General features: G+C 69.7%; 79 protein-coding genes and 1 pseudogene (1 of these 80 only partly in view). 43 read left to right on the top strand and 37 right to left on the bottom strand.

Annotated features, from left to right (window positions below; all coding sequences use genetic code 11):
• Positions 1–109: 109 nt before the first annotated feature.
• From KVT44_RS21600 to KVT44_RS21590, 3 genes are all read right to left on the bottom strand, one after another.
• Entirely contained in the window at positions 110–1,090 is a 981-nt protein-coding gene (locus tag KVT44_RS21600) for an iron chelate uptake ABC transporter family permease subunit (protein WP_217568205.1), read from the bottom strand.
• Between the two features lie 101 nt (positions 1,091–1,191).
• Positions 1,192–2,178 carry an iron ABC transporter permease gene (locus tag KVT44_RS21595; protein ID WP_229889306.1) on the bottom strand — a complete coding sequence of 329 codons (987 nt, stop codon included), beginning with the start codon at positions 2,176–2,178 and terminating at the stop codon, positions 1,192–1,194.
• A gap of 44 nt (positions 2,179–2,222) precedes the next feature.
• The gene (locus tag KVT44_RS21590) at positions 2,223–3,284 is read right to left on the bottom strand and encodes an iron-siderophore ABC transporter substrate-binding protein (protein ID WP_308314063.1); all 1,062 of its coding nucleotides are present in this window, start codon (positions 3,282–3,284) and stop codon (positions 2,223–2,225) included.
• Between the two features lie 131 nt (positions 3,285–3,415).
• Here KVT44_RS21590 and KVT44_RS21585 point away from each other — a divergent pair, with 131 nt between their 5' ends.
• Positions 3,416–5,047 (top strand): multicopper oxidase family protein, encoded by a 1,632-nt coding sequence (locus KVT44_RS21585; protein WP_099920937.1) that lies wholly within the window; start codon positions 3,416–3,418, stop codon positions 5,045–5,047.
• A gap of 30 nt (positions 5,048–5,077) precedes the next feature.
• Here the strand turns inward: KVT44_RS21585 and KVT44_RS21580 are convergent, their stop codons facing one another.
• The gene (locus KVT44_RS21580; protein ID WP_180292889.1) at positions 5,078–5,236 is read right to left on the bottom strand and encodes a DUF6368 family protein; all 159 of its coding nucleotides are present in this window, start codon (positions 5,234–5,236) and stop codon (positions 5,078–5,080) included.
• Positions 5,237–5,600: 364 nt separating this feature from the next.
• On the opposite strand from KVT44_RS21580, the gene KVT44_RS21575 reads away from it, so the two are divergent.
• From KVT44_RS21575 to KVT44_RS58165, 6 genes and pseudogenes are all read left to right on the top strand, one after another.
• Entirely contained in the window at positions 5,601–6,131 is a 531-nt protein-coding gene (locus tag KVT44_RS21575; RefSeq protein WP_217568187.1) for a hypothetical protein, read from the top strand.
• A 250-nt stretch (positions 6,132–6,381) separates the two neighbouring features.
• Positions 6,382–6,609 (top strand): ferredoxin, encoded by a 228-nt coding sequence (locus KVT44_RS21570; RefSeq protein ID WP_097224946.1) that lies wholly within the window; start codon positions 6,382–6,384, stop codon positions 6,607–6,609.
• On the top strand, positions 6,606–7,997 hold the full coding sequence (locus KVT44_RS21565; protein ID WP_190172190.1) for an NAD(P)/FAD-dependent oxidoreductase: 1,392 nt from the start codon (positions 6,606–6,608) through the stop codon (positions 7,995–7,997). The genes KVT44_RS21570 and KVT44_RS21565 overlap by 4 nt, the downstream gene beginning before the upstream one ends.
• Positions 7,998–8,034: 37 nt before the next feature.
• Positions 8,035–9,249: a cytochrome P450 gene (locus tag KVT44_RS21560; protein ID WP_217568186.1), complete on the top strand. Its 1,215-nt coding sequence runs from the start codon at positions 8,035–8,037 to the stop codon at positions 9,247–9,249.
• A 224-nt stretch (positions 9,250–9,473) separates the two neighbouring features.
• A complete protein-coding gene (locus KVT44_RS21555; protein ID WP_217568185.1) occupies positions 9,474–10,316 on the top strand; it encodes a YhjD/YihY/BrkB family envelope integrity protein in 843 nt (280 codons plus the stop codon).
• Positions 10,317–10,386: 70 nt separating this feature from the next.
• Positions 10,387–10,539: pseudogene (locus KVT44_RS58165) on the top strand ((2Fe-2S)-binding protein); the annotation flags it as partial.
• A gap of 353 nt (positions 10,540–10,892) precedes the next feature.
• Here KVT44_RS58165 and KVT44_RS21550 read toward each other — a convergent pair.
• From KVT44_RS21550 to KVT44_RS21540, 3 genes are all read right to left on the bottom strand, one after another.
• Positions 10,893–11,984: a PP2C family protein-serine/threonine phosphatase gene (locus tag KVT44_RS21550; RefSeq protein ID WP_217568184.1), complete on the bottom strand. Its 1,092-nt coding sequence runs from the start codon at positions 11,982–11,984 to the stop codon at positions 10,893–10,895.
• Positions 11,985–12,107: 123 nt separating this feature from the next.
• Positions 12,108–12,392 carry a hypothetical protein gene (locus KVT44_RS21545; protein ID WP_190172193.1) on the bottom strand — a complete coding sequence of 95 codons (285 nt, stop codon included), beginning with the start codon at positions 12,390–12,392 and terminating at the stop codon, positions 12,108–12,110.
• A 163-nt stretch (positions 12,393–12,555) separates the two neighbouring features.
• Positions 12,556–13,311: a hypothetical protein gene (locus KVT44_RS21540; RefSeq protein WP_190172194.1), complete on the bottom strand. Its 756-nt coding sequence runs from the start codon at positions 13,309–13,311 to the stop codon at positions 12,556–12,558.
• Between the two features lie 176 nt (positions 13,312–13,487).
• Between KVT44_RS21540 and KVT44_RS21535 the strand changes: the two genes are divergently transcribed.
• Positions 13,488–13,874 carry a hypothetical protein gene (locus KVT44_RS21535; protein ID WP_217568183.1) on the top strand — a complete coding sequence of 129 codons (387 nt, stop codon included), beginning with the start codon at positions 13,488–13,490 and terminating at the stop codon, positions 13,872–13,874.
• A 53-nt stretch (positions 13,875–13,927) separates the two neighbouring features.
• On the opposite strand, the gene KVT44_RS21530 is transcribed toward KVT44_RS21535, so the two are convergent.
• Positions 13,928–16,363 carry a SpoIIE family protein phosphatase gene (locus KVT44_RS21530; protein ID WP_217568182.1) on the bottom strand — a complete coding sequence of 812 codons (2,436 nt, stop codon included), beginning with the start codon at positions 16,361–16,363 and terminating at the stop codon, positions 13,928–13,930.
• A gap of 550 nt (positions 16,364–16,913) precedes the next feature.
• On the opposite strand from KVT44_RS21530, the gene KVT44_RS21525 reads away from it, so the two are divergent.
• Together KVT44_RS21525 and KVT44_RS21520 are read left to right on the top strand one after the other, a co-directional pair.
• Complete coding sequence (locus KVT44_RS21525; RefSeq protein ID WP_217568181.1) at positions 16,914–17,558, top strand: CBS domain-containing protein; 645 nt, start codon at positions 16,914–16,916, stop codon at positions 17,556–17,558.
• Between the two features lie 431 nt (positions 17,559–17,989).
• Entirely contained in the window at positions 17,990–19,000 is a 1,011-nt protein-coding gene (locus KVT44_RS21520) for a hypothetical protein (RefSeq protein ID WP_217568180.1), read from the top strand.
• A gap of 114 nt (positions 19,001–19,114) precedes the next feature.
• Here KVT44_RS21520 and msrA read toward each other — a convergent pair whose 3' ends face one another.
• Both msrA and KVT44_RS21510 read right to left on the bottom strand, forming a co-directional pair.
• Complete coding sequence (msrA, locus tag KVT44_RS21515; RefSeq protein ID WP_217568179.1) at positions 19,115–19,831, bottom strand: peptide-methionine (S)-S-oxide reductase MsrA; 717 nt, start codon at positions 19,829–19,831, stop codon at positions 19,115–19,117.
• Positions 19,832–19,922: 91 nt separating this feature from the next.
• Entirely contained in the window at positions 19,923–21,041 is a 1,119-nt protein-coding gene (locus tag KVT44_RS21510; protein WP_217568178.1) for a hypothetical protein, read from the bottom strand.
• A 234-nt stretch (positions 21,042–21,275) separates the two neighbouring features.
• On the opposite strand from KVT44_RS21510, the gene KVT44_RS21505 reads away from it, so the two are divergent.
• A complete protein-coding gene (locus KVT44_RS21505) occupies positions 21,276–22,430 on the top strand; it encodes a cystathionine gamma-synthase (RefSeq protein ID WP_217568177.1) in 1,155 nt (384 codons plus the stop codon).
• Between the two features lie 22 nt (positions 22,431–22,452).
• On the opposite strand, the gene KVT44_RS21500 is transcribed toward KVT44_RS21505, so the two are convergent.
• From KVT44_RS21500 to KVT44_RS21490, 3 genes are all read right to left on the bottom strand, one after another.
• A complete protein-coding gene (locus tag KVT44_RS21500) occupies positions 22,453–22,701 on the bottom strand; it encodes a hypothetical protein (RefSeq protein ID WP_099920923.1) in 249 nt (82 codons plus the stop codon).
• 58 nt (positions 22,702–22,759) lie between these two features.
• Positions 22,760–23,284 carry a sigma factor-like helix-turn-helix DNA-binding protein gene (locus KVT44_RS21495; protein ID WP_190172201.1) on the bottom strand — a complete coding sequence of 175 codons (525 nt, stop codon included), beginning with the start codon at positions 23,282–23,284 and terminating at the stop codon, positions 22,760–22,762.
• Between the two features lie 215 nt (positions 23,285–23,499).
• On the bottom strand, positions 23,500–24,003 hold the full coding sequence (locus KVT44_RS21490) for a MarR family winged helix-turn-helix transcriptional regulator (protein ID WP_099920922.1): 504 nt from the start codon (positions 24,001–24,003) through the stop codon (positions 23,500–23,502).
• A 165-nt stretch (positions 24,004–24,168) separates the two neighbouring features.
• On the opposite strand from KVT44_RS21490, the gene ilvA reads away from it, so the two are divergent.
• The 3 genes from ilvA to KVT44_RS21475 all read left to right on the top strand — a co-directional run bounded on the left by ilvA (position 24,169) and on the right by KVT44_RS21475 (position 27,508).
• Positions 24,169–25,398 (top strand): threonine ammonia-lyase, encoded by a 1,230-nt coding sequence (ilvA, locus tag KVT44_RS21485; RefSeq protein WP_099920921.1) that lies wholly within the window; start codon positions 24,169–24,171, stop codon positions 25,396–25,398.
• Positions 25,399–25,604: 206 nt separating this feature from the next.
• Complete coding sequence (locus KVT44_RS21480; RefSeq protein ID WP_217568176.1) at positions 25,605–26,657, top strand: ATP-binding cassette domain-containing protein; 1,053 nt, start codon at positions 25,605–25,607, stop codon at positions 26,655–26,657.
• Complete coding sequence (locus KVT44_RS21475) at positions 26,654–27,508, top strand: ABC transporter permease (protein WP_190172202.1); 855 nt, start codon at positions 26,654–26,656, stop codon at positions 27,506–27,508. Before KVT44_RS21480 ends, KVT44_RS21475 begins: the two co-directional genes overlap by 4 nt.
• A 108-nt stretch (positions 27,509–27,616) precedes the next feature.
• On the opposite strand, the gene KVT44_RS21470 is transcribed toward KVT44_RS21475, so the two are convergent.
• Positions 27,617–28,294, bottom strand: coding sequence for a GAP family protein (locus KVT44_RS21470; protein ID WP_099920918.1), 678 nt, complete (start codon positions 28,292–28,294; stop codon positions 27,617–27,619).
• A gap of 541 nt (positions 28,295–28,835) precedes the next feature.
• Here KVT44_RS21470 and KVT44_RS21465 point away from each other — a divergent pair.
• From KVT44_RS21465 to KVT44_RS21455, 3 genes are all read left to right on the top strand, one after another.
• Entirely contained in the window at positions 28,836–29,309 is a 474-nt protein-coding gene (locus KVT44_RS21465) for a hypothetical protein (protein WP_229889292.1), read from the top strand.
• A 115-nt stretch (positions 29,310–29,424) separates the two neighbouring features.
• On the top strand, positions 29,425–30,777 hold the full coding sequence (locus tag KVT44_RS21460; RefSeq protein ID WP_254649663.1) for a Dyp-type peroxidase: 1,353 nt from the start codon (positions 29,425–29,427) through the stop codon (positions 30,775–30,777).
• A 55-nt stretch (positions 30,778–30,832) separates the two neighbouring features.
• Positions 30,833–31,963: a catalase family protein gene (locus tag KVT44_RS21455; RefSeq protein WP_217568174.1), complete on the top strand. Its 1,131-nt coding sequence runs from the start codon at positions 30,833–30,835 to the stop codon at positions 31,961–31,963.
• Between the two features lie 81 nt (positions 31,964–32,044).
• On the opposite strand, the gene greA is transcribed toward KVT44_RS21455, so the two are convergent.
• Together greA and KVT44_RS21445 are read right to left on the bottom strand one after the other, a co-directional pair.
• Positions 32,045–32,542, bottom strand: coding sequence for a transcription elongation factor GreA (greA, locus tag KVT44_RS21450; RefSeq protein ID WP_054234773.1), 498 nt, complete (start codon positions 32,540–32,542; stop codon positions 32,045–32,047).
• A gap of 211 nt (positions 32,543–32,753) precedes the next feature.
• Positions 32,754–33,155: a DUF4307 domain-containing protein gene (locus KVT44_RS21445; protein ID WP_099920914.1), complete on the bottom strand. Its 402-nt coding sequence runs from the start codon at positions 33,153–33,155 to the stop codon at positions 32,754–32,756.
• Between the two features lie 159 nt (positions 33,156–33,314).
• On the opposite strand from KVT44_RS21445, the gene mca reads away from it, so the two are divergent.
• Complete coding sequence (mca, locus tag KVT44_RS21440; protein WP_190172310.1) at positions 33,315–34,175, top strand: mycothiol conjugate amidase Mca; 861 nt, start codon at positions 33,315–33,317, stop codon at positions 34,173–34,175.
• A complete protein-coding gene (locus KVT44_RS21435) occupies positions 34,168–34,443 on the top strand; it encodes a hypothetical protein (RefSeq protein WP_079174528.1) in 276 nt (91 codons plus the stop codon). The genes mca and KVT44_RS21435 overlap by 8 nt, the downstream gene beginning before the upstream one ends.
• Before the next feature lie 133 nt (positions 34,444–34,576).
• Here the strand turns inward: KVT44_RS21435 and KVT44_RS21430 are convergent, their stop codons facing one another.
• From KVT44_RS21430 to KVT44_RS21420, 3 genes are read right to left on the bottom strand one after another with little or no spacing between them, the layout of a single operon-like run.
• Positions 34,577–35,887 carry a hypothetical protein gene (locus tag KVT44_RS21430; protein ID WP_217568173.1) on the bottom strand — a complete coding sequence of 437 codons (1,311 nt, stop codon included), beginning with the start codon at positions 35,885–35,887 and terminating at the stop codon, positions 34,577–34,579.
• 5 nt (positions 35,888–35,892) lie between these two features.
• On the bottom strand, positions 35,893–37,704 hold the full coding sequence (locus tag KVT44_RS21425; protein ID WP_217568172.1) for a tetratricopeptide repeat protein: 1,812 nt from the start codon (positions 37,702–37,704) through the stop codon (positions 35,893–35,895).
• Positions 37,705–37,739: 35 nt separating this feature from the next.
• On the bottom strand, positions 37,740–40,940 hold the full coding sequence (locus KVT44_RS21420) for a tetratricopeptide repeat protein (RefSeq protein ID WP_217568171.1): 3,201 nt from the start codon (positions 40,938–40,940) through the stop codon (positions 37,740–37,742).
• Positions 40,941–41,191: 251 nt separating this feature from the next.
• Between KVT44_RS21420 and KVT44_RS21415 the strand changes: the two genes are divergently transcribed.
• From KVT44_RS21415 to KVT44_RS21385, 7 genes are all read left to right on the top strand, one after another.
• Positions 41,192–42,331: a recombinase family protein gene (locus KVT44_RS21415; protein WP_308314062.1), complete on the top strand. Its 1,140-nt coding sequence runs from the start codon at positions 41,192–41,194 to the stop codon at positions 42,329–42,331.
• A 137-nt stretch (positions 42,332–42,468) separates the two neighbouring features.
• Complete coding sequence (locus KVT44_RS21410; RefSeq protein WP_217568169.1) at positions 42,469–44,499, top strand: thioredoxin domain-containing protein; 2,031 nt, start codon at positions 42,469–42,471, stop codon at positions 44,497–44,499.
• A 202-nt stretch (positions 44,500–44,701) separates the two neighbouring features.
• Positions 44,702–45,955, top strand: a complete 1,254-nt coding sequence (locus KVT44_RS21405) for a glycosyltransferase (protein ID WP_075032331.1) — start codon at positions 44,702–44,704, stop codon at positions 45,953–45,955.
• Positions 45,956–46,109: 154 nt separating this feature from the next.
• Positions 46,110–47,780 carry a glycosyltransferase family 39 protein gene (locus KVT44_RS21400; protein ID WP_099920906.1) on the top strand — a complete coding sequence of 557 codons (1,671 nt, stop codon included), beginning with the start codon at positions 46,110–46,112 and terminating at the stop codon, positions 47,778–47,780.
• A complete protein-coding gene (locus KVT44_RS21395; protein ID WP_217568168.1) occupies positions 47,777–48,982 on the top strand; it encodes a glycosyltransferase family 2 protein in 1,206 nt (401 codons plus the stop codon). Before KVT44_RS21400 ends, KVT44_RS21395 begins: the two co-directional genes overlap by 4 nt.
• A 143-nt stretch (positions 48,983–49,125) precedes the next feature.
• A complete protein-coding gene (locus tag KVT44_RS21390) occupies positions 49,126–51,393 on the top strand; it encodes a galactose oxidase early set domain-containing protein (RefSeq protein WP_254649696.1) in 2,268 nt (755 codons plus the stop codon).
• 275 nt (positions 51,394–51,668) lie between these two features.
• Positions 51,669–52,940, top strand: a complete 1,272-nt coding sequence (locus KVT44_RS21385; RefSeq protein ID WP_217568166.1) for a glycosyltransferase 87 family protein — start codon at positions 51,669–51,671, stop codon at positions 52,938–52,940.
• A gap of 95 nt (positions 52,941–53,035) precedes the next feature.
• On the opposite strand, the gene KVT44_RS21380 is transcribed toward KVT44_RS21385, so the two are convergent.
• From KVT44_RS21380 to KVT44_RS21355, 6 genes are all read right to left on the bottom strand, one after another.
• Positions 53,036–53,767, bottom strand: a complete 732-nt coding sequence (locus KVT44_RS21380) for a Mut7-C ubiquitin/RNAse domain-containing protein (RefSeq protein WP_217568165.1) — start codon at positions 53,765–53,767, stop codon at positions 53,036–53,038.
• A gap of 63 nt (positions 53,768–53,830) precedes the next feature.
• Complete coding sequence (locus KVT44_RS21375; RefSeq protein ID WP_217568164.1) at positions 53,831–54,109, bottom strand: type II toxin-antitoxin system RelE/ParE family toxin; 279 nt, start codon at positions 54,107–54,109, stop codon at positions 53,831–53,833.
• 5 nt (positions 54,110–54,114) lie between these two features.
• Positions 54,115–54,396: a type II toxin-antitoxin system Phd/YefM family antitoxin gene (locus KVT44_RS21370; RefSeq protein ID WP_254649662.1), complete on the bottom strand. Its 282-nt coding sequence runs from the start codon at positions 54,394–54,396 to the stop codon at positions 54,115–54,117.
• A gap of 44 nt (positions 54,397–54,440) precedes the next feature.
• The gene (locus tag KVT44_RS21365) at positions 54,441–55,073 is read right to left on the bottom strand and encodes a TetR/AcrR family transcriptional regulator (RefSeq protein ID WP_217568163.1); all 633 of its coding nucleotides are present in this window, start codon (positions 55,071–55,073) and stop codon (positions 54,441–54,443) included.
• Between the two features lie 5 nt (positions 55,074–55,078).
• Positions 55,079–56,653 (bottom strand): MFS transporter, encoded by a 1,575-nt coding sequence (locus KVT44_RS21360; RefSeq protein ID WP_217568162.1) that lies wholly within the window; start codon positions 56,651–56,653, stop codon positions 55,079–55,081.
• A 115-nt stretch (positions 56,654–56,768) separates the two neighbouring features.
• Positions 56,769–57,482 (bottom strand): hemolysin III family protein, encoded by a 714-nt coding sequence (locus KVT44_RS21355; protein ID WP_190172215.1) that lies wholly within the window; start codon positions 57,480–57,482, stop codon positions 56,769–56,771.
• A 333-nt stretch (positions 57,483–57,815) separates the two neighbouring features.
• Here KVT44_RS21355 and KVT44_RS21350 point away from each other — a divergent pair, with 333 nt between their 5' ends.
• Positions 57,816–59,639 (top strand): phosphoenolpyruvate carboxykinase (GTP), encoded by a 1,824-nt coding sequence (locus KVT44_RS21350; protein ID WP_217568161.1) that lies wholly within the window; start codon positions 57,816–57,818, stop codon positions 59,637–59,639.
• 234 nt (positions 59,640–59,873) lie between these two features.
• Here the strand turns inward: KVT44_RS21350 and KVT44_RS21345 are convergent, their stop codons facing one another.
• The gene (locus tag KVT44_RS21345; protein ID WP_217568160.1) at positions 59,874–60,083 is read right to left on the bottom strand and encodes a hypothetical protein; all 210 of its coding nucleotides are present in this window, start codon (positions 60,081–60,083) and stop codon (positions 59,874–59,876) included.
• Between the two features lie 766 nt (positions 60,084–60,849).
• On the opposite strand from KVT44_RS21345, the gene KVT44_RS21340 reads away from it, so the two are divergent.
• Positions 60,850–61,641: a DUF6445 family protein gene (locus KVT44_RS21340; protein WP_217568159.1), complete on the top strand. Its 792-nt coding sequence runs from the start codon at positions 60,850–60,852 to the stop codon at positions 61,639–61,641.
• A 675-nt stretch (positions 61,642–62,316) separates the two neighbouring features.
• On the top strand, positions 62,317–63,261 hold the full coding sequence (rfbA, locus tag KVT44_RS21335) for a glucose-1-phosphate thymidylyltransferase RfbA (RefSeq protein WP_217568158.1): 945 nt from the start codon (positions 62,317–62,319) through the stop codon (positions 63,259–63,261).
• A 189-nt stretch (positions 63,262–63,450) separates the two neighbouring features.
• On the opposite strand, the gene KVT44_RS21330 is transcribed toward rfbA, so the two are convergent.
• Positions 63,451–64,908: a DUF2079 domain-containing protein gene (locus tag KVT44_RS21330; RefSeq protein WP_254649661.1), complete on the bottom strand. Its 1,458-nt coding sequence runs from the start codon at positions 64,906–64,908 to the stop codon at positions 63,451–63,453.
• 282 nt (positions 64,909–65,190) lie between these two features.
• On the opposite strand from KVT44_RS21330, the gene KVT44_RS21325 reads away from it, so the two are divergent.
• The 4 genes from KVT44_RS21325 (at position 65,191) to rfbD (ending at position 69,354) form a co-directional block, all read left to right on the top strand.
• The gene (locus KVT44_RS21325) at positions 65,191–65,790 is read left to right on the top strand and encodes a dTDP-4-dehydrorhamnose 3,5-epimerase family protein (RefSeq protein ID WP_217568156.1); all 600 of its coding nucleotides are present in this window, start codon (positions 65,191–65,193) and stop codon (positions 65,788–65,790) included.
• A 329-nt stretch (positions 65,791–66,119) separates the two neighbouring features.
• Complete coding sequence (locus tag KVT44_RS60055) at positions 66,120–67,193, top strand: hypothetical protein (RefSeq protein ID WP_217568155.1); 1,074 nt, start codon at positions 66,120–66,122, stop codon at positions 67,191–67,193.
• A gap of 272 nt (positions 67,194–67,465) precedes the next feature.
• Entirely contained in the window at positions 67,466–68,440 is a 975-nt protein-coding gene (gene rfbB / locus KVT44_RS21315; protein ID WP_217568154.1) for a dTDP-glucose 4,6-dehydratase, read from the top strand.
• The gene (gene rfbD / locus KVT44_RS21310) at positions 68,437–69,354 is read left to right on the top strand and encodes a dTDP-4-dehydrorhamnose reductase (protein ID WP_217568153.1); all 918 of its coding nucleotides are present in this window, start codon (positions 68,437–68,439) and stop codon (positions 69,352–69,354) included. Before rfbB ends, rfbD begins: the two co-directional genes overlap by 4 nt.
• Before the next feature lie 94 nt (positions 69,355–69,448).
• Here rfbD and KVT44_RS21305 read toward each other — a convergent pair whose 3' ends face one another.
• Positions 69,449–70,726: a glycosyltransferase gene (locus KVT44_RS21305; RefSeq protein WP_217568152.1), complete on the bottom strand. Its 1,278-nt coding sequence runs from the start codon at positions 70,724–70,726 to the stop codon at positions 69,449–69,451.
• Positions 70,723–71,346, bottom strand: a complete 624-nt coding sequence (locus KVT44_RS21300; protein ID WP_217568151.1) for a tetratricopeptide repeat protein — start codon at positions 71,344–71,346, stop codon at positions 70,723–70,725. The genes KVT44_RS21305 and KVT44_RS21300 overlap by 4 nt, the downstream gene beginning before the upstream one ends.
• Before the next feature lie 502 nt (positions 71,347–71,848).
• Between KVT44_RS21300 and KVT44_RS21295 the strand changes: the two genes are divergently transcribed.
• The 6 genes from KVT44_RS21295 (at position 71,849) to KVT44_RS21270 (ending at position 77,233) form a co-directional block, all read left to right on the top strand.
• A complete protein-coding gene (locus KVT44_RS21295) occupies positions 71,849–72,835 on the top strand; it encodes a serine/threonine-protein kinase (protein WP_217568150.1) in 987 nt (328 codons plus the stop codon).
• The gene (locus KVT44_RS21290; protein ID WP_217568149.1) at positions 72,822–73,304 is read left to right on the top strand and encodes a hypothetical protein; all 483 of its coding nucleotides are present in this window, start codon (positions 72,822–72,824) and stop codon (positions 73,302–73,304) included. Before KVT44_RS21295 ends, KVT44_RS21290 begins: the two co-directional genes overlap by 14 nt.
• Positions 73,305–73,420: 116 nt before the next feature.
• A complete protein-coding gene (locus KVT44_RS21285; protein WP_217568148.1) occupies positions 73,421–74,464 on the top strand; it encodes a hypothetical protein in 1,044 nt (347 codons plus the stop codon).
• Between the two features lie 25 nt (positions 74,465–74,489).
• Positions 74,490–75,251 (top strand): hypothetical protein, encoded by a 762-nt coding sequence (locus KVT44_RS21280; RefSeq protein WP_217568147.1) that lies wholly within the window; start codon positions 74,490–74,492, stop codon positions 75,249–75,251.
• Positions 75,252–75,254: 3 nt separating this feature from the next.
• Positions 75,255–76,076 carry a PP2C family serine/threonine-protein phosphatase gene (locus KVT44_RS21275; RefSeq protein WP_217568146.1) on the top strand — a complete coding sequence of 274 codons (822 nt, stop codon included), beginning with the start codon at positions 75,255–75,257 and terminating at the stop codon, positions 76,074–76,076.
• Positions 76,073–77,233: a hypothetical protein gene (locus KVT44_RS21270; RefSeq protein ID WP_217568145.1), complete on the top strand. Its 1,161-nt coding sequence runs from the start codon at positions 76,073–76,075 to the stop codon at positions 77,231–77,233. The genes KVT44_RS21275 and KVT44_RS21270 overlap by 4 nt, the downstream gene beginning before the upstream one ends.
• A gap of 9 nt (positions 77,234–77,242) precedes the next feature.
• On the opposite strand, the gene KVT44_RS21265 is transcribed toward KVT44_RS21270, so the two are convergent.
• From KVT44_RS21265 to KVT44_RS21250, 4 genes are read right to left on the bottom strand one after another with little or no spacing between them, the layout of a single operon-like run.
• A complete protein-coding gene (locus KVT44_RS21265; protein WP_308314061.1) occupies positions 77,243–77,851 on the bottom strand; it encodes a hypothetical protein in 609 nt (202 codons plus the stop codon).
• Positions 77,838–79,394 carry a VWA domain-containing protein gene (locus KVT44_RS21260; protein ID WP_217568144.1) on the bottom strand — a complete coding sequence of 519 codons (1,557 nt, stop codon included), beginning with the start codon at positions 79,392–79,394 and terminating at the stop codon, positions 77,838–77,840. The genes KVT44_RS21265 and KVT44_RS21260 overlap by 14 nt, the downstream gene beginning before the upstream one ends.
• Entirely contained in the window at positions 79,391–80,563 is a 1,173-nt protein-coding gene (locus KVT44_RS21255; RefSeq protein ID WP_217568143.1) for a toxic anion resistance protein, read from the bottom strand. The genes KVT44_RS21260 and KVT44_RS21255 overlap by 4 nt, the downstream gene beginning before the upstream one ends.
• A gap of 12 nt (positions 80,564–80,575) precedes the next feature.
• Positions 80,576–81,649, bottom strand: coding sequence for a substrate-binding domain-containing protein (locus KVT44_RS21250; protein WP_308314060.1), 1,074 nt, complete (start codon positions 81,647–81,649; stop codon positions 80,576–80,578).
• 296 nt (positions 81,650–81,945) lie between these two features.
• Here KVT44_RS21250 and KVT44_RS21245 point away from each other — a divergent pair, with 296 nt between their 5' ends.
• On the top strand, positions 81,946–82,821 hold the full coding sequence (locus KVT44_RS21245) for a helix-turn-helix transcriptional regulator (protein ID WP_308314059.1): 876 nt from the start codon (positions 81,946–81,948) through the stop codon (positions 82,819–82,821).
• A 93-nt stretch (positions 82,822–82,914) separates the two neighbouring features.
• Here KVT44_RS21245 and KVT44_RS21240 read toward each other — a convergent pair whose 3' ends face one another.
• A complete protein-coding gene (locus KVT44_RS21240) occupies positions 82,915–83,334 on the bottom strand; it encodes a hypothetical protein (RefSeq protein WP_217568140.1) in 420 nt (139 codons plus the stop codon).
• 104 nt (positions 83,335–83,438) lie between these two features.
• On the bottom strand, positions 83,439–84,650 hold the full coding sequence (locus tag KVT44_RS21235; protein ID WP_217568139.1) for a pyridoxal phosphate-dependent aminotransferase: 1,212 nt from the start codon (positions 84,648–84,650) through the stop codon (positions 83,439–83,441).
• A 127-nt stretch (positions 84,651–84,777) separates the two neighbouring features.
• Between KVT44_RS21235 and KVT44_RS21230 the strand changes: the two genes are divergently transcribed.
• Together KVT44_RS21230 and KVT44_RS21225 are read left to right on the top strand one after the other, a co-directional pair.
• Positions 84,778–85,497: a hypothetical protein gene (locus KVT44_RS21230; RefSeq protein WP_217568138.1), complete on the top strand. Its 720-nt coding sequence runs from the start codon at positions 84,778–84,780 to the stop codon at positions 85,495–85,497.
• A 229-nt stretch (positions 85,498–85,726) separates the two neighbouring features.
• Complete coding sequence (locus tag KVT44_RS21225) at positions 85,727–86,620, top strand: serine protease (protein ID WP_217568137.1); 894 nt, start codon at positions 85,727–85,729, stop codon at positions 86,618–86,620.
• Positions 86,621–86,641: 21 nt separating this feature from the next.
• On the opposite strand, the gene KVT44_RS21220 is transcribed toward KVT44_RS21225, so the two are convergent.
• Both KVT44_RS21220 and KVT44_RS21215 read right to left on the bottom strand, forming a co-directional pair.
• Positions 86,642–88,264: an amidohydrolase family protein gene (locus KVT44_RS21220; RefSeq protein ID WP_217568136.1), complete on the bottom strand. Its 1,623-nt coding sequence runs from the start codon at positions 88,262–88,264 to the stop codon at positions 86,642–86,644.
• A gap of 38 nt (positions 88,265–88,302) precedes the next feature.
• Entirely contained in the window at positions 88,303–89,586 is a 1,284-nt protein-coding gene (locus KVT44_RS21215) for an amino acid deaminase (protein ID WP_217568135.1), read from the bottom strand.
• A 152-nt stretch (positions 89,587–89,738) separates the two neighbouring features.
• Between KVT44_RS21215 and KVT44_RS21210 the strand changes: the two genes are divergently transcribed.
• Positions 89,739–90,435, top strand: partial view of a sugar kinase gene (locus tag KVT44_RS21210; protein WP_308314058.1) — the 5' portion only. 371 nt of this gene lie beyond the right edge of the window; 697 of the gene's 1,068 nt are visible here — the first part of the coding sequence; its start codon is at positions 89,739–89,741; its stop codon lies off the right edge, out of view.

The raw sequence follows: 90,435 nt of genomic DNA, 5'->3' as shown, positions 1-90,435 counted from the left end.
CGGCCGCGCGACCCCCCCCGCCCCCTTGGGGGGGCAACGGGGGGGCCGCCGGGCGGCCGCCCGCCGGCCCGGCGCCCTTGGTGTTTCCACCGTACGTACAGCGATCCCGTCAGCGGCGGCCCGACCTGCCCAACAGCCAGAGCAGATAGGGACCGCCCACCAGGGACGTGAGCGCCCCGACCGGGATCTCCAGCGGCGGCACCAGCGTGCGGGCCACCAGGTCGGCGCCGACCACGATCAGCGCGCCCGTCAGGGCGGAGGCAGCGAGGGGGAGTTGCGGGGTGCGCGTGAGGCGGCGGGCCAGTTGGGGGCCCGTGAGGGCGACGAAGCCGACCGGGCCGGCCGCACCGGTCGCGACCGCGGCGAGCACCACCCCGAGCACGGTCAGGCCGAGCTGGGTGCGCTGCACGCGGACGCCGAGCGCGGCGGCCGTGTCGGCGTCCAGGCCGAGCGGGCGCAGCGCGCGACTCGCCCACACCAGGGCGGGCAGCGCGAGGAGGAGGACCCAGGCCAGGGGGCCCGCCTGCTCCCAGCCGCGCCCGTTCAGACTGCCCGTCAGCCACTGCTTGACCTGCTCGGCGGCGGCCAGTTCGCTGTCGGTGAGGTAGAGCTGGACGACGGCGGAGAGGGCGACACCGATGCCCACCCCCGTCAGGACGAACCGGCTCGGCTGCATTCCGTGCCGCCAGGCCAGTACGTACACCAGGGCGGCGGCCGCGAGACCGCCGGTGACGGCGACGGCCGGCAGCGCGCCGGGGGAGGCGACGGTTCCGGTGGCCAGCGCCAGTACGGTCGCGGCGGCGGCACCGTGCCCGACACCGATGACGTCCGGGCTGGCCAGCGGGTTGCGCGTCACGGTCTGTACGAGCGCCCCGGAGAGCCCGAGCGCCGCCCCGACCAGCGCGCCGAGCACGATCCGCGGGACCCGCAGTTCGCCGACGACCAGGTCGTAGGGGCCGCCGTGGCCACGCAGCACCCGCCAGACCTCGCCCGGCGGGACGTACGTCTGCCCGACGCACGCCGCGAGCAGCATCACGCCCGCGAGGAGCAGGAGGAGGACGGTGACGACGACGGCGGCGCGCCGGTGCATGAGGAGGGAGAGGCGCCGGTGGCGGAGCACGGAGAGCCCGGCCGAGTGCGGGTACGCGGTGCGGCTCGCGGTGGGCTCGGCGGGCGTCGTGGGGGCTGTGGTCACGAGGCCATGCCCTTGCGTCGTACGAGTACGACCAGGACCGGCACGCCGACCAGCGCGGTCATCACTCCGGCCGGCACTTCCGCCGGGGCGCGTACCACCCGGCCCGCCACGTCCGCGGCGAGCAGCAGGGCGGCGCCGAGGAGCGCGGAGAGGGGAAGGGTCCAGCGGTGGCCGCCATGGACCAGTCGGCGGGCGAGGTGGGGGACGGCGAGGCCGATGAAGGCGATGGGGCCCGCGGCGGCGACCGCGGCCGCGGTGAGCACGGTCGCGCCGAGCGCCGCACAGCCCCGTACGAGCGTGACGCGGTGGCCGAGCGCCCGTGCGGTGTCGTCGCCGAGCGCGAGCGCGTCCAGGCCGCGGGCGCAGGCCAGCACGAGCAGCGCACCGGCGGCGAGGAAGGGCAGCATGCGCCCCACCGTTGCCGCGTCGCGCCCGCTGAGCGCGCCCACCTGCCAGAACCGGAACTGGTCCAGCGTGGCCGAACTCGATGTGAGGACCACGGTCGTGGCTCCCGCCGTCATCGCCGACAGGGCGGTGCCGGCGAGCGCCAGTTTCACCGGGGAGGCGCCGCCGCGTCCGCGCGAGGCGATGGCGTACACGACGCAGGCGGCGAGGACCGCGCCGGTGAAGGCGTACCAGACGTACCCGTCGAAGCCGTTCGCCCAGCCGAGCGCGATGGCGAACACGACACCGGCCGCCGCCCCCTGACTGAGCCCGAGGATGCCGGGGTCGGCGAGCGGGTTGCGGGTGACCGCCTGGAGCGCCGCCCCCGCGAGTCCGAGGGCGGCACCGGCGGTCAGTCCGATCGCGGTCCGCGGCACCCGCAGCGACCGTACGACCAGCGCGTCCGGTGAACTCCCGCCGTGCACCAGCGCGTCGAGGACGGCGGACAGCGGGACGGGGCGGGTGCCGACGGCGAGGCTGAGGGCGGCGGCGGTGACGGCGAGGAGGAGGGCCACACCCAGCCAGGTAGCACGCCGCACGCCCGCCGGGGCGGACGTGCGGCGGGCGACGGACGTGGAACCGGTCACTTGCCGAGGGTGTCCGCGAGCTGTCGTACGACGAGCCGGGCGGCGGTGGGGCCGGCGTTGAGGTACCAGGGGTCGTCGTCGACCTTCACCGCGTGCCCGGCCTTGACCGCCTTCATCGACTTCCACAGGGGCCCGGCGAGCACGCTGCCCGCGTCGGTCTTGGAGGCGTCGCCCTGCACGGAGTAGAAGATCCAGTCCCCGTCCGCGACATCGATGCTCTCCGCCCCGATGTCCTGCGAAATCGCCTTGAACTGCTGCGACTTGGGCCGGGAGAGCCCCATGTCGACGGCGATGGAGCCGGTGAACGACGACACGCCGAACATCCGCGTCCGGTCCGGCGTGAACCGCACCATGGACACGGCGGGATCGCCGAGCCGCTTGCCCCGCGTGGCGGCGTCGCTGACGATGCCGTCGAGCAGTTCCCGCGCCTTGTCGCCCTTGCCGACCGCGTCACCGACGAGGAGCAGATCCCGCTTCCAGTTGATGCCGTTGCCGGCCGTCACGACGGTGGGCGCGATCTTCGACAGCTTCGGGTACAGGTCGCCGAGCGAGTCGTTGATCAGGATCAGGTCGGGCTTGGCGGCGGCGAGCGTCTCCAGGTTGGGCGCGGTGCGGGTGCCCGCGTCGGTCATGGCCGACAACTGCTTCTTGTACGCGGGGAAGGCGTCGTTCAGATAGCCCGGTACCAGCCCGGCGTTGTCCGCGCGGGTCGTCACGGTGGGCACGATGCCCAGGGTCAGCAGGTCGTCCAGCTGGCCGGTGCTGAGCGCGGCGATCTTCTTGGGCGCGCTCCTGATCTCCGACTTGCCCTCGAAGTGCCCGACGGTCCGTGGGAATTGGCCGTCCTTGGCGCTGCCCGCGCCCATCCCGGCGGCGACGGCGCTTGGGGCGACGGAGGGGCCCTCGGAGGCCCCGCTCACGAGATTGCGGTCGCCGCTCGAGGTGTTCTTGCTCTGCGAGGAGCCGTTGTCCCCGTCCCCGCTCCCGGACGAACATCCGGCCAGCAGACCGCCGACGACGGCAACGGCCAGGACGGCCTTCGACCCCAAGGTGCGCACGAATACTCCGATCAATGGATAAGGCAAGCCTAACCTTAGCCTCCGTTTCGGGGTGACGGGGTCTGCTCCGATGGGGGACACACCGTGCCGGGTTCGAGGACATATCAGCGTAAAACGTGTGTTATTCATTCATGCACTCACCTACGCGGCGCACCGTGCTCGGTGCCTCGATCGCGGCCGCCGGCTCGGGACTCCTGGCCGGCTGCTCCGGGTCCGACTCTCCCTCCGGACCCGGCTCGCACCCCGGCCCCGGCGAGCACCAGGGGAGCGGCCACGGCGGCAGACCCTTCATCCCCAGGGGACCCAAGGGATACGTGAACCCGTCCGATCCCGAGGTCCTCGCCGTCGAGAGGAAACGCGGGTCCGGCCCCGTTCGCTCGTTCAAGCTCACGGCCGCCGAGACGACCCTCGACCTGGGTGGACGGACCGTCAGGTCATGGGCGTACGGCGACTCGCTGCCCGGCAGGGAGGTGCGGATCAAGTCGGGCGACATCCTCGATCTCAACCTGGCCAACCATCTGCCCGTGTCCACGACGCTGCACTCGCACGGTATCCGCATGCGCTGCGACATGGACGGAGTGCCCGGCCTGACCCAGCACCCCATCAGGCCCGGCGACGACTTCAACTACCGCTTCGCCGTGGACCACCCGGGCACGTACTGGCTGCACTCGCACTCGGGGCTGCAGCTCGACCGCGGCCTGTACGCCCCGCTGATCGTCGAGGACCCCAGGGAGCCGTTGTCCTACGACAAGGAGTGGGTCGTCATCCTGGACGACTGGGTGGACGGCGTGGCCGGCTCCACCCCCGACGGGGTGCTCGCACAGCTGCTCGACGGCAAGGGCATGGCGACGGGCATGGGCATGGGTGAGGACGACGAACCCGGGGGCAAGGCCCATGACAAGGCCGCCCACGAGAAGCCCCACGGCCCCTCCCGCGTCCTGCGGAACTCCCACAGCCGCATCCTGCACAGCGAGGGAGGCAGCGTCGACTACCCGTTCTACCTGGTCAACGGCCGTCTCCCGAAGGCTCCTTCGGTCTTCCGGGCCCGCAAGGGGGACCGCATCCGGCTGCGGATCATCAACGCCGGCGCCGAAACGGCCTTCCGGGTGGCGCTGGGCGGCCACGAGATGACGATCACGCACACGGACGGCTACCCCGTCGAGCACACGCAGACGGACGCGCTGCTGCTCGGCATGGCCGAACGCTACGACGTGCTGATCACCGCCAAGGACGGGGTGTTCCCGCTGGTCGCGCTCGCCGAGGGCAAGAACGCCAGGGCCCTGGCCGTCCTGCGCACCGGCAGCGGGGACATTCCCCGCCCCTCCGTGCACCCGGACGAACTCGACGGCAAGCTCGTCCCGGCCAGACGCCTTGTGCCGGACGACTCGGTGGCCCTCACCGACGACGAACCGGACCGCGAGCTGCGCATCAGGCTGACCGGCGGGATGAAGAAGTTCGACTGGGCCTTCGACCACCGGCCGTACTCCGTCGAGCAACGCCACCCGGTCAGCTACGGCGAACGGATCCGCCTGACCCTCATCAACGCCACCGACATGTGGCACCCCATGCACCTGCACGGCCACACCTTCGCCCTCACCGGCTTCGGCGTGATCGGCGCCCGCAAGGACACCGCCCACGTGGTGCCGCACCACAAACTCGTCGTCGACTTCTACGCCGACAACCCGGGCCTGTGGATGCTCCACTGCCACAACCAGTACCACTCGGAGTCCGGCATGATGACGATCCTCGGCTACCGGAAGTGAGACACCAGCCACCGACGCGTTGTCACCTGATCATGCGAAACCCCGCTCGTGGAGGGAGACGCGGTGGCCGAGCAGGCCGCCGAAGTCGATCGGCGCGTCGAAGCGTTCGGCGAGGACCAGGGCGAGGTGCCCGACCGGCAGGTGCTTCCCCCGCCCCGAGCCGCGGGCGGGCAGGCCCGCCCACCGCATCCTCCGTGCATCAGCCGCGGCGCTGCCACAAGCGGCGCTTCGGTTCGGGTGTCGGAGGAAGCGGTTCGGTCGACTCATGGGCTGTCGCGGTCTCCGGGGCAACGGCGGGCAGGGCGCGCAGCGCGGTGCGGATGCGGTCGAAGGTCGGGGGAGGGGATGAACACCGGTGCGCCGACGCACCCTTGATGCGGTCGGCCGACCCGACGGACGCCGCCATCGCCGGTACGCGCGACCTCGCCGACCACGACCGCCTGCTCCCGAGCGCCACTCCCGGCGGCGACGTCGTGGCCCAGGCGTAGCTTGGGACGGCCGGGACGACCGGGGCGACGGCGTTGTTTCGGGCGGACACTCTGGGGGAGAGCGGATGAACGGCTGGGGTCGGCGCAGGGAAAGAGTTCGGGCAGGCCGTCCGGCGGTCATGGTCGTCGTTCTCGTGGCCGCGGGCATCGGGCTGACCTGGTTCGCCGGAACGCATTTCGCCTACGCCACGGGCCTGGCCGGCACCCCGGGGCATCTCCGGGTCGAAGCGTGCGCCTGGGAACACGTCGGGGGCCACCGGTATCCGCACTGCAGTGGCATCTTCCGCTCCTCCGACGGCACCGTCGTCGACCCGAACGCCTCGATCGGCAAGAACCTCCCCGTCGGTGACACGGTCGCGTTGCAGCGGGTGGCCTCCGGCGGATACGAGCAGACGGGCACCGCGTCCTCGTTCGGGTGGCTGGCGATTTCCCTGCTCGGCCTGATGGTGCTGCTGCTGGGGATTCTGGTCGTCTGCGGAAAGGGCGGTGAGCGTCGAGTACCGCGCGGGCTGCTGGTGCTGCTCGGTGCGCTGGGCGCCTTGATGCTGCTCAGCGCGTTCATCGGCGGAGTGGCGGGGATGACCGAGGTGTTCTGAGGCCCGCCCACATCGTGCGGCGGGGCGGTGTGCGGTCGACGTATTCCTGAATCCCTACCTCCTGAATCCTCACCGTGCGGACGACGTGCACGGGGGATAGGCTTTTGACGGCAAGGTCAGGTTCTCCGGGCGGTTTTGCAGACGCCGAGGCCTCATTCGCGATGATCGATTCTTCCTGCGGAGACCTGCCGACTCCCTTCGTCCGCGGGTCCTGAGGCAGCGCTTCGCGGTCCCTGCAATGGAGGTCGGGATGAGAGTTGTCGTTGATCTTTCCCGGTGCCAGGGGTATGCGCAGTGCGCGTTCCTGGCTCCGGACGCGTTCCGGATGCACGGCGAAGAAGCGCTCATGTACGCCTCGAACCCCGACGACGCCCAGCGCCAACAGGTGTTGCGCGCCGCGGCGGCCTGCCCCCTCCAGGCCATTCTGGTCGACCAGCTGGAGGGCCGGGACGCGCCGGTGGGGACGTCGCCGTCATGAGCACTGCCGACACCCTGCAGGGGTTCAAGCGCGACGGCCGCGTCGTGATCGTCGGGGCGTCACTGGCGGGACTGCGCGCCGCGGAGGCCCTGCGCGACGAGGGGTTCACCGGGAAGCTGACCATGATCGGTGACGAGTTGGGGGAGCCCTACGACCGCCCCCCGCTGTCCAAGCAGGTACTGACCGGATGGGTGCCGGCCGACGGCACCACCCTGCCACGGCGTCGTGACATCGACGCGGAGTGGCTCCTGGGCGTCCCCGCCGACGGACTGGACCTGGCGAACAACCACGTGCGGCTCGCCGACGGCCGCACGGTCCCCTTCGACCGCATGCTGATCTCCACCGGCGTACGGGCCCGGCCCTGGCCCGTCGAGGCCGAGGCGGCCCTGGACGGAGTCTTCGTGGTCCGCACGCGCGAGGACGCCGCCGGTCTGCAGCGGGCGGTCGCCGCCGGGCCCTCCCGCGTACTGATCATCGGCGCGGGCTTCACCGGCTCCGAGATCGCCTCCGTCTGCCGCGAGCGCGACATCCCGGTGACCGTCGCCGAACTCGCGCCGTCCCCGCTGGTCGGGGGACTCGGCGCCATGATCGGCGAGATCGCGGCGGACATGCAGCGCGCCCACGGCGTCGACCTGCGCTGCGGTGTCAAGGTCACCCAGCTGGAGGGCGACGCGCAGGGGCGGGTTCGCCGCGCCCACTTCTCCGACGGCAGTACGGTCGACGCCGACGTGGTGGTGGTGGCGCTCGGGGGCATCCGCAACACCGAGTGGCTGCGCGACTCGGGACTGGCGGTGGGCGTATGGGGAGTCGCCTGCGACGCGGGCTGCCGCGCCTTCGACCTCAACGGCCTGGTCACCGACGACATCTTCGTCGCCGGAGACGTGGCACGCAGCCCGAACCCGATGTACGAGTACCGGTTCATCTCGCTGGAACACTGGGCCAACGCCGTGGAGCAGGCCGAGATCGCGGCGCACAACATGGTCAGCACCCAGGCGAACCGCTGGCCGCACCTGTCCATCCCGACGTTCTGGTCGATTCAGTTCGGCGTCAACATCAAGTCCGTCGGTGTACCGACCTACGCCGACGAGGTCGTCGTCACCCAGGGATCCGTGGCCGACCACCGCTTTGTCGCCGCATACGGGTACCAGGGCCGCGTCACCGCCGCCGTCAGCTTCAACAACGCGAAGTGGCTGGACCACTACCGGCGGCTGATCGAGACGGCCGCGCCCTTCCCGCCCCCCTGCCCCACACCCGACCAGCCCCTCGACGCGAAACCGGTGCCCGTCGACTTCCCCGGCCCCACCCTGCTCGCCCAGGGCGCCACGGTGGTCGTCACCGGCCATGACCCGGGCGAGCGGCGCGTCACAGCCATGCGGCAGCACCGCTAGGAGGGAACAGGTAGGACGGAACCGGAGGGAAAGCGACATGACCACGACCGAGACCCCCGACATCCTGCCCCGGATCCTCGACTACGCGAACCGGGCCGACCCGTACCCGCTCTACGCCGAGCTGCGCAAGACGCCGGTGGCCCTGCAGGAGGACGGCAGTTACGTCATCAGCACCTACCGCGAACTCAGCGGCATCCTGCACGACCCGCACCTGAGCTCCGACGTCCGCAACCTGACGCATCCGATGCCCGCGATGCAGGAACGCGCCACGCCGTCGTTCATCAACCTCGACCCGCCCGAGCACGACCGTCTGCGGCGCCTGGCGATGCGTCACTTCGGCCCCCCTCACACCCCGGGCCTCGTGACCGGCATGGAACCCGACCTGACCGCCATCGTCGCCGGTCTGATCGACGACTTCGCGGGCAAGCAGCGGATCGACGTCGTCGACGACTTCGCCTACCCGTTCCCCGTCACCGTGATCTGCCACCTGCTCGGTGTGCCGCGCGAGGACGAACCACGGTTCCACGTGTGGGTGAACGCCATCATCGACTCGATCGACTACAACCCCAAGACCGACCCGCAGGAGAAACTGGACAACGGCGTACAGGCCACCAAAGACCTGCGCCACTACCTCGGCGGGCTGCTGGAACAACGCCACGGCCACCCCGGCGACGACCTCCTGACACGGCTGGCCAACGACGACGGGCCCGACGGGCGGATGACCGACGCCGAGATCGTCAGCACCGCCAACCTGCTGCTCATCGCCGGCCACGAGACCACCGTCAACCTCATCACCAACGGCATGCTGACGCTGCTGCGCCGCCCTGACGTGCTGCAACGCCTGCGCGCCGAACCGGACCTGGTCGTACCGCTGGTCGAGGAACTGCTGCGCTACGAGCCCCCCGTGCACATCATTCCGTGGCGGGCGGCGTACAGCGACATCTCCGTCGGCGACACCGTCATCCCCAAGGGCTCGAAGATCATGCTCATGCTCGCCTCGGGCAGCCGCGACCCGGACCGCTTCCACGATCCCGACCGCTTCGACCCCGATCGCCGGGACAACCAACACCTGGGTTTCGGCAGTGGCATCCACCTGTGCTTCGGCGGCCCGATGGCCCGACTGGAAACCCAGATCGCCCTGACCGCACTGGTACGCCGCCTGGCCGACCCCACCCTGGTGACCGACCCACCCCCGTACCGCCCCAGCCCCGTCCTACGAGGCCCCATCCACCTGCTCATCGACCAGAACTGACACCGCGCTCGAACACCGACACGGCGCTCGAGCCCGGCAGGTGGCCGCTCGTGTCGCCCCTCAGCGGTCCGGCGACCGTCCGTTAGGCTCGCGTCGTCCCACAGGTCCCGATCTTCACGGAGGGCAGCACGGCGGGGATCAACCGAGAGCGCCTCGTCAGAACGCTGACCTTCTGGCTGCGTCCCGCTTTCGCCCTGCGGGTCATCAACCGGTTTCAGAAGATCGTGGGTTTCGACCGCTCGATGGCCCTGGCGTCCAGCGCCTTGACGGCATTGGTCCCGCTCTCCATTCTCCTCGGCGCCGTCCTCGGCAACTTCGTGCACTACGACGCCGCAGAGCGGATCATCAAGCGCTACAACCTCACCGGAGCGGGCGCCACGGCAGTCAACTCCCTCTTCTCTCCTGCCGAAGGCACCAGTGCGAGCGTGGGCATCTTCGGGGTCGTGTTTCTGACGATCTCGGTGCTGAGTTTCGCGCGAGCCGTGCAGCGACTCTTCGAACAGGCATGGGAACTCAAGCCTCTCAGCGTGCGCAACACGCGCAACGGCCTGTGGTGGATCCTCACTCTCGGCGGCTACGGGGTGGTCACCGCGACGCTCTCCGCGCTCCTTGGCGGGGGCGCGCTGGGTCTGGCCGCCTCCGTGTGCCAGGTACCGGTGACCGCCGCGTTCCTTGTCCGGAGCGGCCGGATCCTGTCGGCGAAGCGGATCAGCCGGCCGGACCTGCTCCCCTTCGGCGTCACCGCCGCCGTTCTGACGGTGGCCTATTCGGTGGGCGCGTCCATCTACATGCCGCGCCTCTTCAACTCCTCCGCCGCGCGCTACGGGGTGGTCGGCGCCGTCTTCGCGATGATCTCCGCCCTCTTCGCGGCCATGCTCGTCCTGGTCGCCTCGGCGGCACTGGGACGAGAAGTACGGGACGAGCTCAGCCGGATCCGCCAGGGCCACCGCCCTTCCGACCACGAGGTCCACCGACAGTGGGACAGCGTGGTCGAGCAGACTCGGTCACGGTGGCGGACGGCACGGGAACAGGTTTCTCACCATCAGATCAAAGGCCCGAACCACTGAGTGGGCGGGCACTTCCGGTTGCGGGGCCCGATGGGCGGACAGGGCTCGAACCAAGGACTTCTGGTGGGATCTCGATCTCACGGGCTCGAAGAAGGGCTGCGACCAGGGCGCCTGTGGTGCCTGCACGGTGTGGGTCGACGGGCGCGGAGTGCCGGCGTGTCTGACGCCGGCGATCACGTGCGAGGGCCGTGAGGTGACCACCATCGAGGGGCTGGCCGACGGTGCGGCAACCTGTACCGCTGCGCGGCCTGTCCCACCATCCGCGCGGCCATCAGGGACGTGCGCGACCGAGCGGGGGCCGCGTTGCGGTTCTTCCAGGGCGTACAGCGTGCGGCCCACTGGTCGGGGCAGCGAATGGTTTTCGACCGCCCTCCGCGAGGCGACGTGGCTTGAGAGTTCCGTTGAGGAACCACTTCCATGGCACCGTGACCGTGGCACCGATGGACTCGGCTCTGTCTTCCCAGTGGCGGAAGTCGGCTGTTACAGCTGACCGCCCCCTCTCCGACCCGAGGTGATGGGCTCGGCGAGGTGCCATCGCCATCGAAGGCCGGAGCGCCACTGGCGGACGCTCATCGGTCATGAGTTGTCGGGTGCATGGGTGATGGCCAGCAGCGCCATGTCATCAGTTCTTCGGCCACCGGTGTGTCGGCACTGGTCGGCGATCAGAGCGTCAAGAAGAGCATCCGGGCCGGCATGGAGATGTCCCGTGCACGTGCCGATGGGGTCGAAGAAGGTACCCGTCTCGTCCCGTGCTTCCGTGAGTCCATCGGTGTAGAGCAGCAGACTGGCCCCTTCGGGGAACGTCACCGTGTCGACGCACTCAGGGCCGGCGTCGAGGGCACCCAAGCCCAGGGGTAAACCTCGCCTACCGGGCTCGACATACTGCACCGTGTCTCCCAGGAGCAGCAGGGGCGCCGGGTGGCCGCGGTTGATCAGCCGAACTTCGTTGCCCCGCCGGGGGAACTCGACCAATACGCCTGTGATGAACCCTTCGAGCTCGGTCAGGATCCCTGACTGCTGAGTGTCGAGGACGACGGCCTGCTCCAGCCGTTCCAGGAGACCGGTCAGGGTGGGCTCGTGCAGGGCCGCCTCTCGAAAAGTCCCGATGCCGACAGCGACCGCCCTGACTGCCCCTATCCCCTTGCCACGCACATCGCCGATCACGCAGCGCACGCCGAACGGAGTGTCGACCACTACGTAGAGGTCCCCACCGATCTGCGCATCCGCCCGAGCAGCCTCGTAACGTGCAGCAAAGCGCAGCGGACCCACTCTGTCCGGAGGGTGTGGCAGGACAGCACGCTGAACAGTCGCCGCAATGTCACGTACGGACTCCAACTGCGCTTTCCGGTGGTACAAGACGCGATTGAGGAAGCTCGCGATCACGGTCACTGTCGCAACCATGATCAGCTCGCTGATCGCGATCGCACTCCGGCGATAGCCGAAATACCAGAACATCATCCAGTCGATGAGGAGCGCAAACACCCCAGTGAGGACGGTGCCCCGCAGAGACAGCAGAGGAGCGGCTGACAAGATCGCAGCCGCATAGAGGGCCGCAGCGCTGACGGTACGGGGCGTGCTGAGGTCGATCAATACGGCAAGCAGAAGCAGGATGGCCGGCAGGAGGCGGCTCCACTGCCCCGCCCACTTCCACGCTCCCAGCCGTGCCACGTGTAGCTCCTGATGTTGCTGGGCTCCTGGTCGGCTCAGGCTAGCCGCCCCCTATTCGCCCCGCTCTCCACGCCACCCGACACGCTTACGCCGTGCCATCTCATGTGGCCGGCCCGAACGCTGTCATGCGGAAGCCACCACCTCGCCGGCCATGACCTGGGGAGGGTTGGGGAGCAGTGACGCAAGGTTGTCCCGCACGAAGTCCGCAGCCCTCGAGATCGATTCGTCGGCACCGGCCCGGTCCTGGAAGACGCTGGTCGAGACCATCGCTCCGTCCCCGGTATCGATCCAGTAGTAGGCCACGAAGCCGGGGACCTGGCGCATGAGCGGCACGAACCCCTCGTTCACGAGACGTGCGGCCTCGCCCGAATCGGTCACCCCTTCGTACCGCCGGATCGCTGCATACATCGCCAAACTCCTCACGGCCTTCTGGGTTCGTCCTCTGCTGAGACGTCGTACCCCTGCGACGGCCGCCCGGCTCATGAGGCGTCCGGCAATCACCTGAAGGGCCGCCTTGGGCGATCCGAACGGCGGTAGGGCTGGTCCGGCGTTTGTTCTGTGGGTGGGCCGTTCATGTGGCGGGCCAGGTGCCGAGTGCGTGGGCCAGTCGGTCGCTCTGCTCTCGGGTGATGCCCTGGGCCAGGTGAGTACCACACCGCGGACTCATGGACTCGTCGCAGCGCAGGATTCCGTGGAAGGGCTCCTGGCTGCCCGAGAGCGGGGAGGCGGCAGGAAGCGTCCACTCAGCCGGCTCCCACAAGGGGTGGTCCGCGAGGAGCGCTTCGGCGAGGGACGGCGCCTGCGTTGCGGGGAGCCCGACTTGCGCCAGCGCGTCGCCGAGTATGTCTGCGGCGTCCTCGGGCATGTCCTGGTCGCCGAGCGTCGGCAGCAGGAGGAGCAGGCGTGCGCACTCGGCGTGGACTCCCGGGGCGTTGAGGTCGGGCGTGCGGGCGATGTGGTGGAGCTCTCGCCAGGAGAGTCCCGGGCCGGCCTGGTGGCCGCCGAGGGTGGCCAGGTGGCCGTGCCGTCCCCACTCGGGGTGGGTGATGAGGTACTCCGTTCCCGGATCCTCGGGAATGTTGCAGCCGAGGACCATCGCGGTGTGGTCGCCCGCGAACGGGATCCGGAAGACAGGCCACTGGTCCTCGTCGCCCAGTGCGTCGAAGGCCGCGTCGGCATCGGCCCCGTCGACACCGAACCACGCCGGGACGGGGTCGTACTCCTCTGTCTGGCTCAGCCACATCAGGTAGGCCGCCCAGAAGCCCGGCAGCGTCAGCAGTTCCTCCCCGGCGACAACGGGGGCGTTCTCGAATCCCTCTATCAGCACCGGTCCAGGCTCTCACCCGCCTACGACAGTCCGTGGAGAACCAGGTGACCGCTGGACACCGCTATTCGTCAACTGCCGCGCCGGGCGTCCAAGAGGTCGTGAGCGAGGCTTGATGGACCGTGCCAAGCTGTGCGCACAAACCCCTTCGGGAGGCCGACTTTGGAGGAGTGACGCCCATGAGAGTGGTCTCCGACCCCGGGTACGCCGAAGTGGATCTCTCCGCATCGGCGGAGGAACTGACCTGGTTGGCAAGCGCGGTGGCCAAGGGCGAGGGGTTGCTCAGCTCCACCTCTTCGCCCGGCAGCGGCGCCCTGGCCGGGATCGAGGTCCTGAAGAGTTCCGGCCCCGGCGTTCTCATCCGCCGGGATGCCGAGCGGCAGATCCTTGTGATCAGCGGTGACTCTGCCGGCAGGGCAGTACTCGCGGAGAATCTGCGGGCCTTGGCCACTGACGAGGACGGCGGCCACCTCCACATCGACTACTTCCCCGGGCACTTCTACCTGGCCGAAGGGTCACTGCCCCTGGTGGTCAACAGCCCGCACGGAGGCATGCCGACCCGCTGAGTGGGCAGTTGGTCGCTGCTTTCGCTGCTTTCGCTGCTTTCGCTGATTGCGGGTCATGCGCGCGGCAGAGGCTGCTCCGTCCAGACGGTCTTGCCGTCGTGGCTGTAGCGGGTGCCCCACCGCTCCGTGAGCTGCGCGACCAGGAAGAGCCCGCGTCCGCCCTCGTCCGTGCTGAGGGCCCGTCGGAGGTGAGGCGAAGTGTGGCTGGCGTCCGACACCTCACAGATCAGACAGTGCGTACGGATGAGGCGCAGGGTGATGGGGCCGGCCGCGTACCGGTAGGTGTTGGTGACGAGCTCGCTGGCGACCAACTCGGTGGTGAAGGACAGTTCCGTCAGCCCCCATTCGGTCAGTTTCGCCGTGGCCAGCTCCCTGGCACGGGCGGGGGCGGTCGCTTCCAGGGGCAGCTGCCAGGTGGCGACATCCTGTGGCGGCAGCACCCGGGTACGGGCGATGAGCAGTGCGACGTCGTCGGTGGGGAGGTGCTCCTTCGGCAGCAGCGCTTCGACCACGGCGTGGCAGGTGCTGTCCAGAGGATCGGCAACGTGGGTGAGACATTCGTCCAGGTGCTCCAGCGCGGCGTCGATGTCGCCGTTGCGCGCCTCTAGAAGACCGTTGGTGTAGAGCGTGAGCAGGCTGCCCTCGGGGAGGTCGAGGTCGTACGTTTCGAATGGCAGCCCGCCCAGACCCAGCGGTGGACCCGCGGGCAGGTCGAGCACGGTCACCTCGCCGTCCGGGGTGGACAGGATCGGTGCCGGGTGACCGGCGCGTGCCAGCGAGCAGTGCCGGGAGACCGGATCGTAGACCGCGTACACACAGGTGGCCCCGAGCATCTGCTCCACTGTGGACCCGCTGTCGTCGGCGTTCGCCTCCAGCTCGGCGGCCAGCAGACTGACCAGATCGTCCAGCCGTGCCACCACCTCGTCCGGTTCCAGGTCGAGGCTGGCCAGGGTGCGCACGGCGGCGCGCAGGCGGCCCATGGAGGCCGCGGCGTGGAGCCCGTGGCCGACCACGTCTCCCACGACGAGTGCGACCCGGGCCCCTGACAACGGGATCACGTCGAACCAGTCACCGCCGATGCCCGGTTCACCACTCGCCGGGAGATATCGGCAGGCCACCTCGACCGCCGGCAGGTCGGACGCCGCGCTCGGCAGCAGACTGCGCTGCAGAGTCAGAGCGGCGCTCTGCTGCTGGGTGAAGCGGCGCGCGTTGTCGATGCAGACGGCCGCACGCGAGGAAAACTCATGGGCTACCGCGGCATCGTCGTCCTCGAAAGGCTCCGAATGGCGTACTCGCCACAGGCTCACCACGCCCAGTACCAGGCCGCGAGCCACCAAGGGCACCACGATCAGCGAATGAACGCCGAGACCCATGGCTATCTCGATCCGCCGCCGGTCCATGGCGTACCACTCGGGGCGGAGGGACAGCAGCCGGTCGAGAATCGGGCGGCGCTCGGCCAAGCACCGCGCCTGCGGGGAGTCCGGAAGGAGCGGGACCACCTCGCCCTCCTGGTACGGGACCCGGCGTTCCGGGGGGGAGAGGGCCACTCGGAGCAGCGGACCTCTCACACCTGGGGGTGGTTCGTCTCCAAGTGTCACCGGCTTCAGAAGGTCCACCGAGCAGTAGTCGGCGAGGCCGTGGGCGGCCACCTCGGCCAGTTCCCGGGCCGTCTGTGCCACGTCCAGTGAGGTTCCGATGCGGGCGCTCGCCTCGTTCAGCAGGGCGAGCCTGCGCTGGGCCCGGTGGCGGTCGGTCACGTCCTCGATCGTCTCGGCCACGCCGAGAACCCGGCCCGCGGGGTCTTCCATCCGGAACGCCGAGACGGACACGATCCGGTCCCGGCCCGGATCATGGCGTGCCCTGGCCGACTGCTCCGTGAAGATCAACGGCTCGCCGGTCTCCAGGACGTGCCGTACCCGCTCTTCGGTCGGACCCGCGTCCTCGTCGACCATGAATTCGCGAGGGCGACGGCCCACCGGCGCCTCGGCCGGGACACCGCTTGCCTTCTCGACCGCACGGTTGACCCGAATCACTCTGCTGTCCGGGCCGTAAGTGACCAGACCGATGGGGGACCGGCGGTACAGGCCGTCCAGCAGCGCGCGGTCCCGCTGCCAGGCGATGACCTCCGCGGCGGGGGCTCCGACCAGGACCCACTCCTGACCGTCCCCGTCCCGAGTGACCGCGCGGGCCCGGAAACCCATCTCCACCCGCCGTCCGTCGCGGTGTCGGACGGGCAGGACCCCGAACCAGCCCCCCGTCCTCATGGCGTCCACGACGACGGACCGCACGACAGGCAGGTCACGGGCGTCCACCAGCAACTCCTGCCACGCCCGTCCGATCACTTCCTTGGCCGGATAGCCCAGCAGCTCCTGTGCCCGTGTGCTCCAGCCGACCACGTCGCCTCGATCGTCGAGCACGGCCGAGGCGCCGCGGCCGAGGGCGAACGGATCCTCAGAACTCTCGCTGAAATGCATCGACGGCATCCCCATAGCCACCACCTTGCCTATGTGACTCCGATGTTCCTCCCCGCGCTCTCCGTTCGCGACCTTCCCGTTCCTCTCGGCCCGGCAGGACGACCCGGCCGTGGCACCGCGCCAATGACGATCAACGTCATGGCCGGTCGGGCCGGACTCAGGCTGGTTCGGCCACTTCTCCGATACCTCCGGAGCCGACGCGACGCCCGTCGGGCAGGACGCCCCCCAGTTGCTTTCGGACTGGGTACTCAGCTTGACCCCCGTCCCACCTGTGCCGCAGTGGCCCGCCGGGTTCTTGTCGAGGTGGTGCTGGTGACTGCTCTCGCTTGACCAGGATGGGTGTTTTGGCCCGCGCTGTCGGCTGCTCAGCGCTCGACGAAGCGAGTCGGCCATGCGGTGATCGGCTCGCTGGACGCCGCCGTGGGACCGCCGGCCCTTCCCGTCAGGCCGAACGTCACTGGCCGCCGGAGCGGCGCGGTGCTGTCATGGGTAGGGAGACGGGCGTGGACGAGCGGCCGCGGAGGCCGGGGCGCCGCCCCGTCGAGAAGCGGAGGAGGCCGATGCCATGCTGCACCGCCGCACGGTCGGTGACGTGATGACCGAGGAGGTCATCACCCTCCGCCCCAACACACCGTTCCACGAGATCGCCGCCCTGCTGGACGCGAACGACATCGTCGCGGCCCCGGTCATCGACGACGAGGGCGCCCCCATCGGCGTCGTGTCCGCGTCCGACGTGCTGCGGCGCGAGACCGGCATGCCCGATCCGCAGGGGCAGGGCGGGAACGACGAGCGTGCCTGGGGCAAGGCCCGGGCCCGGACCGCGAGCGCGCTCATGAGCAGCCCCGTCTTCACCGCCCGTGCCGATTGGACAATCCCCCGGGCCGCGCGGGAACTCCGCAGGCGGCACGTCAAGCAGCTGCCGGTGGTCGGCGACCATGGGCTCCTCACCGGCATCGTCAGCCGCAGCGACCTGTTGGACACTTTCATCCGCTCCGACGTTGAGATCCGCGGCGAGGTCGAGCGGGACGTCCTGGGGCGCATCCTCGGCCTGGAAGAGGGCACCGTCGCGGTCGAGGTCCGGGACGGGGACGTTACCCTGCGGGGTCACGTCCCGGAACCGCGTCTCGTCCCGGTGGTCGTGGGCCTGTGCCAGGGCGTCGACGGTGTCGTCGCCGTGGACTCCCACCTCGCGGCCACCCGGGCGGACTAGTCACTGGTGACTTCGCGGGCCGGAGCGATGCGCAACGCGTCGCCCGGCTGCCGGGTGTTCACGACGTAGTCGTTCACGGGACGAACGAGGGCGTATTCCTGCCCGGGCGCGTCAACATGGCGGGGAAGACACTGACGAACTTCGAGGTGCATCCGAACAACGTCGTGGACGCGATCCGGAGCAATCCCAATTATCGTGGCGGGCCCGTTCGTCTCATCTCATGCCATTCCGGTGCTGACGCAAGGCCGCCAGAGTTGCCACTCGCACAGTCCGTGGCCAATGAGCTGGGCGTTCCCGTGTACGCCCCCACGGACAAGGTGGGCACTTCACCCGACCTGGGCCTCAATCAGACCCCCACGATCGGTAACAATGGCTACTGGCGCACCTACCTGCCTGTGTCCCACTGAGCCCACGGTTCGACTGGAGAGAAGATGATCAAGCGAGTGGGCTTCTACCGGGAGCTCGGCGGCCATGGCGACCCGTCGGCGTCGGCTTCCGCCCCTTCGCTCCGCGATGCGGTCAGGGCTGCCGGGGAATGGGACGAGGACCAGATCGTCGCCTACCTAGAATCTGCCACCGAGATCTACTCCACCATGGGGGCGGAGCGGGACGTCATCACGGGTGATGACTGGATCCCTGGCGCCGGATCGCTGGTCACGGACGGATCGTGGCTGTGGCTGGTCGAGCTCGCCCACTACGTACGCAACCACCACATGGCTCTTCTTTCTGATTTCGTCGACCACATCCGAGCCAACGGCTACGTAAGCCCGTCGCTGTCTCACGAGCAGTCCCTCAAGATCTTCAACGAGTACTTCGACCGGGACGCCTCGCACGGCGCCACCGCACCACGCTCGACCCTGAGGCCGTTCTTCACGTGGTACCTGCCGGCACTGACCAGCACGTCAAGCGCTGCACTGATCAAGCAGCTCGGAGCAGCCGGCCTCTCGGTCGCGCATCCACTCACGGATGTGCTTTTCGGTTTCCGCGAGACGGTGGAAGGCCGGAAAGGGCCGCTCATGGGCGGTCCCGACGTACTGGCCGCGTCCTTGGCCGACGGCCAGTACCGCGACGTCGAGTTCCAGTGCTGGATGGGGTACGACCAGTCCCTCGCAGCACATGTACGACGGATCGACCAGGCAGCCCAGAAGGTCACTTTCCAGATCGCCGACGTCCCCGAAGCCGATCGCGAAGATGCCGTTGCCGCGCTGGTACGAACGCTGGACCAGGACGCGGCGCACTGCCTCGGATTCGTCGTCGACCGCATCGGCACATCCGGTGAACAGGACTGGGATCGCGTCCTGGTGGGTCACGGGGGGCAACTGGCCGTCTTGCCGGACATCGTTGGGATTCGGCGGGAGCGCCTGTCCGCGCATCCCGAGTTCGCCGCCGCGCACTGCACGGAGTACGGTCCGCTCGCGGTCTTCCACCGTCCGGAGCGATGAACTCTGCCTGACCATAGACGGCGGGGTTGGCCATTGATCGCTCGACGAGGTGCCGACCGACCGTGGCATCGTGGACGATTCGGCGACGCCACGTCCGGTCGATGATCTTGCGGGCTACTGCTCGGTGGATTCCGGTGCCGGAGCAACCCCCGTCGGGCAAGACGCTCCCCAGTTCGTCGCGAACGGGTCACTTAGCTTGACCCCCGTCCCGCCCAGCCCGCAGTACCCGTCCGGGTTCTTGTCGAGGTACTGCTGGTGATAGCCCTCGGCAGGGTAGAAGGTGCGGCCTTCCGCGGGGAGGAGTTCGGTGGTGATGGTGCCGTAACCGGAGGAGGTCAGGACCTTCTGGTAGGCGTCGCGGGAGGCGGCCGCCGTGGCTGCCTGGGCAGGGGTGTGGGTGTGGATGGCGGAGCGGTACTGGGTGCCGACGTCGTTGCCCTGGCGGAAGCCCTGGGTCGGGTTGTGCGACTCCCAGAAGACCTGGAGGAGGCGCTCGTAGGAGATCAGGCCGGGGTCGTGGACCACGCGGACGACCTCCGTGTGGCCGGTCAGGCCCGAGCAGACCTCCTCGTACGTGGGGTGCTCGGTGAAGCCGCCCTGGTAGCCCACCAGGGTCGTGTACACGCCCGTCGGGAGCTGCCAGAACTTGCGCTCGGCGCCCCAGAAACAGCCCATGCCGAAGTCGGCAATCTCCAGGCCCTCGGGGTAGGGGCCGAGGAGGGGGTTGCCGAGGACGGTGTGCCGGTCGGGGACCGTGAAGATCGGCTCCGGGCGGCCGCGCAGTGCCTGTTCGGCGGTCGGGAGCTGAGGGGTACGGCTGTGCAGGAACATACGGTCTCCACGGGGTCACAGGGGCACGGGGCTGGGGCGCCGTGGTGTTCAACGGGTGAGCCCCGGTCGGGATTCCGGGGCTCGTACGCCCTCAGCGGGGCAGTGACGCCGGCGTTCCGCCGTTCGCCTCGTAGCCCGCCACCGCCAGGGCGCGGTAGAGCGCGTAGTCCGCCGCGGGATCGGGTGTGAGGGTCCAGGGGAGGGCGCCCACGTGGCCGTCCACGTGCACCAGCTGATTCATGGCCTCCGCCCAGCGCTCGCCGCGGACCAGGAAGAGCACCAGGAGGTGGCGCACGTGAGCCAGCATCGGGTCGTCGGGGCGGGCCGCGTGCACCGCGTAGAGCGCGCCGTGGACCGCCTTGGTGACGACCTCGCTCTGGTAGAAGCCGCGGACCAGGTTCACCTCGGGGAGGTGCTCGAAGACCGCGAAGAGGGGCATGGCGGCCAGCAGGGAGCCCTGAGGGGCGCGGGCCGCCGCGGCCTCCGCGAAGGAGTACGCCACCTCGCGCGAGCCGTGCCACTTCTCGCACCAGTAGTGCAGGGCCGCCAGATGCGCGCCCATGTGGGCCGGCGCGCGGTCCAGGATCTTCAGCCAGAGCGCCTCGAACTCCGGCCGGGGGTAGGCGAGTCCGCGGGCCACCGACAGCTCGATGATGTACGGGACCGGGTCACCGGGGGAGAGCAGGGCCGCCTCGCCGCATGCCGTCCTCGCCTCCTCCATGATGATCCGGAACTCGTCCGTCCCCGGCGTCGACGTCCGCCACGCCTGCTGGACCAGGAACTCCGCGTGCACCGCCGCGCCGCCCGCGTCCTTGGGCTTCTCGGCCCGCCACACCCGCAGCCACTGCCCGCCCGGCGTCTCGCTGACCCCGCCCGGACGCTGCTGCAGCTCCAGGGACGCGGCGCCGGCGAAGGCCTGCACCCGCTGCCAGCGCGTCTCGCCCGAGATCTCCGTGCCCGCCAGGAGCTGCGAGGCCGCTTGGTACTCCTGCGTGCGCTGCACCAGGTCCAGGACGTCCAGGAGGTCCCCGTCCGGTCCGGGCATGCGGATGTCCAGCTCCTCCTGACGCAGGAATCCGTAGTTCGCCGGGTCCGCCGCGTCCGGGTCGCCGGGCGAGACCAGCTGTATGCCGGTGCGCCTGCGCCTGAGGACCGGCAGCAGGACCAGGCTGAACATGGCCAGCGCCATCAGGACCCAGAGAATCTCCATGCCTCAAGCGAACCAGACGGGTCCGACAATTGGCCAACCCGGTCCGGTTCCGATCCGGTCCAGGCCCGGATCGGAGACCACCAGGCGCCCCCGCGCGCAGACCACGACGTACCCCCGCGCAGTCCACGAGGTACCCCCGCACAGACCACGAGGTACCCCCGCGACAGCCCGTGAGGCGCCCCGCACAGGCCGTGCGCCGCCATCAGGCCCGCGGGCGCACTACGCTCGGGACCCATGAGCGACAGGCACATCAGTCAGCACTTCGAGACCCTCGCGATCCACGCGGGCAACACCGCCGATCCCCTCACCGGCGCGGTCGTCCCGCCGATCTACCAGGTCTCGACCTACAAGCAGGACGGCGTCGGAGGGCTGCGCGGCGGTTACGAGTACAGCCGCAGCGCCAACCCCACCAGGACCGCCCTGGAAGAGAACCTCGCCGCCCTGGAGGGCGGTCGTCGCGGCCTCGCGTTCGCGTCCGGACTGGCGGCCGAGGACTGCCTGTTGCGTACGCTGCTCAACCCCGGCGACCACGTGGTCATCCCGAACGACGCGTACGGCGGTACGTTCCGCCTCTTCGCGAAGGTCGTCTCGCGGTGGGGCGTCGAGTGGTCCGTGGCCGACACCAGCGACCCGGCCTCCGTACGCGCCGCCCTCACGCCGAAGACCAAGGTCGTGTGGGTGGAGACCCCCTCCAACCCGCTTCTCGGCATCACCGACATCGCCGCCGTCGCGCAGATCGCGCGTGAGGCGGGCGCCCGGCTCGTCGTCGACAACACCTTTGCCACCCCCTACCTGCAGCAGCCGCTCGCGCTCGGCGCGGACGTCGTCGTGCACTCGCTGACCAAGTACATGGGCGGGCACTCGGACGTCGTCGGCGGCGCGCTGATCGTCGGCGACCAGGCGCTCGGCGAGGAGCTGGCGTACCACCAGAACGCGATGGGCGCGGTCGCCGGGCCCTTCGACTCCTGGCTGGTGCTGCGCGGCACCAAGACGCTCTCGGTGCGCATGGACCGGCACAGCGAGAACGCCACCAAGGTCGCCGACATGCTCACCCGGCACGCGCGCGTGACCCGCGTTCTCTACCCGGGCCTCCCGGAGCACCCCGGTCACGAGATCGCCGCCAAGCAGATGAAGGCGTTCGGCGGCATGGTCTCCTTCCAGGTCGAGGGCGGCGAGGAAGCGGCCGTCGAGGTCTGCAACCGCGCCAAGGTCTTCACCCTCGGTGAGTCCCTGGGCGGCGTGGAGTCCCTGATCGAGCACCCCGGGCGCATGACGCACGCGTCCGCCGCCGGCTCGGCCCTGGAGGTCCCCGCCGACCTCGTCCGCCTCTCCGTGGGCATCGAGAACGTCGACGACCTGCTCCAGGACCTGCAGCAGGCTCTCGGCTAGATCCAGCGTTGGCCCCTCGGGGTCACCAGCCCGTCAGCGGTGGGGTCGTCTGCGAAGGCGGCTCCACCCAGGGACGGGCCATGGACGCCCACACCACGAAGGCGACGGCCGCGGCGAACAGCAGCAGCCACATCACCCGCCGGGCCAGCGTCCTGCGGCGCAGCATCCGGCTCCCGCGGCGCACGACGTCCGCGTACAGGTCGGGCGGCACGGTGGGCGGCTTCTGCTCCAGCAGCCGCCGTACGTTCGCCTCGCGCTCGGGCAGGTTCACGACCGCACCACCAACCTCACGACCGCACCACCGTGCTTCACGACCGCACCACCGTGCTTCATGACGGCACCACCTTCGCCATGGTCGGCGCCGGTCCGCGCGGCGGGTGCAGCAGTGTCGTCATCGCCCGGGCACAGATCGCCCGCACCCGTTCCACGGGGAGCCCGAGCAGGGCCGCCGTCTGTTCCTCGGCGACCCCCTCGTACATCCTCAGGACCAGGACCAGCCGCTCCTGGGGCGTCAGCCGGGCCAGGACGGCGACGGAACCGGAGCCGGAGCCCGAGGGGGACGGGGCTGGGCGGGAGCGTCCCAGGGCGCCGTACTGGTGCCACGCCCCGCGCGCGAAGCGGACGGCCAGCTGCTGGCGGGCCCGGTCGTACGGGTCCTCACCGCGCAGCCGGTCCCAGGAGGCGTACGTGTGGGCCAGTGCCAGCGTCAGCAGGCGCCGCGCGCGCGGGTTGGCGTTCGGCGGCTCCGCGGTGAGCAGTGTGGCGGCATGCAGCAGCCGCCCTGCCGCGCCCGCGACGAACGCCTCGAACTCCCGGGCGCGGCGGGCGTTTTGGAACGCGCGCCGTTCTCGCACCACGCCTCCCGCCCGAGGACGACCCTGACGGAACCAAGGGCCCGGCCGTGTACGACGGGCCGCACCGTGTGCGACAAGGACCCGGTCTCATATGAGGCCAGACGCGGCCCCGCGGTCAAGAGTCCGGCGGGCACACACGTGTGAAGCCGGAAGGACACGCGCGGGTGAAGCCGCAAACACACGCGCGTGTGAAGGCTCAGGAAGCGCCGGGACGGTCAGGAAGCCGGCTGCTCCCCCGCCACGCCCCCCGTCGTGGCCATCCGGGACGAGAGCGCGCTGTTGAAGCGCGTGAGGAGCGAGCAGAAGGCCTCGCGCTCCTCCGGCGCCCAGTCGTGGGTCAGCTCGGCCATCAACTGACGCCTGGAGGAGCGCACTTCGTCGAGGCGGGACTGCCCGCGCGGCGACAGCTGGAGCACCACGGCGCGTCCGTCCTCGGGGTGCGAGGTCCGCTTGACCAGACCGGTGTCGACCAGCGGCGCCACCTGCCGGGTGACCGTCGAGGAGTCGATGCCCATGCTCGCGGCGAGCGCCTTGACGCCCATCGGGCCTTCCTTGTCGAGGCGGTTGAGCAGCAGGTATGCGGCGCGGTCCATGGAATTGCGGACCTGCCCCACCCCGCCGAGCCGGGTCTGTTCGGCACGGCGCGCGAACAACGCGACCTCGTGCTGAAGCGTGTCGAGGAGACCGGTGTCACCGACGGTCGTCATGTCCATCGACATTTCTGGTGTTGTGGGCATGGCCGGGGGCTCAATTCATGCGTGGGGAGCTGGGTTGGGGGAAAGGGTACGCGGCCCGGACGCGGGTCGTACCGACGCTGAGTAAAACCGGTCTCGGCCCGTGGTCACACCAGGAGTCCTCGGGTGTGAACTGGGAGACTGGTGGTCATGAGCTACAGCACGGCCGACTCCTTGCCCAGGGTGACTCTGGACGACGTACGAGGCGCCCAGAAGATGCTCACGGGCGTGGCGCGGACGACCGCGATGGAGGGCAGCAGGTACCTGTCCCAGCTGGTGGGCGCCCCGGTGCACTTCAAGTGCGAGAACCTCCAGCGCACCGGTTCGTTCAAGCTGCGTGGCGCGTATGTGCGGATCGCCGGGCTGCTTCCGGAGGAGCGCGCCGCGGGTGTGGTCGCGGCCAGCGCGGGCAACCACGCGCAGGGCGTCGCCCTCGCCTCCTCGCTGCTCGGCGTGCGCTCCACGGTCTTCATGCCGACCGGCGCCCCGCTGCCGAAGATCGCGGCCACCCGTGACTACGGCGCCGAGGTGAGGCTGCACGGTCAGGTGGTCGACGAGACGCTGGCCGCCGCGCAGGAGTACGCGGCCGAGACGGGCGCGGTGTTCATCCACCCCTTCGACCACCCCGACATCATCGCGGGTCAGGGCACGGTCGGCCTGGAGATCCTGGAGCAGTGCCCCGAGGTGCGCACGATCGTCGTCGGGATCGGCGGCGGGGGGCTGGCCGCGGGTATAGCGGTCGCGGTGAAGGCGCTGCGCCCCGATGTACGGATCATCGGCGTGCAGGCGGCGGGTGCGGCGGCGTATCCGCTCTCGCTGGCGGCAGGGCGCCCGGTGTCGATCGACAACCCGTCGACGATGGCCGACGGCATCAAGGTCGGACGGCCCGGCGATGTGCCGTTCCGGATCGTCGAGGAGCTGGTGGACGAGGTCCGCACGGTGTCGGAGAGCCATCTGTCGAGCGCGCTGCTGCTCTGTCTGGAGCGGGCCAAGCTGGTCGTCGAACCGGCGGGCGCGAGCCCCGTCGCGGCGTTGCTGAGCGAGCCCGGGGCCTTCGAGGGCCCGGTCGTCGCGCTGCTGTCGGGCGGCAATGTGGACCCGCTGCTGATGCAGCGCATCCTGCGCCACGGCATGGCCGCGAGCGGCCGCTACCTCGCGGTCACGCTGCGGCTGACGGACCGTCCCGGCGCTCTGGCCACACTTCTGGGGGTGTTGTCAGTGGCGGACGCTAACGTCCTCGATGTGAGCCACGTACGGACCGATCCCCGGCTCGGGCTCACGGAGGTGGAGGTCGAGCTGCACCTGGAGACGAAGGGTCCGGAGCACTGCGCCGAGGTCGGCCGCGCCCTGCGCGAGGCCGGCTACACGGTCATCGACTGATCGACTGACATCCATCGTCCGAGGTCAGGGCCCCTGTCCTCGAACCTCGGAAAAACCTGTTGAGTAACGCGATACATCGCGTTACGGTGTGCCATGCCCAGTCCTCGCCCGGCCTCTCGCTGCGCTCGTCGCAGCCTGTGAGGCGGACGAGACGGGCAAAGGTAAGAAGTTACCGTGAAAATTCCCCAACGACGTGGAGAACTCACATGCCAGGCGCCATCTATGCCGAAGGCCTGGTGAAGACCTTCGGTGACGTAAGGGCTCTGGACGGCGTCGATCTCGATGTCCCGGAAGGCACCGTCCTGGGCCTGCTGGGACCGAACGGCGCGGGCAAGACGACCGCCGTCCGCTGTCTGACGACCCTCCTGCGGCCCGACAGCGGCAAGGCGATCGTCGCCGGCGTCGACGTGCTCAAGCACCCCGACGCGGTACGGCGCAGGGTCGGTCTCTCCGGACAGTTCGCGGCCGTCGACGAGTACCTGACCGGCCGCGAGAACCTCCAGATGGTCGGCCAGCTCTACCAGATGAGGGCGAAGGCCGCGAAGGTCCGCGCGGCCGAGCTCCTCGAGCAGTTCAACCTGACGGAGGCCGCCGACCGCCCCGCGAAGACGTACTCGGGCGGTATGCGCCGCCGGCTCGACCTGGCCGCCGCGCTGGTCGTCTCACCGCCGGTGATGTTCATGGACGAGCCGACGACCGGCCTCGACCCGCGCAACCGGCAGCAGCTGTGGGAGGTCATCAAGCAGCTGGTCTCCGGCGGTACGACCCTGCTGCTGACCACGCAGTATCTGGAAGAGGCCGACCACCTCGCGCACGACATCTGCGTGGTCGACCACGGCCGTGTGATCGCCCGCGGCACCGCCGACCAGCTCAAGGCGCAGACCGGCGGCGAGCGCGTAGAGGTCGTCGTGCACGAGCGTGAGCACATAGCGACGGCCTCGGAGGTGCTCCGGGGATTCGGCAAGGGCGAGACGACCGTCGAGGAGCACACCCGCAAGCTCACCGTGCCCGTCACCGGCGGCGCGAAGCTCCTCGCGGAGGTCATCCGCGAGCTGGACAGCCGCGGCATCGAGATCGACGACATCGGGCTGCGCAGGCCCACGCTCGACGACGTCTTCCTCTCCCTGACCGGACATGTCGCCGAGGTGAAGGACGAGGAGAACGGGGTGGCGGGCGACGCGAGGGGCCGCAAGCCGAAGAAGGACCCCGCGAAGGACCCGGCGAAGAACGAAACCGCGCAGACGGAGGCCACGAAGTGAGTGCCGTGACAGAGTCCGTCCCCGCGGCGGCCCCCCAGGGCGCCGTAGTCCAGTCCGTGCGCGACTCCCTGGTCATCGCCCGGCGGAACGTGATCCGCATGACCCGGATTCCCGAGATGGTCATTTTCGGGCTGATCCAGCCGATCATGTTCGTGGTGCTGTTCAGCTACGTGTTCGGCGGCTCGATCAACGTCCCGGGTGCGGGCCTCAGCCCCTCCGGATACCGCGAGTTCCTGATGGCCGGCATCTTCGCGCAGACCGTCACCTTCGCCACCGCGGGCGCCGGAGCGGGCATCGCCGACGACATGCACAAGGGCCTCATCGACCGCTTCCGCTCGCTGCCCATGGCGCGCGGCGCGGTCCTGACCGGCCGGACCCTCGCCGACCTGGTGCAGACGGCCCTCACCTTGGTGGTCCTCGCGGTCGTCGCCGTCCTGGTCGGCTGGCGCACGCACGAGAACTTCGGCAAGGTGCTGGCCGGATTCGGCCTGCTGCTCCTGCTCGGCTACGCGTTCTCGTGGATCGGCGCGCTGATCGGCCTGTCCGTACGCACCCCCGAGGCGGCCACCTCCGGCGGCCTGATCTGGCTGTTCCCGCTGACGTTCATCTCGAACGCGTTCGTGCCGTCGGAGAACATGCCCGCGTTCTTGCGGACCATCGCGAACTGGAACCCCTTCAGCGCCACCGTGCAGGCCTGCCGCCAGCTCTTCGGCAACCTCCCGGCGGGCTATCCGGTGCCGGACGCCTGGCCCATGCAGCACCCGGTGTGGGCATCGTTGCTGTGGTCCGTGCTGATCGTCGTGGTGTTCCGAACGCTCGCGGTACGCAAGTACCGCCGGGCAGACGCTTGATCACGCTTCTTCACTGCGCCCCCTGCATGGCCGCCGACTAGGCGCAGCCTGACCAGGCAAGGATTGACCAGAGGCCCCGGCAGACGCCGGGGCCTCTGTCGTTGCCTGTCAGGAGGTGAGGATGGAGATGCCGTCTCCGAGCAGTTTCAGCCCGAGAACGAAGAACAGGACTCCCATCACGGCGACATTGTGCTGGGCTGCCCAGTCTTTCCAGCTGCCGAGCGTGGTTCTGGCTCGCTCTCCTCCGAGTAGGAAGACTCCCAGTGGGGCCAGCAGGCCGAGGGTGGCGATCAGGACGAAGATCGCCAGCGATGCGATCTCCTGCCCGACCGGCAGTCCGGCTGAGCCGATGGAGGCGGCCGCGGCGATGGTCAGCGGGGCGTTCTTGGCGTTGAGCGCGGCCAGGGCCAGTCCGAGTCCGAAGACCTTGACCGGCGTGAGGCGGTCGATCGCGCCCATCCACTTCGGCAGCTGGGCTTGTGAGGCATCCTTCGGCCGCCGGTGCCACAGCCGGGCGCCGAAGAGGACGAGGAGCACGCCCAGGGCGAGCTTGAGGGCCCCCACCCAGGTGGCCGGGTGATTGTGGGCGGAGGCACCTGCGGGGGAGGCGATCGCCAGCATCACGGCGCCCAGTGCCGAGAGCCCCACGATCCAGCCGACGGTGAAGAGGGGGCCGTTGAGACGTCCCCGTGGCGTGGCGAGTATGAGGATGATGGCGATGATCGGGAGCGGACTGATCGCGACGCCGGCCGCAAGACCCAGCACGTCACCGAGAACTTTGCCCATGATTACCTCCTGGTGGATGGGTCAGGTCGGCGATCGAGTTGAGCAAGGCTTGGTGCGAGTGGGTGACCCGACTACCTGTGCGGCCGGCTGTGGGACTGTCGTGGACCTACGCCGGAACCGCTGGGGGGTCCTGAGCCGGGGGCGCAGCCGTCCCGGAAGTGGTCGTCATGAACGCCGAACTCCTCGGCACGGCCTTGGGAAAGCGGCTGCCCGGGAACGTGACGACGACCGACTCGGCAAGTTCCCGTTCCATCTTCCTGCGCCTTTCGGGATCTGTCCTCGGGAGCTCCTCGGAGCGCGGGAGCTCTGGCCTCGGCCGGAGTGCGAGGCGGTGTGTGTGGATCCAGGATTGGTGGTGAGGGCGATGGCGCCTCATATCCGAGCGCCTGGCGACCCTCGGTTCGATCCGTGGCAGGAGAATCTCACGATGACTGCGACGACAGGTGCAACCCCGGCTCACCCCGAGCGCCCGGGCAGGTCGGATGGGGTCTGTAACGAGTTCACCGTCTTTACCAAGATCAAGCCGGGCCATGCAGATGCGTTGCGTGAGGATCTCGCCGCGATGGCCGATGCGGCGGCTGACGAGAACGTCCATGCCGCGCTGCGCCAGATCGGCACCCTGCATGACGCACGGCACGTGATCTTCGACAACGACACCCGGTTCATGTTCGCCAGCGTCTTCGACGGCTCCTGGGACACGTACATCGACGACTTCGCCCAGACGGTGGTCGGGGCCCGCTTCGACAAGGTCTTCTCGCACAGCGAAGGGTTCCCCGGCGTCACCGATCCAGGGGTGAAGGACTGGTTCGTCGCTCACCAGGAGCCCGCGGGGGTCTTCGTCAGCGCCTATCCCGATCTGACCGTTCAGCAGATCTACAAGGACCACCGCGTGGAGGAGGCGTTCGAGGCGGTGCTGGACACCGCTGAGTTCCGGGCGGCGCTGGACAACCCGGCCAACGCGGAGTTGGTGGCCACGCCGGCCTTCCAGAAGCTGCTGGAGGAAGCCGCGGCGTAGAAGTCGGACACGACCGACCCATCAGAGCCGACCCGACGTCGGTGGACCGCGTCGGGCGCGGGTCGGCCGCTGCACGTCCGCCCACGCAGAGGCCGACAGGGAGGCACAGGCGATCATGAACACGGTGGCAAGCAGCAGCGCGGCCGGCATGGGCGTCGAGATCGACGACGTCCAAAGCGGGGCACTGCGTCCACGGCCTGTGCCGTACGAGGGGAAGTTCATCTTCCTGCGCGTAGATGACCGCCATGCCGGGCGCGCCCTGCTGCGGCGGCTGCTCCCGGTGACGGCGGGTGGTCTGCCCAGCGTGGACCGGAGCCAGGACGCCTGGGTGGCTGTGGCGTTCACCTACCAGGGACTGAGGGCCCTGGGGGTGCCTCAGGAGTCGCTGGACAGCTTTCCGCGGGCGTTTCGTGAGGGCATGGCCGCTCGGGCGGAGCTGATCGGCGACGTGGGCGAGAGCGATCCGGCCCACTGGGAGGCACCGTTCGGAACGGGCGATGTCCATATCGCGTTGAGCGCTCTCTCCTCCGACGAGGCGCAGCTGGTCAAGGAGCTGGAGCGGGCCCGCGTCGCCTACGAGGACACGCCCGGTGTCCAGGTGATCTGGCAGCAGGAGGTCCACCAGCTCCCGACCGGGCGCACCACCTTCGGCTTCCGCGACGGCATCAGCCACCCGAACATCGAGGGCGTCGGACTGCCCGGCTCCAACCCGCAGGAAGCCCCGATCAAGGCCGGCGAGTTCATCCTCGGCTACCCCGACGAGACCGGCAATCTGCCGCCCATGCCCAGCCCCGATGTGCTGGGGCGCAACGGAACCTACGCGGCCGTTCGCAAGATCCACACCAACGTGGCGGCCTGGCGGCAGTACCTGCGTGCGAACACCTCCACCGCCCAGGAGGAGGCACTCCTGGCGGCGAAGATGGTCGGGCGCTGGCCGAGCGGGGCGCCGCTGACGCTGAGCCCGGAGCACGATGATCCGGAGCTGGCGGCCGATCCGCACCGCAACAACAACTTCCAGTACCGGGAGAACGACGATCGCGGCTTCCGGTGCCCCGCCGGTGCGCACATCCGGCGCACCAACCCCCGCGACTCCACCATCATCGGCGACGCACGGATGCACCGCCTCATCCGCCGCGGCACCACCTACGGCCCGCCGTTGCCGGAGGGCGTGCTGGAGGACGACGGCGCCGACCGGGGTCTGGTCGGAGTCTTCCTCGGAGCACACCTTGAACGACAGTTTGAATTCATCAAGGCCGAGTGGGTCAACGACGGCAACTTCATCGGCTACCCCGGCGAGAAGGACCCGGTAGCCGGGCATCACGGCGGAACCGGCAGCGTCACCATCCCGGAGAAGCCGGTCCGGCGTCGCCTGCGGAACCTGCCCAGCTTCGTGGTCACCCGGGGCGGTGAGTACTGCTTCGTGCCGGGTCTGCGTGCCCTGCGCTGGCTCGCCGAACTGGAGGACTGAGGGAAATTCCTGCGCGCTGAGTCCCCGGCACGGTCTCTGAGGAGAGGTCGACGTCATGGCAGCACAGTTCGTCCGCTACACGCCGGACGTCGAAGATGACGATCCGCACTTCGACCAGAACGTGCGGACAGTGATCGAGAAGACCGAGAGCTACATCGCCGAGTCGGTCAAGGCCGGTGGCACCGGACGGGCCCTGCGCGACGCCCACGCCAAGGGCTACGGGCTGGTCCGGGGGGAAGTGCAGATCCTGGACGGGCTTCCGCCCGAGTACGCCCAGGGAATCTACGCGACTCCGGGAACCCACGATGCGCTCATCCGCTTCTCCAACGGCTCGCCTCACGCCGGAGCCGACGCGCGACTGGGCGCCGCCACCGGACTGGCGCTGAAGATCTTCGACATCCCCGGCCCGACCCTGCTGGAAGACGAACCGGACTCGGGCACGTTCGACTACGCCAACATCAACGGACCGATCTTCTTCTGCAACACGGTCGAGCACTACCTGTTCATCCAGGAACTGTTCCTGAACGCGCCGGCCTACTTCTCCCAGGGCCGACCCGGCGCGCATCGCTTCTTCACCGAGTTCGTGACCGGCAAGGGAACGCTGGACCAGGACAACTGGGCGTGGGACGAGTTCCTGGCCTTCCTGCGCCTGTCGAAGACCCCTCCGGCGAACCTGCTGCTGTCGAGCTACTGGACGATGGGCGCGGTCCGGCACGGGGACTACATCGCCAAGGTGCGCATCACCCCCGACCCGTCCTTCGCCGCCGCGGTGGTCCGGCGCACCATCGACCCGGCCTCCGCGCAGGAGGTCTTCCGACCCGCCCTGCAAGCCGAGCTGCAGGAGCGGCCCTACGCCTTCGACATCCAGGTGCAGCTCTGCACCGACCTGGAGCGCATGCCGGTGGAGGACACCACCGTGGAGTGGCCCGAGCAGCTCTCGCCGTCCGTCACCGTGGCCAGACTGCGGCTGCCGCAGCAGGACATCTCCGGCCCGGAAAACCTGGAGAAGATGGACTCACTGTCCTTCACACCCTGGCGGGTCACCGCCGAGCACGCCCCCCTGGGCAACATCATGCGGTCCCGCAAGGAGGTCTACCGGCGATCCTCCATCGAGCGCCACAAGCTCAACCAGCAGCCGCGCACCGAGCCCCGCAGCGCCGACGAGGTACTTGGCCCGGCCCCATGAATCCGACGGTGACGGCGGTGCCGCGGGCATGACGATGCCCCCGGCGCGGCCGGGGGCATCGTCGCAGTGGTCGGTCCCGGCTCAGCCCTTGTAGGGCTCGGCCTTGAGGATCTTCACCGAGGCGAGCTTGCCGTTGGGCAGCTCGTACTGGGCGTCCTCGCCGATCTTCTTGCCGTTCACGCCGGAGCCCAGGGGGGACTGGGGCGAGTAGGTCTCGATGTCGGCGCTGGCGTACTCGCGCGAGGCGAGCAGGAAGTCCAGCGTGTCGTCCTCGTCGCCGTCGAAGGCGATGGTGACGACCATGCCGGGGGCGACCATGCCGTCCGCCGCGGGGGCCTCGCCCACCTTGGCGTTCTCCAGGAGCTGGGTCAGCTGGCGCACACGGAGCTCCTGCTTGCCCTGCTCTTCCTTGGCCGCGTGGTACCCGCCGTTCTCGCGCAGGTCGCCCTCCTCGCGCGCGGCCGCGATCTTGGCGGCGATCTCCGTGCGCGCGGGACCAGACAGGTAGTCCAGCTCGGCCCTGAGCTGGTTGTACGCCTCCTGGGTCAGCCAGGTGACGTTCTCGCTGGTCTGGGTCACAGGTGCTCCTCGTAGGTACTGGGAATACAAAGCATCGCCCTACCCAGAAGAATGTGCTTTCACGGGTGGGCGAAACCACGAGCCTAACAATTCCCGGGCAGAAGGGGGAGGACATAAGACATCAGAATTACGTCAACGCAGGTCAGCGCTTAGGTGCCACGGGTGATGCCGGAGGTGGCGGGCGGTGCAAGGGGGACGACAGCGGGTGGTGTCAGTCGGCGTGGCAGCCGAGCAGCTCCGCCGTGCCGCCGCGGGAGGTGGTACGGAGCGTGACGACCTTGTCGATACGGGAGGAGTCCTGGTCGAAACGGAAGTCCGCGCGGCCCACCTCGCTGCCGTCGTCGGCCTGTGAGCGCAGCGTGCAGTAGCCGTGGGCGCCCGCGTCCTTGCGCACCTCCAGGTGCACCTCGACCGCGTTGTCCGAGACGGCCTTGAAGGTGATCACCTCGGCGCTGATCTTGTTCGAGAAGACGTAGTAGTACGCGAACCAGCCCATCAGGGCGAGCAGGGCCACGCCCAGCACACTGCCGATGACCTTGAGTTTCCGGTCCGCGCGCTCGTCCTCGGAGCGGCCGTACCGGCCCTCGGGCAGCTGTGTGCTCGCCGTGCTCATGATCGTCCTCTCGGGGACGGGGTCCCGGAATTATTCGTCCCCCGATTCCGTCACTATAGAAGCCGCCCATGACGCCGAAACACGCCGGGCGCCGACTTGCCGACTGGCCTCACCGGCCGACTTACTGAGGATCGAGTCTTGACTGACCAGCTGCGACTGATGGCCGTGCACGCCCACCCCGACGACGAGTCGAGCAAGGGCGCGGCCACCATGGCGAAGTATGTGTCCGAGGGGGTGGACGTGCTGGTCGTGACCTGCACGGGCGGGGAGCGCGGCTCCATCCTCAACCCGAAGCTCCAGGGCGACCAGTACATCGAGGAGCACATCCACGAGGTACGCAAGAAGGAGATGGACGAGGCCCGCGAGATCCTCGGCATCAAGCAGGAGTGGCTCGGATTCGTGGACTCCGGCCTTCCGGAAGGTGACCCGCTGCCGCCGCTCCCCGAGGGCTGCTTCGCGCTCGAGGACGTGGACAAGGCGGCCGGAGAGCTGGTCAGGCAGATCCGCTCGTTCCGTCCGCAGGTGATCACCACGTACGACGAGAACGGTGGTTATCCGCACCCCGACCACATCATGACCCACAAGATCTCGATGGTGGCGTTCGAGGGGGCGACGGACACCGAGAAGTACCCGGAGTCCGAGTACGGCCCGGCGTTCCAGCCGCAGAAGCTCTACTACAACCAGGGCTTCAACCGCCCGAGGACCGAGGCATTGCACCACGCCCTCCTTGAGCGCGGTCTGGAGTCGCCGTACGGGGACTGGCTGAAGCGGTGGAGCGAGTTCGAGCGCACCGAGCGCACGCTGACGACGCACGTTCCGTGCGCGGACTTCTTCGAGATCCGTGACAAGGCGCTGATCGCGCACGCCACGCAGATCGACCCCGACGGCGGCTGGTTCAAGGTCCCGATGGAGATCCAGAAGGAGGTCTGGCCGACTGAGGAGTACGAGCTCGCCACCTCCCTGGTCGATACCTCCCTCCCCGAGGACGACCTCTTCGCGGGCATCCGCGACAATGCCTGATATGAGCGCAAGCCTGGCACTGACGCACCTCGTTCCCCTCGCCAAGGAGGTCGACGAGAACAAGGTCACCCCCGGCGTCCTCGGTTTCATCGTCTTCGCGGCGTTGGCCCTGGCGGTGTGGGGCCTGATGAAGTCCATGAACCGGCACATGGGGAAGGTCACCTTCGAGGAGGACCCGGAGAAGCCCGAGAAGGGTGCCGTGGCCTCCGGCAAGGGGAGCGGCTCCGGTGCCGGTCCCGGCGGGAAGGCCTCGCCCGCGAAGGGCTGAGCCCGGTGTGCGGACTCCGGCCACGGGCGGCCGGAGTGTGCACCCTCACCCTCGGCACCGTCCTCTCGTACGAAGGGGTCCCCTCCGTACGCAGGGGCGGCCGTCGGCGTGGTCGTACCGTGGCTGGCCGTGGTCACACCGTGGCCCGCTCCAGCCTGTTGTCCATGCCGCACTGCAGGGCGTACGCGAAGCCGAGCGGGTTGCTCCACGCGTCGGCGAAGTGCCGGGCGAGTCCGTGGACGATCTCGCCCGCGGTCTCCCGGCCGCCGAGATAGCGGGTGACGTACGCGTGGGCGTACTCGGCGGCGAACAGTTGCGGCATCTCGATCTGCGGCCCCAGCACCCCGCCCGCGCCCGCCTCGATGAGCGCGCCGCCCAGGCGCGCCGGCTCGGCGGTGGCGGGCAGCCCGGCGTAACCGGCGTTGAGGAACACCAAGGGGCGCTGCGCGAGCGGGGGGTCGGCGGGGCCGCGCTCGGCGAGGACCGCAGGGACGTCGATGTCCTTGCCGTCGCTCAGCCGAAGGACGAACAGCGGGGCGCTGTCGTCGGCGACGGGTCTGAAGTGCCCGTGGCACCAGAAGTACATCAGCTGCTCGTCGAGCCCGCCGGAGCGCAGGGCGCGCAGCAGTTCGTCGCGCAGGGCGCGTTCGACGCGGACGGTGCCGGTGGCGAGGGCGCTTGCGACCTCGGCGGCCCGGGTGACGCCCTGCGGGTCGATGCCCTTGTCGTGATTCAGGCTCACCACCGGTGACAAGGGCGGCGGCGGGGTGTCGTGCTCGTCGCCGGCGGGGACCGGGAAGCGCGGGTGGTGGCCGCCGGTCTGTTCGATCTGGTGCCGGTAGCCGAGGAAACGGCGGAAGGCGTCGCCGCCGGGACCGTCGGGCCCGTTCGCGGTGTCCTCGGGCAGAGCGAGCATCGGCCAGGGCAGGAACAGGTCGGAGTCGACACGGATGCGCAACGGCTCCTCGCGGCTCAGCGCGTCGGTCAGGATCGCGCCGAAGCGCCGGGTGTCCCGGCCGCCGTCGCCGAGCAGCTCCCCGTACAGCAGGTGCGAGCCCTGGCGGGCGAGCTCGTCGAGGATCCCGCGCAGTTCCTGCCGGGGCTCGCCGGTGAGATCCGGGCAGGTGGCATACGGGAAGTGGGGGCGGCCCCCGACCGGGATCCCGTGCTCGTCGACGGGCTGGAAGTCGACCAGCTCCCGTTTCCACAGCGCCCGCAGATGCGCCGCGGCGGCGGTGACGGCGGCCGGCTTCACATTCAGCCGCAGCGCGTGCTCGGTCGCGGACGGGGGCGCGGCCGGGCCGTACATCCGGGCCCGGATGTGGTCGTCGGCGTGGGCGTCGAGGGCGAGGACCAGATCCGGGTGACGGACGGTGGGGGCCGGACGGCGGGTGAAGCCGCGGCTGGGGTCCTGGACGACCTGGCTGAGAAGTTCGCGGGCCATCGGGCTCAGGCCCTCCGCGCGGACGGGCGGGGCGCGGTGGGCCGGTGCGGCCCCGGATCGGACGGGACGACGTCGATCTCGGCCTCGACCTGCTGGAGGACGGTCCCGGTGACGGGGTCCTCGACGGTGAAACGCAGCCGGTGCGAGCCGGGGCGGTGCGGGGTGAAGCGGAACTCCGCCCCGTCGGCGGGGACGCCGTGCGCGGGGTCGATCTCCGCATGGCCGAGGGAGGTCGCGCGGGCCGTGAGCGGGGGGAGCGGGGTGGTGGACCACGGGTGTTCGGGCCCGGGTACGACCTGGAGGGCGATACGGGCGGGCACGTCCGGGACGGGTACGTCGTCGAGAAGGGTCAGCCGGACATGGGCCCTGGAGTCGTCGGGGCGGTCGCGGTCACCGGGGCGTGGGAAGCCGGGCCGCGGTTCGGGCTGGGTGTCGCGGGCGGCGCGCGGGATCAGCGGTTCGCCGGCCTCGGTCCACCCGAGCGTGTCCAGCAGGGCGGCGGGGTAGCGGCAGGCCAGTTCGTACGGCGGCTCGCCGCCCGGGGGCGGTCCGGCTTCGACGAGGTCCACCCAGGCCTCGCCCGCCTCGTCGCCGATCCCGTGGAACACATGGCGGATCTCGGCCGCCCACTCGCCGTTCAGGAAGCGGTGGGCGGGGGAGCGGAGCGCGTACTCGAGCATGGTCCAGGCCCGCCCGTGCGGGCAGTCCGCCTCTTCGAAGACTGCCAAGGCCCCCTCGAACAGCCGGTCGGCCTCACGCCGACGCTGGTCCGTCCCGCCCGTCCTGCCCGTCCTGCCCGTCTCGTCCACGCCGTCCGTCCCGTCCGTACGGGCCAGGGTCAGCGCGTGGTGGTGCAGTGTCCATGCCGTCCCGAGCCGGTCGGAGACCTCATGGAAGCGGCCCTGGACGTTCGCGAACTCCTCCTGCCAGGGGAAGCCGGGCTCGTCCGCCCGTGCCACGGTCCACCACAGGTGCGCCCACGCGGCGCCGCGCCGGTCGCCCGCGCGCTCGTGCAGCCGACGCGCCTCGGCGAGGGCGTCCGGGTCCGGGACGCCCGACCGAGTGGCCAGCCGCGCGAGTTCGCCGTCCGCCCACGCCTCGCCCGGCGTCTCACCGACCGCCAGGAACCTCTCCCGCGCGGCGTGCAGCAGCCTCCGCGCGTCCTCGGCCCGGCCGCGTAATCGGCACATCCGCCCGTACAGGAAGACCGCCCACGCCTCGCCGCGCCGGTCGCCCGCGACCTGGTGGGCCTCCACGGCCCGCCTCAGCAGTGGTCCGGCCGGGCGCGGATCGCCCCGGTCGCAGTGGACGGCGGCCCGGGTGAGCAGCGCCCAGCCGTCGGCGCACCGGTCGGAGGGGAGGGCGGAGAGGCGCTGCTCGGCCTCGCCGAGGCGGCCCCTGCGGTAGGCGGTGACAGCCCGTTCGAGGAGGACCGTGTGGTTGTCGGGGGCGCGCGTCGACGGTGGAGCGGCGTCCTCCCGGGCGTCCGTCGAGCCCACCAGGAGGAAGGACTCCGACCCGGCGAAGGCGCTGATCAGATCGGAGAGAAGGGACCCGTCCGCCGCCCTTGCGGAGACTCCGTCCACCACCACGACGCAGGGGTGTACGACGAACCCGCCCCGGCAGGCCTCGGAGACCGCGTCCGCCACCCGAAAGCGGTACACCGGAAGTCCCGCCTCGTGCGCGACCTCTCGTGCCACGGCGTCGAGAAACGCGGACCGGTCCGCGTCGGCTGCGCCGCCCATCACCAGGAGCCGTCTGGTCTCCAACTCCCGCCGTGCCGCGGCGAGGTCGCGTGTGTGCCCGACGAACGACACCGAAGTCCCCCTCGTACCCGAACATCCCCACCGAGCTAGCGCGCCGCGGTCACCGCCACCCCCATGACCTCCCGGGCGTGCCGGCTCGGCACCATTCCCAGGCGCCAAGCCTGCCATCCCGCGTCCAGGTCGACCCCCCGTTCCAGCAAGAGTTGGTAGGCCTCCACGTAGTCGTCGAGCTTTCCGTCGCGGAGCGGGTGGCCGGTGCGGGAGAGCTGCGCCAGTTCCTCCTGGGCGACGGCGCTGCCCACTTCGAGGCCGCCCGGGGAGCCGTACGGCAGAAGGGTGCACCTCAGGAACCTGGCCCAGTCCTCCCCGCGCCGGTCCCCGTACGAGGCGAACAGGCCGGCCGCCTCGTCGCACAGGGCGAGGGCCACCGGCGTACGGGCGTTTCCGGCGTCGACCACCGCGAGCTCCAGGCAGGTCCACGCCTCGCCGTGGGCCACGCCGATGCGCTGGAAGTCGGCGCGCGCGTCCACCAGGAGCTGGCGGGCGAAGCCCGAGTTGCGCAGGGAGCCGGTCTGGGCGGCCCGTTGGTCGCGGGTGACGCGCGCCGAGTGGTGGCGGGCGCAGGCGAGCCCGTACACGTCCCGCATCCGCGAGAACATCGTCCGGGAGCGTTCCAGTTCACGGACCGCCTGGTCCAGGTTGCCGGTCTCCTCCAGGGACTGGCCCAGGTAGTAGATCGTCCATGCCTCGCCGCGCGCGTCCTCGTTCTCCCGGTGCCGGGAGGCCGCCTGGCGCAGGCCCTCGGCCGCGGTGGACGGGTCGCCGTCGACGAGGCGGGCGCGGGCCAGCTGGGTCAGGGCCCAGGCCTCGCCGCGGGCGTCGCGCGTACGGCCGTACAGGTCGAGGGCGTCACGCAACTCCCGTTCCGCGCGCGGAACGTCGCCCATCCGCAGGCCCAGCTGGCCGAGCTGGAAGTGGGCCCACGCCTCGCCGTGCACGGACTCGCCCGCGCGGTGCAGGACCAGGGCCTCGGTGAGCAGGTCCAGGGCGAGGGCGAGATGGCCCCGGTCGCGCTCCACGGCGGCCAGCGCGTGCATCGTCCAGGCCCGGTCCGCCGCCAGCTCGGGGGAGGCCTGCAGGTCCATGGCCTCCTGGAGCTTGGCGGCCGCCTCGGTGAGGTTGCCCTGGTGGTGCAGGGTGATACCGAGGGAGCACAGGGCCCGGGCCGCGCCCGCGTCGTGGTGCGCCTCGAAGTAGAGGTTCACCACGGAGGACAGCGTGGTGTGGGCCTTGTCCAGCTCGCCGAGCTGGCGGGCCGCGATACCGGTGCGCCACTGCACCGAGCGCACCAGCAGGCCCTGGTCGACGGCCTGCGTCAACTCGCTGATCTCGCCCAGGCGGTAGAGGTCGCCGCGCAGCAGGCAGTAGTCGCACAGGGCGCCGAGGAGGTTCAGTACGGCCGCCTGGTTCACGCCTTCCGCGTGGCGCAGGGCGGCCGTGATGAAGCTCGACTCGTCGTCCAGCCAGCGCAGGGCCGCGTCGAGGGACGTGAAGCCGTGCGGCCCGAACTGATCCGCCCGCGTCGACGTCTTGCCGTCGACCAGGCGGATCACCGAGTCGGCCAGCTCCGCGTAGTTCACGATCAGGCGCTCCTGGGCCGCCGTCCGCTCGGACGGCTCCTCCTCGTCGAGCAGCCGTGCCTGGGCGAAGCCCCTGACGAGGTCGTGCAGCCGGTAGCGGCTGCCGCGGACGTGGTCGATGAGGCCCGACTGCGCGAGCGCGGTCAGATGGCGGGTGGCCTCCTGTTCGTCCGTCGCCAGCAGGGAGGCAGCGGCGGCGGCGCCGAGCGAGGCCCGGCCGGCCAGCGCCAGCCGGCGCAGCAGGCGCCTCGCGGTGTCGGTCTGGTCGGTGTAGCGCAGCCACAGCACCCGCTCGACCGGCTCCACGGGGCCGTACGCGCCGAGGTCGGAGGCCAGTTGGCGCGGGGTGCGCGGGCCGAGGGAGGAACCCGCGATGCGCAGGGCGAGGGGGAGGCTGCCGCACAGCTCCCGTACCTGGTCGGAGGCTTCGGCGTCGTACGGGTCCGGCTTCTCCTGCGCCGCCGCGTTCAGCAGTTCTTCGGCGCCCGCCGCGTCCAGGGCGTCGACCGGGAGCTGGTGCACCCAGGCGGGGAGGTCGGCGGGCAGGTCGAGCGGTTTGCGGGCCGTGACCAGGACCAGGCTGTCCGAGCGCTCGGGGACCAGGGCGCGGACCTGCTCGGCGTCGCTCGCGTCGTCGAGGACGATCGTGACCGGCAGGCCCGTCAGGTGCTGGTGGTACAGCTCGCTGAGGCGTCTGACCTGCTGGTCCTGCGAGGAACGCTCACGGAAGAGGAGCTGCTCGCGGGGTGCGCCGAGCCGGTTGAGGAGGTGGAGCATGGCGTCGCGGGTGGTGAGGGGCGGCTCCTCGGTGCTGTCGCCGCGCAGGTCCACCACGCACGCGCCGCGGAACTGGTCCTTCAGGCTGTGCGCCGCCCGGATCGCGAGGGTGCTGCGGCCTGAGCCGGGGGCGCCGTGCAGGACGACCACGGTCGGCTTCGTCTCGGTGCTGGCGCGGGCCGCGTGCACCCACTGCGCCACCCGGGACAGCTCGGTCCGGCGCCCCGTGAACGGGCCGGCCGGCTCGGGAAGCTGCCCGAACGACTGCTCCAGTACGTTGCGTCTGCGCGCGGCGGCACTCTTGTCGGTGCGCCGCAGCTGGGGAGCGCCCTGCTTGGCCCCCGCGGAGGCGCTGAGCACCCGCTGCTGATCGAGGAACGGCCGGATGCCCCGTACCTCCAGCGCCGTCAGCCACTGGAGCCGCAACTGCTCGGGGCCGCCCGGCTGGCCCAGGGCTCCCGCCCGGCGGCTCGCGGCCGGTACGTGCGAGGCGGTCACCTTGAGCACGGTGGCCGCCGCGCCCACCACGGCGACGGTCGCCCCGGCGCCGACGGCCGTTCCGGCGCCCGTGCCCAGCGCCAGGTCCGCCGCGCAGGCCGCGACGGCGGCAACCACCGCCACCAGCAGGGCAGTTCCGGCGCCCTCCCGGGCGTACCGCTGTCCGAACGTCAGCCGGCCGGCCTCCGCCTCGTCCAGCGCCCGGGTGTACGCCCCGTACTCCTCGGCGGCGGCCTCTGCCATGGTGTCGAGCGCGGCCCGGGCCCGCGACAGCAGCACGGCCCCGTCGCTCCGCCCGCCCGAGCGCCGTACCTCTTCCTCCACGGCCCGGGTCAACAGCCGCTCGGCCTCCGCCCGATGGCCTTCCCGCATGTCACGTCCCCCTCCGGCGGCAACTCGCTTGCGTTCAAGTGTCCTTGGTGGGGGACGTGAGCGCGAGTGGGCCGCGATCGCGAGGCTGGTTCGGTGACTTGGAGATCACTCGCTCGTTCTTGTGACTGTCGGTCTAAAAGTCGAACGGGGGAGATCGTGAACTACCTTGCCGCGCACGAGCCGACGGGCTTGATCCCGGTCGTGTCCTATGCGCGGACGTCCGAGACGTCCGTCAGCGTGATGGGCACGGAGTGCGCTATCAGTTGCGGATCAATGAGCGGACCGCACGTGAACATGGCTGCACGGTGGTTGCGACGTACACCGACAACGGGCTTAGCGCCTCCAAGGAGGGGGCGGTGAGGCCTGGGTTCGACAGCCTGTTCGTCGACCTGGCCCGCGGGTGCACCGGCAGCGGACAGCCGATCTCCGGGGTCGTCTCAGTCGCGGACGACCGGCTGTATCGCCGAGTGGAGGATCTCGCCCGGTTCTTTGCCGCACTGACCAGTCGACCAGGGCGTATTCATGTCGATCCACGGGGTGTCCGGGACCCGTATTCGCAGGAGGGCCTGTTGCACGCTGTGCGATCGCTGGACGCGGCGGTCACGGAAACGCGGATAAGGAGTCGCCGGCTGTTGGACTGGCACTGGGCTCGCGCCATCGAGGGTGTGCCGCACAGCGGGCCGCGTCCCTTCGGCTGGCAGGAGGACAGGATCACCCCGCATTCTGAGGAGGCGAAGCTCGTCCGGCAGGCGATCATCGACCGACTCGGAGGGAAGGCGGTCCGGGCCATCGCGCGTGAGTGGTGCGGACTGGGGGTGGAAGGCACCCGTGGCGGTAGGCCCAACGCCCAGACCGTGACGCAGATCATGACCACACCCAGGGTGTGCGGCTTTCGGGCCAACAGAGGCGAGCTGCTGCTGGTCCCGGAGACGGGGCAGTCGGTCCTCGGCCTGTGGGAACCCATCGTCGTGCCGAACCAGTGGCACGCGGTGTGCGCGACGTTTTCGCCCGGCAGCCTCTACCTGCACAGGGGCAGTGGTACGCCGAGACTCACAGGGAGGGGGACCGCTCCCCGGCACCTCGCCAGCGGCTTCCTTCGGTGTGGGGCGGAGCTACCGGACGGCACGACGTGTGGCGGCGCGCTGTGTGCCCAGAAGGGCAGAAGCAAGAGGAGCCCTTACGTGTACTCCTGTCGCGTTGCAGGCCATGCAGCATCAGCGGGCCGCTGGCCGACGAGACCCTTGAACGACAGCTTTTCTCCGAGGCGAGAGGGGAGGCACGGCTGTCGGCGGCCGTGCGACACCGCTGGCAGTCCGGTGAGCTGGGCCTCGAAGAGAAACGAGAGATCATCGCGTCGGTCTTCACGCGCTGTCTCGTCCGACCTGGTGTGAAGGGAGACCATTCGTGGGACTACTCGCGGATTGAGCCCGTGTGGCGCTGCGCTGATTAGGTAGCGCCGGCATGAGCGACCGTCCGAGGGTCGGGCCGCCCCACGACTGGATGGCCCCCGTCAGGCAGGATGGATGACATGCCGAACCGACTGGCCCATGAGACGTCCCCCTACCTGCTCCAGCATGCCGACAACCCCGTCGACTGGTGGCCCTGGTCGGCCGAGGCCTTCGAAGAGGCCCGTGAGCGGGGCGTGCCCGTGCTGCTCAGCGTCGGCTATTCGTCTTGTCATTGGTGCCATGTCCTCGCACGGGAAAGTTTCGAAGACGAACAAATCGCGGCGTACATGAATGCTCACTTTGTGAACATCAAGGTCGACCGCGAGGAGCGGCCCGACGTCGACGCCGTCTACATGGAGGCCGTGCAGGCGGCCACGGGGCAGGGCGGATGGCCCATGACCGTGTTTCTCACGCCGGATGCGGAGCCCTTCTATTTCGGGACGTATTTTCCGCCCGCGCCCCGGCACGGGATGCCGTCGTTCCGGCAGGTGCTGGAGGGGGTGCGCGGGGCCTGGGCCGACCGTCGGGGCGAGGTCGCCGAGGTCGCGGGGAAGATCGTGCGGGATCTCGCCGAGCGGGAGATGAGCTTCGGGAGCGGCGAGGTGCCCGGCGAGGAGGACCTGGCCGGTGCGCTGCTCGGGCTCACCCGGGAGTACGACGCCTCGCGCGGCGGCTTCGGGGGCGCGCCCAAGTTCCCGCCGTCCATGGTGATCGAGTTCCTGCTGCGGCACCACGCGCGGACCGGTTCCGAGGGCGCTCTCCAGATGGCGCAGGACACCTGTGAGCGGATGGCGCGGGGCGGGATCTACGACCAGCTGGGTGGGGGGTTCGCGCGGTACTCCGTGGATCGCGAGTGGGTTGTGCCCCATTTCGAGAAGATGTTGTACGACAATGCGCTTTTGTGCAGGGTGTATGCGCATCTCTGGCGCACCACCGGCTCCGAGCTCGCCCGTCGCGTCGCCCTGGAGACCGCCGACTTCATGGTGGGCGAACTCCGCACGAACGAAGGCGGGTTCGCCTCCGCGCTCGACGCCGACAGTGACGACGGCACGGGCAAGCACGTCGAGGGTGCGTACTACGTGTGGACCCCGCGGCAGCTGCGCGAGGTGCTCGGCGCGGAGGACGGCGAACTCGCCGCCCGGTACTTCGGGGTGACGGAGGAGGGGACCTTCGAAGAGGGCTCCTCCGTGCTGCAACTGCCGCAGCAGGACGAGTTGTTCGATGCGGAGAAGACGGCCGGCATGCGGCGTCGGCTGCTCGCCGCGCGGGCCGAGCGGCCCGCTCCCGGGCGCGACGACAAGATCGTCGCCGCCTGGAACGGGCTCGCCGTCGCCGCCCTCGCGGAGACCGGCGCCTACTTCGACCGCCCCGACCTCGTGGACGCCGCGATCGCCGCCGCGGATCTCCTCGTACGGGTGCACATGGACGACCGGGCGCGACTGTCCCGTACCAGCAAGGGCGGGCAGGCCGGGGCCAACGCGGGGGTGTTGGAGGACTACGCCGACGTCGCCGAGGGGTTCCTCGCGCTGGCCTCCGTCACCGGGGAAGGGGTGTGGCTGGAATTCGCCGGGTTCCTGCTGGATCAGGTGATCACGCAGTTCACCGATCCAGAGTCCGGTGCGCTGTACGACACCGCGGCCGACGCCGAGCGCCTCATCCGCCGGCCCCAGGACCCCACCGACAACGCCACGCCCTCCGGCTGGAGCGCGGCGGCCGGTGCCCTGCTGAGCTATGCCGCCCAGACCGGCGCCGAGCCCCATCGGACCGCCGCCGAAAGGGCGTTGGGCGTCGTGAAGGCGCTCGGGCCGCGCGCTCCCCGTTTCATCGGCTGGGGGCTCGCGGTGGCGGAGGCGCTGCTCGACGGGCCGCGTGAGATCGCGGTCGTGGGGCCGGAGGGGCATCCCCTGACAAAAGCCCTGCACCGGACGGCCCTGCTCGGTACCGCGCCGGGCGCCGTGGTCGCCGTGGGCACTCCGGAGAGTGACGAGCTGCCGCTCCTCGCGGACCGCCCCCTCGTGCAGGGCGAACCCGCCGCGTATGTCTGCCGTAACTTCACTTGTGACGCTCCGACGACCGACCCCGACCGGCTCCGAACGGCTCTGAGCAGCTGAAACGCAGATCATCAGACTGCTCATCAACCGGCTGAAACGCGACCAGTGTTCGAATTGTTCAGCAAATGATCCGACTGTGATGAAACACGCTCTTCACCAGATCAGCCTGTGCGCTTCACAGATCGCCCATAGTCTCGGCACCGTGACGCGGCGGATGTGACACATCGTCGCGACTGGGGGTTTTGGGATCTGGGGGGATCTGTTGCTCACGTCTGTCTTTATTGCTGCCGTTTCACTGGCCCTGTTCTGGATGGCGGCGTTCACGCTCTGGTGGCAGATGCACGCGTGGCGCACGCCCGAGGTGCTGGCGTCCACCCGGTTCAGCAGACCGGACGGCGATGACCGGCTGGCGTTCTCCCTGCTGCTGCCGGCCCGCCACGAACAGGCCGTGCTCGACCACACCATCCAGCGACTGCTGGAATCGAGCCACACCGACTTCGAGATCATCGTCATCGTCGGGCACGACGATCCGGAGACCACCGAGGTCGCCCGGCAGGCCGCGGCGCGCGACGAGCGGGTGCGGGTCGTCGTCGACCACCACGAGAAGAAGAACAAGCCCAAGGCCATGAACACGGCGCTGCCGCACTGCCGCGGCGACGTCGTCGGGGTCTTCGACGCCGAGGACCAGGTCCATCCGGAGCTGCTCGCCCATGTCGACCACGCGTTCCGCACGACGGGTGCGGACGTCGTCCAGGGCGGGGTCCAGCTCATCAACTTCCACTCCAACTGGTACAGCCTGCGCAACTGCCTGGAGTACTTCTTCTGGTTCCGCTCGCGGCTGCACCTGCATGCGCAAAAAGGGTTCATCCCGCTCGGTGGCAACACCGTCTTCGTACGGACGGACGTACTGCGGGAAGCGGACGGCTGGGACCCCGAGTGCCTCGCCGAGGACTGCGACCTGGGGGTGCGGCTCTCCAGCGTCGGCAAGAAGGTCGTCGTCGCCTACGACTCCGACATGGTGACCCGGGAGGAGACCCCGGGCAGCCTGGTGTCGCTGATGAAGCAGCGCACCCGGTGGAACCAGGGCTTCCTGCAGGTCTACCGCAAGAAGGACTGGAAGCAACTGCCCGGCTTCGGACAGCGGTTGCTCGCCCGCTACACGCTGATGACGCCGTATCTGCAGGCCGTCTCCGGGGTGGTCATCCCGCTCAACGTGGCCATCGCGCTCTTCCTCGACGTGCCCGTCGGGATCGCCTTCATCACCTTCCTGCCGGCCGTGACCGCCCTGGTCACCTTCGTCTTCGAGCTCGTCGGACTGCACGACTTCGGCAAGCAGTACGGGCTGCGCGTCCGGTTCGTCCACTACCTGAAGCTCGTGGTCGGTGGCCCCTTCTATCAGGTGCTCCTCGCCGGTGCGGCCGTCCGTGCCGTATGGCGTGAGCAAAGGGGCCGCAACGACTGGGAGTTGACCAGTCATGTCGGCGCGCACCTCACCGAGGCCGAAGCGACCCACTAGGACCTGAGGCCACCCGCCGGGCGTCCCCGCCGGCGGGCAGGACTTGGTTCCGTACGCCTTGGTTCCGCATGCCCCGGTTCCGCAGGCCTTGGTGCCGCAGTCCTTGGGCCCGAACATCCCGAACGTACCGAAAGTCCCGAGAGGACCATCCCGCGTGACCTCGACACTTCCCGCGGTGACCACGTCCACGGTCCCCGCGACGCGACCCGCCGCGCCCGACATCGTCCACGATCACCCGCCGCTCCAGCGGCTGCGCACCTCGCGCGCCGACCTGCTGCTGTGTGGCGCCCTGCTGCTGGCGATCATCGTCGTGCAGGGCTGGAACATCACCGACTACCCGACACTCAGCGACGACGAGGGCACCTATCTCGCCCAGGCGTGGGCCGTGCAGCAGGGCAAGGGCCTCGCGCACTACACGTACTGGTACGACCACCCGCCCCTGGGCTGGATCCAGATAGCCGCCCTGACCTGGATCCCCGCCCACATCAGCCCCTCGCTGATGACGGTCGGCTCGATGCGCGTCGCGATGCTCGCGGTCAGTGCCGCCAGCGCGGTCCTGCTGTACGTCCTCGCGCGCCGTCTCTCGCTGCCGCGCTGGGCCGCGGGCCTCGCGATGGTGCTCTTCGGGCTCTCCCCGCTGTCGGTGGTGCTCCAGCGCGAGATCTTCCTCGACAACATCGCGGTGATGTGGACGCTGCTCGCGTTCTGCCTCGCCGCGTCCCCGAGCCGCCACCTCTGGCACCACTTCGGGGCGGGCATCGCGGCCGCGGCCGCCGTGCTCACCAAGGAGACGATGCTCGTCGTCCTGCCCGCGCTCCTGGTCACCATGTGGCGCCACGGCCACCGCGACACCCGCAAGTTCGCGCTCACCGGAGCCATCACCGCCTGCGTCCTGATCGGCCTCGCGTACCCGCTGTTCGCCCTGCTCAAGGGCGAGCTGTTCCCGGGCGCGGGCCATGTCTCGCTCTGGGACGGCATCACGTACCAAATGAGCCGCCCCGGCTCCGGCTTCATCCTCGACCCCGGCTCCGGCTCGTACGGTGTGCTGCACTCCTGGCTCTACTACGACCGGGTGCTGATCATCGGAGGCCTCGCCGGAGCGCTGCTGCTCCTGGCCACCTGGCGCTGGTCCGTCACCGCCCGCGCCCTCGCCGGACCCGCCCTCACGGTGGCGATCCTCGCCCTGGTGGCGCTGCGCCCGAGCGGCTATCTGCCCGCGATGTACATCATCCAGGCGCTGCCGTTCCTCGCGCTGGTCCTCGCCGGAGGCGCCGCCAGCCTCGCCCATCTGGTGCTGCGCAGGTGGCGGAGCGACGAGGAGAAGCCGTACGTCACCTGGGGACGGCGGGTGACGGCGGCCGCGCTCGTGGCGGTCGCCGCGCTCTATGTGCTGCCGCACTGGTACGACGGCGACCACACCGCCGTGACCGCCGACGCCAACGCCCCCTACCGGGCGGCGGCGACCTGGCTGAAGACCGAGGTCCAGGATCCGGCGGACACCCGGGTCCTGGTCGACGACGCCCTCTGGCTCGACCTGGTCCACGACGGCTACCGGCCCGGGCTCGGCGTCATCTGGTTCTACAAGGCGGACCTCGACCCCGCGGTGACCAAGACGATGCCGCGCGGCTGGAAGGACATCGACTACGTCGTCGCCTCTCCGACGGTGCGGCGTGACGCGGTCGACCTGCCCAACGTCAAGGCGGCCATCGAGCATTCGACGCCGGTCGCCACCTTCGGCAAGGGCGCCGACCGGATCGAGATCCGGCAGATCGACGAGAGCACGGGAAACACCATGACCACGACGACGTCCGGGGGCAGTCGATGAGCAGCTTCGAGAGCACCGTCCCCGGGGAGCTCGGCGATCCCGCCGTACGGGCGGTCGAGGTGCCCGAACCGGGCGCCGTCACCATCGTCGTACCGACCTTCAACGAGTCCGCGAACATCCGCGAACTCCTGCGCCAGATCACCGAGTCGGTGCCCGCCCGGCTGCCCTGCGAGGTCGTCTTCGTGGACGACTCCACGGACGACACCCCCGAGGTGATCTCCCGGGAGGCGCGGGACTGCCCGTTCCCGGTGACCGTGCTGCACCGCGAGGAAGCCGTGGGCGGGCTCGGCGGCGCCGTCGTCGAGGGGCTGAAGGCGGCGAGCTCCGACTGGATCGTCGTCATGGACGGCGATCTCCAGCATCCGCCGTCCCTGATACCGGAGTTGGTGGCCTCGGGGGAGCGGTCCGCCGCCGGGCTCGTCGTCGCCAGTCGGTACATCAAGGGCGGCAGCCGCGAGGGCCTCGCGGGCGGTTACCGCATCGCCGTCTCGCGCGGCGCGACCTGGCTGACCAAGACGCTCTTCCCGCGCCGACTGCGCGGTATCAGCGATCCGATGAGCGGCTTCTTCGCGATCCGCCGCAGCGCGGTCACCGCCGAGATCCTGCAGCCGCTCGGCTACAAGATCCTCCTCGAACTCGCCGTCCGCAGCCGCCCCCGCGAGGTCACCGAGGTGCCCTTCGTCTTCCAGGACCGGTTCGCGGGCGAGTCCAAGTCGACCGCGCAGGAGGGCTTCCGGTTCCTGCGTCACCTCGTCGGGCTGCGCACCGCCTCGCCGGTCGCCCGGATGGTCGTCTTCGGCCTGATCGGCGCCACCGGCTTCCTGCCGAACCTGATCGGCCTGTACGCGCTCACCGCCGCCGGCATGCACTACGTACCGGCCGAGATCCTCGCCAACCAGTTGGGCGTCGCCTGGAACTTCCTGCTCATCGAGCATCTGCTGTTCCGCGAGCGCCGAAAGCATCGCAGTTGGTGGGACCGGGTGGGCCGGTTCGCGCTGCTCGCCAACGCCGACCTGGTGCTGCGCATCCCGCTGATCGCCCTGTTCGTCGGCCACTTCGGGATGGGCGCCCTGTCCGCCACCGCGCTGGCCCTGGTGATGACGTTCGTCCTGCGCTTCGTGGGCACCGAGGCGCTGGTCTATCTGCCGCGCCGCAGCAGTGGGACCCCGGGCGGGAGTCACACAAAAAGGAGAGCCGCGTGAAACATCTCGCACGACCCAGACGGAGAACCTCACTGCTGGCCGTGGCGGGCCTGGCCGCCGGGCTGCTGCTCGTCTCGCCCCAGCCCGCCTCCGCCGCCAACCTCGTCACCAACCCGGGTTTCGAGACCGACGGCACGGACGGCATGCCGTACTGCTGGGAGAAGTCCGGCTGGGGCGACAACGACTTCACCTTCTCCACCGTCGCCGATTCCCACTCCGGCTCCAAGGCCATGAAGGTCACGCTGACCCGGCGCGTCGACGGCGACCGCAAGGCCCTGATCACGGAGTCCGCGACCTGCGCGCCGGTGGTCACCGCGGGCAAGCAGTACGACCTCGGGCTCTGGTACAAGACGACGACGCCCGACGCCGCGATCACGCTCTTCCGGCACGACACCACGGCGGGCTGGCAGTACTGGACGGACCTCAAGACGCTGGACATGGCGGCGGGCTGGACGCAGGCGAGCGTCCGTACGCCCGCCGTTCCGGCCGGTACCGACCGCATCACCTGGGGCGTCTCGGTGTACGGCACCGGCTCGGCGACCACCGACGACTACACGATGGAACAGGTCTCCGACCCGATCCCGCCGGCCACCTGCACCGCCACCGCCGACGAGTGCGCCAACGGCCGCTGGGACGTGCTGCCCACGCAGAACCCGGTGCGCTCCATGCACTCCGTCGTCCTCAACAACGGCAAGGTGCTGCTGATCGCCGGGTCCGGCAACAGCGAGGAGAACTTCGACGCGGGCACGTTCACCAGCGCGGTCTACGACCCGGCGAACGGGACGTACAAGGTGATCCCCACGCCGAAGGACATGTTCTGCTCGGGTCACGTCCAGCTCGCCGACGGGCGGGTGCTGGTGATGAGCGGCAACAAGGCGTTCCCGGTCGCGGGCGGGCACGGCTACGAGGGGTACAAGGACTCGTACATCTTCGACCCGGTCACCGAGACGTACAGCAAGACGAACGACCTGAACGACGGCCACTGGTACCCGTCGGCCACCGAGCTCGGCAACGGTGACGTCATCTCGTTCGGCGGACTGCGCGAGGACTCCACCGGCTCGGTGACGGCCGAGCGCTGGTCGGCGGCGCAGCAGCAGTGGCTGCCGTTCACGCAGGTCAACCAGACCTGGTCGTACTGGGGTCTGTACCCGTCGATGATCCTGATGCAGGACGGGCGGCTCTTCTACTCGGGCAGCCACGTCTTCGGCAACGGCACGCCCGGCACGGGCTCGGCGATCTACGACTACGACGCGAACACCGTCACGGCGATCCCCGGGCTCCAGGACAAGGACGAGCGCGACCAGTCCGCGAGCGTGCTGCTGCCCCCGGCCCAGGACCAGAAGGTGCTGACGATCGGCGGCGGCAACATCGACTCCAACCCGGAGGCGAACCGGCTCACCGACATCATCGACCTGAAGGCCGCGAACCCGGCGTACACCGTCGGCCCGCAGATCCCGCAGGGCACGGTCGACCTCGGCAACGGCAAGGTCGCCGAGACCGGCAACCAGGGCAAGATGTACGTCTCCGCCGTCCTCCTGCCGGACGGCAAGGTGCTGGAGACGGGCGGTGGCCTGCACAACCGCGCCAACCCGGTGTTCGAGGCGTCGATGTTCGACCCGGCGACCTCCACCTTCGACCCGGTGGCCGCCGACCCCGAGGCGCGCGGCTACCACTCCTCCGCGTTCCTGCTGCCCGACGGCCGGGTGATGGCCACCGGCGACAACCCGGGCAACGGCACCTGGAACCACAACGTGTCCATCTACACCCCGCCCTACCTCCTCAAGGGCACCCGTCCGACGATCACCTCGGTGATCGACAACGAGTGGGTGTACGGGGACACGCAGCGCATCACGGTCGACCGGCCCGTCGTGAAGGCCGAGCTGATCCGCCCGGCCGCGGTGACGCACTCCTCCGACCCGAACCAGCGTTTCGTGGATCTGCCCCTGTCGGTGGACGGCAACAACGTCGACCTGAACGTGACGAGCAACCCCAACATGGCCCCGCCCGGTTGGTACATGCTCTTCGCGGTCGACGCCAACGGGGTGCCCTCGGTCGCCAAGTGGGTGCACCTCCAGGGCCCCGCCGCCCTGGCCACGGACACCGCCTCGGCGCACGTCCACTCCTTCGCCGACTCCCTCGAGGGCACGGTCACCAAGGGCGGCAAGAAGCGGACCTCGCAGAAGGTCAGCACCACGATCTCCGGCTGCGACCGGCACTACGGCACGATCAACGTCTGTGTGCCGACCGTCTTCCCGGACGGCGTCAAGAAGACGACGGCCTCGCGCTGCGCGTGGCTGAAGACGAACGACTACGGCCGCCTGAAGGTCAACGGCAAGGACGACCCGCTGGGTCTCGACCCGAACAAGGACGGGGTGGCCTGTGGGAAGGGTGATGTGAGGAAGATGCGCTAGCTTCGACGGCCCGGCAAGATTCACCTCGCATGCGACGGACGGGGAAGGCCAACTGGCCTTCCCCGTCCGTCGCATGCACCCGTAACCCGGCGCCAAGCCCGCCGAACGGGCGAAAAGTGCCGCAGCCGCGCCAGGCGCCCGTGCCCCGAAGCGGTGGCTCCCCTAGGGTTCCCGTGCTCTTTCGTCATCTTTTGGTCTGAAACATCCGACGCCATTCGTCCGGATCTAGGGGCCTTCACGTGCATGCGGTGCGCGGCATGAAGGAAAGGAATCTCATGATCGGCCACCAAGGGGACCGGGAACGACAAGCGGGACCGCTCTTCGAGTGGGGGATCAGCAGACTGCTTTTGCTGATGCTGGTGTTCGGCCTGATCCCCATGCCGGTCGTGGACGGGAACGACGGCGAAATCGCCATCTACCAGGGGTGGCTGCACACCTTTCAGTCCTGGAACTACCCGGTAGGAGACGCCACCTGGCAGTACCCTCCGGGCATGTCTCTGGCGATCCTGGCGCCCGCGCTGCTGCCGGTGGTCACCTACAGGCAGGCTTTCTCCCTGGTCGCCTTCCTGGTCGACGCCGCCGTGTTCGCCGCGCTGGTGCGCACCGGCCGTCGGTCCGGGCGCAGCATGATGGGCGCGTGGGTCTGGACGCTCGGTATCCCACTGCTCGGGTCGATGCCCTACGCGCGCCTGGACATCACGGTCACGGGCATCTGCGTGGCCGCTCTGCTCTGGCTGCCCACCCGTGCTGGAGTCGGGGGCGCCCTGGCCGGTGTCGGGGCAACCATGAAGCTTTGGCCCGTGCTTGTGCTGCTGGGGATCGGGTCAAAAGACGCCGCGCGCACGGCCTGGAAGCGCGCCCTGGGAGTCGCGGCCGCTCTCTCCCTGGCGCTCGGCGCCGTCCTGCCCGGGGCGTGGTCCTTCCTCTCCGGGCAGCGGGACCGCGGTCTCCAGATCGAGTCGTTCGGCGCGCTGCCCTTTCACGTGGCACGCCACTTCGGCTGGCCGGGACAGGTACAACTGTCCTATGGCGCAATGCAGTTCACGGGTCCGTACGTGGAAATCACTGCCCACGCATTCCTGGTCATGAACGTCCTGGGGCTTGCCTGGCTGGTGTGGTTGAGGTTGCGGCTTCCGGCGAGCTTCTTCACCGGCGCTGCTCCCTCCGTCCTGGGCCTTGCGGCTGTGTTGCTCTGCATCTTCACCAGCCGGGTGTTCAGCCCCCAGTTCATGATCTGGGCCGTCGGGCTCGCCGCCGTCGGCACCAGCTGGCGCACCTCCGGGATTCGGGTTCCGGCCCGCATGATCCTCGCGGCGTGCGGATTCACCTTGGTCCTCTACCCGTTCACCTACTGGAACCTCATCAACGGCACCTGGTCGGCCGTCGTCACCCTGGCCGTCCGCGACGCGCTGCTGGTAGCCGCCGCGGTGCTCGTCCTGCGCCGGCTCCGCACCGCGGCTACCGCGGCTGCCGGTACTGAGCCGGTTCAGGCAGGTGGGCTGGTACCACGGCCACATGCGGCGGACGAGGCGGTGGCCACGGGCTGAAGTCCACTGCCGATGTCGTCCCACCTCCCGGGCCTCATACCGCCAACATGTCGCCGACCAGGCAGGACAAGATCAGAGGACCGGACGAAGCACTGCTAGGCCCGGCTCGGGAACTCGGTCAGGGCGCGTTCCACGATGGCCTCCAGGCTGTCGTGGTGCGCGCCCTTCCAGTAGGCGCGCCCGCACTCCTCGCACTGCGCGAACACGTCGTAGGACCGCTCGGTGCCGCCCTCCAACTGGTCCACGACCTGCTCCTTGGCGGCCTCCTTGAGCAGGCCGTTGCAGGCGGTGCAGCGCGTCCAGGGCCGCAGCTCGGGTGCGAACCGGCCCAGCACGTCACGGAGTTGGTCATCGGGCCGGGTGCTGTAGATGAACGCCCCCGCCCACAGCTCGCGGCGGCGCAGCAGCCCCCGGTCGCGGCTGAGCATCACGCGCCGCTCGGCGGCGGAGCGCGCGGCGAGGGCCGGGTCGCCGATGTCCGTCGACTCGTACGCCGCGTCGACCCCGAGGAGGCGCAGCCGGCGCGCGAGGGTGCCGAGGTGGACGTCGAGGAGGAAGCGCAGCGGGGCGCCGGGAACCCGCTGCGGGCGCTCGACCGCCCGTACGTCGACGCTCTCGCCGGCCCCCGGGAGGTGCGAGACGGGCACCTCGCGGCCGTCCACGACGAGGGCGCCGACCTCGGTCAGCGGGACGCCGAGCGACTCGACGACATGCCCGAGGGTGGAGGAGCCGTCGGTGGCGACCGCCGTGGCTCCCGAACGACGCCTGTGCGGTACGAACATCCCCAGCTCGGGGGCGAAGGCGACATGGATCTCCGGTCCGTTCACCCGGTCAGGATGTCATGATCCCTTCGAGACCGGCAGGGAGTTTGTAGGTCGCCACGGCGGGACTCACAGGTCCCGGTAGACGTCCCGGCGATGGGCGACGGTGAGGACCCACACGACGAGTTGACCGTCCTCGACCGTGTACACCGCGCGGTAGTCGCCGACCCGGAGTCGCCAGCGCGCGCTGTGCCCCTGGAGGGCCTTGATGTCGAGCGATGGGGTGTCGTTCGCGTCCAAGGCCTTCTGAAGCTCGGTGAGCCGGTGGAGGATCCGCAGGGCATCCGGGCGGGGGATCTTGAGCATGTCCCGCTGCGCGTGCGGCGTGAATCGTGTGACGTACCCCATCGCGGTCAGGCGTTGTGGGAGCGGAGTAGGGCAGCCATCTCTTCGAGCGAGACGGATCCTTCAAGGCCCTCGGACTCTGCCTCGTCGGCCAGCCGGTTGAGCCAGGCGTCCTCGGTCCGCTCCGCGAGCTCACGCAGGCGCTGGTACTCGTCGATGTCGATCACTACGGCTTCCTGCTTGCCTCGCCGCGTGATGATGGTGGGGGTCTCGCCCCGGTGAGCGCGGTCTATGACGTCCGCCAGGTGCTTGCGAACGTCGGCCATGGGGGCAATCACGGGATCGCTCATGTAACAAATGTAGCAGGTGTACATGTGACCGGCCGGGCGCGGTCTCAGGCGTTCTGGACCGGCAGGCCTTTTTCGAGGACGTCCAAGGCGCGGTCGACGAGGTCCACGAGGTCTCCCTCGTTGCCGTTCTCGGCCCAGTACAGGGAGGTTTCCATGAGGCCTCCGATGAAGGACATCGCGTAGACCCGGACCTCCAGGCTGTCGGGGTCGCGGCCGGTGCGTTCGGCGAGGATCTCGCAGAGCATGCGGCCGGTGACCGACATGCTCTCCATCATCCGGGAGCGCACGGCGGGCACCTCCACCATCAGCCGACTCCGCACCAAGGACTCCTCGGGGTTCTTGGCGACCCCGAGTCTGATGGCCTTGCGGATCACGTACCGGATGGAGTCCGGCCACGACTCGTCGGCGGGCCGGGCACGCAGTTCCGCCTTGATGAACGGGTCGTCCTCGTCGGTGAGGACGATGTCCTCCTTGGTGGGGAAGTAGCGGAACACCGTGGACGGGGAGACCTCGGCCGCCTCCGCGATCTGCTCGATGGTCGTCGCGTCGTACCCCTGCTCCCGGATCAGCCGGTACGTCGCGTCGCGGATCGCGATACGGGTCTTGAGCTTCTTCCGTTCGCGGAGCCCCATCTGGGGCTCCGCGTCCGGCGTGGAGCTGTGTGCGGAGGCGGCCATGGTGGTCATTGTCGGGCATCTGCCGGGGTGACGGCCATGTCGGGGTCGGTGTCCGGTGTGTTCGTCGCCGGTTCGGGGTTTTGCAGCAGGGCCGCCGCGAGCAGCGCGGTGACCAGCGCTGCGATACCGCTGACCAGCAGCGCCAGGTCCATGCCGTGGATGTACGAGGAATTCGCGGAGGCCGCGAGCGCCCGGTCGCCGAGCTGCGCGGCCACCACATGGGCGCCGACCACGGAGTCGGACGCGGTCCCTGCGGCGGCGCCCGGCAGGCCCGCCGTGTCGAGGCGGTCGGCGTACGTGCTCGCCAGCAGCGAGCCGAGCAGGGCGATGCCGATCGCGCCACCCACCTGGCGCACCGTCATCAGGAGACCGGCGCCGCTGCCGGCCCGGTCGCGCGGTAGCGCGCCGATGCCGGCGTCCATCGCGGGGACCACCGCGAAGCCGAAGCCGAGTCCGGCGATCGACAGCCACAGCGCGGTGAACCCGTACCCGTCGGCGACCGTCGTACGGCTGCCGAGGAAAGCGGCGAAGGAGAGGACGACGAGCCCGGCGCTGATGACCCCGCGCGGCCCGAACTTCTCGACGACGGGGCCCGCCGCCCGGGAGGCGACCAGCAGACCGCCCATCATCGGCAGCATGCGCACCCCGGTGGCGAGTGCGTCGTGCCCGAGCACCGCCTGCAGATACTGCGGCAGCACGAACAGCAGGCCGGACAGCACGAACATGACGAGCGTGGCGGCGAGCGTGTTGAGGAGGAAGGCCCGCTGGGCGAGCAGGGTGAGGTCCAGCATGGGGCGCGGGCTGCGGCGTTCGCGCAGGACGAGCAGGGTGACCAGGACGGCGGAGAGGGCGAAGAAGGCCAGGATCAGCGGGTCGCCCCAGCCGCGGTGCGGGGCCTCGATGATCGCGTAGATGAGGATGCTGAGCCCGGCCGCAGTGAGCGCCGTGGAGAGAGCGTCGACCTTGGGGGAGGCCGGGTCGCGGGTCTCGGGGAGCAGGAGGACGCAGGCGGTGATGCCGATGAGCGCCATCGGCACGTTGACCAGGAAGACCGAGCCCCACCAGAAGTGGTCGAGCAGCCAGCCGCCGATGATCGGGCCGAGCGGCACGCCGAGCGCGGAGGCCGCCGAGACCGCGCCGACCGCCCTGGTGCGCTCGTCGGGTGCGAAGAGGGAGGGGAGCACGGCGAGCGCGAGCGGCATCACGAGCGCGCCGCCGATGCCCATCAGCCCGCGGGCCACGATCACCGGGGTCACGTCGTGGACGAGCGTGCCGACCAGTGAGCCCGCGAGGAAGATCCCGAGGCCGACGATCAGCATCCTGCGGCGCCCGAAACGGTCACCGAGCAGGCCCGCGGGGAGCATCAGCGAGGCGAAGACGACGACGTACGCGTCCGCCATCCACTGCTGCTGACCGGTGGACGCGCCCAGGTCCCGGGCCATCGTCGGCAGTGCGACGTTGAGGATCGTCATGTCGAAACCGATCACGAGCATGCTCGCGACCAGGGCCCCGAGGGCCCACCAGCGGCGGGGGTCGCGCTGCGCGTCTTCGTCTTGTTCGCTCTGAGTGGGAGTCACCATGAAATGAGAGTAGCTCTCAAAAGATGGTTGGCGTCAATGGGGAGGTACTTTCAAGGCGCGGCAAAGGGCCGCGGCTCGTAAGCCGCGGCCCTTGGGAGGAGCTGGTGGGAAGGGGTTATCCGTGCTGGTAGGCCACCAGTGAGATGCCCACGTAGTGCACGACGAACGCCGCGAGGGTGAGGGAGTGGAAGACCTCGTGGAAGCCGAACCAGCTGGGTGAGGGGTTGGGGCGCTTGATCCCGTAGATCACACCGCCCGCGCTGTAGAGCAGTCCGCCGACGATCACCAGGACCAGCACGGCGATGCCGCCCGTGCGCATGAAGTCCGGGAGGAAGAAGACGGCCGCCCAGCCCATCGCTATGTAGCAGGGGGTGTAGAGCCAGCGAGGGGCGCCGACCCAGAACACCCGGAAGATGATCCCCGCCGCCGCGGCGGCCCAGATGCTCCACAGGAGCCACTGCCCCTTGGCGCCGGGGAGCAGCAGCATCGTCAGCGGTGTGTAGGTGCCGGCGATGATCAGGAAGATGTTGGCGTGGTCGAGTCTGCGCAGCACGCCGTCCATCCGCGGGCTCCAGTTGCCGCGGTGGTAGAGCGCGCTCACTCCGAACAGGAGGCAGGCCGTCAGCACGAAGATCCCGCAGGCGATGCGGGCCCGCGTGGAACTGGCCAGAGCGGTGAGGACCAGACCGGAGATCAGGACGGCCGGGAACATGCCGAGGTGCAGCCAGCCGCGGAGCTTGGGCTTGACCGGATGCGACGGGGAGAGCGCTGCGGGACTGCGGCCTGCGGCCGGCGAGTCCGTGGGCGCGTCGGGGACGGGCGCAGTCATAGGCGGAATCCTACCTACGGAACCGTAAGTTACGTGTCAGTACGGCGCACTGAACAGCCAAGAGTGGCCATGTTCTCACGAGCGTGGCGTAAGGCGGCGTCCACGCAAAAGAACCTTCAGCTGAACCCAACGTGTACGCAAAGAATCGCGGATACACGTGGCGATGGTCACTCCGCTCACGTGTGAGGCCCTCTGGACATATGGGCGAACCCGTCGGATGATCAAATGAGTGCGGTCGGCACCGGATGAGCGCCATGGGTATCCACACCCCCGAAGCATCCGGGTCGCAGCCCCCACGGGGCCTCAACAAAAACCCCTCATCTAGGAGCAATCGTGGCGCGCGACATCGCGGCTCCCTCCACCGTCCCCACCCAGCACAAGGAACTGATCTCGTGGGTCAACGAGATCGCAGAACTGACCCAGCCGGACAACGTGGTCTGGTGTGACGGATCCGAGGCCGAGTACGAGCGCCTGTGCGAGGAGCTCGTTCACAAGGGCACCTTCAAGAAGCTTGATCCGATCAAGCGCCCGCATTCCTACTACGCCGCTTCCGACCCGACCGATGTCGCGCGGGTCGAGGACCGGACGTTCATCTGCTCCGAGAAGGAGGAGGACGCGGGCCCGACCAACCACTGGAAGGCGCCCGCCGAGATGCGGGAGATATTCGCGGGGGAGGAGGGCATCTTCCGCGGCTCGATGAAGGGCCGGACGATGTACGTCGTCCCGTTCTGCATGGGCCCGCTGGGATCCGACCTCTCCGCGATCGGCGTCGAGATCACCGACTCCGCCTACGTCGCCGTGTCCATGCGCACCATGACCCGCATGGGACAGCCCGTCCTCGACGAGCTCGGCACCGACGGCTTCTTCGTGCGTGCTGTGCACACGCTCGGAGCGCCGCTGGCCGAGGGCGAGGCGGACGTGCCGTGGCCGTGCAACTCCACCAAGTACATCTCGCACTTCCCCGAGTCCCGCGAGATCTGGTCGTACGGATCGGGCTACGGCGGCAACGCGCTGCTCGGCAAGAAGTGCTACGCCCTGCGTATCGCGTCCGTCATGGCGCGTGACGAGGGCTGGCTCGCCGAGCACATGCTCATCCTGAAGCTGACCCCGCCGCAGGGCGAGTCCAAGTACGTCGCCGCCGCCTTCCCGAGCGCCTGCGGCAAGACCAACCTCGCCATGCTGGAGCCCACCGTCTCCGGCTGGACGGTCGAGACGATCGGCGACGACATCGCGTGGATGCGGTTCGGCGAGGACGGCCGGCTGTACGCGATCAACCCCGAGGCCGGTTTCTTCGGCGTCGCGCCCGGCACCGGTGAGCACACCAACGCCAACGCGATGAAGACGCTGTGGGGCAACTCCGTCTTCACCAACGTCGCGCTCACCGACGACAACGACATCTGGTGGGAGGGCATGACGGAGGAGACTCCGGCCCACCTGACCGACTGGAAGGGCAACGACTGGACGCCGGAGTCCGGTACGCCCGCCGCCCACCCCAACGCCCGCTTCACCGTCCCCGCCTCGCAGTGCCCGATCATCGCGCCCGAGTGGGAGGACCCCAAGGGCGTGCCGATCTCGGCGATCCTCTTCGGCGGACGCCGCGCCACCGCCGTACCGCTGGTGACGGAGTCCTTCGACTGGAACCACGGCGTCTTCCTCGGTGCCAACGTGGCCTCCGAGAAGACCGCCGCCGCCGAGGGCAAGGTCGGCGAGCTGCGCCGCGACCCCTTCGCCATGCTGCCGTTCTGCGGCTACAACATGGGCGACTACATGGGGCACTGGGTCGACGTCGCCAAGGACAAGGACCAGGCGAAGCTTCCGAAGATCTACTACGTGAACTGGTTCCGCAAGAACGACGCGGGCAAGTTCGTGTGGCCTGGCTTCGGTGAGAACAGCCGCGTCCTGAAGTGGATCGTGGACCGCCTCGACGGCCGCGCCGAGGGCGTCGAGACCCCCATCGGCATCCTGCCGGCCAAGGGCGCCCTGGACACCAAGGGACTCGACATCTCCGAGGCCGACCTCGACTTCCTGCTCACCGTCGACAAGGACGTGTGGCGCGAGGAGGCGGCGCTCGTGCCCGAGCACCTCAACACCTTCGGCGAGCACACCCCGAAGGAACTGTGGGACGAGTACCGCGCGCTGGTGCGGCGGCTGGGCTGAGTTCCGAGTGGACGGCGGCCGCGCGGCTGCCGTCCACCCCTGAACTCCGCGGCCGGTCAGACTTGCCCTGACCTGCGACGTCGCCAAGACCGGCCGCGGTGACAGCACCATGAACTGGGCCGGGGGGCCCGCACCGTACAACGGCGTACGGGCGGGCCCCCGGCCCAGTTCTCGGTTCTGATCATCCACCCCCGAAGACCAGTACCGGCTCCGCCGATTGCTCGGCGACCGAAGTCAACTGGCCTGCGGCTGGCATACGTTCGTACTGGGGCCGGCCCCGGCGCACCGTCCAAGCACGGTGGCGATGGTGACCAGCGTATGGACCATCAGGACGGCGGGTGGGCGCAGCCGCACCAACAGGACGATGAGGATCGGCGGCGCCCTGGCGATCCGCCAGCGGACCCGGCCCACATACCCCAACAGCCCGAGCGGTGCCGGCGTCATCGCGACCAGAGGCGCGCGACTTCGACCGTGCGCCGGAAGAGCGCGACGAGCGCCGCCAGGGCTACCGCTGCGATCAAGGTCGCCGAGGTGGGTGAACTCGGAGACCAGGCGCATCAGGCCTGGGTAGGCCGGGAAGAACGCGGCCGAGTTCGCCTGGAATATGTACCAATTCTTGGTGCCACCCGCCGTCGAAGGAAGCGAGCACAACCCAGGGGTGGGCACCGCCGCCGTAGCGCACATCCTTCATGGGGTGGTAGCCGGAGTGGCCGACCAGCCACATGAAGACCGCGAAGGCGACCAGCTTCCGTACCGAGTAGCACCCGACCGCCGGCCCATAGAGCCACACCACCGCATGCTGGCGCAGGCCCGGAGGCGATGACCACGTCGCGGATGCCCATCGTCGCGGTGAATGCCCCGCAGGACCCGACCCGGACGATGTTCTGTACGTCGTACTCAGCGAAGAGTTCTGACGTAGATCGCCATCGACGGCTGCCCCATCCCGGAGCCCTGGACCGAGATCGGCGTCCCTTGTCAAGTCCCGGTGAACCCGTACATCCCGCGCACCTCGCTGTAGCAGGTGGCGTTGTCGAGGAAGGTTTCCGCGCTTCACTTCGCACGCAGCGGATCTCCTGGCAGCGGGACGGTCGGCGCGATCTGGCCGGCGACTGCGCCGATGTGGGTATTTATGCGGCGAAACATAGCAATTGTCAGGAGTCGGCCGCTAATCTTCGAGCGTCAGTCAGCGCACGACGAAGGAAGTCTGGCCATGTCATTCAACTCGGGGGAGCAGCTCAACTTCGGTGGTGAGGTCGCTGTCGTGCTGGAGGACCGCGGTGACGGTGGTTACCTGATCTCCAGCGGCCCGGCGCAGCTGCCGATCGTGGTCCCCGCCCCCACCCTTGAGGACGCGCAGCTCAAGCCCCCCGCGAAGCGGCTGTTCACCCCCACCGCACCGCACCTGCTCTCCGTGGATGACTTCCTCGACGACCCGGACGAGGTGCGCGAGATCGCGCTCAGCGCCAGCTACCACACCGATCTGCAGTACTTCAAAGGCCTGCGCAGCGACCACCGGTTCCTCTGGCCCGGCCTGCGCGAGGAGTTCTCGCGGCTGCTCGGCACTCCGGTCACCGAATGGCTCGGCCACAACGCCAACGGCGTCTTCCAGCAGACCGCGCACGACGACCCGCTGGTCTGGCACCACGACTCGCAGAGCTACGCCGCCGCGATCTACCTGAACCCGAACCCGCCTCCCGGTGCTGGCACCAGCTTCTGGCGCGACAGGACCTACGGCTGCCGGCGTGCGCCCAGCCATCCGAAGGAACAGGCGCGCCTCGGCAGCTCCGAGGCCGTCGAGGCCGCGCGCTCGGTCGTCTACGACCCCTACAACTTGGAGCACGAGGACAACTGGGAGCTGATCGAGTCGGTCTCCGGTCAGTACAACCGGCTGGTGATCTGGGACGCGAAGCTGATGCACTCGGCCACGTCGTACGAGCACTTCGCCGGGGAGCACGGCACCCACCGCCTGGTGCAGCTCTTCTTCTTCGACATCAACGTCTGAGAGGGCGTGGAGCCCGCCGTGGCTCGCGATGTGCCGGTACCAGGGCTCGACAAAGGTGTCCTGGTCCCACGACTCGTCAGGCATCAGGAAGATGGGGGCCGAGACGGCCGCTAGCACCGTGGTGTACACGGTCAGCGCCATCACCGTCGGATCGACCGTGCGCCGGCGTGGGTCCTCGGTGGCTGTGTCGGGCATTGCGGACTCCGTTCAGGTCGCGCTCGATCGCGCCGGGCGGACGGCATCCGGGCGCGACGTTCCGGGCCGGACTGGAGCGCCAACCGCGGCCCCGGCCGGCCCGCCGAACAATATGTCCGAAACATCCGACTCCTGCGGTGAACGCCACGGGGGGTGGGGGACTCGGCGGTTGCTCTTGGTTTGTGGGGGTTGGGTTGTTGGCCGGGGTGCCGACCGAAGGCGATCTGGAAGGCGTTCAGGGGCGCCTTCGTGCGCCGGGAGGCGCCGGGGAGGGTGGGAGCAGTGCTGACAAAGCCGGGGTGCAACAGCACCGCCACCAGTTCGTTGGCGGCGGGGAACTTCCGGGAGTCGTGAAGCCGATGACCGGGAGGCCGCGGGGAAGGTCTGCGGCGTAGCGATCGAACCGAGCTGATGAATCGAGGCCAGTCCTCGGCCGTGTGAAAAAGCGGCATTCATGGGCAATTCACCTATGGTGATGCCATGCGCGGAATCCTGTTGGCCGGAGGCACCGGCTCGCGACTTTGGCCGTTGACCCGCTCGGTGTCGAAGCAACTGCTCCCGGTCTTCGACAAGCCCATGGTCTATTACCCGCTGTCCACACTCGTGATGGCCGGCGTCCGGGAGATCCTGATCGTCACCACCCCCGAAGACCAGTTCCAGTTCCGTCGGCTGCTCGGCGACGGCAGTCAACTGGGCCTGCGGCTGGAATACATGGCACAGGAGCGCCCGGAGGGCATTGCCCATGCTTTCATCCTGGGCGCCGACTTCATCGACGACGAGTCGGTCGCCCTGATTCTGGGCGACAACATCTTCCATGGCAGCGGCCTTGGCACCCGGCTGGCCCACCACGACGATCTGAAGGGCGGCAGGGTGTTCGCCTACCAGGTCGCCGACCCCACGGCCTATGGCGTGGTGGAGTTCGACGAACTGGGCCGGGCGCTGTCCATCGAGGAGAAACCGGCCCGGCCCAGGTCCCGGTACGCCGTGCCCGGACTGTACTTCTACGACAACCACGTCGTGGACATCGCCCGCGGCCTACGGCCCAGCGTCAGGGGTGAGTTGGAGATCACCGACCTCAACCGCGTCTATCTGGAAGCCGGGGCGCTGCACGTCACCCGGCTCGACCGGGGCACCGCGTGGCTCGACACCGGAACCTTCAACTCCATGGTTCAGGCTTCGGAATTCGTCCGGGTGATCGAGGAACGCCAGGGCTTCAAGGTCGGCTGCGTCGAGGAGGCGGTCTGGCGGGCCGGCCTGATCGACGACGACGGGCTCCGGAAACTGGCCCAGCCGCTGCTCAAGAGCGGATACGGCGACTATCTGCTGGGGCTGCTGGAGGACTCCCGATACGTCGTCATGCCCCAAAGGGGCAGCGGATCGCCTCGAGAAGAACTGCTGCGCCTGGGGCCGGGCGCTCCGGTGTAACCATCATCCCAAGACGCCCCGTGCCGCGGCACCCATCCGGTCGACCGGGTCGCCGCCGCCCCTCCCACCCTGCGCAAGGTGTGGGTGGACGGCGGCGACCACCTGGCCACGGCCGTTCTCATGGCCCGCCGACTCACCGGCGAAGCCCCCGTCTCCTGGGGAGACAGCGATCTCTCAGGCGTGTCCCGATCAGCTCCGGTGCTGCGGCATCACCTCCTGGCGGTGCATCAGCACGAAGCCGCCCTCCTGCGCCACCAGGGCGTACCCCGCGCGGCTGCTTTCCATCAAGTGCTGCTGTTCCGCTTCATGGCTGAGCGGCGCGCCCAGCCACCCTCGCGAGCTGTCCGGCGCCCAGACGTCCACCATGATCCACTGGGGGTCGGGGCGGCTGTCGTTCGAGCCGTAGAGGCTGACGCTCGTACGGTTGCTGAGCTGGGGCACCAGATGGTCGGACGTCTGGACCGTGGCACCGTCGGGGATCTTGTCCATCAGGCGGTGGGCGACGGCGACGCGAGGATCGGTCCGCCAGGTGTCCGGCTGGACCAGCTGGAACAGGGCGAAGTTCGGAAGGATCATGAGGGTGATCGCGGCGCAGCCCGCGAGGTAACGGCGCAGGCCGCGCACGCTCGTCCCGCGTCGCACCAGGGCGTCGATGAAGGCCGCGAAGACCATGGGCATCAGGACGAGCGAGTAGTGGAAACCCGTCCCCCAGTGCAGGCCGTTGCTCGACGTGAAGCGCCACACCAGAGTCGGCAGGGCGACCCACAGCAGCGGGGACCGCATCGCCAGGAACATGGTGGGAGCCAGCATGAGGACGAAAGTCGTCACCTTGGTCTGGGGGGTGACGAGACCGATCGTGCCCCGGTGGAGCAGATCCAGCAGGCCGCCTCCACTGCCACCGTCGACTCCAGGTGCTCCAGAACCGCCCTCGACCAGGGACCAATAGGCGAAGGACCCACTCGGGCTGAAGGCCGGCAGAACCACGAACAGCGCCAGCGCCGCTGCGGCCAGACCGGCTGCAACCGTGAACACGCCCAGCCTGCGGTCGCCTCGCCAGGCGATGACGAGACCGATGACGAGAACCGTGAGTCCGAGGTCCTCCTTCACGAGCAGCAGGGGCAGAGCCCAGTACGCCGCGGCGGTCAACCGGTCATTCCCGAGGGCGGTCAGCGAGAACGCCAGGAGCGGCACGGCGAATGCCACTTCGTGGAAGTCGTAGCCGACAGCACTCGCGATTCCCCAGGAGAGGCCGTAGCAGGCACCGATCACCGCGCCGGCCGGGCCGCCCAGGGTCCGGCGTGCCCAGAGAGTCAGCGGGACGACGCTCACGGCGAGAAGCGCGGCCTGCACGACGAGGAGCGTTTCCGCTCCCCGCCACACCCAGTAGAACGGCGCCACGAGCGCGAGGATGGGAGAGAAGTGATCCCCCAGGACGGGAAAGTCCTGGCCCTTCACTTCGGAGACCGGCAAGTGTCCTTCCGCGTATGAGCGGACGACCTGATCGAAGATTCCCAGGTCATAGCTGCTCGTGATCATCCGTTGGTGGAGACGGAGCGACACCGCCGCGTACATCACGAACAGCGCTCCGGCCATGGCCCAGATCCACCATGTGCCGTCGAAGCGGCCGTTGTGCGGCGATGCGGCCAACGCCTTTTTCTCGAGGGTCGATTGCTGCGTCGGGAGCGTTGCGCTTTTGGCGAGGGGTGTTTGCATCGCGAGCCCTTCAGGGAACCGGGAGTGGCGGCCATCAAGATGCCAGCAGCACGCGGTATCCGACCTCGACCAAACTCACGTGTGGTCAGAATCCCCCGAATGGCCGCACACATCCGCCTCACCACGTAGGGCACGGTCTAAAGTCCCGCGGCGGATGTCCCGAAGACACGGAAGTAGTCAGCGGCGAAAAGCCGCGCGGTGGAAGGGAGTAATCACGTGCGACCACTTGGCATCGAAGGAGCCTGGGTGGACACACCCAAGGTTTTCGCGGACAACAGGGGACGATTCCACGAGTGGTTCAAGAGTGAAAGGTTCCACGATTCCATCGGTCAGGGGCTCCAACTCGAGCAGGCCAATTGCTCCCGCTCCGCTCGCGGCACTCTCCGCGGTATCCACTATGCGTCGGTCCCGCCCGGCCAGGCCAAGTACGTCACGTGCGTCAGCGGCGCCGTCCTCGACGTGGTGGTCGACATCCGCACCGGCTCCCCGGATTTCGGGAAATGGGAGGCGGTCCGGCTCGATGACACCACGCACCGCTGCGTCTACCTCTCGGAAGGACTGGGCCACGCCTTCATGGCGCTGGAGGACAACTCCACTGTCGTCTACCTGTGTTCGCAGGGATACGCGCCGCAGCGTGAGTACGGGATCAATCCGCTCGACCCCGCGTTGGCCATCGCCTGGCCCGAGGGCCTCGCGCCGTGTCTTTCGGACAAGGATGCGGCGGCGCCCACGCTGGAGGAAGCCGAGCGGCAGGGTCTGCTGCCTTCCTTCGAGGACTGCACCGCGTATCGCGGAAGTCTCGTGAGCGGCGCATGAGACGGTCGGCCTTCGGCGAAGCCCCGCCCTTGCGGCGGGGCTTCGCGCCGTCGGCAATCACCGGCCGCGATGACAATGCGCTGGAAAGTCGGTACCACGCCGGAATCGGTCTGAGAAAGTGCATTGAGGCCGCACGGGTGATCTTCGCCTATGACACGGACCGAATCGTAATTATTCAATCTCCGGAAGTGAAACTGGGTGTGTCAGTAACCGAAGCCACGTGACACGCATGCGAAAGAAGCGCACCGAGTGCGCGCGCTTGCGGTCTGATGCGTCCAAGTTCCCGAGGAAGGTTCTCTGTGAGCCGTAGAACGATCCGAAGTTCACGCGTGAAGTCCGCCGCTATGGTGTCGGTCGGCGCGCTTGCCGTAGTGCTCAACATCGCCCCGAGCGCGACGGCCATCGCTGACGCGATCCACAGGTCCGGCGCCGGCGCCGGTGAGGTTGCGACGCCTGGCCCGAACGGCGCCGTGAGCGCCCGCGGCGGCAAGGACCGAGGGCCGCAGGGGCCTCGCGGCCACGACGGCCACGACGGCAAGCGGGGTCCGCAGGGTCCGCAGGGTAAGCGGGGTCCGCAGGGCTACCAGGGTGCGCAGGGCTACCAGGGTGCACAGGGCTACCAGGGTGCACAGGGCAACCAGGGTAAGAAGGGTGCGCAGGGCTACCAGGGTGCGCAGGGCAACCAGGGCAACCAGGGCAACCAGGGCTACCAGGGTGCGCAGGGCGACCAGGGCAAGCAGGGCTTCCAGGGCAACCAGGGCTACCAGGGTGCTCAGGGCTACCAGGGTAACCAGGGCAACCAGGGCTTCCAGGGTGACCAGGGCGACCCTGGTAAGCAGGGCTTCCAGGGCTTCCAGGGCAACCAGGGCTACCAGGGTGCTCAGGGCTACCAGGGTAACCAGGGCAACCAGGGCTTCCAGGGTGACCAGGGCGACCCTGGTAAGCAGGGCTTCCAGGGCTTCCAGGGCAACCAGGGCTACCAGGGTGCGCAGGGCAACCAGGGCAACCAGGGCAACCAGGGCAACCAGGGCAACCAGGGCAACCAGGGCTTCCAGGGCAACCAAGGTAACCAGGGACACCAGGGCTACCAGGGCAACCAAGGTAACCAGGGCTACCAGGGCAACCAGGGCTACCAGGGTGCGCAGGGCTTCCAGGGTAAAAACGGCGAAGACAGCAAGTACATCGGCACGTACACCCTGACCGGGACTCCGGGGCTGCAGTCGTCTGTCCAGTGCATTGGCACCGACGTGGCCGTCGGCGGTGGATACAACCAGTTCGGCACCATCGCCATCAACCCCGTTCAGAACCAGCCGACCCCCGGCATCAACGGCAGTGCTGCCACGGGGTGGCAGGCCGCGACCACGGTTGGCGCGCTCACCACGTACGTGGTCTGCCTCCACTAGGTCCCGTGTCAGCGGCGGCGCGGTACCGGCCGTCCGCTGCACCCAGGAATGAGCGACGGTGCCCCCGAGGCCACGGCCTCGCGGGCACCGTCCGCATTTCGCCACCCCCGCGGAATCGAGAAATGCGCCGGTTCGCCATCGGCAGCACCGGTATGAATCCGTGCTGCCTGCCGGGAAGACGGCACGGCTCCGAGCAGCGTGAGTTTCGCGGATACTCAGTGACCAGGAAACCCCAGTGCCGAACGCCGGGCGGGGAGAAAACTCGGAGAGCTATGCGCATCCTTGTGACCGGCGGTGCCGGATTCATCGGTTCGGAATACGTCCGCCGGCAACTGAAATTGGACCCGACAGCGCGGATCACCGTCCTTGACAAACTCACCTACTCGGGGGTCGAGGCCAATCTGGCGCCGGTGGCAGAACACCCGGGCTACACCTTCGTCCGGGGCGACATCTGTGACCCGGACGTGGTCGACCAGGTGATGGCGGGCCAGGACGCGGTGGTCCATTTCGCCGCCGAGTCGCACGTGGACCGGTCGATCGACGGGGCCGGCCCGTTCGTCCGTACCAATGTGATGGGCACGCAGGTGCTCCTCGACGCGGCCCACCGGCACGGCGTCGGCCGCTTCGTCCACGTGTCCACCGACGAGGTGTACGGCTCGATCAGCGAAGGCTCGTGGACCGAGGAGTGGCCACTGGCACCGAACTCCCCGTACTCCGCGTCGAAGGCCGGTTCCGATCTGCTGGCGCTCGCCTACCACCGCACCCACGGCCTGGACGTCGTGGTCACCCGGTGCACCAACAACTACGGGCCGTACCAGTTCCCCGAGAAGGTCATCCCGCTCTTCATCACCCACCTGATCGACGGGAACACGGTCCCCCTGTACGGAGACGGCCGCAACCTGCGCGACTGGCTGCACGTCTCCGACCACTGCCGGGGCATCGACCTGGTCCTGCACGGCGGCAGGGCCGGGGAGGTCTATCACATCGGCGGCGGTACCGAGTTGAGCAACCACAAGCTCACCGGCCTGCTGCTGGACGCGGTCGGCGCGGGCTGGGACCGGGTCGAGTACGTGGCCGACCGCAAGGGCCACGACCTGCGCTACTCGCTGGACGACAGCAAGATCCGCGAGCAACTCGGCTACGTCCCGCAGGTGTCCTTCACGGAGGGCCTGGCCGCCACGGTCGCCTGGTACTGCGCACACCGCTCCTGGTGGGAGCCGCTGAAGGAGAGGACCGAGCCGTCATGACCACGAGCTGGCTGGTGACCGGCGCACACGGGCTCCTCGGCCGGGACGTGGTGGCCGAGCTCGCCGCCGATCCGGACGCCACGGTGACGGGGCTGAGCCGTGACCAGCTCGACATCACCGACCCGGCAGCCGTGTGCGCGGCCGTCACCGGTCACCGGGTGGTCGTCAACTGCGCCGCCTGGACAGACGTCGACGGCGCCGAGCGGTCCGAGACGGCGGCCACCACCGTCAACGGCGCAGGCGTCCGCCACCTCGCACGTGCCTGCGCGGACAGCGGCGCTCTCCTGCTGCACATCTCCACCGACTACGTGTTCCCGGGCGATGTCCGTCGGCCGTACCCCGAGGACGCACCGACGGGGCCTGCCAACGCGTACGGGCGAAGCAAACTGGCAGGGGAGCGGGCAGTCGTCGAGCTGCTGCCGAGCACCGGCTACATCGTGCGCACCGCCTGGCTGTACGGCGCGTACGGCCCCAACTTCGTGGCCACCATGCTCGAACTCGCCGTCCGGCACGAGACCCTGGACGTGGTGGCCGACCAGCATGGCCAGCCGACCTGGTCCCGTGCGCTCGCCCGGCAGCTGGGGGCCCTCGGCTGTGCGGCACTGGCCGGGCGGGCACCGGCAGGCATCTACCACGGCACGGCGGCCGGCCACACGACGTGGTGCGGCCTGGCGCGTGAGACCTTCCGTCTCAGCGGCCTCGATCCCCAGCGGATCCGCCCGATCGGCTCGGAGAAGTTCCCGCGTCCGGCCGCCCGCCCGGCGTTCGGCGTACTCGGTCACGGTAATTGGCTGCGTGCGGGCCTCGTGCCCCTCCCACGGTGGGACGACCAGCTGACCGCGGCCCTGGAGACGCCCGCCTTGGCCGCGCTGGCCGCCGCCGCGCGAACGAGCGGCGGATGTCTGCCGACCTGAACAGGAGCAGCGCCACGATCGAGGTCGGTGGCCCTGAATGCGAAGGCGCCCTGCGGAACCTGACAGTCCCGCAGGGCGCCTCCGCATTCAGGGCCTAGACCAATAGTGGTCCGCCGCACCGCGCGGCGCCCTCCTTCATGGCGATGAGGTTGGCGACCACGTAGGAGATGTTGTTCTGGGCGTGCCACTCGGTCGGGAAGTAGGTGACCAGCCGCGAACGCTGGAACTTGGCCTCGATCTCGGGCACGAAGGTGCGGTACTCGTTGTCCGTGTAGTACCAGAACGAGTTCTCGTTGTAGTAAGCGACGTGAGTCGGGTCCTGGTACGCGCCGCGGCCATCGGAGCTGGGCGTCATGGAGAGGAGCATGCCGCCGGGTGCCAGCAGCCGGTACAGCTCGTTGATCAGCGGCACCTTCGCGGGCACGAGTTCGAGGAAGTCCATCGCCCGCATCAGGCCGACGGAGCCGTCGGGCAGGTCCAGCTTCCCGGGCAGGGCCGCGACGAGGTCGACGCCCTTTCCCGGGTTCCGGTCCACGCCCAGGTAGCCGGGCGGCTTCTGGCGGGCCGCGCCGACAAGATCCAGCGCCAGCAGTCCGCGCCGCTGGGTCCAGGCGAGGGCGTTGGCCTCGATGTACTTGTCGTACAGGACAACCGTCTCCTGCTGGATGTGTGCGTTGATCTCCGGGTCGAGCTGGGTGTTCCCGGAATGGACCCGCTGGAGGTACAGGCAGCGGTTGATGTGGTGGAAGTCGCCGATGTGGAAGAGGCGGCACATCAGGTCCTGGTCGTCCAGGACCGTACGCGTGGCGTCGTATCCGCCGGCCTTCTCGTAGCTCTCCTTGCGGAACGCCCGTACATGGTTGGGCGCGTACCAGATGTAGGAGACGTTGTGAGGCGTCGGCGCCAGGGAGATGACTTGCTGCAGCCTGCGGCCGTCGACGTTCACCTTCTCGTACTGCCAGCCGAATGACTCGTCGAAACGGCTGTCTTCCCGCTTCCCGTCCTCGGTGATCTGCGCGGTGTTGCTGTAGACGAAAACGACCTCGGGATGCGAGTCGAACGCCTTGCCCAGCTCCGCCAGGCACGCCTTCGCCATGAGATCGTCGTGGTCGAGTTCCACGAGGATCTCGCCGCGCGTCAGTTCACAGGCCCTGCGCTTCACCGCTCCGACGCCGCGTAGGTCGTCCGCGATCTCCACACGGACCCTCTCGTCAGGTCGCGCGGGCCGCCAGCGGGCACCGTTGTTGAGCAGGACGATCCACTCCCAGTCCGGACAGGTCTGTGCCTGTAGGGACTCCAGGCACTCATCGAGAAAACGGGGCCGGTGGCTGGGGGTGAAGACAGAAAACCTCGGAGTTGCGGTCGACGTCATCTGGTGCTCCCTGCTTGGCTCGATGTCGGGGATGGGCTGACGGAATCCCGGAACTGTTCCGGTACCTTGGAAAGCAGCGAGGGACTGGCCGCGACGACGCGACGGAACTGGTCCTCGGCCTCGTCGTCACGGCCCCTTTCTGCCAGGATCTGTCCGAGTTGCAGACGGAAGCCCGTGGCCATCTGCGGATTGGCGGCAATGGCACGCTTCAGGATTCCGATGGCTCCGTCGGGATCGCTGTGCCTCAGCAGAATCGCCTCGTTGTAGAGAGCCGACGTGAATTTCGGATCGATCTTCAGTGCCTTGTCGTAGGCCGCACGGGCATCGGCCGTCCTGCCCTCCTGCTGTGCGATGAACCCCAGGTTGTACCAGGCGAAGGTGTTGTGCGGGTCCAGTTCCAGCACCCTGCTGTAGTTATGGGCTGCGCCATTGGAGTCATGGCTCTCCTGCCGCCGAATGCCCTCCTGCAAGAGTTCATTGGCCTGCTTGGTCTTCCGGGCCGCTGACGCGGCCTTGGACTCTGACGGTGCGAGTGACGGCGACTGAAACGCCCAGACGGTCACCCCAGTGGCAACCGCGGCGGTTCCGGCGAGCCCTGCCCACAATGTCGTACGTTTCACTTGGTCACATCTCGTGGAATAGTGAGGGACGGGTGGATGCGGCTGATCTCAGGTGGCCGATAGCGAAAGACCGTGGCGTTGCCAGCGATACCGGATCCGAACCACCGTCATCTACGCCGACGTTACGAGGCCGTTCTTGTGAGCTGCCATGCGGCAGGCGCTTGAGATGTGCAGATCACCCGAATGCACGTATCAAGGAAGTGCTTCGCCGAAACCGATATCGCGAATCTCGTGTTCTCATCGGGTAATTGGGCGGGCTGTCATGCGAAGTCGGCAGCGAGCTGCCCGGCGCGCCGCACGCTGTGGGACGAGTGCCGCGCGGTGGTGCGGCGCCCGGGTCGTGCCGCGCGCGGGCCGATGCCTCGCGGCTGACGCCCACCGCGTACCGAACCATGCCGAACGTAGTCCCGGCACCCATTTCCGGCATCACCTGTGCCCCGACCGGGGAATCGCGGGACACTCGGGGACATCCTCCAACGAACCCCGAAACGAGGTGAGCGGGGTGCGCACACCCGTCAGTGACCCCATGAAGATCGGCCCGTACCGCATCGTGGGGCGGCTGGGCTCCGGCGGGATGGGATGGGTGTATCTCGGCCGTTCGCCGGCCGGGCGCGAGGTCGCGGTGAAGGTGGTGCGGCCCGAGCTCGCGGCGGAGGGCGAGTTCAGGGAGCGTTTCGCGCGCGAGGTGGCGGCCGCGCGGGTGGTGAGCGGCGCGTACACCGCCGCCGTGATCGATGCCGACACCGAGGCCGAACTGCCCTGGCTCGCCACGATGTACGTACCCGGCCCCTCGCTCGCCGAGGCGGTCCGCACCGACGGGCCGCTGCCCGAGTCGCAGGTACGACGGCTCGGCGCGGGCCTGGTCGAAGCGTTACAGGCCATCCACGCCGCCCGCGTGGTGCACCGGGACCTGAAACCGGCGAACGTGCTCCTCGCCTCCGACGGGCCCCGCGTCATCGACTTCGGGATCTCCCGGGTCGACGGCGCCCCCGCGCTGACCCGGGCCGGCGTCGTGGTCGGCACCCCGCCGTTCATGTCGCCCGAGCAGATCAAGGGGGCGCGAGTGGGGCCGCCGAGCGACGTCTTCTCCCTCGGTGGGGTCCTCGTGTACGCCCTCACGGGCCGCCCGCCGCACGGCGGCGGGGAGGCGGTGCGCTACCGGGTCGTCCTCGCTGAGCCCGAACTCGACGGCGTACCGCGGGGAATGCGAGACCTGATCGGGCGCTGCCTTGCCAAGCGGCCCGAGGACCGGCCTCAACTGACCAACTTGCTTGCTGAGTTGCTGGAACAGAACCCCAAGTCGGCCTCCTGGCCGCCGCCCACCGTGGCCCGCAGCATCAAGGCGCGCACCCGCGAACTGGTGGTCCGCCGCGGGGCCGGTACGAGCGTGTCCGTGCCCTCGTGTCTGCTGCTGCACGCCCAGGCGCTGCTGGACGCAGGCCTGACCGACGCGATGGTCGCCGAGGCGGTGGGCCGTGGCGGCGTCTGATCCCTTTCCCGGCCGCGAGTCCGTTCCCGGCCGGGAACGCGACATTCTCGAAGTCGGCGCGCACTGGCGGCGGTTGGTGCAGAGCTGGGTGGCCCGACGGAATTACCACACCGAGACCGACACCGTTTCCGTGTCCCTGCAATTCGATCTCAAGGAAACGGGACGGATGGTCACGGTGCGTTTCATGACCACCAAGAGACTCCTTGTTGCCTTTGCGACGGACGGTCATTATCTGCGCCAGGACCAACTGGCCGTCGCCGCCGCGGCATCGAACGCATGGAATACCGAACAATTGAACCCCATGCTCTCCGTCTGGGACGTACGAGGACCTCGCCCCTGTCTCGCCGGAGTCTGCGATCTGCCGCTGACCTGCCGGATGACACAAACGGATTTCGATGCTCTGGCCAGTGATTGGGTGGAACGGGCGCGGCAGATGTTCACCCGCTGCCATCAGGTCTTCAAGTTGTAGAAGTGAAAACCCGTTGTGTGCCCGAACCCCTTCCGGGCGCACGACGGTTTCCCCCACTATTGGGCGAGTGCCTTTCAGGCCACGGGGGGTTGCCCATGAGGCGTTCGCTGTACGTCATGGGGATTTTGGGATTGCTGGTCGCGTTGGTTCCCGCGGCGACAGCAAGGGCGTCCGACGCCTCATGCGAAACGGACTTCCAAGCGCGCCTGAACTGCTGGTCCCGCTGGATCGGCGAAGGCACCTTCGTGATCACCCTGCACGACGCGCTGCCCTTCGACGGCGCTCAGGAGGACCGCAGGAACATCGAGCGGAGAGTGCTGCCGAGCCGTGCCCACCTCGTGGTCGAGGTGCCGGCGGAGCAGCACACCGGCCCGGGCGGCACGGTCCTGCTGCTGCTCGCGGGGGTCCGCTGGGTGGAGCCGAGCGCCTACATCGACCAGCTGTCGCCCGAGGCCGTGAACGACCTGAAGAACGTAAGTGCCTGTGACTTCAAGAACCGCGGCGACCTGTGCGCCCAGCTCGCCGATCACCCGTTGCGCGGCAGTGACCTGATCAAGGCGGACCCCAGGAGCGACCGCTCCCAGCACGTCTACTCCGTCGTCGCGCCCGCGGACCCGGCCACCAGCACACCCTCCAGGGTCCAGAACTCCTCCGATCAGGCCAAGGACACGAAGTCCAACGGTCCGCTCTTCGACAAGAAGACCACGGCGCTCACCGCCCTCTGCGCCCTGCTCGTCCTGCTCCTCGCCACCTTCCTGGTCCTCGTCCGCCGCTCCTCCCGGGGCCCCGCGACCGCCGCCCCCCACCTCGCCACGCCCGCCGCCACGCCCGCCGCCGAGCCCACCGCACCGGCCCCGCGACCCCGGGTCCCCGACGAGCAGACGACCCGGCTCAGGGCCGCACCCGACTCCCGCCACGAACGCGAGGTCGGCGACCGGAAGGAACCCGTGCGGACCGCTGTCGTCCGCACCGAACTCCACCCCCAGGGCTATGTCGAGCTGGACCACGTCCTGTACCGCGCTGTCTGGGCCGACCCCGGGCGTCCGCCGCCCGTCCCCGGCGGACTCGTCGACGTCACCGACGCGCGCGAACGGGACTCCGACGTCCTGTACGCCTTCCCGACGGCCGCCGGCCGCCACGACCAGCACACGCGGCCCTGAGTTCGCACACCAGGAGAGACGAAAGATGCACAGCGAATACCCGCCCACGCTGCCGGCGGAGTACGCCGACATCGAGTTCGAGAACAACGCGCAGCGCCTGCCGCTGGTGCTCTGTCTGGACACCTCCAGCTCCATGGCGGGGGCGCCCATCCAGACGCTCAACAACGCGCTCATGGAGTGGACCCGGGAACTGCACGACGACGTCAGCCTCAGCTACAGCGTCGAGGTCGCCGTCATCACCTTCGGCGGCCAGGGCGTCGGCGCCTGGCGCGGTCCCCAACTCCTTGACCCGCGCGCCCCGGTGAGCCCCTTCGTGCCCGCCCACCTCTTCCGGCCGCCCCAGCTCACCGCCGCCGGGGTGACGCTGATGACCGAGGCGCTGGAACTGTCGATGCACATCGTCGCCGCCCGCAAAGCCGAGCTGCGCGCCTCCGGATTGCAGTATTACCGGCCGCAGATCTGCCTGGTCACCGACGGACTGCCGACCGACGGCACGGGCCATCTCACCGACTCCTGGCACCGGTTGATCCCTGTCCTCGCCGAGGAACAGCGCGCCCGCCGCTTCCGGCTCTACGCGATAGGCGTCGGCGGCATCACCGACATGGGCGAACAGGTCCTCCAGGCCTTCGCGCCGAAGTTCAACGCCCGCCTCCAGGGCTTCCCCTTCCGTGAGCTGCTGCAGATGATGTCCGCCAGCGCGAACGCCGAGCAGAAGGGCGCGGGCGACGAGGTCTTCGAGAAGATCTTCAGCCAGTTCAAGACCCAGCGCCCGGCCTGGGAATCCTGACCGATGGCGGAGAGGGGCGGGAAGGAGAGGGGCGAGCGGGAGTCGCCCTGGCGCGTCCACGGCATGAGCGTCGAGGGCTATCGGCACCGGCGTCAGGGCTTGCCCTGCCAGGACGCCTGCGCGTACACGGTGTCACCGTCGGTGGTGGTGCTCGCGGTCGCGGACGGCGCGGGCAGCCGGCCGCGCTCCGACGAGGGCTCCCGGCTCGCGGTGGAGTTGGCCGCCGAGCACTTCGGACGGCGAGCGGCCGCGGCGGCGGACAACGGGCCCGCGGCGGCCGTGCGCGAACTGCTCGTGGACGCCTTCCACGACGTCAGCAAGGTGTTCCTGGACACGACTGGCGCGGACGCCCCCGACTTCGCCACCACCCTCACCGTCGTGGTGCTCGCCCCGGACTGGCTGGGCCATCTCACCCTGGGCGACGGCTTCGTCGTCGTACGCGCCGGCACGGAGGACGGTGAGCGGCAGTTCCATCTGCTACCGCAGGCCGCCGAGGCCAGCGAGTACAGCAACGAGACGGTCTTCCTCACCTCGCCGGACGCGGCCCGCTGGGTGCGGACCGGCTGTGTGTCGGACCCCGGGATCGACGGGGTGCTGCTGTCCACCGACGGACTCGCGCAGGCCGCGCTCAACCGCTCCGCTGGCGGCGTGTCGAGCCCGAACGCGTCCTTCGCCGACGCCGTCTTCCGCTCCCTGGACGCTCCGGGACCGGTGTCGGACAACGCGCACGAGGCACTGGCCGCGCTGCTCAGGTCGGACCGGCTGACCGCGCTGAACGCCGACGACAAGACCCTGCTGCGGGCCGTCCGCAAGGGGCGCTCATGAGCGGCCGCACCGTGTTCCTGGACGGCAAGCCCGTCACCCTCGCGGAACTGCCGCTCAAGGGCGGCGGCCAGGCTGCCGTCTTCCCGGTGGTCGGCGACGACGCGATCGTCGTCAAGCTCTACCGCGAACCCCCGGGCCCCGAGCAGGAGCGCCGGCTGACCCGGATGCTGACCATGTCCCCGCTCGCCGCCCGCCCCACCAACGCCTCCCAGCCGCCCGAACTGGCCTGGCCCACGGCCCTCGCCCGCGGCGCGCGCGGGGAGTTCGTCGGCTACGCCATGCGGCGCTTCGGTGAACCCGCGCACATCCAGCTGATCGGCCTGTTCACCCGTGCCCAGCGGCGCAAGCTCTTCCCCGAGCGGGCCGACTGGCGCTTCCTGCTCGGAGTCGCCTGGAACCTCTCGTTCATGACCGCCCGCATGCACCACGACAACCTCGTCATCGGCGACTTCTCCAGCAGCAATGTCGTCGTCGACGCGAACGGCTTCGTCACCTTCCTCGACTGCGACTCCATCGCCTTCACCGACCCGGCGACCGGGGAACTCTTCCCCTGTCTGATGCACACCACCGACTACTCGCCCCCCGAGCGCCAGGCGGGCGGCCCGGCCAGCCGCGCCACCGACGACTTCGCCCTGGCGGTCCTCGTTTACCAGCTCCTGACAGCCGGCAACCACCCCTTCGGAGGCGTCCCGCACGACAGCGCGTCAGAGTCGACCGTCAAGGACAACATCGCCGCCAGTTGCTCCTACGTGGTCCGCCCCGAGCGGGTCGTCATCCCGCGCGGCACCGTCGACCCCTCCGTCCTGCCGCCGGAGCTGCTCACCCTGGCCCGCGCCGCGTTTGGCCCCGGCGTCCTCGCCCCCGCCGCCCGGCCTCCTGCGGAGGCCTGGCTGCGCGCCCTGAACAAGGAGCGCTCCCAGGTGCGGATCTGCCCGAGCCGCCCGCTGCACGCGTACGGTTCCCATCTGACGTCCTGCCCGTGGTGCACCCGGGTGGCGACCACGGGCCACGACGTGTTCAACGGACCCGCGCCGCTGCCGCTGCCGGACCCGCCGACGCAGGAGGAGACGAAGACCAGGTTCTGGCCGTCGGCGCTGAGGGTCGCCCTGGTGATCGCGCTGGTGGTGATCCTGGTGATCATCGCGGGGAACGTGTGACGAGCCCTCCTACGAGCGTCCCCGGTCCTCCAGATAGCGCGTGTGCGACTCCTGGCGCCGGGCCTCGACCTCCCGCAGGGCCGCCGCGAGCCGGTCCGCCTCCTCGTGCAGCAGGGTGAGCTGGCGCTCCAGGTGGCGCTCCGGCGGTTCGGTGCCGGGCGTCAGCCGGGTCCACCACCGGGTCCGTACGAAGGTGTCGACGGCCTCGGGAATGTCCTGCCGTACGGCACGGGACAGCGCGTGCACGCCCTCCGGGTCCTGCGCGAGCACCTCGGCGACCCAGCCGGGATCCAGCAGCGCGGTCAGGAGCTCGGTCAGTTCGGTGAGCCGGCCCGCCGCCGCCGGGGGCAGTTCCACACCGTCCAGATACTCCCGCAGGCGGCCGAAGTCGCCCCGCACCTCCTCCAGTTGGGCCGAGGGATCCGGGAAGTCCGGCAGCGGCGGCCGCTCCGGCGGGGCGATCAGGGCGCCCGCCCCGTACAGCCCCGCGACGACGACCGGCCAGTACGGGCCCGCGACCCCCGCGAAGGTGAGGGCCAGACCGACGAGCCCGCAGGCGCTGCCGGTGAGGTTCTTGCGGGACTCCAGATACCTCAGGGGGTTCTTATTGGTAGCCACGGATCTCCTCGAAGGCGCCGTCGAGCGAACCCTTGCGGGCGTCGAAGAGGCGGCCGCCGGTCAGGTCGGCGATGTGCTGGAGCTCGCCCCGGTCGGAGTCGCCGAACAGGATCGGGAAGACCGGGATCTCCTTCTGCCCGCCCGGCAGCCGACCGTAGAAGCCGTCGAAGTCCTCGGGGTCGGCGCCGCTCGTGTTCTCGCCGTCCGTCATCAGCACGATCGACGTGAACGTGTCGCCGCCCGCGCCCAGATGCTCGTACGCCTTCTCCAGCGACGTGTAGATCGCGGTGTTGCCGGAGGCGCTGAGGGCCTCGGTGTCCTTGCGGATGCCGTCGAGACCGGTCCCTGGGTCCTCGGGCCGCACCACGTGCGTGTGGACGCTCTTGACCTTCGAGCCGAACGGCATCAGCGTCACCTCCTCGCGGTCGCGGAAGTCGCCCGTCAGTCCGGTGAGCGCCTTCTTCAGTCGGTCGAGCCGGCCGCCGCCCATCGAGCCGGAGGTGTCGAGGACGTACACGGTCCGGGAGGGCCGGCGGAGCTTGTTCTCGTAGGAGTCCAGGAGGTGGTCGACGACGGACCGGCTGCCGGGGAAGGGGAGTTCACGCCGGCGACCGGTGTCGAGGCCGGCCGCCGGGGCGGCGGAGGCGACGACCGGGCGGCGCCGCGTCTGCTGAGTGATCTCCCGCTGGACGGCCGGAGCGCGCAGCGCCTCGGTGAGGCGGCGGACACTCTCGCGGGTGTCCTTGCTGGAGGAGGCGAGCGAGGAGAGCGGGTAGTCGGCGGTCACCACGCCGTCGCGCGGGCGGATGACCGTGAGCCCCTTCATGCCCTTGAGGATCGACTCGTAGTTGAGCAGGGCGTCCACGGTGCCGCGCCGCTCGTACGCCGTCGCCAGCCAGCCCGAGGACCCCGACGTCAGCTTCTGCCCCTTGAAGAACTCCTTCAGCCGCGGGGTCGCCTTCGCCACGTCCGCGTCGGTGAGCGCCGACTGCGCCCCGGACAGGCCTGAGGCCACCGAGATCAGCGTGGAGAAACCGGAGTTGGAGCGGGCCGGGTCGGTCATGCCGTACGTCAGTTTCCCGTCCGCGACGGCCGTCTCGACCTGCGACCAGGTGACGTCCTCGGTCTTCCAGCCCAGCGCGCTCACGGTCGCCGGCTTCACCCCGATCGCCACCGGGCTCGACATGATCGGCGTCTGGGAGACGACCTTCTTCGCCGCTTCGGGGCGCAGCCGCAGATAGTCGTCGGACGACAGCCACAGCGCGTCGTACGCGCCGTCCACCTTGCCCTTCGCGAGCAGGTCGACGGCGGAGAGGGTGCCCATGTAGGTGGGGCGGACCTTGATTCCGGTGTCCTTGCGGACCTGTTCGAGGATCGGCGCCATGTCGCTGAGCTCGCTGGAGGCGAGGACGCGCAGGGTGCCGGGTTCTGGGGCGTGGCTGTCGGCGTGCTGCTTCTGGTCCTGCGCCGTGCAGCCGGTGACCGCGGCGGTGGCCGTTACGGCGAGCAGGGTCACGAGGGCGTAGGCCGTACGACGTCTCACGCGGAGCCTCCTTCCAGGGCGCCCTGTGAGCGGCTGCGCTCCAAGTAGGCGCTCGCGTGCTGGAGTTCGGACGTGAGGGACTCGACGGTCGCGGCCATCGACTCGGTCGCCTGCACCTTGTACGTGTCGATGGCGTCGAGGGTGCGGTAGATCTGCTGGAAGGCGGTGCGCAGGGTCTCCGCGCCGACGGCCGGGTCGGCGGCGATGCGCTGGATCTCCCCGCTCTGGGTGGCGAGCATCTCGGCGTTGCCGCGGATCAGGTCCTCGGTCGTGCCGCGCAGGGCGTTGACCTGGTCGACGACCTTGCGCTGGTTCTCCAGGGCGGAGGCCAGCATCACGGAGATGCGCAGTGCGGACACCGTGGTGGTGGCGGCGCGGTCGACGCCCTTGATGAGCTCGTCGTTGTTGCGCCGGACCACGTCCATGGCCAGATAGCCCTGCGCGCACACCGCGAGCTGGGTCAGCAGGTCCTGGTACTTCTGCCGGACGGGGAAGAGGACGTCGGCGCGCAGGGTGTCGGCCTGCGCGGGGTCCACGGCCTCGGCGGCGGCGATGTGCTCCTCGACCGCCGCGACCAGGGCCTGGGTGAGGACGACGTACTCCTGGAGCTTGCCCATCGTCTCCCAGAGCCGGACGCGCTCGGTCTGCAACGCGGCGTTGTCGCGGCGCAGTTCGTCCTGGCCGCCGCGCAGCGAGCTCACGATCTTGTTCAGGGTGGCCTGCGAGGAGGCGTACTTGGCGACATGGTCACGCAGCTTGTTGCCGCCGGGCAGCTTGGACAGGAACTTCCGCCCCTTGCTCGCGGGCAGGTCGCGCGGGTCCAGGTCCTCGACCACACGGCGGAGTTCGACCAGCGAGCCAGCCACGTGCGACTGGGCGTCCCCGCCCTTGTCGGGCAGGCTGCGCAGGGTGCGCTCCAGCATACGGTTGGACTGCGCGGTGGCGCCCCGCATCTCGCTCGCGCCCAGACCCGCGATCTCCCCGACCTTGCCCGCGAACTCGGGTGAGCGGGCATCGAGGGCGGCGAGAGTGCCGACGTACTCGGCGGCCCGGCGCGCCATCTCGTCCTGGACGGACGGGTCGACGGGCACCAGCCCGCCCGCCTTCTCACGGGGCACGGGCGCGACGGCCTCGGGCGGTGTGAGGGTGAAGGTGTCTTCGGTCGTCACGTGCTTTTCCCCCTAGTTCCCGGCCCGGCGCGCCATCTCGTGCAGCACCTTGTAGGCGGGCACGGGCGCCTGCCGGACGCCGGTCAGCTTCTGGTTGAGATAGGTGGCGTGGGCGGCGGTGGCCGCCGTGAACTCCGCGGTCGCGCCCTGCGGCCGGAACCCGTGCCTGACGGCGAGCCTGCGCAGGGTCGGGTCGGTGCTCAGGAGCTCGCCGAGCGCGCGGCCCTCGGGAGTGAGGGGTACGACCGTGTGGTCGCTGTTCGCCGTGGTGTCCGGGTAGAGGACGGTGAGGTCACCGACGTCCTGGCCCTGGTTGAGCAGCGCGGCGACCTGCGACTCGTACACGAGCACGAGCGGGTTCCCGGCACCGCTGATGAAGTCCCGGAACGCCGCGTCCGTGCTGGACTGCTGGGCGCCCTGGACGCTGACGAGTTTGTGCATCAGGGGCGCGGTGCGTCCGACGGCGGCGGCGTCGGACGCGACCCGGCCGCCGTCGGCGACGTACGAGGCGGCGGCCAGGTAGAGCGCGCCGGAGTTGGAGGTGTTCGGATCGGTGCTGGCGATGAAGAGCGTGCCGGTCAACTCGCCGTGTGCCGCGGCCCCCTTGAGTTGCTGCCAGGTCCGGTCCTGCCCGGCGGCCTTGAGGTACGCGGCCATCCTGAGCGTGCCGGTGCCCTTGCCGACGGTCGCGAGCCCGTTCGCCGCCAGGACCTCGGCGGCGCTGCGGTGCGCGACGACCACGAGGGGCGAGTAGAACGGGCGCGGCAGCGGCTGCCGTACGTGGAACTTGGCGGCCAGCTCGTCGGCCGGAGCCTGGCTGGAGGGGAAGGCGAAGTCGTACCCCTTGAGGTCCAAGCCGTCCATGGCCCAGGACCCGGAGGTCTCCGTCTTCACGGTGAAGCCCTTGGCAGCCAGGGCCTTCACCACGTCGGGATCGGCGAAGAACTCCGCCTTCTCCGATCCGATCACTCCTTGCACGGTCTTCGTTGCCGTGCCCTTGTCCTGACCTTCGCGGCCCCCGATGACGGCTGCTACCACGCCGCCGATCAACAGGACCGCCAGGACGATTCCCGCGATGCGTCTCACATCGAGGAGAGTGCTCCCGGAACCCAACATTCCCGGCCTCGCCGGGTGAACGGAGGGTGTCCGACCGATCCCGGTATGCAACCGGAACAGCGGCCTCCTGCCGTGGGTGTCACCAGGTGGAGGGCGCGGGGCCTCACCAGGGGAGGGCGCCTGCGTTCTCCACGAAGGCGCCGCTCGGCGCGTCCGTGCCCGCGGCGGCAGTGGCGACGATGATCGAGCCCAGGGAGCAGAGCCCTCCGTGTCGGGGGGACTGGCAGTACCAGGCTGTGGCGGCGCCGGGGGAGCACCATGGAGGGGTGAGCCAACGAGACCCTCGGGACCATCGCGAGCACGGAGAGCTCGGTACCGCGCTGCGGTACTGGCGCGACCGGACCACACCCCAGGAGGCCGGGCTGCCGAGGGGTGGCGCGCGGCGGGCGCCCGGACTGCGCAGGGAGGAGCTGGCGCAGCTCGCCGGGCTCTCGGTGGACTATGTCACCCGCCTCGAACAGGGTCGCGCCACCGCCCCCTCCGACCAGGTCGTCGGCGCGCTCGCCCGCGCCCTGCGCCTGTCGGAGCCCGAGCGCGACCACCTCTACCGGCTGGCCGGGCAGGCCCCGCCCGCGGCCGGACACATCTCGCAGCACGTCCCGCCGAGCGTGCAGCGCCTCCTGGACCAGCTGAGCCAGTCCCCGATCGGGGTCCACGACGCGGCGTACAACCTCATCTCGTGGAACCCGCTGTGGGCCGCGCTGGCGGGGGACCCGTCCGGGTGGCGCGGGCGGGAACGCAACTACGTGTGGCGGCAGTTCACGGGTCTGCCCAGCCGGACCACGCACACCCCGGAGCAGGAGCAGAGGCTGCGCACGGCTCTGGTGTCGGATCTGCGGTCCGCCACCGCCCGCTATCCCGACGACCGGGGGCTGCGCTCGCTGATCGCGGATCTGCGGCGGGAGAGCGAGCCGTTCCGTGAGCTGTGGGCCTCGCACGCGGTCGGGTTCCACAAGGCCGACACCAAGACGGTCCACCATCCCGAGGTGGGGACGATCCTCCTGGACTGCGACACGCTCGCGGTGCCGGGCGGGGACCTGCGGATCACGATCTGCTCGGCGGCGCCGGGTACGGAGGCGGCAGAGCAGCTGGCGCTGCTCGCGACGCTCGGGTTGCAGACGACGGTCACTGCCCTCGGCTGACCGAGGGGTGTGTGGCACCCGGTCCGCGCGTCGCTGCGGGTGCACGCGGACCGGGGCCGTACAGGGGAGCCCGGGGGGCTCAGAGGCGGGCTCTCAGCGAGCCGCGAGTTCGCGGGGTTCGGCGGCCGGGGCGTGGGCGTCCATGCGCTCGGCGGCCAGGATCGCGACCGCGGTGTCCGCGCGGGACGCGGCGACGACGAGGGCACGGCCGGCGAGGGCGTGGGCCCGCTGGTGAAGAGCGCCGACGTGCGGCTCGCGCACGGCGGCGGCCGACGACGCGCGGACCGGTGCCACTCCTCCCCGCAGCCGCGCCACCTGCTCGGCGAGCCGCTCGGCCGCCGCGTCCAGGTCGGCGGACGGCTCGATCGCGCGGATCTCGTCGGTCACCGCGAGGAGCGCCGCGAGGTGTCCGGCGAGCTGGATGTCCAGCTCCTCCTCGCGCGACCGGTGGGGAAAGTCGGAGGGGGTACCGGCCGTCGTGTGGACCGACTTGGTGCGGATCGGTTCGTACATGGGGACGGCCTCCTGTGCTCTTTCAGGAAACCATCCTAGCTTGGATTTCGTCTAAAGTTGAGCCATGTCGCACATCTTGTCGTCCCGCGTACGCTGTGTGAGCGTCACGGCTGGTTGTAACCGTCCAGGAAGTTCCCGATCCGGGTCACCGCGTCGGTCAGATCGCCGACGCTCGGCAGGGTGACCACCCGGAAGTGGTCCGATTCGGGCCAGTTGAAGCCGGTCCCCTGGACGACCATGATCTTCTCTTGGCGGAGCAGGTCGAGGACCATCCGGCGGTCGTCCTTGATCTTGAAGACCTTCGGGTCGAGCCGCGGGAAGAGGTAGAGCGCGCCCTTGGGCTTCACGCAGCTCACGCCCGGGATCTGGGTCAGCAGCTCGTAGGCGACGTCCCGCTGTTCCTTGAGTCGGCCGCCGGGCAGCACCAGGTCGTTGATCGTCTGCCGCCCGCTGAGCGCCGCGACCACGCCGTGCTGACCGGGCATGTTCGCGCACAGGCGCATGTTCGCGAGGATCGTCAGGCCCTCGATGTAGGAGTCGGCGTGCGCGCGGGGGCCGGAGATCGACATCCAGCCGACCCGGTAGCCCGCCACCCGGTACGCCTTCGACATGCCGTTGAAGGTGAGGGTGAGCAGGTCGGGCGCGACCGAGGCGGTCGGGGTGTGCGTGGCGCCGTCGTAGAGGATCTTGTCGTAGATCTCGTCCGAGCAGACCAGGAGGTTGTGGCGGCGGGCGATGTCGGTGAGCCCGCGCAGCATCGCCTCGTCGTACACCGCGCCCGTCGGGTTGTTCGGGTTGATGATGACGATCGCCTTGGTGCGGTCGGTGACCTTGCGCTCCACGTCCGCGAGGTCGGGCATCCAGTCCGACTGCTCGTCGCAGTGGTAGTGCACGGCGGTGCCGCCGGACAGGGACACGGCGGCGGTCCACAGCGGGTAGTCCGGCGCCGGCACGAGGACCTCGTCACCGTCGTCCAGCAGGCCCTGCATCGCCATCACGATCAGCTCGGACACGCCGTTGCCGATGAAGACGTGCTCGACGTCGGTCTCGATGCCGAGGGTCTGGTTGTGCATCACGACGGCGCGGCGGGCGGCGAGCAGGCCCTTCGCGTCGCCGTAGCCGTGCGCCGTCGACACGTTCCGGAGGATGTCCTCCAGGATCTCGGGCGGGCACTCGAACCCGAACGCGGCCGGATTGCCGGTGTTCAGCTTGAGGATCCGATGCCCCGCCGCTTCCAGCCGCATCGCCTCCTCGAGCACCGGGCCCCGGATCTCGTAACAGACGTTGGCGAGCTTGGTCGACTGGATCACCTGCATGACGGTGAGCTTACGGCCGCGTAACGCTCGGCGGGGGGTGTTTTCCACCACGTGAGACGTGGCGTTTTGGGTCGCTTTCTTCCCCACGTTGTGCCGTAAGCCCTTGCGGTCCTTAGAATCCGCGCCCATGTCCTGGCAGAACGGTGAGACCGAGGCCGAGCCGAGGGTGTACCTCCCGAGCGGCGACGGCGAGGCGCCTCCGGCGTACGAGGCGTACGCGGATCCGGCGGCGGCGCACGGCTGGCAGGACGCGTATGAGGGGGCGGGTGCGTACGACGGGTCGGGTGCGTACGACGGGGCGGGTGCGCGGATGGCCGATGGTGACGGGCCGGGTGCGGGGAGGGGCGGCGACGGAGCCGTGGCGGGTATCGGGGCCGGCCGTCGTGAGGGCTCGCGGCGCCGCCGCCGGGAGCCGTCACGGCGGCGGGTGGCGGTGGCCGGCGGCGCGGTGTGTGCGGTCGTCCTCGGCGCGGTGGTCGTGGGACTGTTCGACTCCGGGTCGTCCGGAGCCTCCTCGCCCTCGGGGCGGAGCGACGGTGACGGCCGGGGTGCGTCCGCGTCCCCGGAACCGACGGCTTCCGCGGGTGGCTCGACCGCCGGCGCGGCGGAGACGACGCCGGGCGACTCGCCCGCCGCCTCCGGCGCGAGCGCCGAGCGGACGTCTTCGGGCGCGTCCGCGTCCACCTCGGCGACGCCGTCCACGACGCCATCGCGGTCCCCGTCGGCCGGGACCTCCACCACCTCCACCACCCCCTCCACCAGCCCCACCGCGACCGCGACCACGGGTCGCGGCGCCGGCAACGGCAACCCCGGCCATGGCCAGGGCGCCACCAAGCGGCCGAAGTAGCCGCAGGTCCCGACGGGTTTTGTCCGGGCCACGGCAGACCCCGCGGTGGTGTGGTGCCCCTCCGGTCGCTCGCCCGCGTATACGACACGCCCCGTCCTGCCGCTCCGGCATGCCCATGGCCGGAAACCGCTCCTTGTCCCTCCCGTCCCCTCGATTGACAATGCGCATGACAAAACTGGAAGTGGCCGGAAGATCTCCGGTCGCCCAAGTCGCAAGAGGGGACCCCCACATGAGAAAGCCTCTCGTCGCCGCGCTCTTCGCCCTGGTGATCACCGGGGCGGGCGTGGCACCCGCGGTCGCGGCACCCGCACCCGCGGCGGCGTCCGCATCCGCATCCGCGTCCGTGTCCGCGGTCAAGGCGGACACGAAGGCGGCGGCGCCGACCCTCCAGGCCGTCAGCCTCGCCGGGACCGTCGCGCTCAGCAACTGCTCCGGCTCCGTCATCCGCTTCCCCAACTCCGCGGACAGCGACCCGGCGCTCGTGCTCTCCAACGGCCACTGCCTGGAGACGGGCTTCCCGGAGCCCGGTGAAGTGATCGTCGACCAGGCGTCCAGCCGTACCTTCGGCCTCCTCAACTCCGCCGGCACCCGGGTGGCCACCCTGCGGGCAAGCAAGGTCGCGTACTCGACGATGACCGACACGGACGTCACGATCTACCAGCTCACCAGCACCTACACGACGATCAAGAACTCGTACGGCATCAGCGCGCTGACCGTGCAGGACACGCATCCGACCGTCGGCACCGCCATCACGGTCGCCTCCGGTTACTGGAAGCGGCTCTACAGCTGCAGCATCGACGGGTTCGCGTACCGCCTCAAGGAGGGCGACTGGACCTGGAAGGACTCCATCCGCTACACCTCCGCCTGCAACACCATCGGCGGCACCTCGGGCTCGCCGGTCATCGACCAGGCCACCGGCAAGGTCGTCGCCGTCAACAACACCGGTAACGAGGACGGCGAGACCTGCACGGTGAACAACCCCTGCGAGGTCGACGCGAGCGGCAACGTCACCATTCACCCGGGCATCAACTACGCCGAGGAGACCTACCAGATCCCGGCGTGCTTCACGACCGGCAACAAGCTCAACCTGAGCGCGAGCGGGTGCACCCTGCCCAAGCCGTGATCCCTGTGCGGCGGCGGGCGGTCACCGGGGAGTCCGGCGGACCGCCCGCCCCGCCAGTACGTCCGTCCGCCGCCCGTCCTCGATCACGAACCGGCCGTCGATCAGGACGTACGGGATGCCCGTGGGGAGTCTGCGCGGCTCCTCGAACGTCGAGCCCGCCGCGACCGTGGCCGGGTCGAAGAGGACGAGATCGGCGCGGTACCCCTCGCGGACCAGGCCGCGGTCGGGCAGCCGCAGCCGGGCGGCCGGGCGCCCGGTGAGATGGGCGACGCACTCCTCCAGGGACAGGACGCCCAACTCCCGTACGTACTTCCCCAGATACTGCGGGAACGTGCCGTACGCGCGCGGGTGCGGCTTGTCGCCGCGCAGGATGCCGTCCGAACCGCCGGTGTGCACACGGTGCCGCATGATCGCGCGGACGTTCTCCTCGTGGCCGACGTGCTGGAGGATCGTCGGGCCCAGCCGGTCGTCGAGGAGCAGGCGGCGGGCGGTCGTCCAGGGGCTCTCGCCGAGCCGGTCGGCGGACTGCCGGACCGTGCTGCCGACGTACGACGCGAGGGCCGGGTCGGTGACCCCCGAGATCTCGATCGTGTCCCACTCGATGGGCACGCCGTGGCAGCCGTCGGCCCCGATCACCTCCATGTGGTGCCGGACGCGTTCGGCCGTCTCCTCGTCCTTCAGGCGCGTGAGGATCGCCTCCGGGCCGCCCTCGCTCGCCCAGCTCGGCAGCATCGCCACGAGGGTGGTGCAGCCGGGGGTGTAGGGGTACGTGTCGAGGCTGATGTCCGCGCCCGCGGCGAGGGCGTCGTCCAGGAGGGCCAGCAGCTCCGGGGCCCTGCCCTCGTTGACGCCGAAGTTCATGGTGGCGTGGGCGAGGTGGAGCGGGCAGCCCGCCTCGCGGGTGAGGGCCACCATCTCCTCGTACGCCGCGAGGGCGCCCGCCCCGTACGAGCGGTGGTGCGGGCAGTAGTAGCCGCCGTACTCCGCCACCACCCGGCACAGCTCGGTCAGTTCGGCGTCCTGGGCGTACATGCCGGGGGTGTAGGTGAGGCCGGAGGACATGCCGACGGCGCCCTCGCGCATTCCGTCGGCCACCAGCCGCCGCATCCGCTCCAGCTCCCGCGCCGTCGCCGGGCGGTCCTCCCAGCCGACGGCGAGCATCCGGACGGTGCCCTGCGGGATCAGATACGCGGCGTTCACCGCGATGCCCTCGCCGTCGAAGCCGTGGTCGAGCCGGTCCAGGTACTCGCCCACCGAACGCCAGCCGAAGTCGATGTCGTCGCCGGGTCCGTTCCAGCCGGTGATCGTGGACCGGACCTCCGCGAGGGTGCGGTCGTCGACCGGCGCGTACGACAGCCCGTCCTGGCCGATGACCTCCAGGGTCACCCCCTGGGCCGCCTTCGCGCTGTGGTCCGGGTCACGCAGGAGGGCGAGGTCGCTGTGGGCGTGCATGTCGATGAACCCGGGGGAGAGGGCCAGGCCCTCGGCGTCCAGGACCCGCCGGGCGACCGGCCGCAGACAGCCGGCCGCCGCGCCCTCCTTGAGCACGGTGGTGATCCTGCCGCCCTCGATGCCCACGTCGGCGCGGTACGAGGGACCTCCGGTGCCGTCGACGACCTCCGCGTCGCGGATGACGAGATCCATCACAGGGGCCTCCTGGAAACATTCGTCACAACGGCCTCTCAGAAGAACGTACGGACGTAGTCCACGACCGTGCCGTCCGCCTCCACCAGCGGAATCAGCTGCCACTTGTCGAAGGACGTGCAGGGGTGGGACAGCCCGAGGCCCACCCAGTCCCCGACCTCCACGTCCACCTCCGGGTCCGTGCGCAGCCACGCGTGCTGGTCGGAGAGCGCGGTCACCGTCAGACCCGTCGCCGGCCGCTCGGCACCGTCCCGCCGCACCACCTGGGCCTCGGGCAGATCGAGGTCGTACGCCGCGTCCCGCTTGCCCGCGTTGACGAAGGCCTGCTCGGGGGAGGGCCGGGAGACGACCTGGGCCCAGAGGCGGAACGCGGGGTGCAGGGCGCCCTCCTCGGGGACCCGGGTGAAGGGGGTGAGCCGGCGGTAGTGGCCGTCGTCGTGCGAGACGTAGGCGCCCGAGCGCAGCAGCTTCAGTACGGGCAGGGAGAGGTCGGGGAGCTCGGAGAAGACGTCCGCGACGGCGTCGAACCAGGCGCTGCCGCCCGCGCTGACGACGATCTCCGCCAGTCCTTCGAACCGGCCCGCCTTGTCGAAGTCCACCGCCAGCGCGGTCAGCCGCCGCAGCCAGGCATGCACGCGCTCGGGGTCCGCCCCCGGGACCTCGCCCTCGTAGCCCGCCACGCCGACCAGCCGCAGGGTCCGCGTCGCGGCCACCGCGTCCGCGACCGCCGCGCACTCCGCCTCCGTACGCACGCCGGTGCGGGCCCCCGCGCCGGCGGCGAGCTCGACGACCACGTCCACCGGACGGGTGGAGCCGTGCAGCGCCGCGTCCATCAGTTCGACGCCGCGCACCGAGTCGACGTAACAGACGAAGCGGAAGTCCGGGTCTGCCGCCAGTTCGGACGCGATCCAGCGCAGCGCCGCCGCGTCGACGATCTCGTTCGCGAGGAAGATTCGCTCGATCCCGAACTCCCGCGCCACGCGCACCTGGTGGGGCACGGCGAGCGTGATGCCCCAGGCGCCGTGCTCGATCTGCCGCCAGAACAGCTGGGGGGCCATCGAGGTCTTGCCGTGCGGGGCGAAGGCGAGGCCGTGGCGGTCGGCGTACGTCTCCATCAGTTCGAGGTTGTGCGTGAGGCGCTCGGCGGACAGGGCGAGGACGGGGGTGGTGAAGCCGCCGGTGAAGAGGTCGCGGCGCTGGGCGGCCAGCTCGCCGACGGTCAGACCCTCGGCGTCCGGGGGGAGGCCCTTGAAGCGGTGGTCGACGCGGTCCGCGGCGAGACGGTCCGCCGCCAGACGGGCGGCGGCTTCGGAGGCGGTCATGGGGGCCATCCCTTCAAGGGTGCTGCACCGTGTTGCATCATGTGCAACGGTCATTGCGTATGTCGCTTACTGCTGTCTAACATCCCAGCCAACGCAGGGTCAACGGTGCCGTTCGCCACCGTCGGCCGCGAGAGCGAGGAGCCCCAGTCATCGTGACCCCCACCGTTGTCGACGTCGTAGCGCTCGGCGAGTCCATGGTCACGTTCCTGCCCACCCGGCCCGGGCGCCTCGCCGATGTGCCGTCGTTCGAGCGGGGGATCGGCGGAGCCGAGTCCAACGTGGCGTGCGTGCTCGCCGCGGCCGGGCACACCGCGCGCTGGGTCGGCCGGGTCGGCACCGACGGGTTCGGTGACCACCTCGTCGAGGCGATCGCCGCGTACGGCGTCGACACCTCCGCCGTACGACGGGATCCCGCGCGCCCGACGGGCATCTACTTCCGCACGGCGGGCGACCGGTCGAGCGACGCCCACGAGGTCGCGTACTACCGGGCCGGATCCGCCGCCTCCGCGATGACCAAGGACAACGTGGACGTGGACGCCCTGCGCTCGGGCCGCGTACTGCACCTGTCCGGCATCACCGCCGCGCTGTCCGAGGACTGCCTCGGCCTGATGCGCGAACTCACCGCGCCTCGCGCGAGGCGCCCCCTCATCTCCTTCGACGTCAACCACCGCGCCGGGTTGTGGCGCGACGCCGACGGACCGCGCGTCCTGCTCGACCTCGCACGCGGCGCGGACATCGTGTTCGTCGGGGACGACGAGGCCCGCGCGGCCTGGGGGCTGTCCGGGGCACGGGCGATCCGCGACGCGCTGCCGGAACCGGCCGTCCTCGTCGTCAAGCAGGGCGGCGACG

This window comes from Streptomyces sp. GbtcB7 (assembly GCF_019091445.1).
Taxonomy (GTDB): domain Bacteria; phylum Actinomycetota; class Actinomycetes; order Streptomycetales; family Streptomycetaceae; genus Streptomyces; species Streptomyces mirabilis.
Note: the sequence above shows the minus strand (reverse complement) of the source record. Positions and strands in the feature narration are given on the sequence as shown.

Excerpts from the sequence above, each read along its gene's own strand:
- KVT44_RS21565 (WP_190172190.1), top strand. The coding sequence starts at position 6,606 with ATGAGCACTGCCGACACCCTGCAGGGGTTCAAGCGCGACGGCCGCGTC.
- KVT44_RS21220 (WP_217568136.1), bottom strand. The coding sequence starts at position 88,264 with ATGGATCTCGTCATCCGCGACGCGGAGGTCGTCGACGGCACCGGAGGT.
- KVT44_RS21600 (WP_217568205.1), bottom strand. The coding sequence starts at position 1,090 with ATGCACCGGCGCGCCGCCGTCGTCGTCACCGTCCTCCTCCTGCTCCTC.
- KVT44_RS21365 (WP_217568163.1), bottom strand. The coding sequence starts at position 55,073 with ATGGCCGCCTCCGCACACAGCTCCACGCCGGACGCGGAGCCCCAGATG.
- KVT44_RS21490 (WP_099920922.1), bottom strand. The coding sequence starts at position 24,003 with ATGTCGATGGACATGACGACCGTCGGTGACACCGGTCTCCTCGACACG.
- KVT44_RS21520 (WP_217568180.1), top strand. The coding sequence starts at position 17,990 with ATGATCAAGCGAGTGGGCTTCTACCGGGAGCTCGGCGGCCATGGCGAC.
- KVT44_RS21235 (WP_217568139.1), bottom strand. The coding sequence starts at position 84,650 with ATGCAGGTGATCCAGTCGACCAAGCTCGCCAACGTCTGTTACGAGATC.
- KVT44_RS21395 (WP_217568168.1), top strand. The coding sequence starts at position 47,777 with ATGAGCAGCTTCGAGAGCACCGTCCCCGGGGAGCTCGGCGATCCCGCC.
- KVT44_RS21410 (WP_217568169.1), top strand. The coding sequence starts at position 42,469 with ATGCCGAACCGACTGGCCCATGAGACGTCCCCCTACCTGCTCCAGCAT.
- KVT44_RS21545 (WP_190172193.1), bottom strand. The coding sequence starts at position 12,392 with ATGTATGCAGCGATCCGGCGGTACGAAGGGGTGACCGATTCGGGCGAG.
- KVT44_RS21480 (WP_217568176.1), top strand. The coding sequence starts at position 25,605 with ATGCCAGGCGCCATCTATGCCGAAGGCCTGGTGAAGACCTTCGGTGAC.
- KVT44_RS21580 (WP_180292889.1), bottom strand. The coding sequence starts at position 5,236 with ATGCGGTGGGCGGGCCTGCCCGCCCGCGGCTCGGGGCGGGGGAAGCAC.
- KVT44_RS21445 (WP_099920914.1), bottom strand. The coding sequence starts at position 33,155 with ATGAGCACGGCGAGCACACAGCTGCCCGAGGGCCGGTACGGCCGCTCC.
- mca (WP_190172310.1), top strand. The coding sequence starts at position 33,315 with ATGGCCGTGCACGCCCACCCCGACGACGAGTCGAGCAAGGGCGCGGCC.
- rfbA (WP_217568158.1), top strand. The coding sequence starts at position 62,317 with ATGCGCGGAATCCTGTTGGCCGGAGGCACCGGCTCGCGACTTTGGCCG.
- KVT44_RS21345 (WP_217568160.1), bottom strand. The coding sequence starts at position 60,083 with ATGACGCCGGCACCGCTCGGGCTGTTGGGGTATGTGGGCCGGGTCCGC.
- KVT44_RS21420 (WP_217568171.1), bottom strand. The coding sequence starts at position 40,940 with ATGCGGGAAGGCCATCGGGCGGAGGCCGAGCGGCTGTTGACCCGGGCC.
- KVT44_RS21505 (WP_217568177.1), top strand. The coding sequence starts at position 21,276 with ATGAGCGACAGGCACATCAGTCAGCACTTCGAGACCCTCGCGATCCAC.
- KVT44_RS21535 (WP_217568183.1), top strand. The coding sequence starts at position 13,488 with ATGAGAGTGGTCTCCGACCCCGGGTACGCCGAAGTGGATCTCTCCGCA.
- KVT44_RS21530 (WP_217568182.1), bottom strand. The coding sequence starts at position 16,363 with ATGGGGATGCCGTCGATGCATTTCAGCGAGAGTTCTGAGGATCCGTTC.
- KVT44_RS21385 (WP_217568166.1), top strand. The coding sequence starts at position 51,669 with ATGATCGGCCACCAAGGGGACCGGGAACGACAAGCGGGACCGCTCTTC.
- KVT44_RS21240 (WP_217568140.1), bottom strand. The coding sequence starts at position 83,334 with ATGTACGAACCGATCCGCACCAAGTCGGTCCACACGACGGCCGGTACC.
- ilvA (WP_099920921.1), top strand. The coding sequence starts at position 24,169 with ATGAGCTACAGCACGGCCGACTCCTTGCCCAGGGTGACTCTGGACGAC.
- KVT44_RS21275 (WP_217568146.1), top strand. The coding sequence starts at position 75,255 with ATGGCGGAGAGGGGCGGGAAGGAGAGGGGCGAGCGGGAGTCGCCCTGG.
- msrA (WP_217568179.1), bottom strand. The coding sequence starts at position 19,831 with ATGTTCCTGCACAGCCGTACCCCTCAGCTCCCGACCGCCGAACAGGCA.
- KVT44_RS21225 (WP_217568137.1), top strand. The coding sequence starts at position 85,727 with ATGAGAAAGCCTCTCGTCGCCGCGCTCTTCGCCCTGGTGATCACCGGG.
- KVT44_RS21460 (WP_254649663.1), top strand. The coding sequence starts at position 29,425 with ATGAACACGGTGGCAAGCAGCAGCGCGGCCGGCATGGGCGTCGAGATC.
- KVT44_RS21280 (WP_217568147.1), top strand. The coding sequence starts at position 74,490 with ATGCACAGCGAATACCCGCCCACGCTGCCGGCGGAGTACGCCGACATC.
- KVT44_RS21370 (WP_254649662.1), bottom strand. The coding sequence starts at position 54,396 with ATGAGCGATCCCGTGATTGCCCCCATGGCCGACGTTCGCAAGCACCTG.
- KVT44_RS21355 (WP_190172215.1), bottom strand. The coding sequence starts at position 57,482 with ATGACTGCGCCCGTCCCCGACGCGCCCACGGACTCGCCGGCCGCAGGC.
- KVT44_RS21575 (WP_217568187.1), top strand. The coding sequence starts at position 5,601 with ATGAACGGCTGGGGTCGGCGCAGGGAAAGAGTTCGGGCAGGCCGTCCG.
- KVT44_RS21390 (WP_254649696.1), top strand. The coding sequence starts at position 49,126 with ATGCCGTACTGCTGGGAGAAGTCCGGCTGGGGCGACAACGACTTCACC.
- KVT44_RS21510 (WP_217568178.1), bottom strand. The coding sequence starts at position 21,041 with ATGGAGATTCTCTGGGTCCTGATGGCGCTGGCCATGTTCAGCCTGGTC.
- KVT44_RS21270 (WP_217568145.1), top strand. The coding sequence starts at position 76,073 with ATGAGCGGCCGCACCGTGTTCCTGGACGGCAAGCCCGTCACCCTCGCG.
- rfbB (WP_217568154.1), top strand. The coding sequence starts at position 67,466 with ATGCGCATCCTTGTGACCGGCGGTGCCGGATTCATCGGTTCGGAATAC.
- KVT44_RS21560 (WP_217568186.1), top strand. The coding sequence starts at position 8,035 with ATGACCACGACCGAGACCCCCGACATCCTGCCCCGGATCCTCGACTAC.
- KVT44_RS21215 (WP_217568135.1), bottom strand. The coding sequence starts at position 89,586 with ATGACCGCCTCCGAAGCCGCCGCCCGTCTGGCGGCGGACCGTCTCGCC.
- KVT44_RS21455 (WP_217568174.1), top strand. The coding sequence starts at position 30,833 with ATGGCAGCACAGTTCGTCCGCTACACGCCGGACGTCGAAGATGACGAT.
- KVT44_RS21360 (WP_217568162.1), bottom strand. The coding sequence starts at position 56,653 with ATGGTGACTCCCACTCAGAGCGAACAAGACGAAGACGCGCAGCGCGAC.
- KVT44_RS21230 (WP_217568138.1), top strand. The coding sequence starts at position 84,778 with ATGTCCTGGCAGAACGGTGAGACCGAGGCCGAGCCGAGGGTGTACCTC.
- KVT44_RS21430 (WP_217568173.1), bottom strand. The coding sequence starts at position 35,887 with ATGGCCCGCGAACTTCTCAGCCAGGTCGTCCAGGACCCCAGCCGCGGC.
- KVT44_RS21525 (WP_217568181.1), top strand. The coding sequence starts at position 16,914 with ATGCTGCACCGCCGCACGGTCGGTGACGTGATGACCGAGGAGGTCATC.
- KVT44_RS21435 (WP_079174528.1), top strand. The coding sequence starts at position 34,168 with ATGCCTGATATGAGCGCAAGCCTGGCACTGACGCACCTCGTTCCCCTC.
- KVT44_RS21375 (WP_217568164.1), bottom strand. The coding sequence starts at position 54,109 with ATGGGGTACGTCACACGATTCACGCCGCACGCGCAGCGGGACATGCTC.
- KVT44_RS21285 (WP_217568148.1), top strand. The coding sequence starts at position 73,421 with ATGGGGATTTTGGGATTGCTGGTCGCGTTGGTTCCCGCGGCGACAGCA.
- KVT44_RS21340 (WP_217568159.1), top strand. The coding sequence starts at position 60,850 with ATGTCATTCAACTCGGGGGAGCAGCTCAACTTCGGTGGTGAGGTCGCT.
- KVT44_RS21470 (WP_099920918.1), bottom strand. The coding sequence starts at position 28,294 with ATGGGCAAAGTTCTCGGTGACGTGCTGGGTCTTGCGGCCGGCGTCGCG.
- KVT44_RS21305 (WP_217568152.1), bottom strand. The coding sequence starts at position 70,726 with ATGACGTCGACCGCAACTCCGAGGTTTTCTGTCTTCACCCCCAGCCAC.
- KVT44_RS21585 (WP_099920937.1), top strand. The coding sequence starts at position 3,416 with ATGCACTCACCTACGCGGCGCACCGTGCTCGGTGCCTCGATCGCGGCC.
- rfbD (WP_217568153.1), top strand. The coding sequence starts at position 68,437 with ATGACCACGAGCTGGCTGGTGACCGGCGCACACGGGCTCCTCGGCCGG.
- KVT44_RS21570 (WP_097224946.1), top strand. The coding sequence starts at position 6,382 with ATGAGAGTTGTCGTTGATCTTTCCCGGTGCCAGGGGTATGCGCAGTGC.